Below are 113739 nucleotides of genomic sequence, written 5' to 3'. Positions count from 1 at the left end.
CGTAAATTCATAAATGCGAAGTCTACTAAAGAAGTTATTTTTACTCGTGGTACAACAACCGCTATCAATACGGTGGCGCAGAGCTACGGCCTTGCTAACCTAAAAGAGGGCGACGAAATTGTTATTACGCATATGGAGCACCATTCCAACATTATCCCTTGGCAACAATTAGCTAAGAAAACTGGTGCTGTATTAAAATATATTGATTTAGAAGCAGATGGTACACTTTCTTTAGAAAAGGTTAGAGAAACAATTACTAATCAAACAAAAATAGTGTCTATCGTTTATGTATCGAACGTATTAGGGACAATGAATCCAATAAAAGAAATTACGCAGATTGCACATGAGCATGGAGCAGTAATGGTAGTTGATGGAGCACAAGCTGCACCCCATCTAAAATTAGATGTTCAAGCTCTTGATTGTGATTTCCTTGCATTCTCTGGGCACAAAATGTGTGGACCTACCGGTATAGGGGTACTATACGGGAAAGAAGCATTACTGGATAAAATGGAGCCAATCGAATTTGGTGGGGAAATGATTGACTTTGTAGGATTGTATGATTCTACATGGAAAGAGCTTCCTTGGAAATTCGAAGGCGGTACTCCAATAATTGCTGGTGCGATTGGTCTTGGAGCTGCAATTGATTTCTTAGAAGAAATTGGCCTAGATGAAATTGAAAAGCATGAACATGAGTTAGCTGCTTACGCTATGGAAAAAATGTCTACTATTGATGGTTTATCCATCTATGGACCTGTTGATGCTGCTAAGCGCGCTGGAATTGTTACATTCAATTTAGATGATGTGCATCCACATGATGTTGCAACAGTATTAGATATGAGTGGAATTGCAGTTCGTGCAGGACATCATTGTGCGCAACCGTTGATGAAATGGTTGCAATGTGTGGCAACTGCTCGTGCTAGTTTCTATATATACAATTCAGAAGAGGATATAGATCGTCTAGTTACTGGATTGCTTTCAGCAAAGGAGTATTTTAACGATGTCTTCTAATTTAGATCAACTTTATCGCCGTGTCATTATGGATCACTATAAAAATCCTCGTAACAAAGGAAGTATTGAGGATGGAGCTTTGACAATTGATATGAATAACCCTACTTGTGGAGACCGCATTCATTTAACACTTCAAGTGGAAGATGGTAAAATTCAGAATGCGAAATTTGATGGAGAAGGATGTTCCATCTCGATGGCATCTGCATCTATGATGACACAAGCAGTTAAAGGAAAGACTGTAGAAGAAGCTTTACAGCTTTCTACAACTTTTTCAGAAATGATGCTTGGGAAAGATTACGTTGATTCTATTGAACTTGAAGATATAGAAGCATTAAGTGGTGTTTCTCAGTTTCCAGCGCGTATCAAGTGTGCAACACTAGCGTGGAAAGCAATGGAAAAAGGCGTCTCAGAAGAAACAGAATAACAGACGAACGGAGGAAATACGATGGCTAAAAAAATGCCTGAAATTGGTGATTATAAATATGGTTTCCACGATAAAGACGTATCCATTTTCCGTTCTAAACGTGGATTAACGAAAGAAATCGTGGAAGAAATATCACGTATGAAATCAGAACCACAATGGATGCTAGATTATCGCTTAAAAGCTTTAGAAATTTTTTACTCAAAACCAATGCCTCAATGGGGTGGAGATTTAGGGTCATTAAACTTCGATGAAATTACTTATTATGTTAAGCCTTCAGAACAAACAGAAACTTCATGGGATGAAGTACCAGATGAAATCAAAGCTACATTTGATAAATTGGGTATTCCTGAAGCGGAACAAAAGTATCTTGCAGGTGTTTCTGCACAGTATGAATCAGAGGTTGTATACCATAATATGAAGCAAGAGCTTCAAGATTTAGGAATTGTATTTAAAGATACTGATTCTGCACTTCGTGAAAATGAAGATATTTTCAAAAAGCATTGGGGTACAGTAATTCCTTCATCAGACAACAAGTTTTCTGCACTTAACTCAGCAGTATGGTCGGGTGGATCATTTATCTATGTACCACCAGGCGTTAAAGTGGAAACTCCACTACAAGCATACTTCCGCATTAACTCTGAAAACATGGGTCAATTCGAACGTACGTTAATTATTGTAGACGAAGGCGCTTCTGTACATTATGTTGAAGGATGTACTGCTCCTGTTTACACAACAAACTCACTTCATAGTGCGGTTGTTGAAATTATCATTAAAAAAGATGCTTATTGCCGTTATACAACAATCCAAAACTGGGCAAACAACGTTTATAACCTAGTTACTAAACGTGCAGTTTGTGATGCAAATGCAACTATGGAATGGATTGATGGAAACATTGGATCAAAATTAACGATGAAATATCCAGCAGTTATCCTAAAAGGTGAAGGCGCTCGTGGTATGACTCTTTCTATCGCAATTGCTGGTAAAGGTCAACATCAAGATGCTGGTGCGAAAATGATGCACTTAGCTCCGAATACTTCATCCACTATTGTTTCTAAATCTATTTCTAAACAAGGCGGTAAGGTAACATACCGTGGTATCGTTCATTTTGGACGTAAAGCTACTGGTGCTAGAGCAAACATCGAATGTGATACATTGATCATGGATAATCAGTCTACTTCTGATACAATTCCTTACAACGAAATCTTGAACGATAATATTTCTTTAGAGCATGAAGCGAAAGTTTCTAAAGTATCTGAAGAACAATTATTCTACTTGATGAGTCGTGGTCTTAGCGAAGAAGAAGCAACTGAAATGATCGTAATGGGCTTCATCGAACCATTTACAAAAGAACTTCCAATGGAATATGCTGTAGAAATGAACCGTCTTATCAAGTTCGAGATGGAAGGCTCTATCGGTTAATGCTTCTTAAGCGTTGGTGCAACAACGTTTAGATGTTAATTTTATATGTTTGAAAATCAGTCGTGCCGATTTCGTGCCGTTGAGGTTTTTCGAGAAGTGTAGGAGGCGAACTTTTTAAGTTCGTCTTCTTCTATTTTCTTGGTAATATCCAGATAGGTATCTGCAGTTGTTTTTATTGTTTTATGTCCTAACCGATTTGACACAAACTTTAAACTTGCTCCAGACTCTAATAATAGAACTGCATGAGTATGTCTGAATCCATGAGTACCCTTATAATCAATACCTGCTTTTTTACAATAGTCACGAATAGAATCACGAACTGTAGAAGGAGTAAGGTAGTTACCTAGAAAGTTTTGAAATATAATTCCGTCATCATTTTGTTTAAAACTTTCACCGCTAAAAATCATCTCATTCTGTTTTAACTTAAACTTCTTCATTTCACGTATTAGCTCATTATTTAAACCTATTGTTCTGTAAGAGGAAGAATTTTTTAAAGTTGTTATAACCAATTGATTATTATCATTTCTTCTTGTTTGTCTTTCTATGGCTATTTTATTACCCTCTATATCTGTCCACTTCAAAGCGAGTGCCTCGCTAATTCTTAAACCCGTCTGGCTTAAAAAATACATAAGCATATAGTACAGTTGGTAATTTTCAAAACGTTGATGTTTGTATGTTCTCATGTAATCTAACAATGAGTTTAATTCGTCTAATGAGTAGTACTTAACTTCCTTTTTTTGAGTGACGTCATCTTGCAGCGGTGCCCTTAAACGATCAGCAGGGTTTTTCTCTAATACCTCCAAATCATGCACTGCGTAATGTAGAATACTTTTCATTACTGATAAGTATTTAATTCTTGATCCATAAGAGTATATTTCCTTTCCCTCATCATCCTTCATAATTGCGTAATCGTTTAACCACTTTTTAATATCTGTTCGTCTAATTTTCATTACTTTTTTATTACCGAAGAAGGGTAGTACATGTAACCGAATGATAACTTCTATTTGTTCAAATGTTGATTCTTTAACATTTGATTTTTTATATTCAACCCACTCTTTTGTGATATCTTCGAATAACATATTACGATCGTTTAATGTTTGCCCATAATAAATACGTTCTTCCACTTTACCAGCTTCGATTTCAGCTTCTTTCTTAGTGCGAAATGTACCGATACTAAACTCTTTACCTTCCTTAGAAACTCTCGCTTGCCATTTCCCACTTTTAAGCTTTCTAAATGTTGCCATGATATAACTCCTTTCATTGTATCTTCCTATAATCGCTTTAAAATCACCCCTCTCAATAAGACCATATGTTCTATTTTATGTCAAAAAAACTCTTGTTAATATTTAGCGGGTCAAAGAAAATTTTATACCCATTATATATAGCAAAGAGTCCATATTTTTGGTTATAAACATTTATTGCATCTTGTAAGTAACTTGAAGTAATCTCTAAATGATCACAGATATCTTCAACTGTTTTATGTCCAGTGTTATAACATTCGATAAGATTATCAAGGGAGACTATTTTTTGATATCCCCATCTTCTAGCGACGAGTTCTAGTTTTTTACTGGTGAGATCATCTAAAGCTGTAATATCTCCGTATGTAGTCTCATGATGACCTAATTCTTCAGCCAAGATACAATGTTTTTCGTAACTGTTTGAGAATTTATTAATTTCAATGACGTTGTCATAATAAAATCCTGATAAACCTTTTGGTAATACTTTTTCTATTATTTTGATGTGTTGATATTGATTTAACAAACGTTCATAGGACATACAAACTTCCTCCTTGCTGGTTGCGATAACAGAGACTATTTTCGTTTCATTTTAATAAACTCAATGTATTTTCTGATTTCTTCCATTTCATCTTCCGTCACGTCATCATCAATATGTGCTGCAAGTGTTTCAATTTTTTTATCTGATTCATTCTCAGTCTTAGGAAAAAATTCGTTTATAGAAACATTAAGAATTTTAGCTAGTTCAAATAGTACATCTTGATTTGCTTTACGTTCCCCTTTTTCATATCTTGAAACTGTTTGCTTTGTAGTATTTAATCTTTCCGCTAATTCTTCCTGGTTCATATTTCTAACTAAACGCCATTTCTTTATTTGCTCACCGACAAAGTTATTTAATTCCATTTCAGTGTTGCCTCCTATTTAAATGTTGTTTTCAGTATATAACATAAATCACCGAAATGGAACAAAAATGTTTAAAAAATAATATATATAACTTTACAAGTAACCATTTCGGTGATATTGTAATATGCAAGGAGGTGATACTATGCAAGAGAAACTTCTAATATTACGTAAAAACAAAAATATAACTATAAAAAAGATGAGTGAAATCTTGAAGATTGCACCTAAAACTTATAGTGAAAAAGAGAGGGGGTTGGCTGAATTTACTCAGGATGAAATGTTTGAAATTAGCAGAAAATTTAATTTAAATATTGACCAAATTTTTTTACCTAGGAGTCACCAAAAAGGTGACTAGGTAACCATTGAGGAAGGAGGAACTTTTCATGATTCAAATACAAGTAGATCAGGAAGCAATAGAAAAAATGTATATGGATGCTATCAAATTGAAGATTCAAGAGTTGGATAAAGAGTTAGTTTTCTGGGATACAAAAGAGTTAAAACGAAGAACTTGTCTTTCATGGAACACTATTCAAGATAATTTTTTCCACCATAAAGATTTCCCAAAAGTAAAAATAGGTGGGAAATGGATGTACCCTGCTAAGGAAACGGAAGAGTTCCTAGAAACTTGGTTGGATGAAAAAAGGAGATTGCAATGACTATAACAGCAACCATAATCATTTTTAGTTTTCTTGGCTCTTTAGTTTTGTGGAGTATGACAAGAATGTGGAAGGAGATGGAGTAAATGATTCCACTTAGTGGTTATGTATGGGAAATCACATCCAACAAAGACGAAAAGTGGCGTGTTGTTTCAGAGGGACCAAACTTGGAAGAAGCGATTGCGGTATTTCGTAAAATTCATGGGTATTCAGCAATTCTGTTTAAAGTAAAATATCTCAAATTCAGAGGGGAGAATGAAGCATGAGCGAATTAAAAGTAATTAATTTAGAAGGTCAACTTGTAACAGATAGTCGTGAGGTTGCTGAAATGATTAATCGACCGCATAGCGAATTGATGAAGAGTATTAGAACTTACATTGAATATTTAGGACAAGGGAAAATTCCCTACTCCGATTTCTTTATTGAAAGTTCCTATCAGAATTTGCAGAACAAAACTCAACCTTGCTTTTTACTCACAAAAAAGGGTTGTGACATGGTAGCAAACAAAATGACTGGTGAAAAAGGAATATTATTCACTGCCGCATACGTCACTCGTTTTGAAGAAATGGAAAATCAAATTAAACAACCAATTTCTAGCACCAAAGCACTTTTACAAGCCGCACTTGAACAAGAAGAACGTATTGGATTTGTAGAAGGACGAGTTGAATCACTTGAAAACAACATGAGGATTGACGGTGGACAAGAATACCGCATTAGTAAAAACGGTAAAAGGAAAGTTGTTGAATGTCTAGGAGGTATTGATACGGAAGCATACAAAGAAATCAGCAAAAGAGCATTTTCTCAATTTTGGAATGAATTTAAAAGATACTTCGAGATTCCTAGATATGGAGAACTACCAAAAGTACGTTTTGATGAAGCATTACAGTTTATAAGCGAATGGTCTCCTAACACTGCAATGCGCATGGAAGTTAAAGCTTTAAATGCTCAACAACACTTGCCATTAGGGAGTGAGCAACAATGAATTTGAATATTTACAAGGTAGAAGATCACCCAACTGCACAAAAAGAAATTGATTGCATAATGGATTGTTCAATGATACTGGAAGTGCATATTGAAAAAGGTAATTTTACTAAAGCATTTGATTTAACAAAGGATATGTACAAATCTATCTCTGTTTTGCAAAAACTGATTAAAGAAAAAGAATCTCATCAACAGTTGAGTTTAATAGTTTCTAGACTTGCTAGTATCGGAGTTGATTCATCTATTGTTACCAAGTATTTAGACAATAAAAAAAGCTGAATGACTCGGCAAAGTCTTCAGCACATCTATAAATATTCAATCTCATTATCATACAGAAAACGAATTTAGTCAATCAACTATAGAGAAAGGTGAGAATTATGAGTGACGTTAAATGGATTAAATTGAGTACTAAAATGTTCGAAGACGAGAAAATAAAGCTCATCGAACAAATGCCCGAAGCTGATACATTACTTGTTATTTGGATTAAATTATTGTCTCAAGCAGGTAGAGCAAATGACCACGGATATATTTACTTAGCTGAAAATATTCCTTACACCGATGAAATGCTTTCAACCATTTTCAATAGGTCGTTAAATGTCGTTAGAATGGCCCTTAGTGTTTTTAGACAGTACGGCATGATTGAAATAGATGAAGATAACTTTATCAGTATATGCAATTGGGAAAAGCATCAAAACGTTGCTGGACTAGATAAAATTCGTGAGCAAACACGTCAACGAGTAGCAAAATATAGGGAAAATAAAAAGCTCGGTCAAAATTTACTTCCCGTAACGTTACCTGTAACGAAGCGTAACGACACAGAAGAAGAACTAGAAGAAGAACTAGATATAGATAAAGAAAGAGATAAAGGGATAGTCACTAGCGTTCCTTCTTCTATCTTTCAAGAAATTATCGATTATCTTAATCAAAAAGCAAATACGAATTATCGCGCTACTTCAAAAGGTACACAAACATTAATAAAAGCACGATTAAAGGAAAAGTTTACAACAGAGGACTTTAAGACTGTAATCGATAAAAAATCAATACAGTGGATCAATGACTTAAAAATGAGTGTTTACCTTCGTCCAAAGACATTGTTTGGTCCAAACTTTGAATCTTACTTAAACGAAAAAGGAGGCACAAACAATGCAACCAATAGGGAAAGTGATCAACAACCTATCGAAACGTATTCCGATGGACTCAACTTCTAAAATTTGTGAAAATCACCCACTTAGAATAGAAAAACCTATTTTTAAAGTAATGTTTGAAGGAAATGAAATTTGTCCTGTCTGTGAAAGTAATCGAAAAACAGAGGAACTTAGTCAGTTAGAGGACTTGAAAATTAAAGGTGTTATGAACAAAGTGGATTACGGTACTTTTCGAAACAGAAGTATCTTAGTTGACAAAGGCCTATTAGAAGCATCATTTGGAAACTATGAAACTACTGAATCAGAAACAGCAACAAACAAAGGCAGAGCGTTGGAGGCATATTCCAATTATAAGCAAGGCAACATATTCAATACATGGCTCACAGGTTCTCCAGGAGTGGGGAAAAGTCATTTAGCTATGTCAATCTTACGAAATCTCAACGAATCCGGCGAGAAGGACAAGCAGTGTTTGTTTATATCAGTTGATGAAATGTTGTTAAAAATTCGTAACAGTTTTGGAGATAAAGAAAGTAAGTACACAGAGTTTTACTTTGTGGAGCTACTTTCCAAAGTGGACTATCTAGTGCTTGATGACCTAGGTGCTGAAACAGGCGGAACAGGTACGAACAAGAAAGCAACAGACTTTACATTGAGAGTGCTATATTCCATCGGTAATGCTCGACAAAATAAATCGACTATCATAACTACTAATCTATCAAGAACTTCACTAGAAACAATGTATGACAGGAAGTTAGTATCTAGGTTAATGAAAGATACTTACTTGATTAACTTTAATGATACCAAGGATAAACGCATTAAAAATATTGAATTTTAGGAGGAAGAAGGTTTTGAGTATATGGATTCCAGGACAAGGATTTTACCTTGTCCAATCATCAAAGGACCAGAAGAAAACGGATTTAAAATTATTAGAAATCCGATTACAAGAAGCCGAAATGAAATTAGGCACTCGAAATGGCTAAACAAAAATGGATGTTACTCTATCGTTTAGAAAACTCGCAGCGTGTTTGGATTTATGAACCATTACAAAAGCATGAATTGAATGCTCGTATACGTAAAGGATGGAGCGAATGGAAAGGGAGATGAAAATCATGTGCCCCAATTGTGCAGGCAAAGAAACAGCAGAATTTATGAAAAAAGGTGATTTGGATAATCATTTAATGCTCAATAAGTGTTGGGAATGTGATTGTGTGTTTATATCTTTTGATTTTAAATCAGCTGAAGAATTGGAAATGGCGGTGAGCGTGTAATGGGAACATACAATAATCTGTTTTTCATGTGTGAAAACTGTAACTCTCCAGTTGTAATTTCTGAGTCACTTGAAAAGTCGGTGTTGCAAAAATCGACTGCTATTCATTGCCAGTATTGTGATTATGCAAACTTAGATATAGAAGCACTAAAAGAATATGCAAAACTGACTAGAGATTATGCAAGTAATTGATTAGGACACATTAGACACAAACGGAGAAGGAGTGAATAAGATGGGCGATTTTAAAGAATTTGTACTAAAGAAACTTGAAGTTTTACATTTGAAATTAAACTGTGGGAATAAGTACGACCTGCACACAACAAAAGGTTTAACAGAACGTATAGAGGATTTAGCGAAATATGAACAACTTAGTGAGGTGGTAAGAGAAAATCCAGACTGGAACAGTGAAGAGTTCAGTAAGGAACTATCAGAAAGAATTAGAAAGAAAACTACTCTATGGTAATTCACAGTACGACCAAAAAGTGTCTTACGAAAGGAGATAAAAACAATGAGAGTACTAGATATGTCAAAAGTATGTGCTAGTATCACTAAACATTGTAGTGTGTGTAATAAATTATTCATACTTGCTCCTCAACATATGTACAAGACATATGACAACAGAAGCAACGTTCAATATCAATGTAGCTATTCTCATTACAGAGAATCTGGAGGAGATAAGGGTGTTTATGGTCAACAGCAGCCGCGAAAGTCGAGGAAGAACAAATGAACTACCATCTCTTCGAACATGAAAAAATCAAAGTAAATATGGTATTTGAACAACATGAAATAAAGAATTTCATCTTTCTTTGGAAAGAAGGCTACGACATTTTTACAATTTCAGAAAAAATGAAAAGAGGAACTATGGATATAGCGCTTTTAATTGTTGATCGTGCTGAAATAGGTGAAATTAAAAAAAGATCCAGAGGAATGTTTTAAACAAGAATTATGAGTGAGGTGAAAATATGAATTTAGTACAGCCAATCAGAGACAAAGAAGTTCTAAAGGAAATGAGAAATTATTTCAAAGAGCAAAATGAACGGAATTATGTAATGTTTCTGATAGGCATCCATACAGGTTTACGTATATCAGATATTCTCGCCCTAAAAGTAAAAGATGTACAAGGGTGGGAAATCTTTATAAAAGAAAAGAAAACCAAAAAGACTAGAGAAATTAAAATGACATCTGAATTAAAAAGGGCAGTAAGATCTCACATTCAAGGAAAGCCCAGACATGAATATTTAATAAAGTCCAGAGAAGGAATGAACAAACTTATTTCTCGTAGTATGGCTTACAAAATATTAAACCAAGCTGCAGAAGAATTTGGACTAGAAAGAATTGGTACTCATTCCCTTAGAAAAACATATGGGTATCATCATTACAAAAAATTTAATGACATAGTTACACTCCAAGAGGCGCTAAATCATGATGAAATGAACGTTACCAAACGTTATATAGGCATAAAACAGGATGAATTAAACAAACAACAAACCAAAATAGATTGGTAGAAACCTATTTTTATTTACAAAATAAGTTATCTACAAAAAGTCGTTGTGTAATTAGGAAAATTATATTATTGAAAAGCCTTATAGAACACGCTACAAAGTCGTGGAGTTGTATTCCACACAATATAGGAAGAAGATAACTGAAGGGGTAAAAAACAACCAAATTTACAGTTTTAGAAGGGCAGGAGACTAATGGGAGTATATAAATTACGTGTAGGAACTATTAAGCATATCGAAGCCGAGCTCTTTGATTATCACGATACTATAAAACGGATTAAGGAACGTAGGGAAGAACTAATGACAGATCCACCAAAAGAAGAAGGTATGCCATTCAATCAAACTATTCGTTCTTCATCAGTCGAAAGATATGCAACTCGATTGACAATGGATCTGCAGCTTAAAGAATTAGAGCGAATAGCCTCTGCAGTGGAACATGTTTACAATCTTTGTGATGATAGTCGAAAAAAACTAATCCGTTTGAAGTACTGGACAAGACCGCAGTTAAAATCTTGGGAAGGTATTGCTCAGGAGTTACACATAAGCAGAAGACAAGCTTTTTACTGGCGAGATGAGGTAGTACAAGCTGTGGGAGAGAAACTAGGTTGGTGGTAGTTTAATATTAAGCTTACTTGCGATAATTAATTTGCGAGTAAGCTTTTTTATTTTATGGTACTATTGGAATATAATTCAGATGCAACTAAGGAGAAAAGTTATGGAAAAATGGGAATCATACTTTCATCAACCAAAAAGTATTAAAGAATTAATAAAAACCGCAACATTTGTTGTAGATACAAACGTTTTGTTATCCGCCTATCAGTGGAGAGATTTAACTGTAAAAGAGATGACTAAAACCTTAAAAAGACTAAGTGATGAAGGTAGATTAAGAATACCTTTACAAGTTTTAAAAGAATTTTCCAAAAATCGACCAAAAGAAATTGTTCAAAGAATAAACGATTTGGAAACATTATTATCAACTTTTCAAACTCCAAAGCCCTTAAACCAAATAGTCCCTATATTGGAGGGAAGTGAAAACTACCTTAAAACTTTGGAATATCAAAAGAGTTATAAAGAGAGTCTGAACGAATATAAAGAGGGCCTCATAAAGCTTCGGGACGATTTAAAGGATTTATTTATACATGACCCATATCTAATTGAATTAGAGGGAATATTAAAGAAATCATTATACATCCCTGAAGACGTTAAAAGTGATGAGGAACTCACGAAAGAAGCTGAACTTAGATTTAAATTAAAAACTCCGCCTGGGTACAAGGATAGTCCTAAGGATGAAAATAGCACTGGTGATTACATTATTTGGAGTAAATTATTAAGTTTAAAAACTGACGCTATTTTTGTAAGTGGTGATAAAAAGCAAGACTGGGTCTATTCTGATAAACAAAACAATTCTGTGGGAGCGCGTAGGGAATTGGTTGAAGAATTTTATATAGAAACTAAGGGTAAGGACTTTGCTCACTTATCACCTAAAGAATTTATAACCCTTCTAAATCCTGGTGTGAGTATAGATATAATACAAGATTTATCAAGTAGTAGTTTAACGGTAACTGCAGAAATAATGAAAACGGATATTGAATTGTTAAATCTACTTCTTAGAACAATTAATAGATTCGATCCCATGGAAATATTAGAAAACAATGATCCCCAAGGGAAATATGTGATATATATTGATTTAGCAGAACAAATAATGATTAATGTATTATCGGGTGTAGATTTAAAAACCTTACGAAGGAACTTGGAACATTTAGTATATTTTGTAATTCCAACTTTTAAAAGTAATGTTAACATCCAAGAGATGATTAACGAATTGTATACTGATTTATTAACCTATAGAACACTTGAAGATTTTAATAACGGGTTGTAAAAATATTTGCACTATCATTGCACTTTCGACTTAATAAAACATGATAAAGTAATATTGTAAGATAGAAAGAACAAGAAATACAATTCTGCTACTGTAATTCTTGTGAAAGAAAAAGAAGTAGGAAATTCAAAAAATAGTTAGTCTTCCACAGAAAAGTGCTTAGGTCTTGTACCTAGGTGCTTTTTATTATGATTTGAAGACTACATATCACACAGTCATAAAACAATCGTGGGCTAATACGTTAGCTATCAATAGGACTTGGTAGGGTATGTAGTTTTGAAAGCATAAAGTTGTTAATAACAAACATTTCCAACCACATTATGATTAGTATGTGGTTGGAAATGTGTAGTTATGAAAAAAGAATGTGGATTGACTCCAAAGAATTATCAAGTGCGATTGGTGCACTAAGTGGTTTGGATGTTAATGATCAGATTACGTTGGCTAAAATTATTAGCGATAATAATAAAGCTATAAAAGATTATATTGATGAAAAGACTTCACCAGAGAATGTTACTAAAAACTTTGCGAGTAGATTACAAAAGAGTGGTCAGACCAAAGGAATGAGATTCTAATAGAAGTGATAAGTCACATCCATTTGGGTGTGGCTTTTATTTTATCAAACTTATTTAACTGGCAAAGACTTCTTTTTGACTCTATGATTATTTATAGGATGAGAAAGGAGGAATCGCTATGACAACAGGATTAAACGTCCTTGAATGTGAAACTTGCGATTGGAAAGGCACAGAGGATAAGACAATTAAGGTGCATGATTATGATAAAACGATTATTGTAGAACACTGTCCATATTGTGATGCAACTGATTTTATTATAACAGGAAGACAATCAGTTATTTAGAAATAAGTTAGTCGATATGAAGTCATAGTCCAATTGGATTGTGGCTTTTTATTATACATAAAAGGTGGTGGTCATTCTTGAATACTGATAAGTCAAATCGAGAAAGTGAATGGTGATTTATTATCTGTGAGCTATCACTTAAATAGTATCGAGGTGATGAAGTGTTACAACATACAGAGATAGCCAAGAAGTTCTATAAGAGCAAAGCGTGGAGATTATGTAGAGAGTCTTACATTCCTAAGGTATTCGGATTGTGTGAGCACTGTGAAGAACCTGGTTACATTCTTGATCACATCGAAGAGATAAACATCAACAACATTAATGATCCTAACATCACATTGAATCATGACAACTTACAATTCCTTTGCACATCTTGTCACAACAAAAAAACTTTTGGAAGTACAGAAGTTACTCGTGATGATGTGATGTTCGATTCAAACGGGAATTTAATTGCAAAAAAATAAAAAATATTATTTTCTAATCCCCCCCTAAAATAAAAAAATAAAAAAAATAAAAGGACCGGAGGAGGAGGTTCAGAGAACACACAGGTGGTTTTCAAAAGTACCCCCACCCAAAAACTCGACGGTTTTCAGAAAAAAGGTGGTGTTTTTATTGGCAACTAAAAAGACTCTTCCAGAAGTTACAGCCATTAACAAAGAAATCAAAAGACTTACTGGAATTATCGAAGAGTTAGACGAAAATAAAAAGGCTTTGGCAACTGGCCCGATTAGAGACCTTGCTTTTATGCGAGTGACTTTGGAAAAACTTAAAGACATCGTAAATAAAGAAGGTGTTATTGACGAAATGGAACAGGGTGGTTATACCATTCAAAGAGCACACCCAGCATTGAAGTCATATAACGATATGATTCCTAAATATAATTCTTCAAAACAATTACTAATTAATATGTTTCCAAAAGAAGTTGCTACAAATTTAGATGATGGGTTCGAATCCTTTGTGATGAAACGTGATTAACTATCCATTAGCTTATAACCCAATTTTAGAGTATTGGAATGAAATAGAAAGTGGTAAGGTCACAGTTTCACTAAAAGTAAAAGCTACTTACAAAGAACTTGTTAGAATCATCTATGATAAAGATTCTATTTGGGAGTATTCATCTAAACACGCTAATCATTCTATAGAATTTATTGAAAACTTTTGTAAACACTCAAAAGGAAAAATGGGTGGCAAACCTTTCATTTTAGAATTATGGCAAAAGGCAATGACTGCTGCATTATTTGGATTTGTTCATAAGAAGACAGGAATCAGAAAACATAAAGAGTTCATATTGATTGTTGCTCGTAAAAATGGGAAGTCTGCATGGGGTTCTGCTGTTGCTTTATATATGTTAATGGCAGATGGAGAAAAAGGTCCAGAAGTAGTTTCAGCTGCAACAAAAAAAGACCAAGCAAAAATCATTTGGCTTGAAGCTAAAAAGATGGTTAAGAAATCCCCAGCATTAAATAAACGAGTTCGTTCATTAGTAGCTGAATTAATTACAGATTTTAATGACGGATCATTTAGACCATTATCAAGCGATAGTAATACCCTAGATGGATTAAACCCTCATTGTTCGTTAATCGATGAATTACATGCCATCTTAGATGTAAATTTATATAACGTTATCATTGATGGTATGAGTGCAAGGGAACAACCTATATCGATTATTACAACTACTGCTGGTACTATTCGTGAAGGTATCTTCGATATTAAATATGAAGAAGCTGAAAAAATTATTAACGGCTACAGTGATCCTGAAGGATATCATGATGATAGAGTTCTAGCATTAATTTATGAATTGGACAAGCGAGAAGAATGGACAGAAGAGGATTGTTGGCAAAAGGCTAATCCAGGACTAGGGACCATTAAAAACCATGATGAGCTAAAACGTAAAGTTCAAAAAGCTAAAGAAAATCCTTTATTGGTAAAGAACTTACTGACAAAGGATTTTAATATACGGGAAACTTCTTCTGAAGCGTGGCTGACATTTGAACAAATTAATAATCAAGAAACATTTGATATTAAAGAGTTAAAACCACGTTATGCAATTGGTGGTGCCGATTTATCAAGTAGTGTCGATTTAACTGCTGCATGTGCAATGTTCCAATTGCAAGGAGATGAAACCATTTATGTTAAACATATGTATTGGCTTCCTGAAGATTTATTAGATTTGAGATCCACAGAAGATAAAATACCATATAACATTTGGAGAGATATGGGGCTACTTAAAACCACTCCTGGAAATACTGTACATCATAAATTTGTAACAGAATGGTTTCAAGAATTGCAAACTGAATATGACGTTTATATACCTTGGGTTGGTTATGACGGTTGGTCTGCTAAGTATTGGGTAGAAGATATGCAAAAAAATTTCGGGAAAGAATCTATGATTCCTATCATCCAAGGTAAAAAGACTTTATCGGCTCCAATGAAAAATCTAGGTGCAGCACTTGATGCAAAAAAGATTAATTATGAAAATAATCCAATTACTAAATGGTGTTTAACTAATACCTCGGTAGAAGTGGATAAGAATGATAACATTCAACCGCATAAAGGAAAAAATCAAAGAAGACGCATAGATGGAACAGCTGCAATGTTAAATGCTTATGTTGTTTTAAATGACAAATATAGTGATTATGAAAACATGATTTAAAGGAGGTGAAATAGTGGGGTTTTTAGACAGATTTAAAAGAGTGAATCAAGTACAAACTGTTTCTCAATATAAAATGATTACAGATGAGGGAAATGGATATTTTGCTTGGAATGGTAATTTATATCAATCAGATATTGTACGGGCAGCAATCCGACCAAAAGTTAGAGCGTTTGGTAAAACTATTGCAAAACATATCCGAAATGGCCCTGAAGGTTTGAAAGTAAATCCCGATGTGTACATGAAATTTCTACTTGAAGAACCTAATCCGTATATGACAGGACAAATGCTACAAGAAAAGCTAATTACACATCTTGAATTAAATAACAATGCATTCGCTTATATAAATCGTGATGAAAATGGTTACCCATACGAAATTTATCCTATTACTGCAACTGCAGCAGAAGCTGTTTTAAATAAGGTCGGAGAATTGTTTCTTAGATTTACATTAAGAAATGGCAAAACTTTTGTATTCAGATATACAGATATTATTCATTTGCGGAAAGACTTTAATGACAATGAAATTTTTGGGGATAGTCCTGCCACAGCTTTAACTCAATTGATGGAAGTAATAACTACTACTGATCAAGGTATTATAAAATCAATTAAAAACTCAACAGTAATTAAATGGTTATTGAAATTCAATCAAACGTTAAGGCCAGAAGATTTAAAGAAAGCTACTAAACAATTTACTGATGATTATTTAAACATTGATTCAGAAAATGGCGGTGCAGCTGCAACAGATTCAAAAATGGATGCACAACAGGTTACAGCAAATGAAGTTGCTACAAATGAAAAACAAATGATTGAAACTGTAAAACGTGTATATCATTTCTTTAATACTAATGAAAAAATTGTATCTTCCAACTACTCGGAGAATGATTGGATCGCTTACTATGAATCTTCGATTGAACCAGATGTTTTGCAAGCAAGCGGAGAATATTCAAGGAAATTGTTTTCAAGACGTGAAAGAGGTCATGGTAACAAAATTATTTTTGAATCATCTAATTTATCTTTTGCCTCCATGCAAACTAAGTTAAATTTAGTTCAATTTGTAGATAGAGGGATTTTTAATCCAAATGAGGTACGTGAAATATTAAATTATGCACCAGTTGCAGGTGGAGATGAAATGGTTAGACGTTTGGACACAAGACCTACTTCAGAATAAGAAGGGGTCTTTTATTATGCCTTAAAGGAGGTGAGAAAGAATGACGAAAATTCACGTTAAAGGAACTATTATCAGTGATCGCCAACAACGTATTTACGACTGGATAGGAATTGAAGCAACAAGCCCTAGTAAAATAATAAATTCTCTACCCACAAATAATTCAAGGATCGAAGTTGTAATTAATAGCGGAGGTGGTGATGTTTTTGCAGGCAGTGAAATTTATACCGCTTTAAAAGAATATACAGGTGAAGTTATTGTCAAAGTCGTTGGATTAGCCGCAAGCGCTGCATCTGTAATAGCGATGGCAGGTGATAAAGTCTTAATCTCGCCCACAGCACAAATGATGGTGCATAATGTTTCAACTTATGCAGCTGGAGATTACCGTGATTTTGAACATACGGCAGAAGTATTAAAGTCAGCAAACCAGTCAATTGCAAATGCTTATAAAGCAAAAACGGGTAAAACAGATGATGAGTTAAAAACTCTTATGGATGATGAGACATGGTTCAACGCTAAAACTGCAGTAGAAGAAGGTTTTGCAGATGAAGAAATGTTTAATAAAGATACAGAGCTTTCATTATCAGCTAATTTTGGAACTGTTGCATTAAGTGAAGAAGCAATAGAAAAAATTATTGGTTTAATTGACACAAAACCACCAGAAAACGTTCAAGAAAACGAAGCAAACATGTTATTACAAGCCGAATTACAACTACTAAAACTAAAAGGAGGATTCCACTTATGAATCCATTAGAAAAATTATTAAACGCACGAAAAGAACTATTAATTCAAGCAGAAAAACTAGTTGCTGAAGGTAAGGTTGAAGAGTTTAATGCTAAGAAAGTTGAAATTGAAGAGCTGGATGCACAGATTGATGAAACTAAGTTAGCACAAGCTAATTTGAAAGCAATGCAAGATAATCCAATTGCTACAGACTTAACAACTCAATCGGCAACATTGGATGGTGGTACATTATTGGCTCAAACTCAACAGACGAGTGTTTTATCTAATGAAAAGATTTATGAAAATGCATGGGCAAAACAAATGGTGGGCCAAAAAGTAGAAGGTGAAGAATTAGAGGTCTTTAATAAAATTAATAAAGAATTCAACAATGCTTTCACTCACGACACTTCTAATACAGGTGTGTTAATACCTGAAACTGTAGTGGCTGGTATTTGGTCTCGCGCAGAAGAAATGTATCCATTATTTGCAGATGCTAAGAAATTTAATGTACGTGGTACTTTAAAAATCGCTAAGCATTTATCAATTGATGCAGGAGATGCTGCTTGGTATGCAGAAGGCACACCAACAGAAGATGAAGAAAATACATTCGGTGAATTAATACTTGATGGACATGAACTATCTAAAGCGGTAACAGTTTCATGGAAATTAAAAGCAATGGCGGTACAAGACTTTATTCCTTATATCATTGGAGAACTTGGAGAACGTGTGGGAGTTGCATTAGGCACAGCCGCTGCACGAGGCAATGGAACAACTGCACCGCAAGGAGTTGAAACTGCTTTGAAAGCAGAAGCAACTACACCACAAGTAGTAAATGGTGTAGCGTCATATGCAACAATCACAGAAGCAATATCTAAAGTTCATTCAAGTTACCTAAATGGAGCAAAATTTTATGTGAACAACGCTTCTATTTATGGTTCAGGTGGATTAATTAACGTGTTGGATGGCAATAACCGACCTTACTTTACTGAAGATGCGTTAGGGACATATGCAGGTCGTATGTTTGGATTCCCTGTTGAAGCTGATGCAGGAGTATCACCTGGAGCTATTATTTTTGGTAACGCAAACAAAGGACTTGTATTTAATACAAACGAACCATTCAGCGTAGTTACCGAAGATCATGCGAAAGCACGTACTACTGACTATGTAGCTTACGCCGTTGTTGATGGTGGAGTTTTAGATACTAAAGCATTTTCTTTAATTGATGGTATTGTAACGCCTTAATAAAAAAATAGGAGGGATTATTTATGCCGGATTTTACAGTAATTAAAACTTTTAGAGATAGAGAGTCTGACTTGAAAATTTTCGAGTCAGGTTCTAACTATGTTTCGAATAAAAAAGAGTGGACTGACTATCTCGTAAAAGAAGGTTTTCTCAAAAGTACGGGAACGAAAACAACCACCGTAAAGAAAGAGGAAAAACCTAAGCGTAATACTAGCAAGAAAAGTGGTGAATAATAATGCTGGAAGTTATTAAGAAAGCTTTACGTATATCGTCTTCTGCATTTGATGGTGAAGTTACAGATTTAATTGAATCAGCGAAATTGGACTTGAAGATTGCTGGAATTACAGTGTCTGATAGTCCAGACGCTTTGATTAAAAGAGCTATCACGATTTATTGTAAAGCCCATTTCGGTTACGACAATCCAGAGGCAGATAGGTTTAGAGATTCCTATGTAATGCTAAAACAACATTTGAGTTTGGCAGGTGATTATCGTGAGCCGGTGGTCTGAAGTTATTAATTTAGTATCAATTGTAAAAGGTGAAGATAAAGATGGATTCCCAGAAAATATAGAAATAACTGGTGGGGATGTTTTCGCAAACGAGCTCCCAGTTAACTCTAGTGAATTCTATCAAGCATCACAAGCAGGGTACCTAATCGCAGTAACTTTTAAAATTCGTTCTGTTGATTATCAAGGGGAAGAATCGTTAATTTTTGAGAAAGAGCCTTATCGAATTGTTAGAACATATAAAAAAGGTGAATTTATTGAGTTGTCGTGTGAGAAGAGAGCTGTTGAACATGGCTAATATAACTTTTGAAGGCTTAGCTGATTTACAACGTCAACTAGCTAACTTATCCAACAGAACAAACGTAGAAAAGAAAGCACTAGAAGCGGCAGGAGAACATTTACAGAATGCTATTATTTATTCTGTTCCAGTTAAAACAGGAGCATTAAAAGAGTCAATAACCAAGAGTGATGCGATGGGTGGGAAAGTTTTTGTAGGACCTTCACAACAAGGTCCTGCTTTCCGTGCTCACTTTGTAGAATTTGGCACATCTAAGATGCCAGCGCAACCTTTCATGCGTCCTGCATTCGAACGTGAGAAATCAACTCTTGAACGTATTATGGCAGATGAAATCAGAAGGGGGCTAAACATATGAGTTTAATTAGTTTAATACTTTCCACACTAGCCCCTATTACTGATCCTGTTAAATTCAGGGTATACACTGGTACTTCTACGACATATGTTACTTTCTTCGAAGTAATAGACTTACCAAAACTACATGCAGATGATGAATTAAAGAAAACAGAGACAACGATACAGGTTGATGTGTGGTCTGAAGGGAACTTTATTCCATTAGTCAAACAAGTTAAACAGTTAATGAAGGATGCAGGGTTTTCATATTCAAGTGGTCGTGATTTTTACGAGTCAGATACAAAGCTCTATCATTATGCTTTAACTTATAAATATCCAGTGAGCATCTCATAAGAGGTGTTTTTATTTTGCAAATTAAAAGGAGGCCAACTAAATGGCATTTGTAGGACTAAGTGATTTTCACGCAGCAGTTTATGATCCGACTTTAAAAACATACGAGACACCAATTAAATTATCGCCAGCAGTTTCATCAAACATAACACCCAACTTTGAATCAGTAACGATGTATGGTGATGATCGCGCAGTTTATATTGAAGAAGCTTTAGGGGCAATTGACTTTGAATTTGCTACAACAGATTTAACATCAGAGCATTATGCTTTGCTGTTAGGTAAAACGAAAAATGCGGATGGAGTATTTATCGATTCTGTGGATGACCAAGCACCTTATGTAGCAATTTTGTTCCGTATGAAGTTAGCTGGTGGCGGATATAAGTATTACGCTTATTATCAAGGGAAATTCCAAACACCAGGAACAGAAGCGACAACTAAAGGAGAATCTATTGAGTTTGTTCCAGAAACATTAACAGGATCGTTTATCGCTCGTGAAGATGGTAAATGGCGAGCACACTTAAATTCAAATGATATTGGAGCTGAAGCGGCAGCAGCTGCATGGTTTACAAAAGTATATGAGCCTACGCCAATTCCAACACCTTAGGTAAGAAAAAACTTTAGAGTCGATTATTTCGACTCTTTTTTTGTATATGTAAATTTGGAAGGAGCATTTTCTAATGATAAAAAGTGGACAGATAATGAAAGATGAAGGTGTGAAAATTACACTTGATAGAGTAAGAATAATTAAATTTGATTTAAACGCTCTTTGTATTCTGCAAGATAAATTTGACGATTTAGAACAGGCTTTTTCTGGTATTAGTAAGCGAGACTTTAAAGTTATAAGAACATTGGTTTATTCAGTGTTAGCGCATGAAGAAGATGATTCATTCACTGAAAAAGATGCAGGGTCACTTGTAACAATGCAAAACATTTCGGAAGTTGCGGATGCTCTTGGAAAAGCATTGACAGCTTCTATGCCCGAATCTAGCGAAGAGGGAAAGTAAATGATTCGAACGATGATTCAGATAATGAATTTCCGTTCGATTTTTTAATTTATATAGGGACTGTGCACTTAAACAGGATGGAATCAGAAGTTTGGAAAATGACACCTAGAAAGATTTTAAGCATATGGAATCGTCACGCTGTATTTAACGGTTGGAAAAAAGAAGGTAAAAAACAAGCAAATATCATCCAATATGCGGAGGATGTTCCTTGGCTTTAGAATGTGAGGTGAAATGAATGGCTGAAGAAGTAGGTAGTTTAAGAGTTGGACTTTCCCTTGATTCAGCAACCTTTGAACAATCCATGAAAAGTGTAGACAGGAATCTTAAAGCACTAGGTCAAGAAATGGCCATTGTTCGAGCAAGAGGTACTGAGTGGGGAAATTCAGTAGAAGGATTGAGGACTAAACAAAACACTCTTTCTACTATTTTAGAAGCACAAGATGTCAAAGTTAGAAAGTTAAATGAGTCATATCAACGCGCAGTAGAAGAGCAAGGAGCGAATTCACAAGCAGCAGAAAATCTTGCAATTAGGTTGAATCGTGCTACTGCAGAAATGACTCGAACGGAAACAGAATTAGAACAATTAACCGATGAATTAAATCGACAAGAAGCTGAACTTGAACAAGCTTCTAATAATTGGAACAGGCTAGGTGAATCTTTACGTGAAACAGGAGCTAGATTGCAAGCGGTAGGGGATAAAATGACAAGTGTGGGAAAAGACTTGTCTATGAAATTAACTGCCCCGATAGCAGCACTCGGACTTGCATCTGTAAAAATGGGTATGGATTTTGAAGCGCAAATGGATCGTGTTGGTGCAATCGCAGGTGCAACTGCAAAAGAAATGAACAATCTGAAAGATGTAGCTTTGGAACTTGGAGCTAGTACATCTAAATCAGCAAGTGAAGTCGCAAAGGGTATGGAAGAGTTAGCGGCTATGGGTTTCACCGCAAACGAAGTAATTGGCGCAATGCCTGGTGTTATTTCAGCAGCAGAAGCTTCTGGTTCAGATATGGCACAAACTGCTGAAGTAATGGCTTCCACACTTAATATTTTTGGGAAAGAGGCAAATGAAGCGGGGAAAGTTGCGGATATTTTAGCACAAACTGCAAACGTATCTGCTGCAAGTTTAACAGATATGCAATATGCCCTTAAATACGCCGGACCTCCTGCTGCCGCATTGGGGGTAAGTCTCGAAGAGTTATCCGCAGGGATAGGTATAATGACGAATGCAGGTATGAAGGGCGAACAAGCCGGAACAACATTACGTGGTGCTTTACTAGGTTTATTGGATCCATCCGAAGAAAACTATAAAAGAATGAATAAAATGGGAATCGCTATAACAGATACTGAAGGAAACTTCGTTGGTCTAGCAAATTTAGTTGATAATTTAGCAGAATCTATGGAAGGTCAAACAGAGACACAAAAGGCAGCTACAATTTCAGCTTTAGTAGGTAAAGAAGCAGTTTCAGGTATGTTATCACTAATGAAAGCTGGCCCAGATGAAATCAGAAGTTTTACGAAGTCGCTTGAAGATAGTGCTGGTGCATCTGAAACAGCAGCGGCAATTATGAGGGATAACTTGAAGGGTGCTTTGGATGAATTAGGAGGAGCGTTTGAAACAGCAGCAATAGAAATTGGTGCAACGCTAACCCCAGTAATAAGAGATATGGCGGCTAGTCTTCAAGGATTGGTGCAAAAATTTATTGATCTATCGCCTACTGTACAAAAAATAGTATTAGTCATAGCAGGATTAGTTGCAGCAATAGGTCCATTGTTATTTGCTTTTGGCTTTATTGCATCAGCAGTCGGAAGTATATTAACGATTTTCGGCACTATCAGTGGTGCGATAGCAGTTATGACAACTGGAGTTGCAGCAGCGACCCCAGCAATTGGTGTTTTAGCAACTGTATTCACCGCACTAACTGGCCCAGTAGGTATTGCTATAGCGGCTATTACGGGAGTTATCGCAATTTTGGTATTAGCTTATAACAAAATTGAATGGTTTAGAGATGGAGTAAAGGTAGTTTGGGAAACTATCAAACAATCAACTACTGTCGCCTTTGATGCAATTAAGAAAACCATTTCTACCGTTGTGGATGCAGTTGTAAAATTCGTTAAATCCGAACTAGATGTATTCAAAAAGTTCTGGGATGAAAACGGTAAACAAATTTCGTCAATCGTGAAAACTTATTTTGATCAAATAAGCGCCACCATAAAAATGGTTATGGGTATTATCAAAGGTGTTTTTGAAGTTGTTTGGCCATTAATATCAGCTACTGTTCGTTATGCATGGGAGACAATTAAACTTGTAGTTTCTACAGGGATTAATTTAGTTCTTGGTATTATTCAAACAGTGTTAAAAGTGTTACAAGGTGACTGGAAAGGTGCTTGGGATACTATCCTAAAAACTATTAAAAATATATGGTCAGATGTAGGGAAGTTTTTAAAGGGAATAGATCTAAAACAAACTGGTAAAGACATCATACAAGGTTTAATAAATGGCATAGGATCAATGGCAGATGCTGTGTGGAAGAAAGTAAAATCTATTACGGATGGCATAAAAAAAGCAATTACAGACGCTTTAGATATACATTCACCGTCTAGAGTAATGGAAGGGTATGGGGTTAACATTGGACAAGGTTTAGCTAATGGTATCCAGCAGATGAATTCGTTAGTTAAACAATCTGCAACAGATATGGCTAATGTAGTTATTCCTAATAAAAATAGTTTCGATTCACCAAGCTCGCAAAATGTACAAGGTCAAAACTTCACTATAGCCCCAGCCCCAATTTATTTAGATGGACAAGTAATCGCTGAAGTCATATTCGACACTATAAATAACATGCAATACAGCAATACATCGATTAACGCAATGGTGAGGGGAGTGAATCTAGGATGAACCGATTAAATTTGTATGATGTGGAGGGCAATAAACTTAATCTACATGCTATCGGATTAATTGGAAATAAACTTACTGTCCCTTCACCATCTTATTCAATTGTAAGTGAAAGTCTAGATGACGGAGGTATAATTGTTCTTGAAAAACATTTAGACTCACGTTCATTAACTGCTGAATTTATGACAAAGGCAACTAATTATAATGAAACCTTAAAACAGAAATACGAATTATTCTCATTAATCGGTAATGGAAAAGAGTTTTATATAGAACAAACCAATCGGCCAGGTATTGTGTGGAAATGCCATTTAGATGGATGGACTCCAGAACATATTGGGACTAGAGTTACTACCTTCAGTATTCCATTAACGTGCATGAGTGGTTTGTCTGAATCGATTAATTTAAACAAAAAGAAATATTCATCCACATCATTCAACTTTAAAAATGATGGAAATCAATTAATTGTTATGACGAAGCAAAATGAAACTGAAATTACATTCAAGGGTGCATCCACAAATTTAACTATTACAAATAATACTACTGGTGAAGTGTGGATGTATACAGGTTCAACAATTGATTCCGATATCATCAAATTAAAGGGCGTACAATCCTTCAAAAATGATTCTAGTATATTTGGTCAAACTAACAAAAAACTACTCTCTTTTGCAGTAGGAAATAATGAATTTACCGTAAGCGGTGCTAGTGGGGTATTTGAACTCACAATAAGCACACGCTTTTATTTTTTATAGAAAGGAGTTGTCTAAATGCCATTACAAAATACATTCACTCTTGATGTCGATTTTAAAGTAAGAAATTTAATTAATGAACCTATCGTAACTCAAAATGATGAAGTAACTTTCATACTAAATGTTTATGATGACGGGCAAGAATTTGCTCTATCCAGTGTCTCAACATTCACATTGGCTAGTGTTCGACCTGACAAAGTCTCTGTAATGACTTTAGGAGAGTTAACAGGAACTAACCAAGTTACTTTTGCGTTAGGTTCAACTGAATTATTAGTACCTGGCACAGTAGATGTAGCTATCCAGTTGTATGATGCAGACGGAAGAGTTTCAACTTTGCCATTTACTTATAAAGTTTTAAAGGATCCTGTGAAGGATTATGTTCCATCCACAGATGAGCAGACATTGATTGAGTTGGTTCTTGGTCAAGGACCAGTTATTTTGGAAGAAGCTAAAAGAGTAGCGACAGAAACGGCCGTGGCTGAAGCGTTACGTGTTACAGCAGAAAGCAACCGTGTCACTGCTGAAACGGAACGTGTAGGGGCAGAAACAAGCAGGGTAACTTCTGAAGGTGATCGTGTTTCAAATGAATCGACCAGGGTTGAATCAGAGAGTGCTAGACAGACTGCTGAAACGGCTCGTAATCAAGCGGAAGAAGAACGAGAGATATATACATCTACTGCTATTCAAAACGCTGAAACTGCAACTAGAGTGGCAACAAACGCTACTGAAGCTATTAATCTAGTTTTACCAAATGTATTAAATTTAGAATATATCGCTCCGTATAATGCGGAAACACAATATCTAAAGAACAATATAGTACGGAAAGATAAAAACTCATATATCGCTTTGCAACCAACATTAGGTAATGAACCTACTGGAACGACTGATTCTCCATTTTGGGGAGTAGTTGCAATTGGTGGTGTGGATGGAACTGGAACAGGCACCGTTACTTCCGTAAATGGTATTGAACCTGAAAATGGAAATGTCACACTTGTGATTCCAAATCCAGACCTATCTGGGTTAGCTACTAAATTAGAATTGGAAGATGTTGATGATACTCTTACTAATCATTTGGCTGAAACTATGTCACACTCTCAGCAAGGAGTGACCTATTATGTTAGACCTGACGGTGATGATAATAATCTAGGTACTATTGATAACAGAACTGGTGCTTTTCGAAATATACAAACAGCTATAAATAAGTTAAAAAAATATATTAGAGGAACTGCAAAAATAAGAATTTTACCTGGTGATTATTCGTCAGAGGGTCAAATAAAAATGGAAGGTTTTTATGGACCTGGTAGAATCGTTATCACCGCATATGACGGATTATCTGATGTTCAAAATACTGACAGTTCAGATTCATATGGAATTGATTCTCTTTTCATCAATAATTGTAGAAATGGTATCGATGTTTTTTCATTGAAATCAACTTACAGTGGGAGTGAAAGATCAGGTTTCTATGCCATAAATAGTTCTTTCGTTTTTTTTGGTTGGTGTAGAGACACGGTTGAGAGTTCAGTTAAAATAGGGTTTCTATTTGAAGTTGGTTCCACAGGGACATGTGTAGGATGTTTATGTAGTAATAAGGGAGTTGCTTTAGAAGTTAGAAATTCTAGAGTTAACTCAACATCATGGTTGCCAGGTAATGCAAATTCAATTGGTTTAAAGGTAATTCAAGTTGGAGTAGTTGGCAAGGGTTATACACAACCACAATCAACAATAATGGAGATTACGGATTCGGGGGGTGTTATTAGATGAAGAAAATTGAAGTACATGGTAAATGGTATGAAGCAGAGAAAATATTTAAAGGAAGTGACTATATTTTTGGATTCGACGATGATTTAGAAATTTTCAAGTTTCGTGGCGTCAAAGATTTTTCGCTTTTTAAACTCTCTGAAGGGGATGAATATGATTTAGATGAAAATACTTTAGTAAATGCGAGACTTCAAGCAACAGAAAAAGCATTAATTAATTTGATGGATACTATTATGAATGGAGGTCTTTAATTTGTACGAATTTATCTTAAATATGTGGATTTTGAATCGAATAAATGAATCTAAGGTTAGAAGCTATGTACCTTTTTATATTACTGAAAATGAATCAAATATGATTCTTTCAAAACACAGATTAGTTAATTATTAAAAAGAAGAAGCGATTATAGAATCACTTCTTCATATGGCTATAGATTTGAACTTCTACTTTATTTAACTCTATTGTCAAGTGAAGATATAAGTTTTCTTCCTATTTTTATCCCATAAAGTTCAATATACTTGTGAAACATTTTAGAAGTAATATACGTAAGTACCACAACAATACAATAAATAATTAGAAGTCTTATATCTGAAGGTATAAATCCTAAAAGGTCAGAAAGATTACTTGTTAAATAGAACGTAAATACGAAATGAACTATATAACTAGAATATGAGACAATTCCTATTCGAGTAAAGAAGTTTGTTTTTATTACACTGTAACTTTGTAAAAGAATAAAAATAAAAACAAAAGAAATACTAGAAATGAATGGGAAGATAACAATGTATGAAGACTCCATAAATTGACCATTTGACATTAAGTACCAAGAAATTAATGAAAATAGAAGAATAAAAATTATACATGTCGTTTTTTTGAACTTTGGAATTAACTCATTACTATAGGCAATATATAACGCAATACCGATACAGAATACTGGAAGCTGGTTAGTTATATTGTAATAAAAGAAACTATTGTTATAAAATTCTTCAGGTGAATTTAGTATGTAAAAAATCCGTTGAATAAGTAACGAGAAAATTAGAGAACAGAGTGGTAAGACTAAATATGCGTATTTGAATATTCTTTGTAATCTGATAAAAATTGAGAACAATAATGGGAATAAGAGATAAAATAAGATTTCAGTTCCAATAGACCAGCCTCCTGGTACAACGCTATTATTTGCGGTTTCAAATAAGCCATTTAATAAAAAAATGTTTAGGAGAATATCAATTGGATTTTTATTACTTACCCATATTGTTGTATTTATACTCGTAACAATGAAGTATAGAATAATACCAAAATAATATAACGGAGCAATACGAAAAAAACGTCGAATGTAAAAATTCCTTAAAGCAAATTTGGAAGAATTTCTCGAGTTTCTAGAATCCATACTGTAGCATAGTGTAAAAGCCGAAGCTATAAAAAAAAGTTGAACACCCATTTGACCATAATCGGCGAAAGGACGTAAAAGCACATCACCTTCTACACGCTGAGCGGTATGTACCAATATTACTAGTAATATTGCTAGTCCTCTCATCATGTCAATTGAATCGAGTTTTTGTTTTTTTTGTACTTGATTTTGCAAGATAAAGCTCCTTTCTTAATTATCAGAGTATATTTTCACAGATTTGTGCAGCACTTAGTATTATTTCACTAGTATATTGGATTGTAAATGTTTCTTTTTAATGTAGAATTAAAAAGAAATAATATATCGAATATCTTGTTAAATATTTAGGAGGCTGTAAAGTGAATAATTTGAAATGGCTAGACGGTATTCGCGGACTAGCTGCATTAGTTGTGGTGGTCGGACATTATCTTTGTGCATACTACCCATCAGTATTTACCGGGAGTGTAAAAGATTCCCATTTTGATGGATTAATAGATGTGAGGTTAGCTGATACGCCTTTCAATTTATTCTGGAATGGTTACTTTGCTGTTTCAATTTTTTTTGTATTAAGTGGCTTTGTATTATCTACTAAATTTTTTTCTTCTAAGGATTATAGTTTCATAGTATCCTCAGGTATTAGAAGATATGTAAGGTTAGTCATTCCAGTCACATTTTCTTGCGTTATAGCTTACTGTTTACTTAAAGCTAATTTATTTTTTAATGAAGGACTAGCAAACTATACAAAGGCTTACTGGTATTTGCCAAATTACTATAATTTTGAAGCTTCCTTCATTGATATGTTGAAAAAATCTTTAATCGACACATTTATTTATGGTGTTGATACAATATCCTATAATCCTGTTTTATGGACAATGAAAATAGAATTTTTTGGATCACTCTTAGTGTTTGCTATGGCATTATTATTCGGGCAACTTCGTAATAGATATATTTTGTATATTATCTTAATTTGGTTTTTTATAGATACTTACTATGTTGCGTTTATTTTTGGAATGGTATTAAGTGATTTGTATAATAATAAAACCGTAGTGTTTGTTTTTATAAAAAATAAAACAATAAAACTTATGCTACTTTTATGTGGTTTATTTTTTGGATCTTTTCCAACTGTAATCGCAACCGATAAAAATATTTATAGTTATTTAACTTTTGACTTTCTTGGTGGTAGACATGGATCTATGACTATTTTTCATCTAATCGGTGCAACAATTATTATATTTGTGGTATTAAGTTCGAAGAATTTTAAAAAAATATTCTCTCATAGAACTTTATTGTTTTTGGGTGAAATTTCTTTTTCTATGTATTTATTACATTTCATAATTCTTTTTTCTTTTTCTGGTTATCTATCTATAAAACTTTCTAGGTTCCTTCCTTATCATATTAACTTTATATTAACTTTTGCTTGTTCGATAACTATTATTTTAATAATATCGAAAATTTTCGCGAAATTTGTAGATCAAAAGGGAATTAGTTTTTCGAAAGTTATTTACGAAAAAATTTTTAAAGCTCATTAAGTCGAAATGAACAGCCTATTTGGAACATAAAGCGTCGTAATAAATATTTAATAGTTTAGAAGGATTCCTTTCCTCTTATGTCGAATTGTGGAAATATGAGATAAAAGAGGAGGAATGTTTGATGGAAAAAGATATTATTTTAAATTTGTTAAATGAGATGGCAAGTTCTGAATTTGGTATTGAAGTTAGTATTACTTTAAATGTAAAAGGATCGATTGTTACAGGTACATTGATAAATTATGAAAAATATTTAAGTGGTACAAAACAATTTATCGAAGATAATGCTACAGGCAAATATCGTGATGTTTTTTCAGAAGTATTTAATAAACTTCAAGAAAATCACGAGAAATTTTTATTAGAAGAAAAACTAAATGAAGATGAACCTAAAAAGTTTAATTTTATCCATCTCAAAAATGCAAAATATCATTTTGGTGATGTTGCAGTTCCTGACCAAGGTAATTGGTGGAGAGGTAAAATCGAGAGTATCGATGGTTTCACAATTGGTTCTATTGCTTAATAAACAAAGGCATGACTCACATGGGTTGTGCTTTTTTCTTATGGAATGAAAGTAGGTGATGTTATGTGTTAACCGTCACGAAAGATAATCAGACAGAAATGCTCAATCAAATACAAGGCTTTGAAATGGACGAAGAAGTAAACGGATCCCTAGTGGTGAAGTTTACTTCTTTTTCTGTAGAGAATAATCCAGGGTATGAATTAGCAAAAGAAGAGTCAATAACAAGTGTGGAAGGCTATGACTTTCGGGTTAAACAATTAAAAGAAGTTCGTAATCGTAAAGATATTACTGCAATGTCAACATTCTATGATTTAGTTGGTGTACGACAAGAAGATATATACGGAGGTACTCGAACATTTAATCAGTTCGCAGCATTCGTGTTTACTAATACAGGGTGGACGTTTTCTTCCACAGATGTAAGTGGCAGTAAGTTCATTGCTAACTTCGGAAATGACAATGTAATTAAACTGGTTCAAGCATTATGTGCAGCATACGAATGTGAATATAAAATAATGCCTAATAAACACATTGTATTTTCAAAGCAAATAGGCGGTGATTATGACGCTCAATACCGATTTGGTCACAACGTACAAGCCCTATCTAAATCAGTAGATACCACAAATTTACGCACTAGAATAACCGGATATGGTGGAAATGGATTAAAGGTTACTTACACTTCTCCAAATCATACGACTTTCGGTATTATCGATGCCGAACCAATATATGATGATAGGTACACTACATCAGAATCTATGTTAGAGCATTTGAAAAGAAACCTAATTGATTATCCAGAAGCCACATTTGAATTGGATAGTGTGGAATTGACCGATAAAGAATTAGGTGAGCGAGTATGGCTTATTTACGAGCCTATGGGTATCGAGTTTCAAACAAGAGTACTCTCGAAAAAGTCTGTCATTCGTGGAAAGAGATTAGCTACTAAATTAGTGGTATTAGGTAATACAATGCCACGTACTTTAGGGGATATATTAACTTCACAAAAGATTGAGATTGACGAGAATGCTAAGGAATACAGATCCCGAATTGAGCAGACCAACGAACGAATTACGCTAGAAGTTGAGGCTGTTAATTCATCTATTGCAACATTGGAAATTAAGGCAGATAGTATTAATTTATCTGTAACGCAATTAGATGGAAGGCTTGGTAATGCAGAATCGTCCATTAATATACAAGCTGGTCAAATTCAATCGAAAGTTAGTTATTCGGAATATAACGGACAAACTGTATCATCAATGATAACCCAAGATGCCTACGCTATTAGTCTGATGGCACAAAATTTAAAATTACAAGGTCTAGTCAGTATTACAAGTTTAAATAATCCGGGCGAGGTAATTATTGATAGTGGAAATGTATATGGTAATTCTTTTGTAGTTGGTCGGGGAACTGGTTCAACTTTAACAGTGACAGCCATTGCCGGTTCACATGTAATTCAATCAATCGATGCAGCAGGATTAGGTATTATATCAAATGGCTCAATGGGGCTTAGAGCAAGTGGAGCAAACGGAGTTTACATTCCTACTTCTAATTTAGTAGCACAAGCAGGATTTCGTGTCACAGGAGGTATAGCAGATATACAAGTGCCAATGACTGTGCAATCCACACTAAATGCTAGTACTTTGCAAGTACAAGGTATGCCAGTAGCAACACAAAGTTGGGTAGCTAATATGAATTATATTGGACAATCTACTTTAACTGCACAATTAGCTCAACTTGAAAGAGATATAGTAGCATGGGCGAACGGTAAATTTGCGCTTAAATAGGAGAGGAGATTATTATGAATTTCAACATACTCACATACGATGGTTCTAAAATAAATATTCAGGGTGGTCCAGATTTAGCAGAGTTTTGTAAGCAGTTAAACAATCCTGGATTATTAACACTTTCCTTGGGAGGGGAAGTACTTTCAAAAGATTTATTTAAGATTGTTGTTCCAGAAGGTGAATTAACAGGACAGTATGAAGTCTTTACAAAGGATGGAGCTGTCTACCTAACGGATATAGAAAGCTATAATGCTGATGAAATATCGGCTCAAACTAATACGATTCATGGACCGTTTATCCTAATAGGAAGCGTTTTGATACAAAGGTCAAATATTAAAAGGATTAAATTAGCAGCAGTACCAGCAACTTAAGAGCGTTCCAATAGGAGCGTTCTTTTATTTTGCAATAAAGTAGGGGGTATGGGGATGACGGAAGGGAGTAGACCGTCTATGTTCGAGACAGTAAAGGATCATGATGAAAAAATTAACAATCATGAAGAACGAATCGGGGCATTAGAAAAGGTTGACCAGAAGCATGAAGAAAGATTAAAAGAACTTGAAGAACAGTCAATTAAATTAGAAAATACCATTCTTAAAACAAGCACTGAAACTAGAGAAGTGATGCGCGAACAAACAGAAAAACAAACGGAAAAATTGTTTGAACTTTTAAAGACAGCTATGGGCATTCAAAGCACCCGGTCTACACAAAACCATGAATTCAAAATGCTCAAATGGAACACTATAGCTACTATTGTAATGAAGGTGAGTGGCGCATTACTTGGGCTACTTTCATCTGGTGGATTACTTTATTATTATGTAACAGAATTTTGGTTAAAATAGGAGGAATGATTTATGAAAATCAATTGGAAAGTACGTTTTAAAAACCCTGTATTTTTATTTCAACTACTACTTACTGCTTTAACTCCAGCACTAGCATACACAGGTCTTAGTTGGGAAGGGCTAACTACTTGGACTTCGTTATGGGATTTGGTAGTACAAGCCTATAGCAATCCATTTTTGTCTGGTCTTATTGTGATAGCTCTTTACAATCAAATTACTGACCCAGTGACCAAAGGGTTTTCGGATTCTAAACAAACGTTAAGGTACGACAAACCAAAGGAAGATGCGAAATGGTGAAAATCCAAGACATAAGAAACAAAGTCGCTCCTTCTAAAACAACTCGTAAAATATCACAAATAACCAAAATAGCACGGCACCATTCAGCTGGTACAAGTGGTGATTATTTCTCATTTTGGAACTACTGGAAAAGCAAAGGATGGACTAAAGGTGGATATCACGAAATCATCTTACCAGATGGAACTGTTCAGCTCTGCTATGATCCAATCTATCCTACAAACGGAGTAGGTGGTCATAACACGTATATATACAATATATGTTTAGTTGGTAATGGAGCATTTACTGCAGCACAAGAGAGAGCATTTGAAGAAAGATGCTTACTTGCAATGCAAAACTTTGGTTTAGAAGTAGATGACGTACTTGGTCATAATGAATTTAAAGGCACCGCAACCTCTTGTCCAGGAATAAATATGGATAGTGTACGTAAGCGTTTAACAGCTTTATTAGTACCTAAACAAGTAGATGGTGTGTCCTCCACAGACAAAATAATGTGGGGTAAGACGGAACTTAAAAAAGGTCAAATAGGCAAAGTTACTATACTAAAACGCATTAACCTATGGCAAGATGGTCCGAACGGCAAACTTCAAATGGTACGTGTTCTTAATCCTGGTGAAGAGTATCGTGTGTATCGATATCGTGAAGATTACGACGGTCAATATAATGTCGGTGGTGGTATGTGGGTTACTAAGATGGATGGACATATTAAATATGAAACACCATCTAAAGCAATGCTTGCCAAATTAAATATTAAATAATATCATGCCCTGCTCATTAATTTGAGTGGGGTTTTTATTATTTGTCTTTTCATGTACAATTTTAATAAATGTAAGATTTTCTTACTCAAATAACACGATAGGTTAGTTTAAGAATTAGAACTCACTGAATGTAAAAATCACTCAAAAATAAATGTGTTGTATTATAACTATCAATGAATATTCTATTCTTAGAAAGAGGGGGAAAATATGAAATATAAATTTATTACTATACTTCATAATATGAAGTTAGAAACTATCAAAAATAAAGGAACTGAGATATTCCCAGGTGCTAGAATTTCAAACGGTTCTAGAGTATTAACAGAAACATTGGAAACATCATTATCGCGCACTACTATTGGTATTCACTCCATAGATGAATTTAAGAATACAGTATATTTTTACATAGAGGGTGAATTTAAAGATATACATACAAAAGAGGAAATGGACAAAATAGGTAACGAACATACCTTTCTTTTTCTGAGACAAGCACAACATTTCATTCATCACTTATGGGAAGTAAAAGATAATAACATTTATGTGAGAGATGGGTTTCTGTTTGCATATAACCAAAATTTTGAAGAAGGATTTACTTACAAAGCCTCATTATCAGAAATATTTACGTATTCTTCCTGTGAGCAAAAAGAATCAATGTTCTCAAACTCAGAAATATTATCAGCTATCTGCAATTTTATTCCACCTACTTTCGAAGACTACGGCGTAGGAAGTTTTGGGGGAAAGCTGACTAATTCTAACCACTTTTACAAATCTAAGGGTAGTAACAGAATGAAGAGAGCCTCCTATTTTGCAATAGGGGCGCGAAATAGTTCCGTTTTGCCAATGAAAATAGTTTCTTACTGTACGGCTTTAGAATGTTTATTTACAATTGGAAAATCAGAGGTTAATCATAAAATAGCTGAACGAGTTGCTATTATGATAGGAACTTCTGAAGAATCTAAGAAAGGTATATTCAAACTTATTAAAGAGGCTTATAATTACCGCTCTTCGTTGGTACATGGTCAATATCTTAAAGGGACGGAAGTTGAATTAGTTACTATATCGCAAAAGTTAGATGATATATTAAGAAATTTACTTGTAGCTAACCACAATATATTTTCTGAAAATGATAATGTAATGGAAGATTTTTTTCTGGATTTACTTTTTACACAAAATACAAAAATCTAATTAACATAACAAGCCCATATTGAACTCCCATGAAAATTAAAAAATGTTCAAAATCAACAAAATTGCATAACAAAAGAGACTCAGAAATAGCTTTTTTAAAAAAAGGCTGAGCCTTTAGAGTGGAGTTATATTAAGTTGCAAGGTAAATCAAGAATCAACTCCATTCTTGTAAGAATAAAGGCAGGCTGGTGCAATAACCAGAGTAGGATTAATCTCCCATGAGTGCTACTCGTATAGAGTGCGACAGTCTGTGATGCACCGTGGTCGTCGGAGTCAGACTAACGGATGGGCTCAATGGCACCATAGTTGATCGACCTTCTTCGCCAGCCGTAGTATCCTATACCCGATTTTCACATTTTCATTCTCTGTGGTGAAGCGCTGATTTTGCGCTTCATGGATGGCTAACGGGAATAAGGAACGGAACAATTAAATATTAAAATTAGCGACTTACTCTTAATTGGGTAGGTCGCTTTTTTTATTTGCCCAAAAATTTCTAGTTGTAAAATGGAACGATTGTTCGTATACTAATCAAAAGAAGGAGGGAACAGATGTGCGTATAAATATTTTAAAATCCATGCAACTCAATCAAATTATTGAAATGATTTACATGAAAAATAATGGTGAAATCAGTAAGCGAAGAGTAAAGGTAATATCTGTGGAGGGCAATACGTTTAAAGCGTATTGTTTTTTACGAAATACCAAAAGGACTTTTAAAGTTGAAAATGTACTAGCATTTGTTCCCATCATCTACAAGGAGCGTGAGGTAGTGTGAATAGTCGTCAAAAAGAAATTTATGAATACATCAAACACTTTTTAGCAGAAAATAAATATTCTCCATCAATGAGAGAGGTCGGCAATGCTGTTGGAATAAAGTCATCTTCGACAATTCATAAACATCTAGATAATATGAGGGAAAATGGTTACATCGATTTCATTAAATCATCCCCAAGAACTTTGCAAATAATCCAATGATTGATTATAGCGCATTACCTAACCGCTTAATTGCTTGTATAGATATGATGAGCTTTTATGCGTCTTGCATTGCAGTATTACATGATTTAGATGTTAGAACAGTGCCAATTGCAATTGTTGGGAATTTTGATCAAAAAGGTGCTGTTGTATTGGCAGCATCTCCACCTATGAAAAAACGATTTGGAGTTAAAACGGCATCCACAAGGTTACATGAAATACCTAGTCATCCAGATATACGATTGTTTGAACCGAAAATGCAGTACTTCCTTGAAATGAGTATGGCAGTTACAAATATCCTCCACAAATATGTTCCACCAGAAGCCGTTCATGTATACAGTGTGGATGAAAGTTTCATCGATTTAACTGGAACTGAAAAGCTTTGGGGATCTCCAGAAAATACAGTAAAAGAAATTCAAAAAGAAATATTAGAGACCTTACAACTACATTCATCTGCTGGAATGGGACCAAATATGTTAATGGCAAAATTGGCGCTAGATCTAGATGCTAAGAAAACCGGCTTTGCTAAATGGACGTATGAAGATGTTCAAACTAAATTATGGCCAGTAACTCCGTTAACAGAAATGTGGGGTATTGGTCGAGGAACAGAAAAGACTTTAAACAATATGGGTATATTCAGTATCGGACAATTAGCTAGGACTCCATTAGAGTTACTGGAAGATAAATTTGGTGTTATGGGGAATCAATTATTTCATCATGCACACGGAATCGATCTATCCGATATGAGCTCACCTTCGGTTGAAAGACAAGTCAGTTTTGGCAAAAGCCAAATCCTCATGCGTGACTACAATAAAATTGAAGAAGTAAAAGCGGTCATACTTGAAATGTGTGAAGACGTGGCAAAGCGGGCAAGAGATACACTCCAAGCAGCTAGAACTATTTCATTAGGAATTGGTTATAGTAAAAATGCATTTGGCGGAGGATTTCAGAGAGCTAGAACAATACAAGATGCTACAAATGATACCATGAAAATTTATAATGTTTGCTTAGATTTGTTGAAAGAAAATTACAATAAAAATCCTGTAAGACATATATCCATCTCCATAACAAAATTAGAAGATGAACACTCCATGCAGCTAAGTTTATTTGAAAAGAAAAACTGGAAGAACAGAAAACTTGCGACTGCTATGGACGACATTCGAAATCGATATGGATCCGCTGCATTATTAAGAGCTGTGTCTTATACTCCAGCAGGAACTGCAGTTAAACGGTCGAAAATGGTTGGTGGGCATAAAGAATAGGAGTGGAACGTTTGATTAGAGATCGCGGTATGATGAAATGGCAAGGCATGATGTTAACCGAACATGTAGCGATGTTGAAAGAATATAACCAGGAAATAAAAAAAGAACCCAGACCAGAATTAGACGAATGGGATTATGATGCCATTCAATATACTTTGGATGCAGCCATTATAAGTAAAGCTGATACGAAAATTAAAAGATGGAAAAATGGAGAATTTATATACAACAGAGGAACGGTAGAAAGTGTGAATTTGCAGAAGCGAGAAATCGAATTGCAAGATCCATTTTATTTGTTATCATTAAAGCTAGATGAAATAGTAGACGTAACTATAATGGATTAAAAGAAGGACTTTCTTTACTCCTCTCGAATAGATACTCAAAGGGGGGGAGTTAAATGAAAAAATATGAAGTCAAAATTACTTTTTATAGCGGACAAAAATTTGATTTTGAAACTAATTCAGATGTGCGGAGTTTAAATCCCATTGAAATAAATGGAGCACGAATGATTATGACAGAAGAAGAAATTGGGATTAATATTATTCATATTAAAGACATGAAAGTAATTGAACGAACTTAATATAGTAGAAAACCACCAACCAGATTAATGGAAGGTGGTTATTTTATTACCATAATTCTAATGATTCACCATGTTGTTTTACTTCATCACTCATTTGTTCAATTTCTGAAGCTTGAAGAACTAGTTCAATCATTGGATCAGTTTCGTTTGGTACAAAATTATCTTTTTGAACAGTATATTGAGTAACTTTTATATCATTTTGTAAAACTAAAACAGTTATTTTTTTCGCATCTTTAATGTCATCTTGCTGGAGGAAATCAAATGTTTGTGTAATGATATTTTGAACTTGCATGCCAGGCTTAGAATCCTCACTAATAACTAGTTTAACAGTTACGTGTTGATTAGTTCTTAGAGCATCAGTAACATCAACTTTAGTAGCAAATTCAAATACAGATGTATCAATTGTAGTTTCAGTAACATCTTCAACTACTTCTTCTTGTACTTTATCACCCACAACATCTTCAACTACCTGCATATCGTTAGAGGTATTCTCTTTATCTGAATTATCTCTTACTGCACCAATAATAGCTAACACTATAATTATAATAATTACTATAAACCACCATGTCTTATAAAATGGTTTTACATTCTTCAATTAAAAACCCCATTGCATATATTTACCATAATAGTAATACATGCAAGAAAGGATGTATAGTTTATTCTGAAGTCATTATCCATAACACTTACACATTTATAAATTTTACACATATTTTACACAAGAATTCACTAAAGTATTGTTATCACTAGGGTTATAAAGTATATTCGACCCCGACCACCGGTATCGAACTAAACGTGCCGATTTCGTGCCGATTTCAATTGAAACACTTTAAAAAGATATGAAAAGTGTATAAGTAAAAAACAAGTTTTTATATAGTTTCTTCTATTATATAACCCATTATAAAAACGCTAATTAATCAAGTTCGAGATGGAAGGCTCTATCGGTTAATCCATTTATACAAATACAGCAAGGTGTACAATTCACCTTGCTGTATTTTTTTATTTGTTCGTTTTATCTGAGATAGGATAGGACTAGGTAAAAAATGTGCATACTTAGTAAAATTAGTTTGAAATAGTTTTATAAGTGGTACTTTAAAAATAAGACAACTTGTATAGTTCTATACAGAAAGGAAAATTAAAAATGATTATATTCGAACGAGAAAAGAGCTATATTATGGTTGCTCAAAATGATCATGCAAAAGTTTCAAAGGATATTGCTCAAAATTGTAAAGAGGATTACTTTTTTTCTCCGAATCGAAAAAAAGAAGTGTTACTTGCAGTTGGAGAACATGACAGAGGTTGGATTGAGCCAGATACTTCTCCGATTTGGAATGATAAAAAGGAAATACCTTACTCTTTTATTGATTATCCTACCGATCTCAAAATTTCTTTTTATAAAAAAGGACTGGATGAGGTGGAGGAAATGAGTAATTACGCTGGTCTATTATGCAGTTTACATTATTCCTCCTTCATTCAGGATGCTGATGAATCAGTAGTGAAAGAATTTTGGGAAGTAGAAAAGCAAAGACAGAATCGACTTTCAGATGAATTAGGTATAATAGAAGACGAAGATATGAAGGAAACGATGATGTATCATTTAGATTTATTGAAGTTTTCGGATTTCATTTCCCTTTATATTTGTTTGCATGAACCTGGAGACAACAAGAACAAACATCCCTTTTTCCAAAACGGCTTTCCACAGCTATTCCTTTTTGCCACAGATAAACCAATCATTGCTCATTGGGAAAGTAAAGAAGCTGTGTCGCTTTCGTTTTCCCCTCTAAATGGTGAAACAGAAGTGGAGCTGCCTTATAAGGAAGTAATGAAAGAGCAAATAGAAAAAGACGGTATACTACAGGCATATAAAGATACCCTTTTTTCTACAAGAAAAGTGAAGTTTAAATAAGATGAATAACACAAAAAAACCAGTCATTTGACTGGTTTAACAAAATAAATTAAATCATGACAACAAATTGAGAAGCAAAAGATTGTTCTTTTTCAATTTGGATTGCTTGAATTTTGGCCACTTCTTTTTTTCTTGTCGTTGCACAATCAGCTAAATTGAGCTGATCAATTGTATTATTATCAATTAAATTTGCTAGAAAATCGGCGTCCTTTAATGCACTATTTAATCCAAAAGCTCCTGTTGGTGTCATTGTATGAACTGCATCACCGATTAATGCGAGGCCTTTTTTACCCCAATTTTCACTAGTGCTACTATACACATCTAATACAACGAAATCCTTCCAGGATTGAATATTTTCACGGACGGTTTGTTCAAGTTCTGGAAACGCAAGAATCAGTTGTTCGATAAATGGCGTAAAGGGCTGTTTTCTTAGAGAAACAAAGGAACCTTCTTCAATATTCCAACCGATCTGAATGTATCCATTTACTTGTGTAAATAAGGATATTTGCTTATCTTCAATCAGTGCCATTTTAATAGTCGGTTCCCAATTTTTTGGTGCAGGAATTCTTGCCCAAAGTAAATCGTAGCCGTGTTTACGGATAGTTACAGCTAGATCTGCTTGTTTTCGAACGGTCGAATTACGACCATCTGCACCAATAACAAGTTCACTTTCAATGATGATTATTTCTTCATTGCGTGAAGCTTTGACGCCGGTGTAAGTTCCTTCTTCATCTTGTAGTAGTTTATCTACTTTCGTGCTCAGCATTAAATGGAAGGTTGGGTATTGCTCAGCTGCCGTTATTAGTACTTGTAACAAATGTGCTTGTGGTACATGAATGCCCAGATGTCCTATAGCAGAATCCGCTAAAATTGTTTTATATAGCTCACCATTCTGCCAATACTCAAGTTTCTCCATTCGCAAAAGCCCGAGCTTCTCGACTTCGTCAAATAAATTATATTTTTTTAAAATCGCTTCGCCTTCTTCATTTAAATGCTCTCCACGAAACGTCTTACCAATTTGATTTGTTCGCTCTATTAATACAACGGAAACATTCTTTCTAGCCAACAAATAAGCAAGAAGTGCTCCACCTGGACCTGCACCTACGATACATACATCAACTTTCACGATATTAATTCCTCTCTTTGTTTCTAATTCATATAAGCAAAATGGGTCATTCATATTATCATATGTATATTTTAGCGAAACAAAAGCTTATTATCCATCTTTTCAACGCTAAATACAATGTTCGTCAGCGAATATCCGTCTATAATAAGAAAATAGGGGGATTTATATATCTGAAGTAAACTGAATGATATGATATTATTGAATAAATAGCGAGGTGATGAAATGATTCAAATCGGCCTAACTGGTTGGGGAGATCATCCGGACTTGTACGTGTCATCTGGTAAGGAAAGATTACAAGATTATAGTTCACACTTTCCCATTGTGGAATTAGATGCGGCATTTTACGCAATTCAACCAATAAAAAATAGCTTAAAGTGGATTAAAGAAACACCTGATAATTTTCAATTTGTGGTGAAGTGTTATCAGGGAATAACTGGTCATTTGCGTGGAGATTTTCCTTTTAGTTCGCTCGAGGAAATGTTTGAATTGTATCGACAGTCGATTTTGCCATTTAAAGAAGCAGGGAAATTATCGATGATACTTGCTCAATTTCCACCTTGGTTCCAATGCAATAAGGAAAGCGTACAATATATACGAAAAGTTAGAGAAGAGTTAAAGGATTTCGATGTGGTTGTTGAGTTTCGACATCAATCCTGGTATGCTCCTGAATACAAAGCTTCCACACTCCAGTTTTTGAGGGAGAATCATCTTCATCATAGTGTTTGCGATGAACCACAGGCTGGTGAAGGAAGTATACCTTTAGTTCCTATTGCAACAACAAACCAGGTACTCGTAAGACTGCATGGCAGAAATACATACGGATGGGTGAATCCAGGCAATAACGTGAAGTGGAGAGAAGTAAGGTACTTATATGATTATAATAATGAAGAACTTTCTTCTATTAAAAATGTTTGTGAGGATTTAGAGAAACAAGCAACTGAGGTTATTGTCTTATTTAATAATAACTCTGGTGGCCATGCGGCAAGCAATGCAAAAACATTCCAGCACATGCTAGGAATAGATTTTGAAGGGCTTGCTCCAAAACAATTAGATTTATTTGAAGGAGATTTTTAAATGGAATGGCTTATACTAGCGGTTAGTGGTCTTTTCTCAGGAATTGTCGGAGCATTGGTTGGTCTTGGTGGGGGGGTTATTCTAGTACCTGCTACACTGTTTTTTGGAGCGACTCTTGGCTTGATACCAAATATTACACCTCAGAGTGTTGTGGGTTTATCTGTTATTATGATGATATTCACAGGATTGTCCTCTACACTATCTTATATGAAGAACAAAACGGTCGACTTTAGAAGTGGGTTTATTTTCTTTATCGGTAGTATTCCTGGAACTATATTAGGAGCATTTGTGAACAAGGGGTTGGATTTACCTTCTTTTAACTTATATTTTGGTATTTTACTTGTTATATTATCCACTTTGTTATTAGTTCGAGATCGTTTAAAGCCAGTTCGATGGTTTGTGGAAAATGGGAAAAAGAAAACCTTTAATGATGGAAATAAATCATATGTTTACGGATATCCAATTTGGTTTGCATTATTATTAACTTTTGGTGTTGGATTTGCATCAGGTCTATTTGGTATAGGCGGAGGTTCTATTATCGTACCAGCAATGATTTTATTGTTCCTATTCCCCCCACATGTAGCAGTTGGTACGTCTATGTTTATGGTGTTCTTATCAGCTATGGTAAACTCTGTTACGCATATTTCATTAGGCAATGTACCTTGGCTGTATACTATTCCAGTAATTCCTGCTGCATATATTGGAGCAAAAATAGGAGCAAAGCTAAACAAAAAGTTGAATTCTGATACACTTGTTTTGGCTTTACGTATTGTTCTTCTATTATTAGGTATACGTTCCATTTTAGATGGACTACTTTAACTTTATTCATCTCACTTCTATAAGTAATGAGATGTATGCTAAGTATATACAAGTCACAGTGATGGTTCACAAACTAATGGGAGCTCAATAAAAATCTGGACGCAAATATGCCAATTCTTATTTGATTAAGGTGGGTGAAGAATGAGAGAGACGATTTATATATACCATACAAATGACTTGCATAGTCATCTAGAAAATTGGCCAGTTATTCATCAATTTCTCACTGATAGACGGAAAAACCATAGTTCAGAAACTTCCTGCTTAACGTTAGATATTGGGGATCATTTGGATCGGTCTAATATATTTACAGAAGGTACTCTTGGTAAGGGAAATGTACAACTGTTAAATGACGCTCAATATGATTATGTAACAATTGGAAACAACGAGGGAATCACCTTAAGTCATAATGACTTGGAAGCGTTATACATAGATGCTAATTTTGAAGTTATCGTATCCAATTTTACTGATTTGGAAGGGAATATTCCTACATGGGTATTACCATATAAAATACATGTGACACCAACAGGCATTAAAATAGGAATTGTAGCGGCAACCGCAGATTATGGCATTTATTATGAAAAATTAGGTTGGCATGTTCAAGATCCGATTCCACGTCTGAAAGAGGTATGTACTATACTTCGTCCACAAGTGGATGTACTTATTTGTATGTCTCACTTAGGAATGTCACAGGATGAAATAATTTCTTTGGAAATTCCACAAGTAGACTTGGTTTTGGGGTCACATACACATCACGCATTTGAAGAAGGTAAGGTAATAGGGAATTCGTTGCAAGCAGCGACAGGTAAATTTGGTATGAATGTTGGACTTGTAACGTTGGAGTTTGATCATGTGAAAAGGGCAATCCAATCTAAGAAAGCGGTATTGATTCGGACAGAAACACTGCCAGTTCCCTCCAACGCAAGTGATAAGCAGTTAGCTTGGGAAAATGAAGGAATAGCTGAAATGTCTAGTATTGCTTTCTACAATCCTTTCAGATTAAAAAAGGAATGGTTTATGGAATCCGATTTATCTCATTTTTTTGGAAAAGCATTACTTTCCTTTACTAGTGCAAACTGTGCTATGTTTCCAGCAGGTATCTTCTTAAAGGATCTTCATCAGGGGCCAATTACTGCAAGGGACTTACACCAATGTTTGCCTCACCCGATTAATCCATGTGTTATTACATTAACTGGAGCAGAGCTACTCGAGGTTATTCGTACGGGAAAAAATGAAAAATGGCCAAAACTTGAAGTAAAGGGGTTAGGGTTCAGAGGGAACTATCTTGGAGCAATCCTATATGAACAGCTTCAAGAGCTGGAAGATGGAACAGTGTTAATCAATGAAAAACCACTTGAATTCGAGAAAACCTATACATTGGCAACTTTAGATATGTTTACTTTCGGTTACTTTTTTCCTTCATTAAAGTTCGCTCCAAAACAATACTTTATGCCTGAAATGATTCGTGATATCGTGAAATGGTATGGACAGCAAGAAAAAAATCAATATAAGTCATGAAAGTCCTCCTCCTTACATATGTAGTAATTAGGAGGATTGTTTTTGTTCTATAGAAAGAAAAAAAAACGACTTGCTTTCTTTACTAATCAGCGTAAAATAGCTATTTTTTTAACTGCTTTCTTGTTATCAGTTGGAGGTCTCATCTATTATATTAATGAGCAGTTGACTACTACCTATCTACAATATGCAGAAGTTCAAACGAATAAAATAGCATCTATGGTAATCAATAAAGCGATTAACTCAAGAATTTCCAATACGCTCGATGTAAATGACATAATCGAAGAAGTTCCTTCAGATAGTACCACAATGGTAACTACACGATTTAATACAGAAATAATTAATCGTGTATTGGCTGATACAAATCAATTAGTTCAGGCCCATTTGGAGCAGGCTGAGCAGGGGGACTTTTCAAGCCTACCTTACTTAGATGACATCGAGTACGATAAACAAACGATGGAGGATCAAGGTGGAGTCGTATTTTTCGTGCCAATGGGGCAAGCGACGAATATTCCCCTTATCGGTAATTTAGGCCCGAAAATTCCAATACGTTTTCACGTCATCGGTAATGTACAATCAAATGTAGTACCTTCAATCACCAAATTTGGTATTAACAATGCGTATGTAGAAGTCAATATTCACATTAAAGTAAATGTACAAATAATCGTTCCTCTAGCAAGTAAAATGAGTACAGTTGAACAGAGTATACCTGTTGCAATGGGGATTGTACAAGGCCAGGTTCCTTATATATACACAGGTGGCGATGGTGATGCAGCTCCATCAATAGAAGTTCCACTACCATTACCAGAAAAATAAAAAACCTTAAAATTATAGTATTTACTGATATACTAGTGGAAATGAATAAGAATAGGTAGAGGCCGCATGACTTAAGAGTAGTTTACAGGAGAATGACAACTGTGATTGTAAACGGAAGGAAGTTATGCCGAAATTAGATGCTGATCGTCGAGACAAATCTAGTTGGGGTTATTTTGAACAAAAATAACACTGTCATTTATACACCAGTATAAATGGAGAGCTACAGAGTATAAAATTTATGCTTAAAATTTTAACTAAAAGCCAACCTATATATACATTAGGTTGGCTTTTTATATTTAGGAGGATTTGTTTTGGAAAATACGATATTTTCGATTTTACCGCCATTACTAGCGATTGTAATGGTGCTTGTTACGAAGAGAGTTTTGCTATCATTAGGGGCCGGAATCGTTTCGGCAGCTTTATTAGTAGAAAGCTTTTCGCCAATTGACTCATTAAACATTCTTTGGGATTCCTTTATCACATCGTTTTGGGAAAATGGATTAAATGTGTACAATATCTTTATATTATCTTTCATATTGATGCTAGGCGTAATTACCGCCATTGTCAGCTTATCTGGTGGAAGTACCGCCTTTGCAGCATGGGCTGTTAAACGTATTAAAACAAATCGTGGATCTAAGCTATTAACAGTCTTCTTAGGAATTATTATTTTTGTAGATGATTATTTTAATGCACTTGCTGTTGGACAGATTGCACGTCCAATTACAGATTCTCATCGAGTATCACGTGCAAAGTTAGCTTATTTTATAGACTCTACATCAGCACCAGTTTGTGTAGTTTCTCCAGTTTCTAGCTGGGGAGCATTTCTAATAAGTCAGTTAGGTGTTATTTTCGCTACTTATGCAGTAACAGACTATACACCACTTCAGGCATTTCTGATAATGGCCCCGATGAATTTCTATGTTATTGCTGCTCTTGCAATGGTATTTTTTATAGCATGGACAGACAATGACTTAGGTGAGATGAAAAAACATGAAAAACGTGCAAAAGAAACAGGAGTGCTTTTTGATCCAAATAAATCTAATCCAGGTGATTTACAAGGTAATTTCCCGGAAAATAATTATGGAAAAGTGAATGATTTAATTTTACCGATTGTATCATTAATAGCTGTTACACTAGCTTCAATGTTTTGGACAGGGTACCAGGCTTCAGGAAAAGTGATGAACTTATTTGTTATTTTTGAGAACACAGATGTACCACTTTCTTTATTTGTAGGTGGAATTGTATCGAGTATATTAGCAATACTATTATACACTCGTCAATTCAAACAAAATCCAGAAGCGAATGTTGGATTGCTAGGGAAAGCAGTTATTTCTGGTATTAATTCAATGTTACCGGCTATTGGTATTTTAATATTTGCTTGGGCCCTTTCATTTTTAATTAATGCACTGGGAACTGGTGAGTTTTTAGCTAAAATCGTTACAGAAAATAATATTCCAGTAGGGATAGTCCCATTCTTATTATTTGTTTTAACAGCTTTTATGGCTTTCGCAACTGGTTCATCATGGGGATCATTTGGGATTTTACTGCCAATAGGTGCAAGCATCATTATGGTAGTAGAGCCAGAATTACTACTTCCTGTTTTAGCAGCAGTTTTAGCAGGTGCAGTTTTTGGAGACCATTGTTCGCCTATTTCTGATACAACTATTATGTCTGCAACTGGTGCAGGCGTTAACGTAATTGACCATGTAATGACCCAATTACCTTATGCGATTGTTAGTGCAGTCATTGCTGCAATTGGATATTTAGTACTAGGTCTTACTGGTTCCGTTATCTTCGGATTTATAACGGTAGTCATCATCCTTATCTTATTTTTCTCTATATGGAGTCTCAAAAGTAAAAGAGTAGTTTAGCTAATTTTAAAATTGGAAGTCTCTGTTATTTGTATGGTTGTTTGCAATTAAATAATATGTTACATTGACAACAGTGTAGTTAGTTTATTTAGAATGGGGTCGAGATGAAATGACATCGTGTAAACCAACGAAAACAGAGTACCAAAGAAAACCAGAGTGGCTAAAAATCAAGTTAAATACGAATGATGAATACAAAGGTCTTAAAAAGTTAATGCGTGAAAATAATCTAAATACAGTATGTGAGGAAGCAAAATGTCCAAATATACATGAGTGTTGGGGTTCACGTAGAACTGCTACATTTATGATTTTAGGAGCTATTTGTACACGTGCATGCCGTTTTTGTGCAGTGAAAACCGGACTACCTAATGAGTTGGATTTGGCAGAACCAGAAAGAGTTGCTGATTCGGTTGTTATTATGAATCTAAAACATGTTGTTGTTACAGCAGTTGCTCGAGATGATTTAAAAGATGGTGGATCTGAGGTTTTTGCTGAAACTATCCGTGCGATTCGACGAAAAAATCCTTTCACTTCAATAGAAGTTTTACCTTCTGATATGGGTGGGATTGAGCAGAATATCCGTAATATTATGGATGCAAAACCAGATATTCTTAACCATAATATTGAAACGGTTCGTAGACTTACTCCAAGAGTTCGTGCAAGAGCAAAATACGATCGTTCCCTTGAATTACTGCGTCGAGCAAAAGAAATGCAACCAAGTATTCCGACAAAATCATCGTTAATGCTAGGTTTAGGGGAAACACATGAAGAGATAATAGAAGTGATGGATGACCTTCGTGCTAACAACGTAGATATAATGACGATAGGTCAATACTTACAACCTAGCAAAAAGCATTTACCAGTTCTTAAATACTATACCCCAGCCGAATTTGGAGAATTGCGCAAAATTGCCATGAGCAAAGGATTCTCACATTGTGAAGCTGGTCCACTTGTTAGAAGTAGTTATCACGCAGATGAACAGGTTAACGCTGCGGCTAAGCAAAGACAATTGCAAGGTGAGGAACTTCTAGCTACTCCAAATAGCTAATGGATGGTGATTAAATGATAGTTGCAGAAGGCTTTACTTATGAGATTATAGAAGATTTTCGTGAGGCATTTAAAGAAGAAGCCTTTTTAGATCGTTATAGTGAAATATTAACTAAATACGATTATATTATGGGCGATTGGGGTTATGGTCAGCTTCGTCTTAAAGGTTTTTTTGAGGATCGTAGTCACAAAGCTACATTTGATACGAAAATAGGGACGATGAAAGATTATTTATATGAATACTGTAATTTTGGCTGTGCCTATTTTGTCGTGAAGAAAATAGGAGTAGCACCAAAAGTAGTTTCTGTAGAAGCAATAAAAGAAGTAAACGAAAACCTTGAGCAAGATCAATTATGATCTGCTTAAGGTTTTTTTGTTGTTGGAAGATGTATGGGCGCTTATCTCACATTTATGGGCTATAGCACGAGGCTAAAGGGCCGATATTGCAATTTATGGGCTATCAGCTATTAGCTGATAATTACAAGCTAAGACATAGTTTAAGGGCTTTTTGGGTGTTTTTTAGGGCTATCTGCGAGGCCAAAGTGTAAGGAAACACAAATAGTCTCTTTATTTTAACTTAATAACTCGCGCAAATAATCTCTTAATTCTAGGGCTTCTTCTTCTGATCTATTAAATACATGCTCTAGATAGCCTGGTTCGTCCACATCATCGGGACCGATTATAGCTGCCCGTCCATATTGTATGTCCATCACAAGTACTTTTCCAAAAAAACGAGAGCTTTGGGAAATAGCTAAATCATATCTTTGGGATTCCCCTGTAAAACCTACAAATCGTGTTTTTGTATCCTCTACATCATCGTACAAATAAAATCGTTCCACTAGTGACACTCCTTCCTACCATAGAATTATGGTACTATAGAATAGGAGTATATATCAACTGAGCAACTATTAGGAGGCTTTTCAATGTATTTTGTAGATAGAAAAAAAATTGCTTTAACATTGGCACATATGAACCAGTTGTTAAACATTATAGAGACAAAAAAAGATTGGCAAGCGGATGAAGTATCCAAATTAGCGTTCGAGCGGATTGGTCAAAATATTATTGAATCTGTTATCGATGTAGGTAATTCGATGATCGACGGGTTTATTATGCGTGATCCAGGTGGGTACGATGATATTATCGATATTCTAACAGATGAAAAAGTTATAACAGTTGAAATGGACGGTCCTTTAAAAGAAGTTATAAAATTCAGGAAAATACTTGTTCGTCAATTTTATGCGGTAGATCATAAGAAATTGGAAGAAATTCTGGAAAAAAATTTACAATACTTAAAAGAATTTCCTAAAGCTGTAGAAACATATCTAATAGATGAATTAGGACCAGTTTCAGCTTTTTTACCTGAGGATTCTAATGTTAAATTATAAAGCATATTTTATGGATCTAGATGGGACTGTCTATAGAGGTAAAACTCCAATTCCTGAAGCTGTGGAATTTATACATTATTTACAAAGCAATGAGATCCAGCCTTTTTTTGTTACTAATAACTCTTCTATGACGCAAAAGCAGCTGCAAGAAAAATTAGCTATTATGGATATTCATGTAGATATTGAACATATTATTTCATCTTCCATTGCTGCCGCAAATTATATTAGCGAGTATATACCGCACAAAGAAGTTTTTATGATTGGTGAACTTGGATTAGAAGATGCGCTTAAATCGAGAGGTATTTCCATTACTACAGGTATGGCAGATGTTGTCGTTCTTGGAATTGATCGTGACATTAATTATGAAAAGTTAGCTACTGCCTGTCTTTCAGTAAGAGCTGGAGCAGCGTTTCTATCAACAAATAGTGATCATGCTTTCCCTACAGAAATAGGGTTTTTGCCAGGTAATGGGGCTTTTACAAAGTTAGTGGAGTATACTACTGGAGTCGAGCCTTTATATATGGGGAAACCTCAGTCATTTATGTTAGAGTTCATACAAAAACAGTATGGCTTTAACAAAGAAGAGATGGTTATGATCGGAGATAATTATCAAACAGATATTTTAACTGGAATTCATATGGGGATTGATACAGTGCACGTGAATAGTGGAGTAAATAGTACAGCAGAAGTAAAGCTTCAAAAGGAGCAACCTACCTACTATTTGGAATCATTGAGTGAATGGACAAAATAAAAAGACTGTAGCACAAAGCCTCAGTCTTTTAAAATAGAGGATTGTCCTCTATATATTGATAAATGTTTGCAACAAGTTCGCTTGGGGTATTTGCTTCTACAACCTCTCCATTAACAATGGCAAATAAAGTTTCAGAACAGAGGGAGCAATAACTCAAGCAACCATACTCTAACACATCTAAATTAGAGTCCTGTTCTAATATGTCAAAAGCTTCTTGGGACCCGTTTGCAAGGTTGCTTATACAAAATTCAACCATAGGATTCACAGCTGTTCACCTCACTACATGGTCATGCTACTCTTTTTTAAAGAAAACGTCAATTAAGATGTTCTATTGTGAAATGTATCACAATCTATTATAATTTGAGATGACATTAAATTTAAGGGAGAATATTATGCGAAAATTAGTATTGTTAGGTGGGGGATATGGAAATATGCGAATATTACTTCGCTTATTACCAAATAATATTCCTGATGATGTAGAAATTACTTTAATAGACAGAACACCATTTCATAGTTTAAAAACTGAATTTTATGCTCTAGCTGCTGGAACATCTCCGGATAGTGGTATTCGAGTAGCCTTCCCAGAAAACGAAAAATTAAAAGTTACCTACGGAGAAATTATAGAAATTGATGTAGAAAGCAAACAAGTCTTACTAGCTGATGGACAAGCGATTTCTTATGATGACTTAGTAATTGGACTTGGATGTGAGGACAAATATCATAACGTACCTGGAGCAGATGAATTTACTTATAGTATTCAAACGATAGGGCGTTCAAGAGATACTTACAATAAAATTGGGGGTCTACCTTCGGGTTCTGTTGTAGGAATTGTGGGAGCAGGACTTAGCGGAATAGAACTTGCAAGTGAACTTCGTGAAAGCCGTCCAGACTTGTCGATCAAGTTATTTGACCGCAGTCCGCGTGTTTTAAGAGACTTCCCAGAAAGATTAAGTAATTATGTACAAAAATGGTTTGATAATAACAATGTAGACGTAGTTAGTAATTCTAACATTACAAAAGTAGAGCCGAACAAATTATACAATCACGAAGAAGTAATTCCTGTAGATGTAGTTGTTTGGACAGCAGGTATTCAACCCGCTGCGCCTGTAAGAGCCCTACCAGGTGAAAAAGATAAAACAGGTCGCGTTATTTTAACACAATATCATGATTTACCAAGCTATCCGAATGTATATGTCGTTGGGGATGCTGCATCTCTACCATTAGCGCCAAGTGCACAGTTAGCGGAAGAACAAGCTGAGCAAATCGTCAAAGTGCTTCAAGCACGCTGGAAAGATGCGCCGCTTCCAGAAAAGATGCCCGAAATCAAACTAAAAGGATTCATGGGCTCTCTAGGGAAAAAACAAGGATTTGCGTACTTGGCAGACATCTCAGTGACTGGACGAATCGCACGTTTGATGAAATCTGGCTTACTTTGGATGTATAAACGTCATAACGGGTAAAAATATAATGTTATTATGTAGGTATCATTATACCTATAGTTTAGGGACCTTCTCTTAATTGAGATGGTCTTTTTTGTTATATGTACTTGTTATAAATCAGAATGAAATATAATCTATATTATTGTATGAAGTAGAGAAACACTTTTAAAAAGTTCGAAACGCTCTATATTGAGCGTTTCGAACTTTTTAGTGCATTAGGAAATAATAAAATCAGTAGCATATGGATAACTGTTCAAAAGTGATTGAATTCTAGGTCCAATCATGTCTAATGTAAAAAGCTGCTAGATAGTTTGTTGTTGAATTATTCCGTATATCCGTATTTCTCAAGTGCAGCATAGACTGGTTTTAATTGAATATAGCCTTCTCCAATCATTTCATCATTAATCATCACAAGTGGATAAAAGAACTCATCGTCGGCAATTCTTTTGGCAATAAGTTGTTGTCGCTCATTCTCAATTGGCTTTTCGATATCGATATAGCTGAAAGTAACTTGGTGATTTGGAAATTTACGGTCGATGGCTGCTTGTAGCCATTCATATGTATCCTTAGAAGATGGTGCATTTACGCAACTTGCGCATACGACATCTGCACCAAAAACTTCTATATTTAAAGATTGAAACGACATAATGGTGACCTCCTTGGAATTCTTTATTGGATTTTTTCCTTCCTTCACATTATAATGATTATAGCGAAAGGAGTCGATAGAAATGACTGATACAATGAATGAACAAGTTCAAGAAGTTTTAGATAAATTGCGTCCATTTTTACTTAGAGATGGTGGAGACTGCGAGCTTGTCGATATTGAAGATGGTATTGTAAAACTACGCCTTCTAGGGGCTTGTGGCAGTTGCCCAAGTTCAACAATTACACTTAAAGCAGGTATTGAGCGTGCACTTCTGGAAGAGGTTCCAGGAGTAGTGGAAGTAGAACAAGTATTTTAAATTATAAAAAAGAAGCCTTTTATAGGGCTTCTTTTTCTTTTTGAGCACGAATCTCTTGCCAACGGTCTTTTGCCATTTCAATAATGGATGGTTCTATGGACGTATTTTGTTTCTCAATTACTTTAGAGAAGTAACGAGTAGCATATTCAATATCACCGATTTTTCTTGATAACTCCGCTATTAAATAGAGCATTCGAGTTTCGGACATTTGTGTGCCATTGTAGTCATCATTTGAATAGGAATCAGCATAACGATCCCGAGCGATTTCCATGAATCGAATTTCGTCTTCTTGCTTACCCTGTATGCGGTATAACCAGGCAATACGGATTGCAAAACCTGCCATAGTTACAAATTTTTCTTTTTTCAGTGTTCCAGAAAGAATTCCTAGTTTATATGCCATAATTCCCTCTTCAATCGTTCGTTCATTGCCAAGCGATCGAGTTGTCCATTTATTGGAAATTTGTTCTTGGATTATTTCCTTTGCCCCAGGCGCAAAATATTTTGTGAAGTCATCTGTAAATGAAAATCCACAATGCTCACAAACAAAAATGTTGTATAACAAAGGGTTTACTTCTTTGTTTTCATATATAGGCTGAAAATCCGAATTGTGAGATACAACTTTTATGAATTTTGAACGAACCTTTGTTGTTTTGAACTTTTGTTTGCAATGTAAGCATTCAATGTCTTTTTGATAATAGGGAGTCAGTTCCATCTTTAGTCCTCTTTTCACTCAACCACGTTATAGTTCTATTATACTTGATAAATGTCTTGAAAGCTAAGTAAATATTCAAGCGGTTTTCCTTGTCTAGATAGTAAAAACATTGATATGATATAAATAAGAAAGGAAAGGTGATTCAGATGACCGAAGTAGTTATTTTATCTGAAGCGGCAGCTTACCGTGTAAAAGAAATGATGGCGCATAACGGAGAAGAAGGCTCTGCCCTTCGTGTTTCAGTAAATGGTGGTGGATGCAGCGGTCTTTCTTATGGAATGGGATTTGAAAAAGAAAAACAGCAAGAAGATATAGAGCTTCATCAGCACGGAATAGATATCGTAGTTTCAACCGAAGATGCCTCGATACTCAATGGAACCACAATCGATTATAAGGAGTCATTAATGGGGGGCGGGTTTACAATTGAAAACCCAAATGCTATTGCTTCTTGTGGTTGTGGAACATCATTTAGAACAGCTAAAAAAGAAGGTACACCTGAAAGCTGTTAATATATGAAAGAACATTTTCTGTTATAGAAAATGTTCTTTTTTTAACGAAAATATATGAAATTCCTGCTGTTATTCAGTGATTATGACTTTAAGAATTAAAAAATATCGCTTATTTTATCTTTATTTTTTGTAAGAATTTGATCAGTTGATTTATAAGTCTATTGAGGCTCAATCACAGTATTTTCAGACCTTTACAATAAAATAACATTGTATTGAAATCATATGAGAAAAGGTCTAATATAGGAAGTAAGAGTTTTTGTCGAACAATAGACAAAGATGAAGAGTTTAATGATGTATATTATGTGTCATAACTTTTCTCAAAAAATATAAAAAGGTGGTTGCGATCTTCGTGAAAAGACCAACAATTCTAGTATTAGGTGCAGGATATGGTGGATTATCTACAGTAGTAAACCTTCAAAAATTAGTAGGTGCAAATGAAGCCGATATTACATTAATCAATAAAAATGATTATCATTACGAATCTACTTGGTTACATGAAGCTTCAGCTGGTACATTACGTCCAGATCAAGTTCGTTATGATGTGAAAAGTGTAATCAATTCTAGTAAAGTAAACTTTGTGAAAGCTACAGTCGATGCTATTGACGTGAATACTAAAAAAGTTACAACTAGTGCTGGTGAGTATACATATGACTACTTAGTTATTGGTCTAGGCTTTGAAGGTGAAACATTCGGTATCCCTGGCTTAGATAAATATGCACTTTCAATTGCTAATGTAAATGCTGCTCGTCAAATTCGTGATCATATTGAATATCAATTTGCAACATGGTCAACAGAAGAAGTACAAGATGATACTCGCCTAACAATCGTAGTAGGTGGAGCTGGATTCTCAGGTATTGAATTCTTAGGTGAATTAGGTAATCGTGTTCCCGAACTTTGTAAAGAATACGATGTACCGAAAGATAAAGTTCGTGTAGTTTGTGTAGAGGCAGCTCCAATGGTATTACCAGGATTTGATCCGGAGTTAGTTGAATATGCAGTAAGACAATTAGAAGCTAAAGGAATTGAATTCTCTATTGGAACTCCAGTAGTTGAGGCAACTCCAGAAGGCGTTAAAATTAAAAAAGGCGAAGAAGAATTCGAATTCATTAAAGCTGGTACTGTAGTATGGGCTGCTGGGGTTCGTGGTAATCGCTTAATCGAATCATCAGGTATTGAGAATATGCGTGCACGTGTTAAAGTAGAAAAAGATATGAGAGCTCCTGGATTCCCAGATGTCTTCATCGTTGGGGATTGTGCTCTAATGATCAATGAAGCTGTTAACCGTCCATACCCACCAACAGCTCAAATTGCAATGCAACAAGCAGTGACTGTCGCAAAAAATATTGTAGCGCTTATGAATGATACTCCGACAGAAGAATTTATACCAAGTTTAAAAGGAACTGTTTGTTCTCTTGGAGAACATGATGCAATTGGAGATGTAATGGGAAGAAAACTTACAGGTACAAAAGCATCAATCATGAAAAAAGTAATCGATAATCGTGCACTTTACATGATCGGCGGAATTCCTCTAGTAGTGAAAAAAGGTAAATTCAGTTTATAATTAGAAGAAACTATTGTAGCCCTCACTTTTTTAAAAGTGGGGGCTTTTCTATGATATGAAAATATAAAATTTTCCATTCTATAAATTCAGTTTTCAAGGTTACTCGGTAATCTTATAGCAAAAACGTCTGTCCATAGCACTTCGAAACGATAGAAACAGGTTTTGATTTTAAAGGATCTGGGATCTTTGTGGCTAGTTTTTCTCACAGTTAATATAAATTATCGTATATTTGTGTTAAGCATATTAACTCTTTACAAATTATTTTGTATGTGATATATTATCTGAATATTACAAAAAGGTGTAAAAGGAGACGATTAATATGACAAGAATGAAAACTGAGACAAAAAGTGCGCATTGCCCATATTGCAAAGGGGAGGGCTACTTTCAACTTCGATTAGGTGGATCTGAAACATGTAATTGCTGTAATGGATCTGGAAGAAAGTGAACAAGATATGACAAAAAAGTGAAAACAAATATGTTGATTGAATACTAACCTCCGTTAAGGTAAACTATTTACAGATGTTACGGAGGTTATATAATATGGAGTTTATGTTAGTTCAAATGATACTTTCAGTTGTTATATTTTTTGTCATGTTTTTTGGAATCGCCTTCCTACTGAATATGTTACTACGTATGACATGGTTTATGGCAATTCTTTATCCGATTGTTGTGGTGCTAATCATAGATGAAGTTGGATTTTTTGATTATTTTACAAAGCCAGGGTCTGCTTTTTCTGCTTTAGGGGAAAAAATTGTTTCTCTTCATGCTGCTGATATTATTATTTTAGCTGGTGGGCTTGTTGGTTCAATTGCTGCAGGATTTGTCATAAAATATTTAAGAAAAAATGGATATCAAATGTTTTAATAGAAAAGGATGGCTCAATTGAGCCATCCTTTTCTTATTGTATAAAGTTATAAATTACAACGGAAATTAGTATACCAGTTATGGCGCCCATGAAAACTTCAATAGGTTTATGACCAAGTAAGGTTTTAAGTTCTTCAATTTTTTCTTCATTTTTCTTATGTGACCATTCTTTTGTTTGCTCTACAAATAATTGGAAGTCGAGTCGCATTTGATTGATCATAATTGCTTGCTGACCTGCCTGAAAACGGACACCTGTTGCATCGAACATAACAATTACTGCAAAAACTGTAGCTACTGCAAACAAGGGGGAACCAAGCCCGGTTTCAAAAGCAATAGCGGTACATAGAGATGTAACAGCAGCAGAGTGAGAACTAGGCATTCCACCAGTAGAAGTGAATAAAGACCAATCCAATTTTCTCGTCACTAAAAAGTGAATAGGAATTTTGACGAATTGTGCAAATATAATAGAAAAAAGAGCAGCCATAAGTGGAGTATTTTGGAGGATTGCCAAAGTAGACACCGCCTTTCATTTGTACTTATATTATTGATAGTATAACATACTCCTACTAGTCGAAAAATAAGTAAGGTTCCTATATAATAAAATTATATCGAAAATAGTAGGGGGAAAAATGATGATTATCAATACAAATGAAGTATTATTTGAAGAAGTACAATCTGAAACACTTGTAGTTGGGGTTTCTAAGCATGTAGAAAATACACCAAAATGGGATACTTTTTTAAATAGCTTTGGAGAGCATATTGGGGACTGGGTAAAAAGTGGGGATATATCTACAGAGTTAAAGAAAATCGTCAAAATTCCAGTTTCAAACCATGAGTCAGTAAAAAGAGTTTTATTTGTTGGGATCGGTGATCGAAAACAATTAACACAAGAGAAAGTACGAGAGGCATTTGGTCTAGTGGGTAAAGAATTACTAACTAGTAAACCAGAGTCACTAGCAATATGGCTACCTTCATTTACTTCTGAAGCTATAGTTGTAGCAGATGTAGCTTATTTAGCAGCTGAAGGAATTGGGATGGGTTCATTTACATATGAAGGATATAAAACTACTTCGAATGTTCCGGACTATTATTTACCTTCTATCGAGCTCTTAATGGATGAAGAAGATGATGAAGTCGTTTCATATTTTGAAGTAGGTACTATATATGCAGATGCTGTAAATGAGGCAAGAATTCTTGTTAATACACCTGGTAATGTATTAACTTCTACACAATTAGGTGAATATGCAAGAGAGCTTGGAGAAACATACGGATTTGAAACCGAAATCCTTGGGAAGAAAGAGATTGAAGAGCTTGGAATGGGCGCACTTCTTGCTGTAAATCAAGGCTCTGTTGAGGAACCAAGACTTATTGCTTTAAAATATCAAGCAACAGATGATTGGACTGATGTTGTAGGATTAGTAGGGAAAGGTATCACATTTGATACAGGTGGTTACTCTATTAAAACTAAAACTGGAATAGTTGGAATGAAAGGCGATATGGGGGGAGCAGCAGCTGTTTTAGGTGCAATGCAAATTATTGGAGAACTTCGTCCAAATAAAAATGTCATTGCTATTATTGCTTCTACAGACAATATGATCTCAGGCAATGCTTTTAAACCAGATGATGTTATTACATCAATGAGTGGGAAAACTATTGAAATTTTAAATACAGATGCAGAAGGACGCTTAGTTTTAGCAGATGCTGTAACATATGCTAAGCAACAAGGAGCGAACTATATTGTGGATGTTGCAACGTTAACAGGCGGCGTTATTACGGCATTAGGATACGATAAAACAGGTGCTTTAACGAATAATGAAGAATTCTTCGAAACCTTCATGGAATCATCACTAGAAACAGGAGAATTCGTTTGGAGACTGCCACTAACTGAAAACGATAAAAAACGTATTCGCAAAAGTGATGTAGCAGATCTAAACAATTCACCTGGTGGAGATGGTCATATGATTTTCGGAGGGGGATTTGTTGGGGAATTTGTAGAGGAAATTCCTTGGATTCACCTGGACATTGCAGGTACATCCGATACAAAAGCAGCTCATGACTTTGGACCAAAAGGCGGTACGGGAGTTATGGTACGTACGCTTGCTACTTTAGTAGAAAGAATGGCTGACGAAGAGTAGGCGAAACACTTATAGGTTGCTTCCCTAAACGCATACACTGTGTTGAAAGGAGGAGCAGCATGCCAAGAAGATATAACAGAGGTAATTATTGGGGAGGTCCTTTTATAGGTTCGTTTGGGGGACCATTGTTAGGTAGTTTTGTTGGAGGTCTTTTAGGTTCTTCTCTTGGAAATTATGGAGGGTATAGACAGCCGTTTCCATTTTACCCGAATCCATATCCAAACTATTATCCATATACGCCATTTCCTTACCAACCATTTTACGGTGGTTTTTACTAGGAAAAGTGGTATCTAAAAAAGCTGCTGTGTCCACGGTTATTTCGTGGATACAGCAGCTTTATTTTTAAATAATAAAAAAGTATATAGAAATGCTCCGTGAACACTTACTACTTCTCTTTATTTCTACTCGTTTCCAAAAGTTGATGGAGTGGGATGGATATACAAACACCATAAGATTACCGAAAAAGGGATGCTGATTGGTTATGACGGACGTCACAACCAATTAGCATCCCTAAAAGTTTAATTGATACTAATATTGCAACAACTCGGTATAAAGCCTACTAAAAACCTAGAAACAGCTTTTGACCTTAAAGGACAGGATGCCCTTTTCCGGTCATTTCTTTTTTATTATAGTTGGTCAATAGTAGAAAATAGAAAAAATTTGCTTTCTATTAGTCAATCAAGTTCAGAAACAGTTACAAATGTATAACCTTCACTAGTTAAATATGCAAGCACACTTTCTAAACCTTGGGCAGTTGATAAATGAATATCGTGCATTAAAACGGTGCTTCCATCATGAACACTACTCTTCACAGATGTTAATAGATGATTGGCATCACGGTACTTCCAATCTAGTGTATCTACATCCCATAGCACAACGGGTAGGCTCAAAATGTTCATTAAGTCATCATTAAAAGCACCGTAGGGAGGACGGAAAACAGTAGGTTCTTGTCCAGTGGCCTGTTCGATAATGTTATTAGTTCTAGAGACTTCTTCCGTGATTAGGTTCGTCGTCATATTGGTCAAATTTGCGTGAGTCCAAGTGTGGTTGCCTAGCTCATGACCAGCTTCCAATACATCTCCAGCTATTTCTGGATAGAATTCAACTCTACTGCCAAGCATGAAGAAGGTTGCTTTAGCATCATACTTTGCTAGAGTTGCAAGAATCTTAGGTGTAACTTTAGGATCTGGGCCATCATCAAAAGTCAAAGCTACTTGTTTCTTCTTTGCATTTCCAATTTGTACGTCAACTTGAGTCGAAGTCTCATCATTACTGTTTTGTTCTACTTCAACTTCTTCAGAATCTTCTTCAACAGAAGGTTTCGGCAATACATCATTTGTGTCAATTGGTTTAAAAGGTGCTACTAGTTGTTCAGATAGCTCGGCAAGAGGAACGCCAATAATAGGTGCGCCTGCAGCACCATTTGCTATCTCATACTCATCAAAATACAAAACAAGAGTATCCTCTATTAACGCAAATTGCTTAAAGTTACTCCATTTGGGTTCGGTAGCCAGTATCATTTCTTCTTCCAGTATTTTATCTTTAAGGCTTGGATCTTTCTTAATATTGTCTCGTACAAGTGATGATAGTTTGATAAGTTTAGATTCATCATGACCAAATAAATCATCAATCTCTATAACTTCCCCAGAAGTTGTACGGAGATGTGTGGTGTGAAAACTTGTGTATCCATTCGCCCCCCCTATATATGTACCTGTAACCATTACAAACGAATAAGAACCTGATGCGTGTGGGAATATTTCAAATGCGATGTTCAACTCTCCTGGAGCCTTACTACCAATTCGTTTATTTTCTTGCATGGCGATTAAATAAGTATCTAGTTGTTCATCTATGTATTTTTTAATCTGTGTATTAAATGATTCTACCTTACTTTGTGGATATTGTATTGAATAAGGGGAATATTCATCATTGGACACCTCCGTTTTAATAAGTATTCCTGGAAAAGCCGATTCTATAGTCGATTCCTCTTTTGTTATTTCTGGAGATTTTTTGTTGTCGGTTGTAGATTGTTTTGCATTACTCTTTGTTGAGTAACTGAGGAAGATGAGGTTTATGCTTAGAAGTGCAATCATACTAATAAAAGCAGCATCAATCCATGGTTTTCGTTGTTTGTAACGTGATTTTTTCATAATTTAGGTCTCCTTTCATTAATTAGACGTGTAGCTTGATATAAAAGTTTGCTAAAACAATCAAATAAAAGCATGTTTTGAAAAAAAATTCAAAACATGCTCTTTAGATTTGATATTATCGTTACCTATTTAAGTTTTTCTCTTTTCTTTTTAATCACTTCGGCTAAATCGTCTCGTACTGTTTTATCGGATAATTTTACACCAGACAGGTAAGCTGCACGACCCATCATATGACCTCCAACAGGCCCCGTTATGAATATAAAAACAATCCCGAGTAAAATACGCGAATTGAAATGACCTTCAATTAACCAAAAATGAAGAAATACCCCTAGTAATATACTCATAACCCCTAAAGTTGCGCTTTTTGAAGCAGCATGGGCTCGAGAGAATGCATCTGGTAGGCGTATTAAACCAATAGCAGTAACTAAGATGAAAATGGTCCCAAAAGCAATGGTAGCAATAATAAGTGTATTAGCTATTACGGTCACGTTGAATGATTTCTCCCTTCTCCGTGAATTTAGAAAAGGCTACAGTTCCGATAAAAGATAGAACCGCTAGTAACAAGATAACCTCTAAGAAAAAGACTGTATCAAACAGAATAGATATAAGCCCAATCAGCGTTATAAGTCCTACTCCTATAGCATCCAATGCAATAACACGGTCTGGAGTAGTGGGACCCTTTACTAGGCGATAAACAAAGCCTAGAATTGACAAACTTATTAACACTACAATTATCCATAGAAAAGTTGTCATGATCTACTCACCTCCAATATGGCTTTTTCAAATGTATTACGTATGGAATCGACTGCTTCATCAATATCTTCAAAATCTATCGAGTGGATAAATAGTGTTTTATTGTCATCCGAAATATCAATAACTACGGTACCTGGTGTTAAAGTGATCAAACTAGATAGAAGGGTTATCTCCCAATCTTGTTCGAGTACTGTTGGCATCGCAAAAATTGCTGGACGAATAGGCATTGTTGGTTGCACGATTAACTTCAAAACAGAGAAGTTGGACAGCAAAAGTTCCTTTAGGAATAGACTAGCTAACTTGATGACAGCCCATACACGATCCATATAAAATCTAGAGCTAAAGGATTTTCGAAGCATGAAAAGCATTAGCAAACCGAGTAAATAACCGACTATAAATGTCGTAGGCTTAAAAGAAACTGATAAGAACATCCAAGTAAGTGCGATTAGTACATTCAATAAAATTTGGAAAGCCATATTATTTCACTCCTTCGAAAACAGCATCAACATATATAGAGGGATCGAGGAGCACATTTGTCGCATCAGTCATAAAAGGCACTAAATACTCTGCACCAACACCATACAGGACAGTAAGACTAGCTAATGTGATGGCTGGAGCTAATAAATGACGGTACTTTTTGTCACTAATAACATATTGTCCTTTTTCTTCACCCCAGAATGCATAAATGAAAATACGAATTGCTGAGAGGAGAACTAGAAGACTGGAAGCTAGTATGAAGATGCTTTGCCACAAAAGATCTCCTTCAAATCCGCCCTGTACGATTAATAGTTTCCCTATAAAACCACTTAGCGGGGGAATACCTGCAAGTCCAAACGCAACAATTAAGTAAACCCAAGCGAGCAACGGATAACGCTTCATAAGACCGCCCATTTTACGTAAATCCGAGGTTCCTGTTATCTTAATAATAATCCCTATTAGTAGGAACAGTGCGCCTTTTATGAGAATATCATGGATCAAATAAAAGACAGACCCCATCATTCCACTTTCATTCATCACAGAAGCTCCAAACAATATAACCCCTACAGCTATGACGATATTGTATATAATAATTTGCTTAACATTAAAATAAGCTAAAGCTCCAATACAACCTACTACGATAGTTAGAATGGACAGTATCATTAACAAGTTATGCGTATACCCAACATCAGTTGTGAAAAACAGTGTATAAGTTCGCATAATTGCATAAACACCTACTTTAGTAAGCAAAGCACCAAATAATGCAAGCACTGGGATAGGTGGGGCTCCATACGATCCTGGTAACCAGAAGAATAAAGGAAATATACCACCTTTAATCCCAAATACGATGAGAAATAGTACAGCTATAACTGTTACAATTCCAGATGGTCCTATCTCTGCTAACTTCACAGAAATGTCTGCCATATTTAGCGTTCCAACTACTGAATATAAATAACCTACTGTAATAACAAATAACGAGGAAGATACAATATTAACGATTATGTATTTGATTGATTCTTTTAACTGAATCTTTTCTCCTCCTAAAACGATTAAAACGTAAGAGGACATTAATAACACTTCAAAGAATACAAACATATTGAAAATATCGCCGGTAGTAAATGCACCATTTACACCTGTAAGCATGAATAGTATCGCAGGGTAATAGAATGCTTTTTCACGTTCCTCTTCTATAGAAGTGAAGCTATACCACACAACAAATAGTGCGATTAGTAGGGAAGACGTAACCAATAGTGCAGAAAACATATCAGAAACCATTGTTATTCCAAATGGAGGTGACCAGCTACCTAATGTGAGCGCTTGTACACCATTTACTTTTACTTTATAAAGTAAGGCAAAAGAAGAAGCTAAAGCAAAAGCCAAACCTATCATCGTTACAACTCGCTGGGCTCTCACTTTTTTAGGGAAAAGTAGTAGAACAGCAGCAAACAGAAAAGGAATTAGGACAGGGAGTAATAATAAGTTAATCATTGTCTTCATTTCCTTTCATCAAATCCATATTGTCAGTACCAACAACTTTGTATGCACGATAAGCTAACACGAGCGAAAATGCAGTAACTCCAAAGCTAATTACAATTGCTGTTAAAATAAGCGCCTGTGGTAATGGATCTGCATAATCGGTAATTCCCTCAGCTAAGACTGGAGCAGATTCCCCGCCTAATCCACCCATCGTCAGTAACAGTAAATGTGTTCCATGACTTAGCAAACCAGTGCCAATAATTATACGTAACAAACTTCTAGAAAGTATTAAATAGACGGCAGCCATAAATAGAAAGCCGATTAAAATGGACATGAGGATCTCCATTATTCATCTCCTCCTATCATTTGGATGATGTTCATCGTAACTCCGACCACTACTAGATAAACGCCTGTATCAAAAAACATAGCAGTGTGAATGGAGGTTTCCCCAAGTAATGGTAAGTTAAAGTAATCATATACATGAGTGAAGAATGGAACATTAAAGAAAATAGAAGCTGCTGCAGTAAGTAATGAAATTATTAAACCAATAGCAGTAATTACTGTGTAATTGACCGGTAACATGTCTTGTACAGTTTTCAAATCAAAAGCTAGCATCAGCAAAACAATCGCGCTAGACATGACTAATCCGCCTACAAATCCTCCGCCAGGTGTATAGTGACCTGCAAAAAAGATATGGATGGAGAATAGAAAGATGATGAAAAACACTACTTTTGTAGTCGTTTGAATAATTAGATCATTTGTCTTCAACTTTTCTATCTCCTTTCTTTTTTGCCAAGCGAACTGTAATCATACCTATAATTCCAAGTGATGCAATAGTAAGTACACTAATTTCAAATAATGTATCGAAGCCACGGTAATCCACTAGAATTACATTTACGATATTTCCTCCACCGGCTTCTGAATATACAGTTTCCTTGTAGTACTCAGATATGGACTCGACTAACTTTTGCGAATGAGAAGCAATAGCTATTAACGTAACCATGATACCTACACCTAAAGCAATTAGGAAATTATTCAATCGGAAACGACGATCTTCTTTCCCTTTTTCATACTTGTTCATCTTAGGTAGATGATAAAAAGCACCTAAAAATAGTGCAACTGATACAGTTTCAATGACTAACTGAGTTAATGCTAAATCTGGTGCCTTAAAAATGATATAAAATAAAGCGACTGTATATCCAACCGCTCCAAGAGCAATTATTGCTGTTAATCTTGACTTGGTTACCAAAATAGTAACAGTGCTAATTATCAATATAATAGAAATTAACACTTCAAAAAATTTAATTGGCGCCAAATTAGTTAAATCCATAACAAATGCATCTTTTATCCACATTGTAAGTGCTAATAAAATGATTAACGCTGCGAACATATAGATTAAATACGAACGAATCGACCCAGTCATATAACTGGAAGATAGTCGGTTTGCACCTTTGTCCGAAAGATTCATCAGCCCATCGTAAAATCTATTAAGTGACATTTTAACTGGTATTCTTTCGTATACAGGAGCCCATTTATCAATCGTTTTATATAAGATGAAACCTATTAAAAAGACGCCTAATGTCATATACAATGCCGGTGAGGAAAAACCATGCCATGCCTTAATCTTAAATCCAATATCTGCTGGTACTTGATACGCAAGTGGTTGAATGGCAGCTACAGCTGGCTTGATAAACAAACTACTGAAGTAGTTAGGAACAAAGAATATTACTATAACAAGTATCGCTAATATACTTGGTGAAATAAGCATACCCCAAGGGGCTTCATGTGCTTTTTTAGGTAAAAGCTCAGGCTTATGCTTCCCTCGGAATGTATGGAATACGAAGTACAAGCTATAGACAAAAGTGAAAACGCTAGCAATCCAAGCAACAATCGGAAACAAAATCCACCAAGATTCCAAAGAATGCACGTTAAAATGCTGCAAGAAAAGAGTAGCATCTAAAAACATTTCTTTACTTAAGAAACCATTAAATAGTGGAATTCCAGCCATAGAGAAGCTGCCAATCATAGCTATAGTAAAGCTAATAGGCATCAAGCTCATCAATCCGCCGAGTTTACGAATATCTCGTGTACCCGTTTCATGATCAACAATACCTGCAATCATAAACAAGCTTCCTTTAAACGTTGCATGGTTCATTAAGTGGAATATTGCTGCAAAAGTAGCGATCGTAAAGGTAGGGACTAGATTTCCGGTAACGTGATAGGAGATAGAACCAATACCAAGCAAGGACATGATTAAGCCAAGCTGACTTACTGTTGAGAAAGCTAGTATGGCCTTTAAATCTGTTTGTTTTACAGCAAAGACAGAACCCCAAAATAATGTAAGTAATCCTACACCAGTTACGAGCCAAACCCAAACTTCTGATAAAGCAAATATTGGTGTGAATCTTGCAACTAAGTATAAGCCTGCTTTAACCATTGTTGCGGAATGCAAATATGCACTAACCGGAGTGGGTGCTTCCATTGCATCCGGTAACCAAATGTAAAAAGGAAACTGAGCTGACTTTGTAAATGCTCCAATTAATACGAGAACAAGTGCCCAAACAAAGAACTCATGGCCAACAAGAATTGGAGCCTGATCGATTAATTCACGAATAGAGAACGTTTCTCCCATAATTCCAAGTAATACGAATCCACCCAACATCATTAAACCACCGAATACAGTGATCATCATCGATTTTAAAGCTCCAAATCGAGAACGATCCTTTGTATACCAATATCCGATAAGTAAGAAGGATGAAATAGAAGTTAATTCCCAGAAGAAATATAAACTTATAAGATGATCTGATTGAACAACTCCTAGCATTGCACTCATAAACAATAATAGGTAAACGTAGAAGTTACCTAGTTTCTCCTTCTCTTTATCCAAATAAAAGATAGAGTAAAGAACAACTAGTGCACCTATTCCAGTAATGAGCAATGAAAAAAGCAAACTTAGCCCATCTATGTATGAAACTAATGAAATATCCAATGATGGAACCCAAGAGAACTCTTCTATGTATGTGCGACCATCCATAACAGTTGGTATATAGGTGCCGTAAAAGAATACTAAAGCAAGTGGAACAAGTAGTACAAACCAACCTGTATGAATATTAGAAACTTTCTTGAACAAAAAAGGAATCACTAGCGCTATTATTATGGGCAAAAAAATTGCGAAAATTAGGGACAAGGGAATCCTCCTCTCAAATAAGTGTGTATATAACGCATCTATAAAATTATAACGTAAATAAGCTTTATTTGCATGGACTATTGCATATAGTCACTTTCTTTCGATATGATATTTAGGATTAGTTAAATAAGTAGAACAACGTATTTTTAAATGTCATAAAGAATTCACTTGCTTCAACAATAGTTGAACAAAAAAGAAAATATAACAGTAAGTAAAATAAAGGAGTATTTATGAAAAACCCTTATGTCTTTGGCTTTTTACCACTAATAACAATAGTATTATTTAGTTTATCTTTCGCTACATTTACGATGAATAAAGTTATAGATCTTTTTAAGGTAATTGGTGTTTACGGGGGAATGAGAGAATTTCTGTCTGACCTGGAACTAAAACTGTTTTTGCTGATCATACTGGTATTAATTAATTTTATGGTTTTTTCGGCATTTAAACTAATTGCAGAGACAATTCATGAAATTGGTATGTTATTTTTCTCCAAGGATTATGAAGGGAAAACTATGTCGCAGGCTCGGGGAGGCTTTGTAATCTTTTTTGTTGGAGCTGTTATCTCTCTTGTTGGATTTCAATCAATACAATTACTACTAATTGTATTTTTGTTAACTACTTTTATCTATTTTGTTTATGTAGTTTATAAATTAAGCAGTTCGATGAGTCTTGTCGGTACACTTGGTTTAGTCATGTTTGAAATCATTATTTGGAGTCTTTTCATCGCGCTTGTTATTTATATAATTATCAAGTTATATAATGGGATAGTTGCTAGTCTACCATTTCTTTAAGTTTTATTGAAATTTGCCATAGGGAGAGAAGAGTCATCACCGCTTAGCGGTTGTGAGGTCTCATCTATATCACTCACTCTGCGAGCGTCACCATCCTTAATGTGAATTGTATTAAAAACACCACCTCAAGACTTAAGTGTGGTGCTTACCTTGATATATGTAATGGCGATAGTAACTACCTTTTATCGTAGCTTTATATCTATTTTAGTATTATGAATAAAGCGGTGGGTAATCTTGAAGTCTAGAATGGAGAGGTCTGATGAACAGATTAGCAATTATAACTGTAGGAAAAACACATAGTGGCAAAACGACATTTGCGAAAGCTCTAGAAAAAGAGCTTCTCAACTCAGTTGTGATTGATCAAGATAACCATGCGGAATTCCTGAATACATATTACCAATCATTATTGCCCCAGCAAGGGAGTAATACGATTAAGTATGCACTTACACAGACGATTGTTCATCATATAGTTCATGAGACTAATTGCCATTTAATTCTTTGCAATTCCAATAGAAATCGTAAAGGCCGTATAAGACTAATTGATTATTATCAAAGCAAAGGTTTTACTTGTATTCTTGTGAATTTTGAAATACCAGATCATATTTTGGAAGAGAGAATCTCTGAAAGTATGCGAAGTACAAGTATATTAAGGACCGCCATTACTTTTGACGAAGTACTTTCTAGGCAGCAGGCAGAGACCAATACAGGTGATATAATAGCACCAAGTGAAGATGAAGCAGACCATTTGTTTGTTATTAAAATGCCTAATGAAGTTCCGTTTGTTATTCGAGAAATTGTAGGATTTGTTTAATGACTAAGCTTCAGTAGCTATTATGTAATGAAATTATTTGTACAAAGCCATAAGAGTTCAATTAGATATCCTTTGAGAGGGAATATCTAAATAAGAAGCATTCACCAAAAAATAGCGAAAAAGAGGCTGGGACAGAACCCAAAAACAGCATTTTTCTCTGTGAGAAAAATGCTGTTTTTTTTGCTGTGCACAAAATTGATTTCCATTCCAGGGACGCTTTCCACGGGCGTGGCCTCAGCCTGTAGTCTCAGGCGTCACGCTATTCCCGTAGGAGTCGCCCCTCCATTCCAATCAATTTTATTAAATATCCATTATTTAGTATAGGTTTCTCCTTATCCAATAAAATTTCGACTTCTGACCCAGCACAGTAAGAGGGGATTTTTTCTTTTCACTAATTTCCTCAAAAGACACTAATCCTTTTCCTAAAGTTGTAGGATGGCGAAGGACGACAAACACCATAAAATTATCGAGAAAAGTAAGTCGGCTGTGAATTCAGTCACGACCAACTTTCTAAAAACCATACGGTAAAAATATAGCAACAAGTCTATCCAAAGCCCTCCGAATACGATAGAAACAGGTTTTTCTTAATTCATTATTTGGTTAAATATTTTATGGTGAATCTTTTTAGATTCTATTGGCTTCATATTTTTCGGCATATCATAGCCAATCCATACTGCTACTGTATAAGTATCGGTAAGACCTGTAATCCAGTAGTCATAAAAGTCATTTGTTGTACCTGTTTTAGCCCCAACATAAGATGACCTAACGTTAATCCCTTTGCCAGTTCCGTTAACTACAACATCTGAAAGTAAATCTCTCATTATATTTACAGTTTTAGGGGACCATACTTCCATCTTTTCTTCTTTCCATTCATATAGAGTATCGCCATTCTTATTGGTGACTTTGCGAATAGCATGAGCGGGTTTATACATTCCGTCAATAAAACTTGTGTAAGCATCCGCCATCTCAAGTGTGGTTACTCCATTTGTTAAACCACCTAGAGCTGCAGGGTAAGTATGGTCACCCTCTATTAAATGGTTGAACTGGAATTGGTCTAGCTTCGCAAATGCTTCCTCAATTCCAACAGTTTGTAATAGACGGACTGCTGGGGTGTTATGACTAAAACGAAAAGCTTGTTTTAAGGAGACATTTCCATATACGGCCCCCCCATAATTTTGCGGACAATAACTCGCAATACATAATTTACCACCACTTATTTCATTGTTTGGAGTTAAAGATGTCATTTCAAAAACAGGACCATAAACTAGTAATGGTTTTAAAGCAGAACCAGGTTGTCGTACAGCTTGATTAGCCCGGTTAAAATCAAACTTTCGATAATCTCTACCACCGAACATGCTAACAATTTCTCTTGTTTCATTATTAATAACAACAGAAGCAGCCTGTAAGTCTTTAGTGTTTTTTAAAAGGTTATCAATATATGAGACATCCTCTTTTTGTTTGTTAGGGTCTAATGCGGTATGAACGACTAGCCCTTGAGAAATTACTTCATTCACGCGAGTTTGTAATTCATTTTTATGAAACACTGCTTGCTGCTCATTGGAAGCCGATTCGATTTTCTCTTGAAATCCCTCGCTAATACTGATCAAGGACTTTAGTTCGTCTAATACGTACGTACTATAGACAGGGTACAATTGTGTCTTTGTTTTTGTTTGAAGAACAATAGGCTCATTTTTTAGCATATTCCCATGCTCTGTAGAAATTTTATCGTTTTTCACTAAAATATCAATCAACAATTCTTGCCGCTTTTTAGTAGCTTCAAAATTTTTCAATGGGTTATATACACTGGGGTTATTTGGAATAGCACTTATAAATACTTGCTGCGCTTCAGTTAATGCATTTAACGGTTTTCCAAAATAATAGGTTGCGGCTGCGCCAATTCCATACACCTTGTTGCTAAAGTATATTTCGTTTAAATAATTTTCTAGTATTTCATCTTTGTTAGATTGTTTTTCCATCTCGTAGGCGTAGACTAGTTCAGTGACTTTACGTTCATATGTTTTTTCTGTTGACAAGTAACGTAACCTTACTAATTGCTGAGTGATTGTACTCGCACCCTGGTTGCTTGAATTTGCTGCTGCATTTGCAAAAACAGCACGAAAAATCGCACTAAAATCAAAGCCAATATGATTATAAAACTCTACATCTTCACTTTGAATCAGTACCTCTTGAACGAAGAGGGGGATGGATTCCAATGGCAAGGGATCTCGCCACTCGATATAATCCTCTGAAAAAATTACCTTATCTTTATCTAAAAGCACGATAGGCGAAGTAATTGCTGGTGGATTGAGGGGAATAGCCCCTTTCAAATCTTCTTTAAACTCTGAGGCAGTTAAAATCTCACTATGGATAAACGAATATAAAATCCAAATGAGAGGAAAGCAAAGAAGAACGATAATATATCCGATTGCTTGACGCATAAACTTGCACTCCAATTCCAATAATCTTATAAGAAAAGCGCAAGCGCCTAGGTTTGTCCTGGATTATGAGCCACACAAATTTTAAACTATCCAATGGTCTAGGGGCTTGGGCTGGACAGTAGTAAAAAGAATATTATTCTTTTCTAATAAAAAGAATAGCACACTTTCGGTATTGAAAGTGTGCTATCTTCACGATAATTTTGCATGCATTTCTTCTTCTATCAATACATCCTCAAAATCTTTTCGAGGTTTCTTTCTAGCGAAGTAGATGATTGTAAATGCGATTAAGAACAATGCACCGGTAACAAAAAAGACTGATGAAATACCGATATACCCACTTATAAAGCCTCCAAACATTGGCCCGATTATATTACCTAAAAAGCGGAAACTTGTATTATAGCCCATTAGTTCACCTTGAACCTCAATCGGGGCTTCTCTTCGTATTAAAGCAGTAGTAATCGGTATTAATCCACCTGAGGCAATGCCGAATAAGAACCGTAGAATTATTAGTTGCCATAGTTCTGACACGAATGCCTGAGGAATGATAAACACAAAGGCAAGGATTAGAAGGAAGGATAATATCTTCTCATATCCAATCGAATCACCGAGCTTCCCCCAAGTTCTAGCAAACAATAGACTACCGACTCCGGTCGCACTAAAGGTTACACCCGCGAGAAGTGCAACTTCCTTAGAATCAGTTAATTGAGAAACATATAAGGATAAGAGAGGTTGAATACTAAACAGTCCAATTTGTATCAACGAAGAAATCATTAGAACATTTAGAACGAGTCGGTGATGAAATATACTTGAAATAACAGTCTTTCTAGAATATTCGTGGTCACCAGCTTTTTTCTCTTTTCGAATCTCATGTATACCAAAAAGTACGATTAACGCCGCAATAGAAACAGCTGTTGCTGTAATAATGAATGTGTATTGGAAACCGAATGTATCTGCTAGAAATCCACCAATAATAGGACCGAAAAGAGTACCAGAAACACTACCCATCTGTAATGTACCCATCGTTTTTCCAGCGATATTCTTTGGAGTTTGGGAGCTTATAAAGGCCAAGGAGGTTGGGATAAATCCAGTAACGATTCCCATAAATAAACGGAGGACAAAGAAGGCTTCAACAGAATTAACAAACCCCATTAGCAAGACACTTAGAGCAATCCCAAATCCATTAATGATAAGAATTGGTTTATACCCGTATTTATCTGCGATTCTTCCCCAGATAGGTGACATTAAAAATGCAGACACGAATGTAGCACCGAACACTAGTCCAGACCACTTTTGTACATAAGCCTCGGAGAAATCTCCCATTGTATTTATATATAATGATAAAAATGGCATTATCATCGTCATAGTGGCCGAAACTAGAAAGATAGAAAACCACATGATCGTAAAATTTCGTTTTTGTACGCTCATTGAAATCCCTTCTTTCTATGGTAGCGTAACTGTTCTATTTCTATTATAGAACATTTAGTGTGTCGAAGAAAGTTAGATACTTTGTCACTGAATTATGGTGTATTGTTATGGTAAACTAATTTGGGGTGAATAATTCATGAAAAAAATATTATTACTAATAGGTATAGCAACAACTATTTGCTTTTTAAGTGCGTGTGGAACAGATGATTCTAGTGCACAGAAGGAAGAGGTAGAAAAAGAAGATTCTACTGTAAATTCTGATACCCAACAAGAAGGAGAGAAAATAATGTATCCACAACTTTCAAAAGAGATTGCTTCAAACGAAGCTTTAGTAACAATGAATACATCAATGGGACCAATTAAGATAAAATTATTCCCTGAACTAGCACCAAAAACAGTGGAGAATTTCTTAACACATGCAGAAAACGGTTATTATGATGGAATGATTTTTCACCGAATTATCCAAGATTTCATGATTCAGGGTGGAGATCCAACTGGTACTGGTATGGGTGGAGAAAGTATTTACGGAGCAGAATTTGAGGATGAGTTTTCCATGAATCTTTTTAATTTAAGAGGAGCTCTTTCAATGGCAAACGCCGGACCAAATACAAATGGTAGTCAATTCTTCATCGTTCAAGCTTCTGAACCACCTGCAACAGCACAGCAAATGATCGATGGTGGATGGCCAAAGGAAATTGCTGAAGCATACGAAAAAATGGGTGGCACGCCTCATCTTGATCAAAAACATACAGTATTTGGACAAGTAATTGAAGGTTTAGATATAGTTGACCAGATGGCAGCAGTTGAGACTGATGCAAATGATAAGCCAGTAGTTGATATTACTATAGATTCAATCGAAGTTGTTCAGAAATAATTAGAGGAGTGTAAATATGTTCTCGTTTTTACATCTAGCTTTTTTATATTTTCCAGAAGATAAATCGGAATATATACCTGTAGTAATAGAATTAGTTGTTTTAATGGTTATTTGCGTACTCGTTTTTAGATGGTTGCTAAAAAAATCTAAAAAAGATGCAGAAAAAGCAAAAGTTTTAGAAGAAAGAATTATGCAAACAAAACAAGATAAACTTAAATGACAGTTTCCATAATGATAAAAGAAATACTAAAAGACCTTTCGTGATGAAGGGTCTTTTAGTGTTTTAATAGATAAGCTCCACAAGATTACCGAAAAAAGAGAGGTTGATCGTGGTATTCATCACGACCAACCTCTTGAAATCCCCCGAAAAGATGTAACAATGCCAGTCTGAAGCACTCCGGAGACAGTAAAAAATAAGTTTAATTCTTTTAAAGAGCACTTACGCTTTTCTTAAAGTAGATATTGTTATTCAAATTATGTCTATTGCAGTGATTTTACGAAGCGGGAAACTCCATCTTCCACAGTAGAGAGTGGACAGGCCACATTCATTCGTAAGAATCCATTTCCAGCTTCTCCATACTTAGAGCCAGGCTCTAGAGCGAGCTTTCCAACCGTTAATAGTCGATCCATCATTTCTTTTTCTGAAAGGCCAGTCCCACGATAATCGATCCAAAGTAAATATGTACCCTCTGGTTTGGAAACCTTTATGCCATCTAATTTCGAGAGGTTTTCTACCACGTAATCCATGTTTATTGTCAATACTTCTAACAGTTCCTCCAGCCAAGGATTACCTTGTTCGTATGCTGTTTGGAGTGCTGTAAGAGAAAATATATTTAATCCCATATATCCACGGTTCATCTCAAGATTTTCTAAAACCTTCCGTTTTTTCTCATCGGGAACAACCATAGTAGCAGCTTGAATTCCTGCTAGGTTAAATGTTTTTGTAGGTGCTAAAAAAGTTATGATGTTATTTGGATCTTCCGCCACTTTAAGCATTGGTATATGCTTATTTGGTTCGAAGATGAGATCCGAGTGAATTTCATCTGACAAGATTAAAACATTATATTGTTGACAAAGTGTAGCTATCTTCGTTAAGTCTTTTTCGCTCCATACCTTTCCACCTGGATTATGTGGATTACATAAGATAAAAACCTTCACATCATTTTTTAAACAGTCCTCAAATGATTCCCAGTCCATCTCGTAGGAATTATTCTTTTCTAATAACTGACTAGTGACTACAGTTCTACCTAAATTTGTAGGTACACTCATAAATGGAGGATATACGGGCGTATGGATAAGAACTTTATCCCCAACTTCAGTGAATGCTTCAATAGCTTCTGCTATTCCAGGAATGACCCCATGGAGAAACAGAATCCATTCATTTTTTATAGTAAGTTGATGCTTTTCAGCTACCCAATTAGTAAGGGATGATTTTGTTTCCTCAGGCGCCATGGAATAACCAAATACCGGATGTTCCATTCGTTTATGTAGCGCATCGATAATAACGGATGGGATGGCAAAATCCATATCCGCTACCCACATAGGTAGTACCTCCGAAGCATCGTTGATAGAATATACTTGCTCTAACATATCCCATTTGGCTGAATATGTATTTCGGCGATTAAAAACAGTAGAAAAAATAGACAAAGTAATTTCCCCTTTCAATTTGTATTTATTATGTTATTATAACCCTATCTAATAAAACTAGTAAGGTGAAAATAAATGGACACAATTGAGATGAATAGAAGAGCAGTTTGGACATTGCAACAATGGGACCCATTTCACATTGGAGAAAATGCATATGAAACAGAAACTGCAGACGTAGTCGCATATTTGCAAAATATTGATCACCCATCTGAATTGGCAAAACGAATTCAGGAAATTTATGAACATTCTTTTGAAGAATGGATTCCTTTAGAAAAATGTGTGGATATATCTTATAAACTAATAGCGTTAAAGTATGAAATGAAATGTATTATATAAAACGAAAAAGCTTTCGGTTTTTAAACCGAAAGCTTTTTTTATAAATTAAACTTCTTGAAGACCGTCTAATAAGTTAGAAGCTGGAACTTCAAGTGCATTCGACAATTTCAATATTGTTTGTACTGATGGAGTTTCTGCGCCTGATTCATAGGCTTCTAACTTTCCAGTACCAATTCTTGTTTTTAATGCAAGAGTTTCTAGCGTAATGTTACGCTCTTCTCTTAATTGACGTAATTGCTCATGTAAATCTTTCTTCATGATTCCATCCACTCCTGTCTTAATTATTATTTATTATAACACAATTCTTCGTAGAACTTTTGATATTATTGTCAGAAAAAGTACAATTTTTACATTAATAACTTCAAAGCACCTTGAATAAAAACGATGATTATTGCAAGCGGAGCGACAAAACGTACAATAATATACCAAGAATTTAATAAAAAATTATTCATTCTAAGCTCATGGATTAGCATGGACTTAGAAAAATGGAAACCAGCAAATAATGAAATAAATAATGCTCCTAACGGTAATCCAATACTACTTGTAAGGAAGTCAGCGAAGTCAAAGATGGACATACCTAGGATATCGACGTCTGATAGTACACCAAAAGATAAGGCACTTGGAATTCCAACTAAGAAGATGAGGAATCCGTATACCCAGGCTGCTCGTTTCCTTCTATCATATTTTGATTTGATCCCAATTGATACAATTATTTCTAACATGCTGATAGAAGAAGTTAGTGTAGCAAATAAAAGTAATATGAAAAATAAAATTAAGAAAAACTGACCAAAAATAATCTGCTCGAATACTGCTGGAATTATTATAAATGCTAAGCCAGGTCCTGCGTCGGGGGAAAAGCCTAATGCAAACACTGCCGGAAAAATAACAAGCCCTGCCATAATAGATATTCCGATATTCAAGACAGATACACTCATTGCCGACGATGCCAGTTTAGTTTCTTTCGGTAAATAAGATGCATAAGTAATCATTCCAGAAACACCAACACTTAAAGAGAAGAAAGCCTGACCTAAAGCAAGTAAAGCAGTTTCCCATGTGAAGTATGACCAATCTGGTACGAATAAAAACTTAATTCCTTCGATAGCGCCATCTAAAGTAAGAGACCGAATTGCTAAAATAACAAAGAAAATGAGCAGGATTGGCATCATCCATTTACTGGCTTTCTCAATTCCACCCTTGATCCCACCCGCTACAATCCAAATCGTGAGTAGAATGAAAGTGGCCTGAGCAATTACAACCTCCCATGGATTTGAGATAACTGTATTAAACAAGTCATTAAAGAATGTTTCATTATTCCCATTTAAACTAAATGTAACAGCGCGGAACAAATAAGATAAGATCCAACCACCAACAACACTATAGAATGATAATATGATAAAAGAAAATGCAAAACCTGCCCAACCGATCAAAAACCAAGGTTTTCCAGGTGCCAGTTTTTTAAAGCCACTAACAGCATCTGCTTGGCCTTTTCTTCCAATTACAAATTCAGCAAGCAATATAGGTAGACCAATAAGAAAGGTACATAGAATAAACAAAATTACGAATACACTACCTCCATTTGTACCCGCCATATATGGAAATTTCCAAATCGCACCTAGTCCAATTGCACTTCCGGCTGCCGCTAATATAAATCCAATTTTAGATCCAAAATGATCTCGGTTTGTCACGATAATTCCTCCTTTAATAGGACTGTCTTATTGTACACGAGGATTTATAGAAAATGTAAACTGATTTGTGAAACAATCTAGAACAATCTTTCGTATCATCAGTAGAGTAAAGAGAAAGAGGGAGGATTATGTTAGAGCTTGAGTTAATAGAACGAGCACCACAGGGGGACAAAGCAGCATATACAGAACTTATACATATACATCACAGGACCGTTGAAAAGTTTGCATTTCAGTGTGGCGTTCTGGTTCATGACATTCCGGATGTAACTCAAGAAGTTTTCGTGAAGCTATACCGATTTCTACATCAATTTCAGCGTGATCGGTTTACCACGTGGTTATACAAAATCACATTAAACACAGCTAGAGATTATTACAGAAAAGAAACAAAGGAAAAAGAAAAGAGTCATAAGCTAAATACAGGAATCAGAGAAACTTACATGTCAAAATCCGCAGAAGATCGAGTTTTAGTATTTGAAGAAGACCGCGAACTCCATAAAGCCATTCAATCACTCGATGAAAAATATCGTCATCCTATCATTATGTTTTACTTTCATGAATTATCCTATGAACAAATTGCAGAAGTATTAAATGTACCCCTATCGACGATAAAAATACGTCAATTGAGAGCTAAGGCATTATTAAAATCAGCATTACAATTGAATGGAGGAGTTAGACATGGACGATAAACAATTAGAAGAACGCCTAAATCTTTTAAAGTCATCCTATGATCGATTACCTTCATCTGTAGATACTGATGAGATTCTACAGAAAATAGAAAATGAAAATAATATAGCTCCAGTTGAAAAGAAAAGTAAAGGATCCAAATGGCAACGAATTACTGTGTGGGCAGTAAGCATAGCTAGTGTGTTTGTCATTGGGATTCTGGGAAACAGTTATATTTTACAAGACGAGAAAAAGATCCAACAAGGGGAGCAGATGTCAGATGCTACGAAAGAATTTATTGAACAGTTGAAGAAAGATTATCCAATTGAAAGAGAAAAAAAGAGAGAATTATTAAACCTTTCAGAGGAAGAGTTTTCACAAATTCCTTTTATTGAATTTGCAGATAGTAGTTTTGAACACTATACGGCAGAACGTGAAGACTCCTTTCTTAACAATCATTCTGATTCCAATTTAGAAACATATTATGAAAATACAATGAGTGGTTTGTTACTTCCTTCTGAAATGGTTAAAGAGCTTAATGAAGGAGATAAACTTGATAAAGCTGAAACAGTTTCATTTTTAAGAAAATATAATGCGAAGTTTAATCATTTCAAACTATATACGAACGATAAACTTGATAAATATAAAAAAGAACTAGAACCCTACAAAGTGAATGGTTTATATAACATCGATAAAATTCTTGAAAATGAACAATATCTACCTGATGGGTTCCGAACAATGAGGGAGAACGCTGAAATGCAGGGTCTTCAGTTAGTGTTGATAGGAGATGGAATCGATATTAGGTTTAGTTTTAGTTTAGAACCAAATTATTCTTCCGTATTTTCTATAGTATTAGATCCTATTTCAACTGGTTATCTGCAAATGATGGCGCAGGAGCCATTTACGTATGCTTGGGAACTATTATATCCCATGAATGAAACAGCACAAACTCTATTAGCCATGGAGGATTACATGTTGGATGCATACGTGAATGAAGAGGAATACGGAGGGGATATAATGGATACCTATTATATAAGCGTATTTTATTTTCTAGTAAAAGGGACGGAAGAAAATCCAGTGTTTGATGAAAATGGAATGGTCAAAGAAGAGTATAGAGAGATTTGGAATATGATGAAAAACGAAGATAAAATTTCTCCTTCTCCATATTTATTAACTCCAATAGTGGCTGATTTTGAAAAGTCAGGTTGGAAGAAATCTGAGGAATGGGATGACTTAACTTACGGGGATATAGAAAATGCACTTCATCTTGCAAAGACTGGAGATTTGGAGAAGTTCATGCACCAGGGACTTGAGGTGCAAGTGGACGATGAATTTGTTCAGCGAGTGCATGCATTATATAAGTCGTTTGCAGGAACACATGATCAAACAGCATTAAAGGAGGCCACTCCTGAGGAAATTGTGGGATTGTATTACTACTCAATTCAGCTAAAGGATTACGAAACGCAATACGAGTTGTATATAAAAGATGATACACAAATACAAATTCCAAAAGATGAATATCTAAATGGAAAGCAACAGGTTATTGATAATATTAAACTTGAATTTAAAGAGCTGGAGTTTATACAAAATGCTGCGGACTATGGAGTAGTAATCTTAACGAAACAATCCGATAGACGGAGTTCTGATGAGAATGAGGTAATTGGATTTCAACTCATCAAAACGGAAAATGGCTGGCGACCGCCCTTTATGCCCATACAGTGATTTTTGCCGTCATACTTCCTACTATGTTATAATTTAACATGACTATAACGTATATAAGAAAGTAGGAACGAAATTATGACTCAAAATTATAAGGTAGGAGATGTTGTCACGGGTAAAGTTACAGGGATTCAGCCATACGGAGCCTTTGTTAGTTTAGATGAGCAAACACAAGGCTTAGTGCATATTTCAGAAATAACATACGGGTATGTAAAAGAAGTGGAAGAATTTTTAACTGTAGGGCAAGAGGTAGAGGTGAAAATTCTAGAAATTGACGATGAAGCAGGGAAAATTAGCTTATCAATGCGAGTACTTCAAGAAAAGCCAACACTACCAAAACGTGATGATAGACCTCGGAAATCACTTCAAGATCGAGTAGATGAACATGATGAGGAAGGATTTAATACATTGAAAGAAAAATTAGCCGACTGGATTAAAAAATCGGCACTATAAAAGGATTTATACAGTGATGAAAACCACTGTATAAATCCTTTTTTGCTTTTAGATAATTGGGGAATTTATCCCTTTAGCAAGTATATGCTACTCATGAGCAAGTATTAGAAGTTAGAGAGCAAGTATTTTAACCATTAGTGCAAGTAAACTAGAGTGGAGAGCAAGTAAATAACAAGTGGAAGCAAGTAAACGTAAATTTGGGTTAGCGGTAAGAGCAAATCACGACCAACCCTTAAAAAGTCCAAGCCTTACTTCTTCATCTTACGTATCCTGTATTGCAAATTTTGTCTGCTCATTCCGAGGGCTTCGGCAGCTTTGGTAATATTCCCATCAAATTTATCTAAAGCTTTTTGCAGATAATACATTTCTGCAGAACGTAAATACTCATCAAGTGGAACTAATTCCTTATCAGAAGTAATAACAAAATCCTCTGCTTTTCCTAGAGTCTCGTTAAAATCCTGAACCTTCATCTTAAAGTGGAGAGGCAACATATCAAACTTCAAAATTTGCTCAGTAGTTACCATTGAGCTTATTTCATCCAAAAGTAATTCCAATTCTTTTAGATTTCCTGGCCATTCATACATTAAAAAAGCTTGGATAACATCGTCATCAATTTCATTAATAGTGGAGCCATAGCGATTTAAATATCGATTAAAGTAATCATACGTAAAGGGTAAAATATCCTCAGTTCGTTTACGTAAAGGAGGAATGCTTATTGTTACCTGGGCAAAATAATAATATAATTCCTTGCTTAACTTATTAGTGGATATAAGATCTACCGGATCATCGCCAATACTTGCAATGTATAAATTTTGTCGTGATTCGTTTGAAGTAAGAATTTGCAACAGTTCATTTTGTAAATCGAGGGATAATAAATCAATTCTTTCACAAAATATTGTACAGTGCGAGATATCAGAAAGCTCTTTTTGAAATTTGTTTATTAAAAAACTATCTGAGCTATGGCAAAAAAGAGAGATAAACTGTTTATTTACAGGCGAAAGCTGATTGTGAATACCTTCAGCTATTAAATCCTTGCCAGTACCAGCTTCTCCAACTAAGAGAACTGGCATTCTTACATGTGCTGCTTTAACCGAGCGTTCTAATACTTCCTGCATATCCGTCGAAACAGCAGTAATGCTAGAAAGGGTGATTGCCTCATTGTATCGTTTTAAAGGCTGATAAATTAGCCTTTCTAAAGCAGTTATATCACGAGAAAATTCAACTGCCCCTATAAGTTTTTCATCTTGCCATATAGGGTATGTATCATTAATAGTGGTTATTTCCTGACCATTTCGATTCCAGTAGGTCTGTTTAGCACGTAATACTGGTTCCCCACTATGTAAAACTTTTAATAATGTACTCTCTTGTTGTTCAAATTGGAATAGTTCAAATATGGAACGGTCGACAACATCTGTTAAATTTAGCCCTTCAATTTCTTTCATTTTTTCGTTGTAAATAATCGTTTTGCCGGATAAGTCGACAGCGTGAATGCCTACTGCTACTTGCTCAGTTGCAAATTTATAAAACGGCAGAAAATCTTTTATTTGTTCGTCCAAATGGCTCACCTCAAAAAAATATTTCACATTTTAGAATTTTTTACTTGAAATACGCAACAATCTTTTGCATTATTATATATGTAAACTAAAAGAAACTGCAAATTTTTTTTGCGCCCAAATTAAAGGAGGATATACATTTGATACCTTACAAACATGAAGCATTCACAGATTTTTCGAAAGAAGAAAATAAAAAAGCAATTCAAGAAGGCTACAAAGTAGTTGATGCATACCTAGGAAATGATTTTCCGTTAATCGTTGGTGGGGAACGTATTACTACAGAAGCTAAAATAAAATCTTATAATCCAGCAAAAAAAGAAGAACTTGTTGGTGCTGTTTCAAAAGCATCAAAAGAAATTGCTTCTAAAGCTATGGATATTGCAGATGAAACATTCAAAACTTGGAAAAAAGTAAAACCTGAAATACGTGCAGACGTACTTTTCAAAGCTGCAGCAATCATTCGTCGCCGCAAATTTGAATTCAGCGCTTTATTGTCAAGAGAAGCAGGGAAAACTTGGGTTGAAGCTGACGTAGAAGTTGCTGAAGGAATTGACTTCTTAGAATACTATGGTCGCGAAATGTTGCGTATAAAAAATGGTGCACCAGTTGAAAGCCGCCCAGGTGAGTATAACCAATATAACTATATTCCACTAGGTGTTGCTGTTGTTATCTCACCTTGGAACTTCCCATTTGCAATCATGGCTGGTACTACTGTTGCTGCTATGGTAGCAGGTAACACTGTACTATTAAAGCCAGCTTCTACAACTCCAGTTGTTTCTTATAAATTTGTAGAGGTATTAGAAGAAGCAGGTATGCTTCCAGGAGTAGTTAACTTCATCCCAGGTTCTGGTGCTGAAATTGGTGACTTCATGGTAGAACACCCACGTACGCGTTTAATCAGTTTCACTGGTTCACGTGATGTAGGTCTTGGAATCGTTGAAAAATCTTCTAAATTAGCTCCAGGGCAAATTTGGATTAAGCGTTCTATTCTTGAAATGGGTGGTAAAGATACAATCATAGTGGATAAAGAAGCTGATTTAGAATTAGCAGCCCAATCTATCGTGAAATCCGCGTTTGGATTCAGTGGTCAAAAATGTTCTGCATGTTCACGTGCAGTAATCGTAGAAGATGTTTACGATACTGTATTAAACCGTGTAGAAGAATTAACAAACGCTTTAACAGTTGGTATCCCAGATAAGGATGAGCATTTCGTTGGTCCAGTTATTGATGGTGCGTCATTCAAAAAAATTATGAGTTATATCGAAATTGGTAAAGAAGAAGGTCGTCTAATTACTGGTGGTACTGGTGATGATTCTAAAGGATTCTTTATCCAACCAACTGTAATTGCTGATCTATCTCCAACAGCACGTATTATGCAAGAGGAAATATTCGGACCAGTTGTTGGTATTTCTAAAGCGAAAGATTTCGATGAGGCGCTTGAAATTGCTAATAATACTGAATATGGTTTGACAGGTGCTGTTATTACAAACAACCGTTTAAACCAAGAAAAAGCGCGTGAAGATTTCCATGTTGGTAACTTATACTTTAACCGTGGATGTACTGGTGCTATTGTTGGGTACCAACCATTCGGTGGATTCAATATGTCTGGTACAGATTCAAAAGCTGGCGGTCCAGATTATGTACAACTTCATATGCAAGCAAAAACAACATCTGAAATGCTTTAAGATTTTCGAGGCAGACTTGATTTAAAGTCTGCCTTCATTATAAATAAAAGGGGTAATGAGTGAATGACTATTTCATCACAAGTGATTGAGCAAACGAACAAATTTGGTGCAAACAACTATAACCCACTTCCAATCGTAGTATCAGAAGCTGAAGGGGTTTGGGTAAAAGATCCTGAAGGTAACAAATACATGGATATGCTATCGGCATATTCGGCAGTAAACCAAGGGCATCGCCATCCAAAAATTATTCAAGCTTTAAAAGACCAAGCTGATCGTGTAACTTTAACTTCTCGTGCCTTCCACAATGATCAATTAGGTCCGTGGTATGAAAAAGTTAGTGAGTTAACAGGAAAAGATATGGTATTACCAATGAATACTGGTGCAGAAGCAGTTGAAACTGCATTTAAAGCAGCTCGTAGATGGGCATATGATGTTAAAGGCGTTGAAGCTGACCAAGCAGAAGTAATTGCTTGTAATGGAAACTTCCACGGCCGTACTATGGGAGCAGTTTCACTTTCGTCTGACCCTGAGTACAAACGAGGATTCGGACCATTGCTTCCTGGTATTAAATTAATTCCCTACGGTGATTTAGAAGCATTAAAAGCTGCAATTACACCAAATACAGCTGCTTTCTTAATCGAACCGATTCAAGGGGAAGCTGGAATTATTATTCCTCCTGCTGGTTTCATGAAAGCTGCACGTGAATTATGTCGTGAAAATAATGTGTTATTTATCGCAGACGAAATCCAAGCTGGTTTATGCCGTACTGGTAAAATGTTTGCCTGTGAGTGGGAAGAAGTAGACCCAGACATGTATATTTTAGGAAAAGCATTAGGTGGTGGAGTATTCCCAATCTCATGTATCGTTGCAAATAAAGAAATTTTAAGTGTATTTAACCCTGGCTCCCATGGATCTACATTTGGTGGTAACCCTATGGCATGCGCTGTTTCTTTAGCAGCATTAGATGTCCTAGTGGATGAAAAATTAGCTGATCGCTCTCTTGAATTAGGTAATTATTTTATGGATGCATTGAGAGATATTAAACATCCTTCTATTAAAGACGTTCGTGGTCGCGGTTTATTTATCGGAATGGAATTAACGGTTGAAGCACGTCCATTCTGTGAGGAGTTAAAAGAACTAGGATTATTATGTAAAGAAACTCATGATACAGTAATTCGTTTTGCTCCACCTCTAATCATTTCAAAAGAAGAGTTAGATTGGGCTATCGAAAGAATTCAAAAAGTATTCAATAAATAATAATTCTTAGACAAATTTCAACAATTCTATGTTACAATTATTCCGAAGAAATAATATTAAATTAAAGAGGCGAAAAATTAAAATGGCTGAAAATTTAAACCTGTTCACATCAACCCAGGCTGTCATTAAAGAGGCTCTGAACAAACTTGGTTATGACGAAGCAATGTATGACTTATTAAAAGAACCACTACGTATGTTAGAAGTTCGAATTCCTGTACGTATGGATGACAACACAGTGAAAGTATTTACTGGATACCGTTCACAACATAATGATGCTGTTGGACCTACAAAAGGAGGAGTTCGTTTTCATCCGGGTGTAACACCAGATGAAATGAAAGCCCTATCTATGTGGATGACTTTAAAAGCTGGTATTGTTGATCTTCCTTATGGTGGAGGTAAAGGTGGAGTTGTTTGTGATCCACGTGAGATGTCAATGGGAGAAATCGAACGTCTAAGCCGTGGATATGTACGTGCAGTTGGACAAATCGTTGGACCGACAAAAGATATCCCTGCTCCAGACGTATTTACAAATGCTCAAATCATGGCATGGATGATGGATGAATATAGTCGTATGGACCAATTCAATTCCCCTGGCTTCATCACTGGGAAACCACTTGTACTTGGTGGTTCGCAAGGTCGTGACCGTGCAACTGCTCAGGGTGTTACTATTGTTATCAATGAAGCAGCGAAAAGACGCAACATTGACATGCAAGGTGCACGTGTAGTTATCCAAGGTTTTGGTAATGCAGGAAGCTTCCTAGCTAAGTTTTTGAGTGATCAAGGTGCAAAGGTAATTGCTATTTCTGATGCATACGGAGCTTTACATGATCCAAATGGTTTAGACATTGACTATCTATTAGATCGTCGTGATAGCTTTGGAACCGTAACAACTCTGTTTGAAAATACGATTTCTAACCAAGAGTTATTAGAATTAGATTGTGATATTTTAGTTCCTGCTGCTATTGAAAACCAAATTACTGCAGAGAACGCTCATAATATTAAAGCTAATATCGTAGTAGAGGCAGCAAATGGGCCAACTACAACAGAAGGTACTAAAATTCTTTATGATAGAGGAATTCTATTAGTCCCTGACGTTTTAGCTAGTGCTGGTGGAGTAACTGTTTCTTACTTTGAGTGGGTTCAGAATAACCAAGGTTACTACTGGACTGAAGAAGAAGTAGACGAAAAACTAGTAAAGAAAATGGTTGAAGCATTCCAAAACATTTACGAAGTTGCAACGACTCGTAATATTGATATGCGTTTAGCTGCTTATATGGTTGGAGTACGTAAAACTGCAGAAGCATCCCGTTTCCGTGGTTGGGTTTAAACATAATAGTAAGGTGATCCGCTTGTATTTTACAAGCGGGTTTTTTATTATTAAGAAAGTATGGAAAGAGGAGGATGTTAGATGAACGCTTTTTCATTTTATAACCCAGTGAAATTGATTTTTGGTAAAGATCAAATAAGTAAGCTTAAAGTGGAGTTATCTCCCTACGGAAAGAAAGTTCTTGTCGTTTACGGTGGAGGTAGTATAAAGAAAAATGGATTATACGACCAGGTAATGGTCGAATTAAAAGAAGCTGGTATGGAAATATTTGAATTAGCGGGTGTGGAACCAAATCCTAGATTGGCAACTGCAAAACGGGGTGCTGATATTTGTAAAAAGGAAGGTATTGATGTAATACTCGCAGTTGGTGGAGGCTCAGTGATAGATTGTACTAAGCTTATTGCTGCTGCGGCTAAATACGAAGGAGATCCTTGGGATTTTGTTACACGCAAAGCGATTCCACAAGAAGCACTGCCTTTTGGTACAATATTAACTCTTGCAGCAACTGGTTCAGAGATGAATTCTGGGTCTGTTATTACTAATGAAGATACATTAGAAAAGTATGGCTGGGGAAGCCCTTTAGTTTATCCTAAATTTTCTATTTTAGATCCGGTAAACACGTTCACAGTTCCTCTTGATCAAACAGTTTACGGAATAGTAGATATGATGTCCCATATGTTTGAGCAATACTACAACAACGCAACAAATACTCCTGTTCAAGACGAAATGATAGAAGGAACTCTGCGTTCAGTTATAGAAGTAGGGCCAAAACTCATCAATGACCTAACAAACTATGAGTATCGGGAAACTATATTATTTGCAGGCACAATAGGTTTAAATGGCTTCTTGCAAATGGGTTATAACGGTGACTGGGCAAGTCATAATTTAGAACATGCAATCTCAGCTGTTTATGATATTCCACATGGCGGTGGATTGGCTATCGTTTTTCCTAGATGGATGCGTCATAACGTAAAAGTAAATCCACAACGTTTTGCTAAACTTGCAAAAAATGTTTTTAAAGTGAATCCTGAAGGTAAATCTGTAGAAGAAGTAGCTTATGAAGGAATCGATCGCTTAGAGGAATTTTGGAATTCTTTAAACGCGCCATCTACATTAGCTGACTATAATATAGATGATAGCAAAATTGACCTTATGGTAGAAAAAGCAATGGTTTATGGTGAATATGGTAATTTCCATAAGCTTAATGCAGAAGACACTAAAACAATTTTAACAGCTTGTCTTTAATAGTATGACTCCAAAAAACCACATGACAACTCGTCATGTGGTTTTTTGTTACTATTTGTAAATGCTCTCCAAACTTTAATCACGTGTTTTTAAAACGGTACGTTCATCCTTATGTTGAGTCCATGTTCTGATTCCATCGTCCTCATCAAATGAGATTGTAATATCCGTTACTCCTTGTTGAGTTAATATCAATTCTTTTATAGTGTCGCTAATATCGTCTACCTCTGCGAATGTATATTTAGGGTCTATCTCTATAATTATTTCAACATGGAGATATTCACCTTCTTTAATAACCTCAAGCTTTTGTATATCTTTTACATGTTCATTTTCAGATACTATATGAGCAATATGAACAAGCATTTGCTCATCGGTTTCCCCTAGTGCACCTCTAGCGTTATCTAGGAATACTTTTCCTACAACATAGAACATCATTATACCGATCATAATAGAAGCAATACCTTCTGCTTGTAAGAATCCAGTGAAGTGGGAAATTAGCACAGCCACAAATGCTAAGATACCTCCTGATGTTGCAACTAAATCCTCCATAAAAACAAGCTTTGTTGCAGGTTTAGCTCTGCTTAAGTTAGCAAAACTTGTTGTTAGTGGCGAAAGGAGTGTACCTTTTACACCTACTTCGTGCAATATTTCTTTCCCAGCTTTGTAAAGAACTACAAATTCTAACACAATGGCAATTGCAAGTACGCTGAGGGTTATTGCTACACCTGTAGATTCGGTTGGATGTTGAATATGATGCCAACCCTCAATAATAGTCTCATAAGATAATATTCCAACAATAATTACAGCGCCTAAACAAACAAGGTTTACTAAACGTCCAAAACCATTTGGAAATCTTGGAGTGGGTGCTTTTTTAGACAAAGATGAACCGATGTAAACAAAGAATTGGTTTGCTGCATCTCCAATGGAGTGCATCATTTCCGCAAACATTGCTACATTTCCAGTAAAGAAAAATGCCCCACCTTTTAATAAAGCAATAATAGTATTTACAATTGCTGCTAATAAAGAAGGTTTGTTCCCATCTTTTAATAACTTGAATAATTCTCCCATATGATAGCTCCTTTTAAATCGATTCTACGTCTACCGTTTCAATAAATTTTTGTTTTTTTATTGTTGCGTAGAATTCAGCCGTATTTTTTTTAGTAATTATGGACAATCGCATATCCATTTCATGTTTAACAGTATTATTGTCTAAAGTAACGTCTTTAATGCGGATGCTTTCTATATAAACACCGCTTCCTTGCAAAAAGTCATATACTTTAGGGATACTTTCTGGATTTCCTACTAAAACTGTTAATGATAACTCCTTCGATCTTAAACGTTTTGGTCCAATTTTAGTAAGAAGGGGTGGTATCAATTCAATACCCACTATTACAATAATTACACTAAGTGCCGATTCAACATAAAAACCTGCACCAACAGCTATTCCAATTCCCCCGGCTCCCCATATCATTGCGGCAGTAGTTAAGCCGGTTATACTATCATTGCCTTTACGCAATATAACCCCTGCTCCGAGAAAACCTATACCACTTACTATTTGTGCTGCTAAACGCAAAGGATCCATCGTAATATTTATTGAGTCATTGGGAATGGCTTTATAAGCTGCTTCAATGGATATGTAGGTTAGAAGACAGCTAAATGTAGCGATTACTATACTCGTCTTTAATCCAATCGGTTTCTTTTTTAGTTCCCTCTCTATACCAATGATTAAACTTAATAATGCAGCAAAAATTAATTTAAATATAATTTCATTATAATTACTAAGGTGGTTTAGCCATTCCATCAATAATTCCCCCCTTGATTTCATTATAGAGTTTGAGGATTTTATGTACTTTCTACTATTAATTGCTATTATTTTGGAAAGGATATATTGGTAGATTTCTTGTTTCTTTATTATAAGTATAGAATGAGTTAAAATAAAGCGCTGTTGTTCTTCGGTATATGATTCAGCTCTCAATTCATTTTATTGATTCAGGAGTTTTCTATTACTTAAACTAATATTTATTAAAGTCTAGAATATATTCATATTTTAGTTAGACAAGTTATAGAAGAGCTATAAGTAGGGGAAAATCCGCAATTAATTACAATGAGTAATCTAGTTTTGATATATGATGAGGGGCAAAAGTGCAATAGTTTATAAGATATTTAAGATTTTTTATAAAAAGGGTTGCTTTTTATTTCTATACGATGTATATTAATACTTGTCCTTCGGAACGAGATACAAACAACTTGAAAAACTTCAAAAAAATGTTTGACATCAAATCTGAAATAAGTTATACTAATAAAGTCGCCAAAACGACTTGAACAATATGAACATTGAACATTGAACATTGAAAACTGAACATGCAAAACGTTAAGAAATATAGCTTATCAACTAACTCGTTAGTTCGATAGCAAATCAATTTTGACATCATTTAATGATGATGCCAGCAAAACAAAATGAGCTTTTAAACTAGTTCTATTCGCTGGATGACGAGACGTAGTGCAGTGCGAGGAAGCAATCGAGAGGGGGAAGGAACGTACTAGCGTACGTGACTGACCGAACGAGTGAAAGCTGACAAAGCGATGTGCTGCGTATCGTCATCCAGATCTTATGGAGAGTTTGATCCTGGCTCAGGACGAACGCTGGCGGCATGCCTAATACATGCAAGTCGAGCGAATGATGAAGAAGCTTGCTTCTTCTGATTTAGCGGCGGACGGGTGAGTAACACGTGGGCAACCTGCCCTGTAGATTGGGATAACTCCGGGAAACCGGGGCTAATACCGAATAATCCATTTCCTCACATGAGGAGATGTTAAAAGACGGCATCTCGCTGTCACTACAGGATGGGCCCGCGGCGCATTAGCTAGTTGGTGAGGTAACGGCTCACCAAGGCGACGATGCGTAGCCGACCTGAGAGGGTGATCGGCCACACTGGGACTGAGACACGGCCCAGACTCCTACGGGAGGCAGCAGTAGGGAATCTTCCACAATGGACGAAAGTCTGATGGAGCAATGCCGCGTGAGTGAAGAAGGTTTTCGGATCGTAAAACTCTGTTGTGAGGGAAGAACAAGTACGAGAGTAACTGCTCGTACCTTGACGGTACCTCATTAGAAAGCCACGGCTAACTACGTGCCAGCAGCCGCGGTAATACGTAGGTGGCAAGCGTTGTCCGGAATTATTGGGCGTAAAGCGCGCGCAGGCGGTCCTTTAAGTCTGATGTGAAATCCCACGGCTCAACCGTGGAAGGTCATTGGAAACTGGGGGACTTGAGTACAGAAGAGGAAAGCGGAATTCCAAGTGTAGCGGTGAAATGCGTAGAGATTTGGAGGAACACCAGTGGCGAAGGCGGCTTTCTGGTCTGTAACTGACGCTGAGGCGCGAAAGCGTGGGGAGCAAACAGGATTAGATACCCTGGTAGTCCACGCCGTAAACGATGAGTGCTAAGTGTTAGGGGGTTTCCGCCCCTTAGTGCTGCAGCTAACGCATTAAGCACTCCGCCTGGGGAGTACGGTCGCAAGACTGAAACTCAAAGGAATTGACGGGGGCCCGCACAAGCGGTGGAGCATGTGGTTTAATTCGAAGCAACGCGAAGAACCTTACCAGGTCTTGACATCCCGCTGACCGGCCTAGAGATAGGCTTTTCCCTTCGGGGACAGCGGTGACAGGTGGTGCATGGTTGTCGTCAGCTCGTGTCGTGAGATGTTGGGTTAAGTCCCGCAACGAGCGCAACCCTTGATCTTAGTTGCCAGCATTCAGTTGGGCACTCTAAGGTGACTGCCGGTGATAAACCGGAGGAAGGTGGGGATGACGTCAAATCATCATGCCCCTTATGACCTGGGCTACACACGTGCTACAATGGACGGTACAGAGGGTCGCAACCCCGCGAGGGTGAGCAAATCCCATAAAACCGTTCTCAGTTCGGATTGTAGGCTGCAACTCGCCTACATGAAGCCGGAATCGCTAGTAATCGTGGATCAGCATGCCACGGTGAATACGTTCCCGGGCCTTGTACACACCGCCCGTCACACCACGAGAGTTTGTAACACCCGAAGTCGGTGGGGTAACCCTTACGGGAGCCAGCCGCCGAAGGTGGGACAGATGATTGGGGTGAAGTCGTAACAAGGTAGCCGTATCGGAAGGTGCGGCTGGATCACCTCCTTTCTAAGGATAATATCGGAATACGAATCTTTATTCGTATCTTAACGTTTTGCAGTTCAGTTTTGAATGTTCATTTTTATATGAAGATTCGATACTTGTTCTTTGAAAACTGGATAAAACGACATTGAAACAATAAACAACAAGAAATTCTGTTGTGATTATTTACGTAATCACAACGTGTAAGACTTTTTAACTTTTAGGTTAAGTTAATAAGGGCGCACGGTGAATGCCTTGGCACTAGGAGTCGACGAAGGACGGCACTAACACCGATATGCTTCGGGGAGCTGTAAGTGAGCTTTGATCCGGAGATTTCCGAATGGGGAAACCCACTGTTCGTAATGGAGCAGTACATTTGCGTGAATACATAGCGCATCTGAGACACACCCAGGGAACTGAAACATCTAAGTACCTGGAGGAAGAGAAAGAAAAATCGATTCCCTGAGTAGCGGCGAGCGAAACGGGAATAGCCCAAACCAAGAGGCTTGCCTCTTGGGGTTGTAGGACACTCTACATAGAGTTACAAAGGAATGAGTTAGACGAAGCGATCTGGAAAGGTCCGCAGGATAGGGTAAAAGCCCCGTAGTCCAAAATTCATTCTCTCTTGAGTGTATCCTGAGTACGGCGGAACACGTGAAATTCCGTCGGAATCCGGGAGGACCATCTCCCAAGGCTAAATACTACCTAGTGACCGATAGTGAACCAGTACCGTGAGGGAAAGGTGAAAAGCACCCCGGAAGGGGAGTGAAATAGATCCTGAAACCGTGTGCCTACAAGTAGTTAGAGCCCGTTAATGGGTGATAGCGTGCCTTTTGTAGAATGAACCGGCGAGTTACGATTACATGCAAGGTTAAGTTGAGAAGACGGAGCCGCAGCGAAAGCGAGTCTGAATAGGGCGAATGAGTATGTGGTCGTAGACCCGAAACCAGGTGATCTACCCATGTCCAGGATGAAGGTAAGGTAACACTTACTGGAGGTCCGAACCCACGCACGTTGAAAAGTGCGGGGATGAGGTGTGGGTAGCGGAGAAATTCCAATCGAACCTGGAGATAGCTGGTTCTCTCCGAAATAGCTTTAGGGCTAGCCTCAAACGTTAGAATCTTGGAGGTAGAGCACTGTTTGGACTAGGGGCCCATCCCGGGTTACCGAATTCAGACAAACTCCGAATGCCAATGATTTATGTTTGGGAGTCAGACTGCGAGTGATAAGATCCGTAGTCAAGAGGGAAACAGCCCAGACCACCAGCTAAGGTCCCAAAGTATTTGTTAAGTGGAAAAGGATGTGGCGTTGCTTAGACAACCAGGATGTTGGCTTAGAAGCAGCCATCATTTAAAGAGTGCGTAATAGCTCACTGGTCGAGTGACGCTGCGCCGAAAATGTATCGGGGCTAAACAAATCACCGAAGCTGTGGATTGATACCTTTGGTATCAGTGGTAGGAGAGCGTTCTAAGGGCGTTGAAGTCAGACCGGAAGGACTGGTGGAGCGCTTAGAAGTGAGAATGCCGGTATGAGTAGCGAAAGACGGGTGAGAATCCCGTCCACCGTATGACTAAGGTTTCCTGAGGAAGGCTCGTCCGCTCAGGGTTAGTCGGGACCTAAGCCGAGGCCGATAGGCGTAGGCGATGGATAACAGGTTGATATTCCTGTACCACCAAACCACCGTTTGAGTAATGGGGGGACGCAGAAGGATAGGGTAAGCATGCTGTTGGTTATGCATGTCCAAGCAGTAAGGTGTGAATGTAGGCAAATCCGCATTCTGTAACATTGAGCTGTGATGGCGAGGACGTATGTCCGGAGTTCCTGATTTCACACTGCCAAGAAAAGCCTCTAGCGAGGTGATAGGTGCCCGTACCGCAAACCGACACAGGTAGTCGAGGAGAGAATCCTAAGGTGAGCGAGAGAACTCTCGTTAAGGAACTCGGCAAAATGACCCCGTAACTTCGGGAGAAGGGGTGCTCTTTTGGGTGCATAGCCTAGAAGAGCCGCAGTGAATAGGCCCAGGCGACTGTTTAGCAAAAACACAGGTCTCTGCAAAACCGTAAGGTGAAGTATAGGGGCTGACGCCTGCCCGGTGCTGGAAGGTTAAGAGGAGTGCTTAGCGCAAGCGAAGGTGCGAATTGAAGCCCCAGTAAACGGCGGCCGTAACTATAACGGTCCTAAGGTAGCGAAATTCCTTGTCGGGTAAGTTCCGACCCGCACGAAAGGCGTAACGATCTGGGCACTGTCTCAACGAGAGACTCGGTGAAATTATAGTACCTGTGAAGATGCAGGTTACCCGCGACAGGACGGAAAGACCCCGTGGAGCTTTACTATAGCTTGATATTGAATTTTGGTGCAACTTGTACAGGATAGGCAGGAGCCTTAGAGCCCGGAGCGCCAGCTTCGGAGGAGGCGTCGGTGGGATACTGCCCTGGTTGTATTGAAATTCTAACCCATACCCGTAACCCGGGTAGGAGACAGTGTCAGGCGGGTAGTTTGACTGGGGCGGTCGCCTCCTAAAGTGTAACGGAGGCGCCCAAAGGTTCCCTCAGAATGGTTGGAAATCATTCGAAGAGTGTAAAGGCAGAAGGGAGCTTGACTGCGAGACCTACAAGTCGAGCAGGGTCGAAAGACGGGCTTAGTGATCCGGTGGTTCCGCATGGAAGGGCCATCGCTCAACGGATAAAAGCTACCCCGGGGATAACAGGCTTATCTCCCCCAAGAGTCCACATCGACGGGGAGGTTTGGCACCTCGATGTCGGCTCATCGCATCCTGGGGCTGTAGTCGGTCCCAAGGGTTGGGCTGTTCGCCCATTAAAGCGGTACGCGAGCTGGGTTCAGAACGTCGTGAGACAGTTCGGTCCCTATCCGTCGTGGGCGTAGGAAATTTGAGAGGAGCTGTCCTTAGTACGAGAGGACCGGGATGGACACACCGCTGGTGTACCAGTTGTTCTGCCAAGAGCATCGCTGGGTAGCTATGTGTGGACGGGATAAGTGCTGAAAGCATCTAAGCACGAAGCCCCCCTCAAGATGAGATTTCCCATTACGCAAGTAAGTAAGATCCCTCAAAGACGATGAGGTAGATAGGTTCGGGGTGGAAGCGTGGCGACACGTGCAGCTGACGAATACTAATCGATCGAGGACTTAACCAAATTTGTTTAACGTAACAATGTCGTTTATCCAGTTTTGAAAGAATAAATTTTTTTAAAATAACTCTTGTAATATTCTACAGAGTTGGTATAATAAAACTTGTCTTTCATTAATTATTCAAGTCTAGTGATGATGGCGAAGAGGTCACACCCGTTCCCATACCGAACACGGAAGTTAAGCTCTTCAGCGCCGATGGTAGTTGGGGGTCTCCCCCTGTGAGAGTAGGACGTCGCTGGGCTTGCAATAAATACATAATTTACCCAGGAGGATTAGCTCAGCTGGGAGAGCATCTGCCTTACAAGCAGAGGGTCGGCGGTTCGAGCCCGTCATCCTCCACCATATATTTACTCCTGCCGGAGTAGCTCAACTGGTAGAGCAACTGACTTGTAATCAGTAGGTTGAGGGTTCAAGTCCTTTCTCCGGCACCATTTTTAGAGCCATTAGCTCAGTTGGTAGAGCATCTGACTTTTAATCAGAGGGTCGTAGGTTCGAATCCTACATGGCTCATCACTTTATAGTGAATAATGTATGCGGGTGTGGCGGAACTGGCAGACGCACTAGACTTAGGATCTAGCGCCGCAAGGCGTGGGGGTTCGACTCCCTTCACCCGCACCATTTAATTTAATAACCGAGCGGAAGTAGTTCAGTGGTAGAACACCACCTTGCCAAGGTGGGGGTCGCGAGTTCGAACCTCGTCTTCCGCTCCAAAGATTCACTAAAGTGCCGGGGTGGCGGAACTGGCAGACGCACAGGACTTAAAATCCTGCGGTAGGTGACTACCGTACCGGTTCGATTCCGGTCCTCGGCACCACTTTTATGAAAAACATATGCGCTCGTAGCTCAATTGGATAGAGCACTTGACTACGAATCAAGAGGTTGCAGGTTCGAGTCCTGCCGAGCGCACCATATTTGACGGGAAGTAGCTCAGCTTGGTAGAGCACTTGGTTTGGGACCAAGGGGTCGCAGGTTCGAATCCTGTCTTCCCGACCAGTTATTATTTTCGGGGCCTTAGCTCAGCTGGGAGAGCGCCTGCCTTGCACGCAGGAGGTCAGCGGTTCGATCCCGCTAGGCTCCACCATTTATAAAAAGTTTGAAATCTTGGCGGTGTAGCTCAGTTGGCTAGAGCACTCGGTTCATACCCGAAAGGTCGTGGGTTCGACTCCCTCTGCCGCCATCTTAAGGACCTTTAGCTCAGTTGGTTAGAGCAGACGGCTCATAACCGTCCGGTCGCAGGTTCGAGTCCTGCAAGGTCCACCATCAATATCTTGGAGGAATACCCAAGTCTGGCTGAAGGGATCGGTCTTGAAAACCGACAGGCGGGTCATACCGCGCGGGGGTTCGAATCCCTCTTCCTCCTCCATTTTAATCTAATTGATGCAGCTGTAAGCCGAAGAAGATGTCTCATTATTCTTAAGCAAAGTACCACAGATTTTGTAAATATATTAACGTCGCGGGGTGGAGCAGTGGTAGCTCGTCGGGCTCATAACCCGAAGGTCGCAGGTTCAAATCCTGTCCCCGCAACCAAATGGTCCCGTGGTGTAGCGGTTAACATGCCTGCCTGTCACGCAGGAGATCGCCGGTTCGATCCCGGTCGGGACCGCCATTTATATATGAATGTTAATACATATCAATTGAAAATTTGGCTTGAAAAATTAGCTTCATTTAAAATTGAAGAGGCTCAGTAGCTCAGTCGGTAGAGCAAAGGACTGAAAATCCTTGTGTCGGCGGTTCGATTCCGTCCTGAGCCACCATAGTAATGCGGGTGTAGTTTAGTGGTAAAACCTCAGCCTTCCAAGCTGATGATGAGAGTTCGATTCTCTTCACCCGCTCCAAGTAATGGGCCTATAGCTCAGCTGGTTAGAGCGCACGCCTGATAAGCGTGAGGTCGATGGTTCGAGTCCATTTAGGCCCACCATTATTCCGAAGTAGCTCAGTGGTAGAGCAATCGACTGTTAATCGATCGGTCGTAGGTTCGAGTCCTACCTTCGGAGCCATATATGGGGAAGTACTCAAGTGGCTGAAGAGGCGCCCCTGCTAAGGGTGTAGGTCGGGCAACCGGCGCGAGGGTTCAAATCCCTCCTTCTCCGCCATATATTGGCCCCTTGGTCAAGCGGTTAAGACACCGCCCTTTCACGGCGGTAACACGGGTTCGAATCCCGTAGGGGTCATACTCAAAAAAGGTAACCAATCATTGGTTACCTTTTTTTATATTCTTATTTCTTTCCTTATGTTATGGTATGTAAAGCTAATATCATTTATATAGCAAAATGTCCTTTGATATCAGATAATACCTAGATATGATATAACGCTTGGCGAAGGGAGAGGTTAAAAGTGTTAAAAAAAATTAGTAAATTGGTTCTTGTAGCTTTTTTAGCTTTGGGTATTTCCAACCTAGGTAATATGAAAGTCGATGCATCCACAAGCAAAGTTATGTGGGGAAAAACTGAGTTAAAACAAGGACAAATAGGTAAGGTTACAATTCTAGCAAACACAAATTTAGTTAAAGTAGGCTCAAATGGATCACTTAATAAAGTACGCACACTAAAAAAAGGTGATGAATACAGAGTTTATACGTATAAGGGAACAAATGGTGGTTTATATGGTGTAGGAGCAAGTAGTTACGTACAAAAAGGTTCTCAAGTAAAATATGAAACGCCTTCTAAAAGCAAGCTTGCCTTGCTTAATAAAGAAGTAATTGGTGGGCTTAAGCCAAAGACAGGGATGAAGCTTGTTTATTCCCCTAGTTTTACTGAAAATACACAAAATGAATTTACTGTTAGTGATTCATATAATTCTGAATATGATATTACTGAAGCTTTTTTAATGAAGAAAGGTGATTCCCTAAATAGTTTTACTTATATTGAACGTAAAAATCGTTTAGCGTTTGGTGTAAGTCATACAGATTGGGTCATACTCGACCTCGCTTTACCTTTAATTGAAGGAAAACAAACGAAAGAATACTATCTAACAGAGGACAACGATGAAGCTTTCTATAATGTAAATGTGGAAAGTACTACTAGCACAGTTAAAGTAAAAGCCGGAACATTCCAAAACGTGGTAGTTGTTCGTATAAACAATGGCGATACGTATTATATCGCACCAGGAATCGGTATTATCAAGCTTGTTGATAAAAAAGGAGTAGTTAAAGCAGAATTATTATCATTCAAATAAGCAAAAAACCAGAATACTAGCAAAACGCTAGTATTCTGGTTTTTTAATTATTATAGATAATAGCCAATCAATAAACCTATACCTAACAGGAACACAAAAATTGTATTTGTTAGTGCAGTGTCTTTCATAGCTGGTGCTACTTGAACTGGATTTTCTGTTTGTTTAAATAATTTAATAGCATGTATTGGTTTCTTCACACTTAACAAGACCAATAAACTCCATGGAGTGATTATTTGTAAAACTACCATACCAATTATCCAAAGATAAGATAATACAAAATAAGCAGCTAGAATTGCAATGGCATTTTTCCGCCCAACTAATATAGCCATCGTTTTTCGTCCACCTGCTGTGTCTTCTACTAGATCGCGAATATTATTAGAGAGCATTATCGCGGCAACAAGAAGGGCACTTGGTACAGACAATAAAATAGCAAATAGCGGTACTGAACCTACTTGGATAAATACTGCAATTAAAACGATTAGCATCCCCATAAACAATCCACTAAATAGTTCTCCAAAGGGTGTACTAGAAATAGGATAAGGTCCACCTGTGTAGAAATATCCAACGGCCATGGAAATTGCACCGACAATTAACAATAGCCAAGAGCTTTCGTAACAAATATAGATTCCTAAGGCGGCAGCAATAATATATAGTAATAATGCTAGTTGCATAACGGTTTTGGGTTTTACACCATTACGTACAATGGCACCACCGATACCAACCGATTCCTCACTATCAAGTCCTCGTACAAAATCATAATACTCGTTAAACATATTTGTAGCAGCTTGTATAAGAAGACAAGCTAATAACATAGCAATAAATAATAGCCAGTCAATATTTGCCTCGTATAGGGCAATCATTGTACCTAAAAAAACAGGTGCAAATGAAGCAGTAAGGGTATGTGGCCTTGTTAATTTCCACCAAACGCGCCAACCTTTGTCTGCTTGAAATTCATGTGACATAATTTTTCTCTCCTTTAAAAGAATCCAATCTCAATTTTAGCATAAATTTATGGCTAAATGTGTGCTGAAATGTGTAGAAAGATGTATGATTAAGGGTAGAGTAATTTAATTAACCTAGATAAAAGAGTAGTTATTAAACGGAGGTCATATTTATGCCGAAAACCACCGGCACCATTGATACAAAATACCGTTTTTATACGGAAACAATAGAAGTCTCAAGATTGTCTGCCCAGGCATTCTTTGAAGCAGGGGATGAATTATATAGAGGGAAACGTTATTTTTGGCAAAACAAAGAGAAGACGTTAACTTTAGTAGGATTGGGACATGCTCATATTATTGCAAATAATTTAGAAGATAATAGATACAAGGATATTGATACGAAGTGGAAGGAACTGTGCCAGTCTTCATTAAAGGAAAAGGCAGATGTATCTCCAATTCTATTTGGTGGATTTTCATTTGATCCTAAAAACAAGGTTTCATCGGAATGGGATACGTTCCCTTCTGCCTTCTTTGTCGTATCTAAATTTCAATTAGTTATTCAGCATGACCAAGCATTCGTTAATATTCATTATATAACGGATGAAGTGAAAAGCATGGAACCTTTTGAACAACTACGTATAGAAAGAGATGCGTTAATACACACTGCTCAGGTAAAAGAGTTAAAGGTACATGCTAAACCAACACTAATCAAACGAGAAGATCGCTTGAAAGATGAATATTTGCACGCTGTAGAGGATGTAACGAAGAGAATCCGAGAAGATGAGATACAAAAAGTAGTAATTGCCCGATCTCTAAAACTAACATTTAATGATACTTTTTCTCCTGCAACGGCAATATATAATGCATCGATGGAGCAACCAGAAAGTTATTTATTTGGTCTAGAGAATGATGAAAAAATCTTCTTTGGCGCAACTCCTGAGCGACTTGTAAAAGTGGAGAATAATAAAGCTCAATCTGCAGGGCTTGCGGGTTCCATTAGAAGAGGGAAGAATTCTCTCGAGGACAAAGAGTTAGGAGATTCGTTATTAACAGATCCCAAAAACTTAGGTGAGCATAAATATGTTGTAGAAATGATTAAGAAGGTATTTATGCAATATTGTGAGGATATTAAAGTACCAACTAGACCAAAGCTTATGAAGATTAGAGATATCCAACATCTATATTCTCCAATTGAAGGAGACCTTAAAAAGGAGTCTTCATTATTTGAATTAGTACAAGCTTTACACCCAACACCTGCATTAGGAGGAGAGCCTCGTCAGGATGCGATTAAAATTATTCGTGAATCCGAACAGATGAATCGTGGATATTATGCTGCTCCAATTGGTTGGATAAATGCTGAAGGAGACGGAGAGTTCGCAGTTGGGATACGTTCTGCTTTAGTGGAAAATGAACATGCCTACTTATATGCAGGTGGCGGAATTGTTGCTGAATCATCCTCTTTAGAGGAATTTGAAGAAACACGAGTGAAGTTCCGTCCGATGCTTCGAACTCTTGGAGGAAACATGAATGACTAACATCGAGTATTTAACATCATATGTAAATCACTTTGTAGAAACGGTTAAACAGACAGGAGTTCAGGATATAGTAATGTGTCCTGGTTCAAGGTCTACTCCACTTGCGTATGCATTTGCTAAAAGTGAAGGATTTCAATTTTATCGACAAATAGATGAGCGCTCGGCTGGTTACTTTGCGCTTGGTATTGCGAAAGCTAAAAAAAATCCTGTTGTTCTTTTATGTACTTCAGGAACAGCAGCAGCAAATTTTTTCCCAGCGATAGTGGAAGCATATTACGCACGTGTACCTTTATTGGTCATTACAGCTGATCGGCCTCATGAACTCAGAGAGGTAGGAGCTCCTCAAGCAATCGATCAACTTCATTTGTACGGAAAGCATGTGAAGTGGAGTGTAGATTTCCCACTACCCGAACAAAATGAAGAGAGCCTTGATTTTGTAGAGCGTCATATTCAGCGCGCAGTGTCTACATCTAGAGTTTTTCCGATGGGACCAGTCCATATAAATGTACCATTCCGCGAACCGTTATTACTTGATATGGAACAAACAACATCAAATGTGAACATGCAAGTATCGGAAATAGGAAAGTTAGTGCCAAGTGCAGAGTTTGTAGAATGGTATAAAGATATACTACAAAATGAGGAAAGAGGATTATTTATAGTAGGAGATTCACTTCAAACTACTGATGGTTTTTGGGAATTTGCAAAACAGGTACGGTGGCCAGTTCTAGTGGACCCTTTATCTAATTTACGGGCATCCATACCTGCCGATTGTATGGATTTATGTATAGATCAATATGATGCAATTCTAAAAAATGATGCTTTTAAAAAAGTGGCTGTTCCTAATGTAGTCGTTCGTTTTGGGGCACAGCCTGTTTCCAAGCCACTAATGCTGTTTTTAAAGTCTTGTAAGCCTTCAGTATTTATCGTTGTTGATGAAAGTCCTATTTTTCGTGATTCACTTCATATCGCTACACATCATGTTCAGGTTGAGGCAGGGTCGTTATGGATAAAAACACTTGAAAAAGCTTCCTCTAAATATGCCGATTCCTGGTCTCAAGCAAATGAAATTGCTACTAATCATGTGGATAGCTATATTCAAAATGAAACAGATGAAGGTGCATTGGCAGGCATGTTGTTTGAAACACTACAAGATAATTCCTATTTATTTGCTAGTAGCAGTATGCCAATACGAGACCTTGATACTTTTTTCAATAAAACGGCCAAAGATATTCAGCTCTATGCAAACAGAGGAACTAATGGAATCGACGGAGTAGTTTCTACAGCAATAGGAGCTCAAGCAGCTTTAAATCGTCCAGGGTATTTGCTAATAGGGGACTTAGCGTTCTTACATGATTTGAATGGTTTGATTGTGACTCGATTCCACCGTACCGATATGACAATTATCGTTATGAATAATGATGGCGGTGGTATTTTCTCTTATTTACCTCAGTCTACAGAAACCAATTATTTTGAGCATTTATTTGGTACTCCGACAGGATTAGAGTTTTCACATATAGCAGCTATGTATAATGCACAATACTTTGCCGTTCATTCGAAGGAAGATTTTAAAGCAGCCCTTACTGGGGAGAAGTTAAAGGATATTCGTATTATTGAGGTATTTACGAATAGACAAGTTAATACAGAAACACATCGCAAATTATGGGATGAAATTTCGAAGGAGCTGGACTCGGTTTGGAAAGTACAACTGTAAATGTCCGTGGGATTGATATCCATTTCAACAGATATAATAATGGGGCTAAGGAAAGAATAGTGTTATTGCATGGTTTTACAGGTTCTACAAATACATGGAATGAAGTAATTTCTTTTCTACCCAATACATTTGATATTTTAACCATTGATCTTATCGGTCACGGGGTAACTTCGAAGCCTATGGATTCTACCCGTTACGCTGTAGAGGAGCAGATAGCAGACTTAAATGCAATGTTTCATCACCTTAAGTGGAGTAATTTTACGCTAGTTGGTTATTCAATGGGTGGTCGATTAGCTCTATCCTATGCAAGCCAATATCCTGTTGATAGGTTAATCCTTGAAAGTAGTTCCCCTGGTATTACTGAGATAGAACAACGTTTAAATAGAAAACAATCAGATGAGCTCCTTGCTGATCGGATATTGAATGAAGGACTCACATCCTTTGTGCATTTTTGGGAAGGGATTCCTTTATTTCATACTCAACGCCAATTGTCTTTGGAGACACAGCAGCAGATACGAGAGGAACGACTTGCGGGGTCTGAAATTGGCTTAGCTAATAGCTTACGTGGATTTGGTACAGGGGTGCAACCTTCCTATTGGCACAAACTCGAAGAAATTAACACACCGACATTTTTGTTAACAGGAGAGCAAGATGAAAAATTTAGCAAGCTTGCGAAAAAGATGAAAAAATACCTTCCAAATGTTGCACATATAGAAATAAGAGATGTAGGACATGCAATTCATGTGGAAAATCCTGAATTGTTTGCTACAATAGTAAAGGATATTATTTTAAAGGAGGATGTAAAATGACTCGCGAATGGACAACATTACATACATATGAAGACATTAAGTATGAGTTCTACAACGGGATTGCTAAGGTAACAATTAACCGTCCGGAGGTGCGTAACGCATTTCGCCCTAAAACAGTAATGGAAATGATAGATGCATTTTCTCGTGCTCGTGACGATCAAAATGTAGGTGTCATTATTTTAACTGGTGAAGGTGAGCATGCATTCTGTTCAGGTGGGGACCAAAAAGTACGTGGCCATGGTGGATATGTAGGAGAAGACGAAATTCCACGTTTAAACGTACTAGATTTACAACGTCTTATCCGTGTAATCCCTAAACCAGTAGTAGCAATGGTTGCTGGATATGCAATTGGAGGCGGACATGTTTTACATGTAGTATGTGATTTAACAATTGCTGCTGATAATGCGAGATTTGGACAAACTGGACCTAAGGTTGGATCGTTTGATGCCGGCTATGGTTCTGGATATTTAGCACGTATTATCGGACATAAAAAAGCGCGTGAAATTTGGTACTTATGCCGTCAATATGATGCACAGCAAGCACTTGATATGGGATTAGTCAATACGGTAGTTCCATACGCGCAATTAGAGGATGAAACTGTTCAATGGTGTGAGGAAATGCTAGAAATGAGTCCAACAGCACTTCGTTTCTTAAAAGCTGCGATGAATGCAGATACGGATGGTTTAGCAGGTCTTCAACAATTAGCAGGTGACGCAACTCTGCTTTACTATACAACGGATGAGGCAAAAGAAGGTCGCGATTCTTTTAAAGAAAAACGCAAACCAGATTTTGGTCAATTCCCACGTTTTCCGTGATGCATAGCATCCAGCGAGTAAAAAGCTGTCCTTTATAGGATGGCTTTTTTACATAGGAGATCGACATATGTAAATTAAAATAAAAGGAGTACAAAATGTTTCCTAATTTACTATTAAAACGTGCCCATTTAACACCGGATCGCATTGCGTTACGCTTTATGGGAGAGGTGTGGACATTCGGGCAACTTTATAACGAAGCCAATGAATTTGCAGAGAGACTTCATGCTAAAGGAATTCAACCTGGCATGAGAATAGCTATTTTATCAAGCTCTAATGCAGAACTAGTAATTGCAATACATGGTTGCCTTCAACTTAGCTGTGAATTAGTTATGCTAAATGAACGTTTAAGTGAAGTAGAATTAAATTATCAGCTCCATGATAGTAAACCAGATATTTTACTTGTAGATAATCATGAAAGAATAATTAGCTATAGTCAAAGGTTTTCATTTAATGATATTTATAGTCATGAAAGAAAAGCTTATTCTATAGACAGGGATTGGCCTAAAGAACGTACTATTTCCATTATGTATACATCAGGTACTACAGGAAAACCAAAAGGAGTACGCCAAACGCTAGAAAATCATGTGATGAATGCAACTGGTTCAGCACTCCATTTAGGCGTTCATCCAGACGATTGCTGGCTATGTATAGTACCCTTGTTTCATATAAGTGGATTTTCTATTCTTATGCGATCTGTGTTATATGGAATGAAGGTAAGTCTACATACTAAATTTGATCCAGAAAAAGTAGTAGATGAAATATTAGATGGAGCAGCTACTAGAATGTCTTTAGTTTCGGTTATGCTTCAACGCATTGTATCTATTCTAGAGAATAGAAATCAGCATTTTCCTGATTCATTTCAATCAATGTTAGTTGGTGGGGGTCCCGTTCCTTTATCTTATTTAGAACGAGCGATTGAGCGAAATATTCCAGTACTACAAACGTATGGAATGACCGAAACCTCCTCCCAAACGACGACCTTATCGAGTGAGGATGCTATTCGTAAACTAGGATCAGCCGGAAAACCACTTTTCTTTGCAGATGTTCGCATAGATGGGGAAGAAAAAATGGGAGAAATATGTATTAAGGGACCCCATGTGACAACAGGATATATTGGAGCAGCTGAGTCCAAAAAACCACTAATAGACAGCTGGCTTCATACCGGAGATATTGGTTATTTGGATGAGGAAGGATATTTGTTCGTAGTTGATCGACGCTCAGATTTAATCATATCTGGTGGTGAAAATATTTATCCGGCAGAATTGGAGCAAGCTCTAGTAAAACATCCAGCAGTTGTTGAAGCAGGGGTTACAGGTCGACAGGATGACAAATGGGGACATGTTCCAATAGCATTTGTTGTAGTAACCGAGCAAGTTACAATAGATGAGTTAAAGAATTTTATGGAGACTCAGATTGCATCATACAAGCTTCCAAAGGAATATCACTTTATAGATGCGCTGCCTCGCAATGGAGCAAATAAATTAGTGAGAAGAGAATTATTAAAGCTAATATGATAGTAAAAATATACCATGAATACTGGGTTCATAGGACTTGAAAGATTGACTAATACTACTGATTTCCTTTTCAGGTAAATGCTTTCCGTGAGCTTTTTCTATGTATAGGGAAGTAGCTTTTCACTAGTTATCCAAAAACGTACTTGCCTGTTTCTAGAAGTTGTAGAATGGCGATGGACAGGCAAACGCGAAAAAATTACCGAAAAAAAGGGATGCTTGCTGGTTGTGAATGAAGTCACATCCAACAAGCATCCTTAAAAAATTCACTCGGTAATCAATAAAACAATACGTCTGTCCAAAGCACTTCGGAAACAATAGTAACAAGTATTGCTCTAAAGGAACGGTAAATGAGTTGTATGCTTTTACACTATTAGTTCAAAACGGTTTTCAATGTCTCTAAGTTTTTGTTCATCAATGTAAAATAAGTTTCTTTGTTATTGATATCTTCTTTTGATAATACTCCTAAGTTGTGTAGAACCAAGCTTTCTGCACCAATTTCCTTTTGAATCACTTCTGTTAGTTTGGATGAAACATTTTGCTCAAATAAAATATAGTTTATATTTTTTTCTTCTGCCAAATCAATTAATTTAGTCAGTTCTTTTTGGGATGGTTCATCTTGTGAATTCAGTCCAGCCACTGCTAATTGTTCTAAACCGTATGTGTTTGCTATATAACCAAATGCAGCGTGAGATACAAAGAAGGTTTTATTTGCTGCTGTATGAGCCATTTCTTCAAAATCTGCATCTAGTTTCTGAAGTTCATTAACAAGTTCCTCATAGTTTTTTTCAAAAGTCTCTTGATGTTCAGGTGAAATTTCCACTAAAGAGTCCTTAATAGAAAGTGCAAGGCTTTGACTAATTTTAGGTGAGATCCAAACATGTGGATCTATATCCCCATGATCATGTCCTTCATGGCTGCCATGTTCTTCAGCCGATGCTTCCTCATCCTCGTGATCATGTGACTCCTCAGTAGTAGCATCCTCGTGCTCGTGATCATGTGATTCCTCAGTAGTAGCATCCTCGTGCTCGTGATCGTGTGCTTCCTCAGTAGCAGCTTCTTCATGAACATGAAGTGATTCTTCTAATTGTTCATCTGATACTGCATCCACAGTGGCTACCATTTTCACATTTTCCTCTGCTAATGTCTTTTTAGCATTATCGACAAAACCTTCTAAGCCAAGTCCTATGTAAAAAAACAAGTCAGCATCTGCAAGTGCCATCATATCCTTTTGGGTTGGCTCAAATGTATGTTCATTTGCTCCTGCAGGGTAAATAGATGAGACGTTTACAGATTCTCCTCCAATACGTTCAGCAAAGTATTGTAGTGGATACACCGTTGTATATATTTGTACTTTCTGATCTTTAGTTGCAACATTCTCTTCATTGTTTCCACAAGCTGCAAGTAACAATAAAAGAAAAAGAATACTTCCTAAACAAATTCGTTTCAATTTATTCACTCTCCTAAATAGTAATGATTACGTTTTGAAAGAAGATAACTTTATTAGATTACAGGACTTTCGAAAAAAATGCAAGAAAAAATAGCCTTTGTATTATTTTTTTTTCAAAGGCCATTCATCAGGAACGGGATCAATGCCACCTTCATGAAAGGGATGGCATTTAGATATTCTTTTTACAGTTAAAATACTTCCTTTAATTGCCCCGTGTTTTTGAACTGCTTCTACTCCGTAATGGGAGCATGTTGGATAGAAACGGCAACTAGGTGGGGAAAGTGGTGAGATAAACTTTTGATAAAAGCGAAAAATAGATATAATTATATGCTTCATGGATTATTCAGCATCCTTAGGCTTTGGATCAATTTTCGAAGGCTTGTCATTCATAGCTAGCTTGTACAAAAAAGAAAAGCCAAAAATACTTAGTATTATTGCTGCACCTAATATCCAAAATACCATTATTGCTCACTCCAATTAACTTATCGTTATGTTTATTGTATGAAAATTAGAGGTATATTGAAAGAGAAAGCAACTAAAATTAAAGGGAGAGTGACAAATTTATGTCAGCAGCACTTAATAAAGAATTAAATAAACAAGTAGCAACATGGTCGGTTTTGTACACTAAATTACATAATTTCCATTGGTATGTAAAGGGACCGTCATTTTTTACTTTACACGCCAAATTCGAAGAGTTATATAACGAAGCTACACTTAATATGGATGAAATTGCAGAGCGTTTATTAACACTAGGAGGCAAACCAGCTGCCACATTAACAGAACACTTGGAGTTATCAGAAGTAAAAGAAGCATCCAGTAAAGAAACAGCTGACCAGATGGTACAATCTGTTGTAGATGACTTTGATAAAATTATGAAATCTCTTAAAAAAGGGATGGAAGAAGCTGCAAAAGATGAAGATGATATGACGGAAGATGTACTAAATGCAATTTACCAAAAAACAGAAAAACATCAATGGATGTTAAATGCATTTTTAGGAGATACCAATTCGACCAAAAAATAATAATCGCTTCATAATAATCTAGGTTAACCGATATAAAGAATGTTATGAAGGAGGAATTTCTATGGACATAAACTCCATTATTTCATCTAATTTACTTCAGTTGCAACAAACTGTTCAAATGAGTGTTTTGCAAAATGCTATGAACATGGAAACTGTTGCTGCGGTAAAATTGTTAGAAGACATGCCTCAAACAGCTGCTCCACATCCTTATAAAGGTTCGGCTGTAGATATTCAAGGGTAATAAGAACAGCGGTAGCGCCTAACGTTAGCCCTAAAAGTATTAAAAGAGTGACAGTAGGGGTTTTCATTGTCTTTGTCTGTCCATTCTAAAACGACTCGAGGGGCTAGGCGTTAGAGCTTAGACAGAAACTGATTAAAAGGTATATTATTTATAACCCAAAAACATGCGCTATTTGTGCATGTTTTTTTATTTTTTGCTCAAACTCTTATAAAAGGATGTGTGAAAATGACCTTGTACAAAGTGTATATCTCCGTAAAAAGTCAGCAAGTATATGCTTATCCCGATGAATCTCAGTGGGAATTTGAAGTAACTGCAACTAGGAATGAAATAAAAGTATTTGAAAGACTTTTTTATCAATTGAAAAATGTGCAAAGCAGAAATTTTCTACGAGCACATGAACCAATGTCTGTAAAGCCGTATCATGTGGACGGAGAAAATGATCAATATGATAGAAGGCTAAAAAAAGTGTATGCATGGATTCATGAATTCACTTCGGAAGAGAGTAAACGATTTATAGAACAGCTACCTTATTTTCAAAGAAGAATGGAGGTTCAACTATGAGTAAGAATTTAAATAGAAAAGGAAATGAAAACCCTGTAACTTATCGAAATGTTAGTTCACTTCTCAATCAGTCACCACAAGATAAATCAAAGCAGAATATTGCACAAAATAGAGAAGAAGGTAATGAAGATTACAAAATGGGACCTCCCAAAGAATAGCTATGATTGGTTCTTCGTGAGCTTTCTTTATAAATATCCAAAAACGCACTAACCTTTTTCAATAAGTTGTGGGAGAAAGATGGACAGATAAATGCCATAAGACTACCGAAAAAAGATGCTGGTTGGTTGTGAAGTCCGTCACAACCACCAGCATCTCTAAAAATTCACAAGGTAATAAATATTCCAACAAGCCCTGCTCAAAACAATAGGAACAGGTTTTGAATGTAAGGAACCAGGCGTCTACTTGCCTGGTTTTTCTTATGTATATGGTAATATTTAAAGAAAAACAAGGGGGAATCAGAAAATGATTTCTTTCGAAGATTTAAATGGATTTCAAGTACGGCTATCCTTTCAACAAGGAAGCTTTTCTATTGAATCTAAGCATGTATTAGTTTTAGCAAAGCATAATGGAAAATGGTTGTTAACGAAGCATCCAAAAAGAGGATTGGAGTTTCCTGGTGGTAAATTAGAGAAAGGGGAAACTTTAGTTGAAGCAGCGATTAGAGAAACAAAAGAAGAAACAAATGTAGATATAGTAAATCTAGAATGGCTTGCTGAATATATGGTATTAGATAATATCCCTTTTTGTAAAACTGTTTATATAGCAAAAGTTGGGTATATTAATGAGGAGCGGACAAGCTTTGAGACAGAAGGAGCTATCTGGTTATCCTCGGAAGAACTTACTCATAGTGAATATTTAAGCTTCCATATGAAAGATGATGGAATGAAAGCCATTTTAAAGAAGGTGAAAGAAATTGAAAATAAATGGAACGATTGAAAAGGTTCGCACTTATCCATCTCCAAACCCTCATATCATATTGAGCGAAATTACATATTGGTCCTGTGGTCTTCGAGTAAAAGGAATGTTAGCAGTACCAAAAGAGCCAGGAAACTATGATGGAATTTTATATTGTCGAGGAGGCATGCAAAGTATCGGTATGGTTCGACCTGCACGAATTGCACAAATCGCCTCTGAGGGATTTGTAATATTTGCGCCATATTATCGAGGTAATCGTGGTGGTGAAGGAAGGGATGAATTTGCTGGAGAAGATCGCTGGGATGCTGTTTACGGAGTAGAAGTATTAAAGCGATATTGCATACCAGAGCGGATTCACTTATTTGCATTTTCTCGGGGTGGTATCATGGGCTTATGGATTGCTATTCTACGCAATGATATTACATCCTTAGTTACATGGGCTGGTGTTTCTGATATTTATTTAACATACGAAGAAAGATTAGATATGAGAAAAATGATGAAACGTGTAATCGGAGGTACTCCTACTAAATTCCCATTAGGGTATGAGCAGCGAGATGTATTACCTCGTATAGAGGAGACGAACGTGCCCACTCTTATAATACATGGTGAACGAGATAATAATGTATCTTTTGAGCATGCAAAGGTTTTAGAGCAAGCATTAATAGGGAATAGTATACCAGTTGAAACCTGGTATTATCCAGAATTCACACATTTTTTTCCAAGCAAAATAAATAGACGTGTAGTAAAAGATGCATGTCAATGGATGAAAAATCAGAGAGGGGTTTAAAAATGGGCAATGTTGTAGTAACAACTGAGGCAATGAGTGTAGAAGGGAAATCTTCGTTTCCTGTAGATACTAGTTTTTGGGAGGATTTGTGGGATCAATACACAAATGAATTCGAAGAAGTGGTGATCCATTGTTGGATGGAGGAACTAGACATTTTAGAAGAATTAAACTCTCGAGCAGTTTCCGTTCAAACGGAAGGACTAATGAAAGTGTTTACTATTAATCTCACGGATGAAAATAGGCTCTATTTTAGAAATTATTCGGTTGATCCAAAAGGTGGTTTAAAGTGGTTTACGATGTTCTTCCAACAGGATGGAGTTGAACAAATGGAAGTAGGTCACTATGGTTCAGAAATTATTCTATATAAGGTCAATGAAGAGGAAGCAGAGAAGTTTGTAGAAATATTTCCGAAAATAGCTGATAGTGAATATCATGCGACTAATGGTGACTAATGCTAATTATAGGTTACAATTATCTATCTAGAACAATTCCGGTTGAGAGTCAATTCCCCGGTAGTTAACGTAAGTTTATATGTAAGTGGAAATCAGAAACTTTATTGTTTCTGATTTTTTTGTTATAAGTGAGTCAATTTCATAATTAGTTGTTTTATTTAAAAATACAAATGTTTACTTAATATCGTAATATTTATTCGTTTTTTTAAAAGCGATCCCGTTGATTGGAGTGGCAGGCGGCGACTCCAGTGGGATGAGTGAGTCAGATGAGATATTATATCGACCCGCTACTGACGGTGATAGCTCATCACTCACCCCGCGGAAAGCGTCCGCCTAAAGAGGAAATCAGCTTTGTTCTGATTTAACTATATAATATTCTTTATGAAATTGATTCAAGTAACAATAAATTTTATAAGGTGAAAATAATGAAGGCGTTGAATATCTATGATAAGAAGTGATGCTTTTAAAAAGTGGACTAGATCAGTTCAAAAAATGAATCTTTTTAGTTAGGAAATCCGTATTAGAATTAATTAATCAGAAAAATCTTAAAGTTCTAATAGGGGGTAAATTTAATGAATAAAGTTTATATTATTGCAGTTACAGTAGCTATTGAAACACTTTCACTTTGGTTAGTTTCACTTTTCTTTGGATGGAGTTTCATAGATACGATATTTTTAGGGGGACTTGCTATATTTGGGTGTGTTTGGTTATTTCAATTAAACAACAATCAAACAAATAACGAATATAATGCTTTTGCAAAAGGACAGAATGGTCTAGACAACGGGGGTATAATGCCATTTCAGTTTAAGATGACACCTATTACTTTGGGGCTTTTGGCATTTATAGCGGTTAGTTTTTTGGTGACGGTTGTTAAATATTATCCTTATTTTTTAAATTAACAAATTTTAGTAAATGTAAAATACTCAAAATAAAGAGCCCAAATTATTCATTTTGGGCTCTTTTATATTTTAAATTTATTAAGCTAATGGTCCGCCTTTAACGGAAATATCTTCAGATACAGTACCAAACTTTTTAAAGTTTTCACGGAACGACTGAGCTAGCTCAGCTGCTTTTTGATCATATGCAGCTTTATCTGCCCAAGCATTACGAGGTATAAGTACCTCGGAAGGAACACCTTCCACTTGCTTAGGAATAGCTAAGCCGAATACTGTATCTGTTTCTGTATCAGCATTGTTTAGCTTGCCATCAATTGCAGCACGAACCATAGTACGAGTGTATGAAAGCTTCATACGGTTACCTACACCGTATTCTCCACCAGTCCAACCAGTGTTTACTAAGAATACTTGTGCACCGTGCTCGTCAATTTTCTTACCAAGCATTTCTGCATATACCGTTGCATGTAATGGTAAGAATGGTGAACCGAAGCAAGTAGAGAATACTGGTTGTGGCGATGTAACTCCACGTTCAGTTCCAGCAAGTTTAGAAGTAAATCCACTTAAGAAGTGGTACATTGCTTGTTCTTTTGTAAGTTTACTGATTGGAGGCAATACGCCAAATGCATCAGCAGTTAAGAAAATAATTGTATTTGGGTGACCAGCAACAGAAGGCTCTACAATATTTTCGATATATTGAATTGGATAAGCAGCACGAGTATTTTCTGTTAATGAATTATCAGCATAGTTAGCAACGCGTGTTTCGGCATCTACCACTACGTTTTCTAATACTGTTCCAAATGAAATAGCATCCCAAATTTGAGGTTCATTTTCACGAGTTAGGTCGATACATTTTGCATAACAACCACCCTCAATATTAAATACGCCATTATCAGACCAGCCGTGCTCGTCATCACCGATTAATTTACGGCCAGCATCTGCAGAAAGGGTAGTTTTACCTGTACCTGATAAACCAAAGAATAATGCAACGTCCCCGTCATCTCCAACATTTGCAGAGCAGTGCATTGGTAAAATGTCTTGTTCTGGAAGCAAATAGTTCATAATAGAGAATATTGATTTTTTCATCTCACCAGCATATTCAGTACCACCGATTAACACAGTGCGTTTTTCCATGGATACAATGATAAACGTTTCTGTACGGGTACCATCTACAGCAGGATCCGCTTTGAAATTAGGAGCAGAAAGAATAGTGAAGTCTGTTGTATGTGTAGCAAGATCTTCCTGTGTTGGACGGATAAATAACTGATGAGCGAAAAGATTATGCCAAGCGTATTCGTTAATTACTTGAATACCTAGACGTGATTCTTTATCTGCCCCTGCATATCCTTTAAACTCGAAGATTTCGTCTTGTTTGTTTAAGAAGTTAATCATTTTTTTATATAGAGCATCAAAAACGTCAGAAGAAATTGGTTGGTTTACTGAGCCCCAATCGATTTTGTCTTTTGAAATAGCTTCATCTACTATATACTTATCTTGTGGGGAGCGGCCAGTATATTTCCCTGTTTCGGCTTTTACTGCACCAGTAGAAGTTAAAACAGCTTCTCCTCTTGTTGTAGCTTTTTCCACAAGTTGTGGCACTGACAATTGGCTGCTAACGTTATTTCCTGCTAACAATTCTTTCAGTTCACTCACAGTATCGATTGAATTCATCTTGAATATACCATCCTTTTTTTATATTTCCTCTAAAAAAGAGGAAGTTTTTCTAGATATGTGAAATAGTATAACACATTAAAGTAATTAGTCTATACTAATGAAGTTAATATTTTTCTTTTGTGAATAAAATGCAAACAAAAAAATAGTTGACTTCTGCTACGTATTTACGTATGATGATGAATTGAACGGATACTCTTATCCCGAGCTGGTGGAGGGGTCAGGCCCTATGAAACCCGGCAACCTGTAATTGTTTTATTATTACAAAGGTGCCAAACCTGAGACAAGGTGAAATTCCTTGATTTGATAAGAGTGAAAGGTGCTTATGATATTAATACCTTTCCTCATGTGTATTTACGTGAGTGAGAGGTTTTTTTATTTAACATCGCCCTTTATCCTTGTGTGCCAAGTCCGAAACGGCTTCAAGTTAACTTCAATTCACAGCAATTACATTTACTCTTATGTGATGAAAATGCATGAAACATTTTGAATGGCTTGACATGGGAATGAGTACCGTATCAATTCTTGAGAGAAATCTCGCGGGATATAGGAGGAATAATCTATGACGCAACGTCGATTATTTACATCAGAATCAGTAACAGAAGGGCATCCAGATAAAATCTGTGATCAAATCTCTGATGCAATTCTAGATGCAATTTTAGCAGAAGACCCAAATGCTCGTGTAGCTTGCGAAACGAGTGTGACGACAGGACTAGTATTAGTTGCTGGAGAAATTACTACATCTACATACGTAGATATCCCTAAAGTAGTTCGTTCTACTATTAAAGAAATTGGCTATACACGTGCTAAGTATGGCTTTGATGCAGAAACTTCTGCTGTGCTTACTTCAATTGACGAACAATCAGCTGATATCGCGCAAGGTGTGGACCAAGCTTTAGAAGCAAGAGAAGGCTCTATGAGTGATTCTGACATTGATGCAATTGGAGCAGGAGACCAAGGTTTAATGTTCGGCTATGCTTGTAATGAAACACCAGAGCTTATGCCGCTACCTATTAGTTTAGCGCATAAACTATCTCACCGATTAGCACAAGTTCGTAAAGACGAAACTTTAGACTATCTTCGTCCAGACGGAAAAACTCAAGTAACAGTAGAATATGACGAAAACAATAATCCTGTTCATATCGATACAATTGTTATTTCAACACAACATCATCCAGAAATAACTTTAGAACAAATTCAAAAAGATATTAAAGAAGTAGTAATTAATCCAATTGTTCCTACAAATTTAATAGATGAAAATACAAAATACTTTATCAACCCGACTGGACGCTTTGTAATTGGTGGACCACAGGGTGATGCTGGCTTAACAGGACGTAAAATTATTGTAGATACTTACGGTGGTTATGCTCGTCATGGTGGGGGAGCATTCTCTGGTAAAGATCCAACAAAAGTTGACCGTTCTGCTGCTTACGCTGCACGTTATGTTGCTAAAAACATTGTTGCTGCTGGCCTTGCAGATCGTTGTGAAGTACAACTTGCTTATGCAATTGGTGTAGCTA

The 113739-nt window shown here is 36.4% G+C and carries 128 protein-coding genes, 20 tRNA genes, 3 rRNA genes and 2 riboswitches (2 of these 153 only partly in view); of the genes, 119 read left to right on the top strand and 32 right to left on the bottom strand.

The window, feature by feature from the left end:
* The 3 genes in view from ACQCPR_RS13560 to sufB are tightly spaced (at most 21 nt apart) and all read left to right on the top strand, a layout consistent with a single transcriptional unit that may run on beyond the window.
* Positions 1-1008 carry the 3' portion of a cysteine desulfurase gene (locus ACQCPR_RS13560; RefSeq protein WP_269923232.1) on the top strand. 225 nt of this gene lie to the left of the window's left edge, so the window shows 1008 of its 1233 coding nt (coding positions 226-1233); its start codon lies beyond the left edge, outside the window; its stop codon occupies positions 1006-1008.
* Complete coding sequence (gene sufU, locus ACQCPR_RS13555) at positions 998-1432, top strand: Fe-S cluster assembly sulfur transfer protein SufU (RefSeq protein ID WP_427137250.1); 435 nt, start codon at positions 998-1000, stop codon at positions 1430-1432. Before ACQCPR_RS13560 ends, sufU begins: the two co-directional genes overlap by 11 nt.
* A 21-nt stretch (positions 1433-1453) precedes the next feature.
* Positions 1454-2851: a Fe-S cluster assembly protein SufB gene (gene sufB / locus ACQCPR_RS13550; RefSeq protein WP_090567075.1), complete on the top strand. Its 1398-nt coding sequence runs from the start codon at positions 1454-1456 to the stop codon at positions 2849-2851.
* Positions 2852-2907: 56 nt separating this feature from the next.
* On the opposite strand, the gene ACQCPR_RS13545 is transcribed toward sufB, so the two are convergent.
* The 3 genes from ACQCPR_RS13545 to ACQCPR_RS13535 all read right to left on the bottom strand — a co-directional run bounded on the left by ACQCPR_RS13545 (position 2908) and on the right by ACQCPR_RS13535 (position 4989).
* Positions 2908-4095, bottom strand: coding sequence for a tyrosine-type recombinase/integrase (locus tag ACQCPR_RS13545; protein WP_427137249.1), 1188 nt, complete (start codon positions 4093-4095; stop codon positions 2908-2910).
* 70 nt (positions 4096-4165) lie between these two features.
* On the bottom strand, positions 4166-4627 hold the full coding sequence (locus ACQCPR_RS13540; protein WP_427137248.1) for an ImmA/IrrE family metallo-endopeptidase: 462 nt from the start codon (positions 4625-4627) through the stop codon (positions 4166-4168).
* A 35-nt stretch (positions 4628-4662) separates the two neighbouring features.
* Positions 4663-4989, bottom strand: a complete 327-nt coding sequence (locus tag ACQCPR_RS13535) for a helix-turn-helix domain-containing protein (RefSeq protein WP_427137247.1) — start codon at positions 4987-4989, stop codon at positions 4663-4665.
* A gap of 142 nt (positions 4990-5131) precedes the next feature.
* On the opposite strand from ACQCPR_RS13535, the gene ACQCPR_RS13530 reads away from it, so the two are divergent.
* The 35 genes from ACQCPR_RS13530 (at position 5132) to ACQCPR_RS13360 (ending at position 27187) form a co-directional block, all read left to right on the top strand.
* A complete protein-coding gene (locus ACQCPR_RS13530; protein ID WP_427137246.1) occupies positions 5132-5341 on the top strand; it encodes a helix-turn-helix transcriptional regulator in 210 nt (69 codons plus the stop codon).
* A gap of 28 nt (positions 5342-5369) precedes the next feature.
* Positions 5370-5642 (top strand): group-specific protein, encoded by a 273-nt coding sequence (locus ACQCPR_RS13525; protein ID WP_427137245.1) that lies wholly within the window; start codon positions 5370-5372, stop codon positions 5640-5642.
* An 86-nt stretch (positions 5643-5728) separates the two neighbouring features.
* Positions 5729-5908 carry a hypothetical protein gene (locus tag ACQCPR_RS13520; RefSeq protein ID WP_427137244.1) on the top strand — a complete coding sequence of 60 codons (180 nt, stop codon included), beginning with the start codon at positions 5729-5731 and terminating at the stop codon, positions 5906-5908.
* The gene (locus ACQCPR_RS13515) at positions 5905-6624 is read left to right on the top strand and encodes a Rha family transcriptional regulator (RefSeq protein ID WP_427137243.1); all 720 of its coding nucleotides are present in this window, start codon (positions 5905-5907) and stop codon (positions 6622-6624) included. The genes ACQCPR_RS13520 and ACQCPR_RS13515 overlap by 4 nt, the downstream gene beginning before the upstream one ends.
* A 2-nt stretch (positions 6625-6626) precedes the next feature.
* A complete protein-coding gene (locus ACQCPR_RS13510) occupies positions 6627-6902 on the top strand; it encodes a hypothetical protein (protein ID WP_427137242.1) in 276 nt (91 codons plus the stop codon).
* Positions 6903-7000: 98 nt separating this feature from the next.
* Complete coding sequence (locus ACQCPR_RS13505; protein WP_427137241.1) at positions 7001-7831, top strand: phage replisome organizer N-terminal domain-containing protein; 831 nt, start codon at positions 7001-7003, stop codon at positions 7829-7831.
* Positions 7767-8603 (top strand): ATP-binding protein, encoded by an 837-nt coding sequence (locus tag ACQCPR_RS13500; RefSeq protein ID WP_427137240.1) that lies wholly within the window; start codon positions 7767-7769, stop codon positions 8601-8603. The genes ACQCPR_RS13505 and ACQCPR_RS13500 overlap by 65 nt, the downstream gene beginning before the upstream one ends.
* Before the next feature lie 13 nt (positions 8604-8616).
* A complete protein-coding gene (locus tag ACQCPR_RS13495; protein WP_427137239.1) occupies positions 8617-8748 on the top strand; it encodes a hypothetical protein in 132 nt (43 codons plus the stop codon).
* Positions 8741-8872 carry a hypothetical protein gene (locus ACQCPR_RS13490; protein ID WP_427137238.1) on the top strand — a complete coding sequence of 44 codons (132 nt, stop codon included), beginning with the start codon at positions 8741-8743 and terminating at the stop codon, positions 8870-8872. The genes ACQCPR_RS13495 and ACQCPR_RS13490 overlap by 8 nt, the downstream gene beginning before the upstream one ends.
* Entirely contained in the window at positions 8857-9036 is a 180-nt protein-coding gene (locus tag ACQCPR_RS13485) for a hypothetical protein (protein WP_427137237.1), read from the top strand. The genes ACQCPR_RS13490 and ACQCPR_RS13485 overlap by 16 nt, the downstream gene beginning before the upstream one ends.
* Positions 9036-9227 carry a hypothetical protein gene (locus tag ACQCPR_RS13480; RefSeq protein WP_427137236.1) on the top strand — a complete coding sequence of 64 codons (192 nt, stop codon included), beginning with the start codon at positions 9036-9038 and terminating at the stop codon, positions 9225-9227. Before ACQCPR_RS13485 ends, ACQCPR_RS13480 begins: the two co-directional genes overlap by 1 nt.
* A gap of 40 nt (positions 9228-9267) precedes the next feature.
* Entirely contained in the window at positions 9268-9498 is a 231-nt protein-coding gene (locus ACQCPR_RS13475; protein WP_427137235.1) for a hypothetical protein, read from the top strand.
* 260 nt (positions 9499-9758) lie between these two features.
* Positions 9759-9971, top strand: coding sequence for a hypothetical protein (locus tag ACQCPR_RS13470; RefSeq protein ID WP_093496401.1), 213 nt, complete (start codon positions 9759-9761; stop codon positions 9969-9971).
* 26 nt (positions 9972-9997) lie between these two features.
* Entirely contained in the window at positions 9998-10540 is a 543-nt protein-coding gene (locus tag ACQCPR_RS13465) for a tyrosine-type recombinase/integrase (RefSeq protein ID WP_427137234.1), read from the top strand.
* A 189-nt stretch (positions 10541-10729) separates the two neighbouring features.
* The gene (locus ACQCPR_RS13460; protein WP_427137233.1) at positions 10730-11149 is read left to right on the top strand and encodes a transcriptional regulator; all 420 of its coding nucleotides are present in this window, start codon (positions 10730-10732) and stop codon (positions 11147-11149) included.
* Between the two features lie 100 nt (positions 11150-11249).
* Positions 11250-12413 carry a PIN-like domain-containing protein gene (locus ACQCPR_RS13455; RefSeq protein WP_427137232.1) on the top strand — a complete coding sequence of 388 codons (1164 nt, stop codon included), beginning with the start codon at positions 11250-11252 and terminating at the stop codon, positions 12411-12413.
* A 341-nt stretch (positions 12414-12754) separates the two neighbouring features.
* On the top strand, positions 12755-12985 hold the full coding sequence (locus ACQCPR_RS13450) for a hypothetical protein (RefSeq protein WP_427137231.1): 231 nt from the start codon (positions 12755-12757) through the stop codon (positions 12983-12985).
* Between the two features lie 118 nt (positions 12986-13103).
* Positions 13104-13268: a hypothetical protein gene (locus ACQCPR_RS13445; RefSeq protein ID WP_427137230.1), complete on the top strand. Its 165-nt coding sequence runs from the start codon at positions 13104-13106 to the stop codon at positions 13266-13268.
* A gap of 161 nt (positions 13269-13429) precedes the next feature.
* Positions 13430-13732 carry an HNH endonuclease gene (locus tag ACQCPR_RS13440; protein ID WP_427137229.1) on the top strand — a complete coding sequence of 101 codons (303 nt, stop codon included), beginning with the start codon at positions 13430-13432 and terminating at the stop codon, positions 13730-13732.
* A 148-nt stretch (positions 13733-13880) separates the two neighbouring features.
* Positions 13881-14243, top strand: a complete 363-nt coding sequence (locus ACQCPR_RS13435; RefSeq protein WP_427137228.1) for a hypothetical protein — start codon at positions 13881-13883, stop codon at positions 14241-14243.
* Positions 14236-15921: a terminase large subunit gene (locus ACQCPR_RS13430; protein WP_427137227.1), complete on the top strand. Its 1686-nt coding sequence runs from the start codon at positions 14236-14238 to the stop codon at positions 15919-15921. The genes ACQCPR_RS13435 and ACQCPR_RS13430 overlap by 8 nt, the downstream gene beginning before the upstream one ends.
* Before the next feature lie 13 nt (positions 15922-15934).
* Positions 15935-17086: a phage portal protein gene (locus ACQCPR_RS13425; protein ID WP_427137226.1), complete on the top strand. Its 1152-nt coding sequence runs from the start codon at positions 15935-15937 to the stop codon at positions 17084-17086.
* A 40-nt stretch (positions 17087-17126) separates the two neighbouring features.
* The gene (locus ACQCPR_RS13420; RefSeq protein ID WP_427137225.1) at positions 17127-17828 is read left to right on the top strand and encodes a head maturation protease, ClpP-related; all 702 of its coding nucleotides are present in this window, start codon (positions 17127-17129) and stop codon (positions 17826-17828) included.
* On the top strand, positions 17825-19048 hold the full coding sequence (locus ACQCPR_RS13415; RefSeq protein WP_427137224.1) for a phage major capsid protein: 1224 nt from the start codon (positions 17825-17827) through the stop codon (positions 19046-19048). The genes ACQCPR_RS13420 and ACQCPR_RS13415 overlap by 4 nt, the downstream gene beginning before the upstream one ends.
* Positions 19049-19071: 23 nt before the next feature.
* On the top strand, positions 19072-19281 hold the full coding sequence (locus ACQCPR_RS13410; protein ID WP_427137223.1) for a hypothetical protein: 210 nt from the start codon (positions 19072-19074) through the stop codon (positions 19279-19281).
* The gene (locus tag ACQCPR_RS13405) at positions 19281-19556 is read left to right on the top strand and encodes a head-tail connector protein (protein WP_427138947.1); all 276 of its coding nucleotides are present in this window, start codon (positions 19281-19283) and stop codon (positions 19554-19556) included. Before ACQCPR_RS13410 ends, ACQCPR_RS13405 begins: the two co-directional genes overlap by 1 nt.
* On the top strand, positions 19540-19851 hold the full coding sequence (locus ACQCPR_RS13400; protein WP_427137222.1) for a phage head-tail adapter protein: 312 nt from the start codon (positions 19540-19542) through the stop codon (positions 19849-19851). Before ACQCPR_RS13405 ends, ACQCPR_RS13400 begins: the two co-directional genes overlap by 17 nt.
* On the top strand, positions 19844-20206 hold the full coding sequence (locus tag ACQCPR_RS13395; RefSeq protein ID WP_427137221.1) for an HK97-gp10 family putative phage morphogenesis protein: 363 nt from the start codon (positions 19844-19846) through the stop codon (positions 20204-20206). Before ACQCPR_RS13400 ends, ACQCPR_RS13395 begins: the two co-directional genes overlap by 8 nt.
* On the top strand, positions 20203-20535 hold the full coding sequence (gp17, locus tag ACQCPR_RS13390; RefSeq protein ID WP_427137220.1) for a tail completion protein gp17: 333 nt from the start codon (positions 20203-20205) through the stop codon (positions 20533-20535). Before ACQCPR_RS13395 ends, gp17 begins: the two co-directional genes overlap by 4 nt.
* 40 nt (positions 20536-20575) lie before the next feature.
* Entirely contained in the window at positions 20576-21136 is a 561-nt protein-coding gene (locus ACQCPR_RS13385; RefSeq protein WP_427137219.1) for a major tail protein, read from the top strand.
* A gap of 73 nt (positions 21137-21209) precedes the next feature.
* Positions 21210-21536 (top strand): hypothetical protein, encoded by a 327-nt coding sequence (locus ACQCPR_RS13380; protein ID WP_427137218.1) that lies wholly within the window; start codon positions 21210-21212, stop codon positions 21534-21536.
* A gap of 235 nt (positions 21537-21771) precedes the next feature.
* Positions 21772-24435, top strand: a complete 2664-nt coding sequence (locus ACQCPR_RS13375; RefSeq protein ID WP_427137217.1) for a phage tail tape measure protein — start codon at positions 21772-21774, stop codon at positions 24433-24435.
* Positions 24432-25181 carry a phage tail domain-containing protein gene (locus ACQCPR_RS13370; RefSeq protein WP_427137216.1) on the top strand — a complete coding sequence of 250 codons (750 nt, stop codon included), beginning with the start codon at positions 24432-24434 and terminating at the stop codon, positions 25179-25181. The genes ACQCPR_RS13375 and ACQCPR_RS13370 overlap by 4 nt, the downstream gene beginning before the upstream one ends.
* 15 nt (positions 25182-25196) lie before the next feature.
* Positions 25197-26939 (top strand): hypothetical protein, encoded by a 1743-nt coding sequence (locus ACQCPR_RS13365; RefSeq protein WP_427137215.1) that lies wholly within the window; start codon positions 25197-25199, stop codon positions 26937-26939.
* The gene (locus ACQCPR_RS13360) at positions 26936-27187 is read left to right on the top strand and encodes a hypothetical protein (protein ID WP_427137214.1); all 252 of its coding nucleotides are present in this window, start codon (positions 26936-26938) and stop codon (positions 27185-27187) included. The genes ACQCPR_RS13365 and ACQCPR_RS13360 overlap by 4 nt, the downstream gene beginning before the upstream one ends.
* Before the next feature lie 194 nt (positions 27188-27381).
* On the opposite strand, the gene ACQCPR_RS13355 is transcribed toward ACQCPR_RS13360, so the two are convergent.
* Complete coding sequence (locus ACQCPR_RS13355; RefSeq protein ID WP_427138946.1) at positions 27382-28467, bottom strand: acyltransferase family protein; 1086 nt, start codon at positions 28465-28467, stop codon at positions 27382-27384.
* 206 nt (positions 28468-28673) lie between these two features.
* Between ACQCPR_RS13355 and ACQCPR_RS13350 the strand changes: the two genes are divergently transcribed.
* From ACQCPR_RS13350 to ACQCPR_RS13290, 13 genes are all read left to right on the top strand, one after another.
* Positions 28674-29843, top strand: a complete 1170-nt coding sequence (locus ACQCPR_RS13350) for an acyltransferase family protein (RefSeq protein ID WP_427137213.1) — start codon at positions 28674-28676, stop codon at positions 29841-29843.
* A 121-nt stretch (positions 29844-29964) separates the two neighbouring features.
* Positions 29965-30360, top strand: coding sequence for a gas vesicle accessory protein GvpU (gene gvpU / locus ACQCPR_RS13345; RefSeq protein WP_427137212.1), 396 nt, complete (start codon positions 29965-29967; stop codon positions 30358-30360).
* A 65-nt stretch (positions 30361-30425) separates the two neighbouring features.
* Positions 30426-32138, top strand: a complete 1713-nt coding sequence (locus tag ACQCPR_RS13340) for a phage tail protein (protein WP_427137211.1) — start codon at positions 30426-30428, stop codon at positions 32136-32138.
* 14 nt (positions 32139-32152) lie between these two features.
* Positions 32153-32509: a hypothetical protein gene (locus tag ACQCPR_RS13335; protein WP_427137210.1), complete on the top strand. Its 357-nt coding sequence runs from the start codon at positions 32153-32155 to the stop codon at positions 32507-32509.
* Between the two features lie 54 nt (positions 32510-32563).
* Complete coding sequence (locus tag ACQCPR_RS13330; RefSeq protein ID WP_427137209.1) at positions 32564-32977, top strand: hypothetical protein; 414 nt, start codon at positions 32564-32566, stop codon at positions 32975-32977.
* A gap of 12 nt (positions 32978-32989) precedes the next feature.
* The gene (locus ACQCPR_RS13325; RefSeq protein ID WP_427137208.1) at positions 32990-33274 is read left to right on the top strand and encodes a phage holin; all 285 of its coding nucleotides are present in this window, start codon (positions 32990-32992) and stop codon (positions 33272-33274) included.
* The gene (locus tag ACQCPR_RS13320) at positions 33268-34029 is read left to right on the top strand and encodes a peptidoglycan recognition protein family protein (RefSeq protein WP_427137207.1); all 762 of its coding nucleotides are present in this window, start codon (positions 33268-33270) and stop codon (positions 34027-34029) included. Before ACQCPR_RS13325 ends, ACQCPR_RS13320 begins: the two co-directional genes overlap by 7 nt.
* Positions 34030-34236: 207 nt before the next feature.
* Positions 34237-35211 (top strand): hypothetical protein, encoded by a 975-nt coding sequence (locus ACQCPR_RS13315; protein ID WP_427137206.1) that lies wholly within the window; start codon positions 34237-34239, stop codon positions 35209-35211.
* Between the two features lie 550 nt (positions 35212-35761).
* Complete coding sequence (locus ACQCPR_RS13310) at positions 35762-35983, top strand: transcriptional regulator (RefSeq protein ID WP_427137205.1); 222 nt, start codon at positions 35762-35764, stop codon at positions 35981-35983.
* Positions 35980-36183 (top strand): hypothetical protein, encoded by a 204-nt coding sequence (locus tag ACQCPR_RS13305; protein ID WP_427137204.1) that lies wholly within the window; start codon positions 35980-35982, stop codon positions 36181-36183. Before ACQCPR_RS13310 ends, ACQCPR_RS13305 begins: the two co-directional genes overlap by 4 nt.
* Entirely contained in the window at positions 36180-37442 is a 1263-nt protein-coding gene (locus ACQCPR_RS13300; protein WP_427137203.1) for a DNA polymerase thumb domain-containing protein, read from the top strand. Before ACQCPR_RS13305 ends, ACQCPR_RS13300 begins: the two co-directional genes overlap by 4 nt.
* Positions 37443-37453: 11 nt before the next feature.
* Entirely contained in the window at positions 37454-37783 is a 330-nt protein-coding gene (locus ACQCPR_RS13295) for a YolD-like family protein (RefSeq protein WP_427137202.1), read from the top strand.
* A gap of 53 nt (positions 37784-37836) precedes the next feature.
* Complete coding sequence (locus ACQCPR_RS13290) at positions 37837-38019, top strand: hypothetical protein (RefSeq protein WP_427137201.1); 183 nt, start codon at positions 37837-37839, stop codon at positions 38017-38019.
* 46 nt (positions 38020-38065) lie between these two features.
* Here the strand turns inward: ACQCPR_RS13290 and ACQCPR_RS13285 are convergent, their stop codons facing one another.
* On the bottom strand, positions 38066-38614 hold the full coding sequence (locus tag ACQCPR_RS13285) for a hypothetical protein (protein WP_427137200.1): 549 nt from the start codon (positions 38612-38614) through the stop codon (positions 38066-38068).
* 543 nt (positions 38615-39157) lie between these two features.
* Here ACQCPR_RS13285 and ACQCPR_RS13280 point away from each other — a divergent pair.
* Positions 39158-39922 carry a DUF3891 family protein gene (locus ACQCPR_RS13280; protein WP_427137199.1) on the top strand — a complete coding sequence of 255 codons (765 nt, stop codon included), beginning with the start codon at positions 39158-39160 and terminating at the stop codon, positions 39920-39922.
* 49 nt (positions 39923-39971) lie between these two features.
* On the opposite strand, the gene ACQCPR_RS13275 is transcribed toward ACQCPR_RS13280, so the two are convergent.
* A complete protein-coding gene (locus tag ACQCPR_RS13275) occupies positions 39972-41102 on the bottom strand; it encodes an FAD-dependent monooxygenase (RefSeq protein ID WP_427137198.1) in 1131 nt (376 codons plus the stop codon).
* Positions 41103-41270: 168 nt separating this feature from the next.
* Between ACQCPR_RS13275 and ACQCPR_RS13270 the strand changes: the two genes are divergently transcribed.
* The 7 genes from ACQCPR_RS13270 (at position 41271) to ACQCPR_RS13240 (ending at position 48541) form a co-directional block, all read left to right on the top strand.
* Complete coding sequence (locus ACQCPR_RS13270; RefSeq protein WP_427137197.1) at positions 41271-42122, top strand: DUF72 domain-containing protein; 852 nt, start codon at positions 41271-41273, stop codon at positions 42120-42122.
* Entirely contained in the window at positions 42123-42941 is an 819-nt protein-coding gene (locus tag ACQCPR_RS13265; RefSeq protein ID WP_427137196.1) for a sulfite exporter TauE/SafE family protein, read from the top strand.
* A 141-nt stretch (positions 42942-43082) separates the two neighbouring features.
* Positions 43083-44456, top strand: coding sequence for a bifunctional metallophosphatase/5'-nucleotidase (locus ACQCPR_RS13260; RefSeq protein ID WP_427137195.1), 1374 nt, complete (start codon positions 43083-43085; stop codon positions 44454-44456).
* A 42-nt stretch (positions 44457-44498) separates the two neighbouring features.
* Positions 44499-45269 carry a sporulation protein YunB gene (yunB, locus tag ACQCPR_RS13255; RefSeq protein WP_090567093.1) on the top strand — a complete coding sequence of 257 codons (771 nt, stop codon included), beginning with the start codon at positions 44499-44501 and terminating at the stop codon, positions 45267-45269.
* 48 nt (positions 45270-45317) lie between these two features.
* Positions 45318-45500, top strand: a riboswitch (Lysine riboswitch).
* Positions 45501-45580: 80 nt separating this feature from the next.
* Entirely contained in the window at positions 45581-47140 is a 1560-nt protein-coding gene (locus ACQCPR_RS13250; RefSeq protein ID WP_427137194.1) for a Na+/H+ antiporter NhaC family protein, read from the top strand.
* Positions 47141-47249: 109 nt separating this feature from the next.
* Complete coding sequence (lipA, locus tag ACQCPR_RS13245) at positions 47250-48185, top strand: lipoyl synthase (RefSeq protein ID WP_093494905.1); 936 nt, start codon at positions 47250-47252, stop codon at positions 48183-48185.
* A 14-nt stretch (positions 48186-48199) separates the two neighbouring features.
* Positions 48200-48541, top strand: a complete 342-nt coding sequence (locus tag ACQCPR_RS13240; protein WP_340930217.1) for a YutD family protein — start codon at positions 48200-48202, stop codon at positions 48539-48541.
* Positions 48542-48756: 215 nt separating this feature from the next.
* On the opposite strand, the gene ACQCPR_RS13235 is transcribed toward ACQCPR_RS13240, so the two are convergent.
* Positions 48757-49023, bottom strand: a complete 267-nt coding sequence (locus tag ACQCPR_RS13235) for a DUF3055 domain-containing protein (protein ID WP_090567105.1) — start codon at positions 49021-49023, stop codon at positions 48757-48759.
* An 84-nt stretch (positions 49024-49107) separates the two neighbouring features.
* On the opposite strand from ACQCPR_RS13235, the gene ACQCPR_RS13230 reads away from it, so the two are divergent.
* Both ACQCPR_RS13230 and ACQCPR_RS13225 read left to right on the top strand, forming a co-directional pair.
* Complete coding sequence (locus ACQCPR_RS13230; protein ID WP_427137193.1) at positions 49108-49569, top strand: DUF86 domain-containing protein; 462 nt, start codon at positions 49108-49110, stop codon at positions 49567-49569.
* Positions 49556-50320 (top strand): TIGR01457 family HAD-type hydrolase, encoded by a 765-nt coding sequence (locus tag ACQCPR_RS13225; protein ID WP_427137192.1) that lies wholly within the window; start codon positions 49556-49558, stop codon positions 50318-50320. Before ACQCPR_RS13230 ends, ACQCPR_RS13225 begins: the two co-directional genes overlap by 14 nt.
* A 28-nt stretch (positions 50321-50348) precedes the next feature.
* Here ACQCPR_RS13225 and ACQCPR_RS13220 read toward each other — a convergent pair whose 3' ends face one another.
* On the bottom strand, positions 50349-50585 hold the full coding sequence (locus ACQCPR_RS13220; protein WP_090567114.1) for a YuzB family protein: 237 nt from the start codon (positions 50583-50585) through the stop codon (positions 50349-50351).
* A 127-nt stretch (positions 50586-50712) separates the two neighbouring features.
* Here ACQCPR_RS13220 and ACQCPR_RS13215 point away from each other — a divergent pair, with 127 nt between their 5' ends.
* Entirely contained in the window at positions 50713-51780 is a 1068-nt protein-coding gene (locus ACQCPR_RS13215) for an NAD(P)/FAD-dependent oxidoreductase (RefSeq protein ID WP_090567116.1), read from the top strand.
* A gap of 301 nt (positions 51781-52081) precedes the next feature.
* On the opposite strand, the gene ACQCPR_RS13210 is transcribed toward ACQCPR_RS13215, so the two are convergent.
* A complete protein-coding gene (locus tag ACQCPR_RS13210) occupies positions 52082-52405 on the bottom strand; it encodes a YuzD family protein (RefSeq protein WP_427137191.1) in 324 nt (107 codons plus the stop codon).
* Positions 52406-52487: 82 nt separating this feature from the next.
* On the opposite strand from ACQCPR_RS13210, the gene ACQCPR_RS13205 reads away from it, so the two are divergent.
* Positions 52488-52721 carry a NifU family protein gene (locus ACQCPR_RS13205; protein WP_090567122.1) on the top strand — a complete coding sequence of 78 codons (234 nt, stop codon included), beginning with the start codon at positions 52488-52490 and terminating at the stop codon, positions 52719-52721.
* Positions 52722-52740: 19 nt separating this feature from the next.
* Here the strand turns inward: ACQCPR_RS13205 and ACQCPR_RS13200 are convergent, their stop codons facing one another.
* Positions 52741-53433, bottom strand: a complete 693-nt coding sequence (locus ACQCPR_RS13200) for a DUF2225 domain-containing protein (protein ID WP_090567125.1) — start codon at positions 53431-53433, stop codon at positions 52741-52743.
* A 146-nt stretch (positions 53434-53579) separates the two neighbouring features.
* Between ACQCPR_RS13200 and ACQCPR_RS13195 the strand changes: the two genes are divergently transcribed.
* The 4 genes from ACQCPR_RS13195 to ACQCPR_RS13180 all read left to right on the top strand — a co-directional run bounded on the left by ACQCPR_RS13195 (position 53580) and on the right by ACQCPR_RS13180 (position 56367).
* Positions 53580-53942, top strand: a complete 363-nt coding sequence (locus tag ACQCPR_RS13195) for a HesB/IscA family protein (RefSeq protein WP_090567131.1) — start codon at positions 53580-53582, stop codon at positions 53940-53942.
* Positions 53943-54291: 349 nt separating this feature from the next.
* Complete coding sequence (locus ACQCPR_RS13190; protein WP_090567135.1) at positions 54292-55503, top strand: NAD(P)/FAD-dependent oxidoreductase; 1212 nt, start codon at positions 54292-54294, stop codon at positions 55501-55503.
* Between the two features lie 328 nt (positions 55504-55831).
* Entirely contained in the window at positions 55832-55948 is a 117-nt protein-coding gene (locus ACQCPR_RS13185; protein WP_416235978.1) for a YuiA family protein, read from the top strand.
* A 95-nt stretch (positions 55949-56043) separates the two neighbouring features.
* Positions 56044-56367, top strand: a complete 324-nt coding sequence (locus ACQCPR_RS13180) for a YuiB family protein (protein WP_090567138.1) — start codon at positions 56044-56046, stop codon at positions 56365-56367.
* Between the two features lie 34 nt (positions 56368-56401).
* Here the strand turns inward: ACQCPR_RS13180 and ACQCPR_RS13175 are convergent, their stop codons facing one another.
* Positions 56402-56878 (bottom strand): divergent PAP2 family protein, encoded by a 477-nt coding sequence (locus tag ACQCPR_RS13175; protein WP_090567141.1) that lies wholly within the window; start codon positions 56876-56878, stop codon positions 56402-56404.
* A gap of 121 nt (positions 56879-56999) precedes the next feature.
* Here ACQCPR_RS13175 and ACQCPR_RS13170 point away from each other — a divergent pair, with 121 nt between their 5' ends.
* Positions 57000-58502 carry a leucyl aminopeptidase gene (locus ACQCPR_RS13170; protein ID WP_427137190.1) on the top strand — a complete coding sequence of 501 codons (1503 nt, stop codon included), beginning with the start codon at positions 57000-57002 and terminating at the stop codon, positions 58500-58502.
* Between the two features lie 59 nt (positions 58503-58561).
* Positions 58562-58780 (top strand): hypothetical protein, encoded by a 219-nt coding sequence (locus tag ACQCPR_RS13165; RefSeq protein ID WP_090567147.1) that lies wholly within the window; start codon positions 58562-58564, stop codon positions 58778-58780.
* Between the two features lie 396 nt (positions 58781-59176).
* Here the strand turns inward: ACQCPR_RS13165 and ACQCPR_RS13160 are convergent, their stop codons facing one another.
* The 8 genes from ACQCPR_RS13160 to ACQCPR_RS13125 all read right to left on the bottom strand — a co-directional run bounded on the left by ACQCPR_RS13160 (position 59177) and on the right by ACQCPR_RS13125 (position 66542).
* Complete coding sequence (locus tag ACQCPR_RS13160) at positions 59177-60649, bottom strand: polysaccharide deacetylase family protein (RefSeq protein WP_427137189.1); 1473 nt, start codon at positions 60647-60649, stop codon at positions 59177-59179.
* A 125-nt stretch (positions 60650-60774) separates the two neighbouring features.
* Positions 60775-61137 carry a monovalent cation/H(+) antiporter subunit G gene (gene mnhG / locus ACQCPR_RS13155; protein WP_090567153.1) on the bottom strand — a complete coding sequence of 121 codons (363 nt, stop codon included), beginning with the start codon at positions 61135-61137 and terminating at the stop codon, positions 60775-60777.
* The gene (locus ACQCPR_RS13150; RefSeq protein WP_090567156.1) at positions 61121-61402 is read right to left on the bottom strand and encodes a Na(+)/H(+) antiporter subunit F1; all 282 of its coding nucleotides are present in this window, start codon (positions 61400-61402) and stop codon (positions 61121-61123) included. The genes mnhG and ACQCPR_RS13150 overlap by 17 nt, the downstream gene beginning before the upstream one ends.
* Entirely contained in the window at positions 61399-61878 is a 480-nt protein-coding gene (locus tag ACQCPR_RS13145; protein ID WP_090567159.1) for a Na+/H+ antiporter subunit E, read from the bottom strand. The genes ACQCPR_RS13150 and ACQCPR_RS13145 overlap by 4 nt, the downstream gene beginning before the upstream one ends.
* Position 61879: 1 nt before the next feature.
* Positions 61880-63367, bottom strand: coding sequence for a Na+/H+ antiporter subunit D (locus ACQCPR_RS13140; protein WP_427137188.1), 1488 nt, complete (start codon positions 63365-63367; stop codon positions 61880-61882).
* Positions 63360-63701 (bottom strand): Na(+)/H(+) antiporter subunit C, encoded by a 342-nt coding sequence (locus ACQCPR_RS13135; RefSeq protein ID WP_090567165.1) that lies wholly within the window; start codon positions 63699-63701, stop codon positions 63360-63362. Before ACQCPR_RS13135 ends, ACQCPR_RS13140 begins: the two co-directional genes overlap by 8 nt.
* Positions 63701-64123 carry a Na(+)/H(+) antiporter subunit B gene (locus tag ACQCPR_RS13130; RefSeq protein ID WP_090567168.1) on the bottom strand — a complete coding sequence of 141 codons (423 nt, stop codon included), beginning with the start codon at positions 64121-64123 and terminating at the stop codon, positions 63701-63703. The genes ACQCPR_RS13135 and ACQCPR_RS13130 overlap by 1 nt, the downstream gene beginning before the upstream one ends.
* Positions 64110-66542, bottom strand: a complete 2433-nt coding sequence (locus tag ACQCPR_RS13125; protein ID WP_427137187.1) for a Na+/H+ antiporter subunit A — start codon at positions 66540-66542, stop codon at positions 64110-64112. The genes ACQCPR_RS13130 and ACQCPR_RS13125 overlap by 14 nt, the downstream gene beginning before the upstream one ends.
* Positions 66543-66772: 230 nt before the next feature.
* Between ACQCPR_RS13125 and ACQCPR_RS13120 the strand changes: the two genes are divergently transcribed.
* Together ACQCPR_RS13120 and ACQCPR_RS13115 are read left to right on the top strand one after the other, a co-directional pair.
* Positions 66773-67333, top strand: a complete 561-nt coding sequence (locus ACQCPR_RS13120; protein WP_427137186.1) for a DUF5366 family protein — start codon at positions 66773-66775, stop codon at positions 67331-67333.
* 259 nt (positions 67334-67592) lie between these two features.
* On the top strand, positions 67593-68144 hold the full coding sequence (locus ACQCPR_RS13115) for an AAA family ATPase (protein WP_427137185.1): 552 nt from the start codon (positions 67593-67595) through the stop codon (positions 68142-68144).
* A 584-nt stretch (positions 68145-68728) separates the two neighbouring features.
* Here the strand turns inward: ACQCPR_RS13115 and ACQCPR_RS13110 are convergent.
* Together ACQCPR_RS13110 and ACQCPR_RS13105 are read right to left on the bottom strand one after the other, a co-directional pair.
* Positions 68729-70582 carry a transglycosylase domain-containing protein gene (locus tag ACQCPR_RS13110; protein ID WP_427137184.1) on the bottom strand — a complete coding sequence of 618 codons (1854 nt, stop codon included), beginning with the start codon at positions 70580-70582 and terminating at the stop codon, positions 68729-68731.
* Between the two features lie 189 nt (positions 70583-70771).
* On the bottom strand, positions 70772-72007 hold the full coding sequence (locus ACQCPR_RS13105; RefSeq protein WP_090567182.1) for an MFS transporter: 1236 nt from the start codon (positions 72005-72007) through the stop codon (positions 70772-70774).
* A gap of 136 nt (positions 72008-72143) precedes the next feature.
* Here ACQCPR_RS13105 and ACQCPR_RS13100 point away from each other — a divergent pair, with 136 nt between their 5' ends.
* On the top strand, positions 72144-72881 hold the full coding sequence (locus tag ACQCPR_RS13100; protein ID WP_090567185.1) for a peptidylprolyl isomerase: 738 nt from the start codon (positions 72144-72146) through the stop codon (positions 72879-72881).
* 16 nt (positions 72882-72897) lie between these two features.
* Positions 72898-73101 (top strand): hypothetical protein, encoded by a 204-nt coding sequence (locus ACQCPR_RS13095; protein WP_427137183.1) that lies wholly within the window; start codon positions 72898-72900, stop codon positions 73099-73101.
* A 260-nt stretch (positions 73102-73361) separates the two neighbouring features.
* On the opposite strand, the gene ACQCPR_RS13090 is transcribed toward ACQCPR_RS13095, so the two are convergent.
* Positions 73362-74528 (bottom strand): MalY/PatB family protein, encoded by a 1167-nt coding sequence (locus ACQCPR_RS13090; RefSeq protein ID WP_427137182.1) that lies wholly within the window; start codon positions 74526-74528, stop codon positions 73362-73364.
* Positions 74529-74603: 75 nt separating this feature from the next.
* Between ACQCPR_RS13090 and ACQCPR_RS13085 the strand changes: the two genes are divergently transcribed.
* On the top strand, positions 74604-74864 hold the full coding sequence (locus ACQCPR_RS13085) for a DUF1871 family protein (RefSeq protein WP_090567194.1): 261 nt from the start codon (positions 74604-74606) through the stop codon (positions 74862-74864).
* 45 nt (positions 74865-74909) lie between these two features.
* Here the strand turns inward: ACQCPR_RS13085 and ACQCPR_RS13080 are convergent, their stop codons facing one another.
* Positions 74910-75122, bottom strand: a complete 213-nt coding sequence (locus ACQCPR_RS13080) for a helix-turn-helix domain-containing protein (RefSeq protein ID WP_090567197.1) — start codon at positions 75120-75122, stop codon at positions 74910-74912.
* Positions 75123-75211: 89 nt separating this feature from the next.
* Complete coding sequence (locus tag ACQCPR_RS13075; protein WP_427137181.1) at positions 75212-76549, bottom strand: sodium-dependent transporter; 1338 nt, start codon at positions 76547-76549, stop codon at positions 75212-75214.
* Between the two features lie 128 nt (positions 76550-76677).
* Here ACQCPR_RS13075 and ACQCPR_RS13070 point away from each other — a divergent pair, with 128 nt between their 5' ends.
* From ACQCPR_RS13070 to yugI, 3 genes are all read left to right on the top strand, one after another.
* The gene (locus ACQCPR_RS13070; protein ID WP_427137180.1) at positions 76678-77235 is read left to right on the top strand and encodes an RNA polymerase sigma factor; all 558 of its coding nucleotides are present in this window, start codon (positions 76678-76680) and stop codon (positions 77233-77235) included.
* The gene (locus ACQCPR_RS13065; RefSeq protein WP_427137179.1) at positions 77225-78934 is read left to right on the top strand and encodes a hypothetical protein; all 1710 of its coding nucleotides are present in this window, start codon (positions 77225-77227) and stop codon (positions 78932-78934) included. Before ACQCPR_RS13070 ends, ACQCPR_RS13065 begins: the two co-directional genes overlap by 11 nt.
* Before the next feature lie 75 nt (positions 78935-79009).
* Positions 79010-79384: a S1 domain-containing post-transcriptional regulator GSP13 gene (gene yugI, locus ACQCPR_RS13060; protein WP_090567210.1), complete on the top strand. Its 375-nt coding sequence runs from the start codon at positions 79010-79012 to the stop codon at positions 79382-79384.
* Positions 79385-79632: 248 nt separating this feature from the next.
* On the opposite strand, the gene ACQCPR_RS13055 is transcribed toward yugI, so the two are convergent.
* Positions 79633-80940, bottom strand: a complete 1308-nt coding sequence (locus tag ACQCPR_RS13055; RefSeq protein WP_340930201.1) for a sigma 54-interacting transcriptional regulator — start codon at positions 80938-80940, stop codon at positions 79633-79635.
* Between the two features lie 137 nt (positions 80941-81077).
* Here ACQCPR_RS13055 and pruA point away from each other — a divergent pair, with 137 nt between their 5' ends.
* The 4 genes from pruA to ACQCPR_RS13035 all read left to right on the top strand — a co-directional run bounded on the left by pruA (position 81078) and on the right by ACQCPR_RS13035 (position 86451).
* A complete protein-coding gene (gene pruA, locus ACQCPR_RS13050; protein ID WP_090567215.1) occupies positions 81078-82622 on the top strand; it encodes an L-glutamate gamma-semialdehyde dehydrogenase in 1545 nt (514 codons plus the stop codon).
* A gap of 63 nt (positions 82623-82685) precedes the next feature.
* Positions 82686-83879 carry an ornithine--oxo-acid transaminase gene (locus tag ACQCPR_RS13045; RefSeq protein ID WP_090567218.1) on the top strand — a complete coding sequence of 398 codons (1194 nt, stop codon included), beginning with the start codon at positions 82686-82688 and terminating at the stop codon, positions 83877-83879.
* A gap of 82 nt (positions 83880-83961) precedes the next feature.
* Entirely contained in the window at positions 83962-85206 is a 1245-nt protein-coding gene (locus ACQCPR_RS13040) for a Glu/Leu/Phe/Val family dehydrogenase (protein WP_269923192.1), read from the top strand.
* Positions 85207-85287: 81 nt separating this feature from the next.
* Complete coding sequence (locus tag ACQCPR_RS13035) at positions 85288-86451, top strand: iron-containing alcohol dehydrogenase (RefSeq protein ID WP_090567224.1); 1164 nt, start codon at positions 85288-85290, stop codon at positions 86449-86451.
* A 75-nt stretch (positions 86452-86526) separates the two neighbouring features.
* Here the strand turns inward: ACQCPR_RS13035 and ACQCPR_RS13030 are convergent, their stop codons facing one another.
* Positions 86527-87516: a cation diffusion facilitator family transporter gene (locus ACQCPR_RS13030; RefSeq protein ID WP_090567227.1), complete on the bottom strand. Its 990-nt coding sequence runs from the start codon at positions 87514-87516 to the stop codon at positions 86527-86529.
* A 13-nt stretch (positions 87517-87529) separates the two neighbouring features.
* Positions 87530-88249 carry an MgtC/SapB family protein gene (locus ACQCPR_RS13025; protein ID WP_090567230.1) on the bottom strand — a complete coding sequence of 240 codons (720 nt, stop codon included), beginning with the start codon at positions 88247-88249 and terminating at the stop codon, positions 87530-87532.
* 807 nt (positions 88250-89056) lie between these two features.
* Here ACQCPR_RS13025 and ACQCPR_RS13020 point away from each other — a divergent pair.
* The 24 genes from ACQCPR_RS13020 to ACQCPR_RS12905 all read left to right on the top strand — a co-directional run bounded on the left by ACQCPR_RS13020 (position 89057) and on the right by ACQCPR_RS12905 (position 96905).
* A 16S ribosomal RNA gene (locus ACQCPR_RS13020) occupies positions 89057-90611 on the top strand.
* Between the two features lie 196 nt (positions 90612-90807).
* Positions 90808-93736 (top strand): 23S ribosomal RNA (locus ACQCPR_RS13015).
* Positions 93737-93856: 120 nt separating this feature from the next.
* Positions 93857-93972: ribosomal RNA gene (gene rrf, locus ACQCPR_RS13010) — 5S ribosomal RNA — on the top strand.
* Together the 16S, 23S and 5S rRNA genes with 20 tRNA genes alongside form the textbook arrangement of a ribosomal RNA operon.
* A gap of 25 nt (positions 93973-93997) precedes the next feature.
* Positions 93998-94073, top strand: a tRNA-Val gene (locus tag ACQCPR_RS13005).
* A 13-nt stretch (positions 94074-94086) separates the two neighbouring features.
* Positions 94087-94162 (top strand) — tRNA-Thr (locus ACQCPR_RS13000).
* 6 nt (positions 94163-94168) lie between these two features.
* Positions 94169-94241 (top strand) — tRNA-Lys (locus tag ACQCPR_RS12995).
* Between the two features lie 23 nt (positions 94242-94264).
* A tRNA-Leu gene (locus tag ACQCPR_RS12990) sits at positions 94265-94349 on the top strand.
* Between the two features lie 17 nt (positions 94350-94366).
* Positions 94367-94441: transfer RNA gene (locus tag ACQCPR_RS12985), tRNA-Gly, on the top strand.
* 15 nt (positions 94442-94456) lie between these two features.
* Positions 94457-94545, top strand: a tRNA-Leu gene (locus ACQCPR_RS12980).
* An 18-nt stretch (positions 94546-94563) separates the two neighbouring features.
* Positions 94564-94640 (top strand) — tRNA-Arg (locus ACQCPR_RS12975).
* A 7-nt stretch (positions 94641-94647) separates the two neighbouring features.
* Positions 94648-94724: transfer RNA gene (locus tag ACQCPR_RS12970), tRNA-Pro, on the top strand.
* A gap of 12 nt (positions 94725-94736) precedes the next feature.
* Positions 94737-94812: transfer RNA gene (locus ACQCPR_RS12965), tRNA-Ala, on the top strand.
* 22 nt (positions 94813-94834) lie between these two features.
* Positions 94835-94908, top strand: a tRNA-Met gene (locus ACQCPR_RS12960).
* A 6-nt stretch (positions 94909-94914) separates the two neighbouring features.
* Positions 94915-94991: transfer RNA gene (locus ACQCPR_RS12955), tRNA-Ile, on the top strand.
* Positions 94992-95001: 10 nt separating this feature from the next.
* A tRNA-Ser gene (locus ACQCPR_RS12950) sits at positions 95002-95094 on the top strand.
* 89 nt (positions 95095-95183) lie between these two features.
* Positions 95184-95258: transfer RNA gene (locus tag ACQCPR_RS12945), tRNA-Met, on the top strand.
* Between the two features lie 3 nt (positions 95259-95261).
* Positions 95262-95337 (top strand) — tRNA-Asp (locus ACQCPR_RS12940).
* Positions 95338-95409: 72 nt separating this feature from the next.
* Positions 95410-95485, top strand: a tRNA-Phe gene (locus ACQCPR_RS12935).
* Positions 95486-95492: 7 nt separating this feature from the next.
* Positions 95493-95566 (top strand) — tRNA-Gly (locus tag ACQCPR_RS12930).
* A gap of 6 nt (positions 95567-95572) precedes the next feature.
* Positions 95573-95649: transfer RNA gene (locus tag ACQCPR_RS12925), tRNA-Ile, on the top strand.
* Positions 95650-95653: 4 nt separating this feature from the next.
* Positions 95654-95728, top strand: a tRNA-Asn gene (locus tag ACQCPR_RS12920).
* A gap of 5 nt (positions 95729-95733) precedes the next feature.
* Positions 95734-95824, top strand: a tRNA-Ser gene (locus ACQCPR_RS12915).
* Between the two features lie 6 nt (positions 95825-95830).
* Positions 95831-95902 (top strand) — tRNA-Glu (locus tag ACQCPR_RS12910).
* A gap of 163 nt (positions 95903-96065) precedes the next feature.
* The gene (locus tag ACQCPR_RS12905) at positions 96066-96905 is read left to right on the top strand and encodes a hypothetical protein (protein WP_427137178.1); all 840 of its coding nucleotides are present in this window, start codon (positions 96066-96068) and stop codon (positions 96903-96905) included.
* Between the two features lie 50 nt (positions 96906-96955).
* Here ACQCPR_RS12905 and ACQCPR_RS12900 read toward each other — a convergent pair whose 3' ends face one another.
* Positions 96956-97867, bottom strand: a complete 912-nt coding sequence (locus ACQCPR_RS12900; protein WP_090564467.1) for a 1,4-dihydroxy-2-naphthoate polyprenyltransferase — start codon at positions 97865-97867, stop codon at positions 96956-96958.
* A gap of 152 nt (positions 97868-98019) precedes the next feature.
* Between ACQCPR_RS12900 and ACQCPR_RS12895 the strand changes: the two genes are divergently transcribed.
* From ACQCPR_RS12895 to ACQCPR_RS12875, 5 genes are all read left to right on the top strand, one after another.
* Entirely contained in the window at positions 98020-99381 is a 1362-nt protein-coding gene (locus tag ACQCPR_RS12895) for an isochorismate synthase (RefSeq protein ID WP_427137177.1), read from the top strand.
* Positions 99374-101092 carry a 2-succinyl-5-enolpyruvyl-6-hydroxy-3-cyclohexene-1-carboxylic-acid synthase gene (gene menD, locus ACQCPR_RS12890; RefSeq protein WP_427137176.1) on the top strand — a complete coding sequence of 573 codons (1719 nt, stop codon included), beginning with the start codon at positions 99374-99376 and terminating at the stop codon, positions 101090-101092. Before ACQCPR_RS12895 ends, menD begins: the two co-directional genes overlap by 8 nt.
* Positions 101074-101901: a 2-succinyl-6-hydroxy-2,4-cyclohexadiene-1-carboxylate synthase gene (menH, locus tag ACQCPR_RS12885; protein ID WP_427137175.1), complete on the top strand. Its 828-nt coding sequence runs from the start codon at positions 101074-101076 to the stop codon at positions 101899-101901. Before menD ends, menH begins: the two co-directional genes overlap by 19 nt.
* Positions 101898-102716 carry a 1,4-dihydroxy-2-naphthoyl-CoA synthase gene (gene menB, locus ACQCPR_RS12880; protein ID WP_090564459.1) on the top strand — a complete coding sequence of 273 codons (819 nt, stop codon included), beginning with the start codon at positions 101898-101900 and terminating at the stop codon, positions 102714-102716. Before menH ends, menB begins: the two co-directional genes overlap by 4 nt.
* A gap of 95 nt (positions 102717-102811) precedes the next feature.
* Positions 102812-104230: an o-succinylbenzoate--CoA ligase gene (locus tag ACQCPR_RS12875; protein WP_427137174.1), complete on the top strand. Its 1419-nt coding sequence runs from the start codon at positions 102812-102814 to the stop codon at positions 104228-104230.
* A 370-nt stretch (positions 104231-104600) separates the two neighbouring features.
* Here ACQCPR_RS12875 and ACQCPR_RS12870 read toward each other — a convergent pair whose 3' ends face one another.
* From ACQCPR_RS12870 to ACQCPR_RS12860, 3 genes are all read right to left on the bottom strand, one after another.
* A complete protein-coding gene (locus ACQCPR_RS12870) occupies positions 104601-105677 on the bottom strand; it encodes a metal ABC transporter solute-binding protein, Zn/Mn family (protein WP_427137173.1) in 1077 nt (358 codons plus the stop codon).
* 102 nt (positions 105678-105779) lie between these two features.
* Positions 105780-106013: a membrane protein insertion efficiency factor YidD gene (gene yidD, locus ACQCPR_RS12865; protein WP_090564454.1), complete on the bottom strand. Its 234-nt coding sequence runs from the start codon at positions 106011-106013 to the stop codon at positions 105780-105782.
* Between the two features lie 3 nt (positions 106014-106016).
* Entirely contained in the window at positions 106017-106139 is a 123-nt protein-coding gene (locus ACQCPR_RS12860; protein ID WP_269915822.1) for a hypothetical protein, read from the bottom strand.
* Between the two features lie 101 nt (positions 106140-106240).
* Between ACQCPR_RS12860 and ACQCPR_RS12855 the strand changes: the two genes are divergently transcribed.
* The 8 genes from ACQCPR_RS12855 (at position 106241) to ACQCPR_RS12820 (ending at position 110554) form a co-directional block, all read left to right on the top strand.
* Positions 106241-106699 carry a Dps family protein gene (locus tag ACQCPR_RS12855; RefSeq protein ID WP_427137172.1) on the top strand — a complete coding sequence of 153 codons (459 nt, stop codon included), beginning with the start codon at positions 106241-106243 and terminating at the stop codon, positions 106697-106699.
* A gap of 61 nt (positions 106700-106760) precedes the next feature.
* On the top strand, positions 106761-106940 hold the full coding sequence (locus tag ACQCPR_RS12850) for a putative motility protein (protein WP_427137171.1): 180 nt from the start codon (positions 106761-106763) through the stop codon (positions 106938-106940).
* Between the two features lie 225 nt (positions 106941-107165).
* Positions 107166-107501 carry a hypothetical protein gene (locus ACQCPR_RS12845; RefSeq protein ID WP_090564448.1) on the top strand — a complete coding sequence of 112 codons (336 nt, stop codon included), beginning with the start codon at positions 107166-107168 and terminating at the stop codon, positions 107499-107501.
* Complete coding sequence (locus ACQCPR_RS12840; RefSeq protein ID WP_241597118.1) at positions 107498-107659, top strand: hypothetical protein; 162 nt, start codon at positions 107498-107500, stop codon at positions 107657-107659. Before ACQCPR_RS12845 ends, ACQCPR_RS12840 begins: the two co-directional genes overlap by 4 nt.
* A 304-nt stretch (positions 107660-107963) precedes the next feature.
* Positions 107964-108437 (top strand): NUDIX domain-containing protein, encoded by a 474-nt coding sequence (locus ACQCPR_RS12835; RefSeq protein WP_090564447.1) that lies wholly within the window; start codon positions 107964-107966, stop codon positions 108435-108437.
* Positions 108415-109203: an alpha/beta hydrolase family protein gene (locus ACQCPR_RS12830; RefSeq protein WP_090564445.1), complete on the top strand. Its 789-nt coding sequence runs from the start codon at positions 108415-108417 to the stop codon at positions 109201-109203. Before ACQCPR_RS12835 ends, ACQCPR_RS12830 begins: the two co-directional genes overlap by 23 nt.
* A 2-nt stretch (positions 109204-109205) precedes the next feature.
* Positions 109206-109655: a hypothetical protein gene (locus ACQCPR_RS12825; RefSeq protein WP_090564444.1), complete on the top strand. Its 450-nt coding sequence runs from the start codon at positions 109206-109208 to the stop codon at positions 109653-109655.
* A 572-nt stretch (positions 109656-110227) separates the two neighbouring features.
* Positions 110228-110554: a hypothetical protein gene (locus ACQCPR_RS12820; protein WP_090564442.1), complete on the top strand. Its 327-nt coding sequence runs from the start codon at positions 110228-110230 to the stop codon at positions 110552-110554.
* 78 nt (positions 110555-110632) lie between these two features.
* On the opposite strand, the gene pckA is transcribed toward ACQCPR_RS12820, so the two are convergent.
* Positions 110633-112219: a phosphoenolpyruvate carboxykinase (ATP) gene (pckA, locus tag ACQCPR_RS12815; RefSeq protein ID WP_090564440.1), complete on the bottom strand. Its 1587-nt coding sequence runs from the start codon at positions 112217-112219 to the stop codon at positions 110633-110635.
* Positions 112220-112414: 195 nt separating this feature from the next.
* A riboswitch (SAM riboswitch) is annotated at positions 112415-112532 on the top strand.
* Between the two features lie 249 nt (positions 112533-112781).
* Between pckA and metK the strand changes: the two genes are divergently transcribed.
* Positions 112782-113739 carry the 5' portion of a methionine adenosyltransferase gene (gene metK, locus ACQCPR_RS12810; RefSeq protein ID WP_090564438.1) on the top strand. It continues 239 nt past the right edge of the window, so 958 of the gene's 1197 nt are visible here — the first part of the coding sequence; its start codon is at positions 112782-112784; the stop codon falls past the right edge of the window.

It is taken from the genome of Psychrobacillus psychrodurans (assembly GCF_050209195.1).
Taxonomy (GTDB): Bacteria; Bacillota; Bacilli; order Bacillales_A; family Planococcaceae; genus Psychrobacillus; species Psychrobacillus psychrodurans.
This window is presented reverse-complemented; position numbering and strand designations above follow the sequence as displayed.

What these genes read in the sequence shown, in the direction of transcription:
- ACQCPR_RS13540 (WP_427137248.1), bottom strand. Translation starts at nt 4,627, where the DNA reads ATGTCCTATGAACGTTTGTTAAATCAATATCAACACATCAAAATAATA.
- ACQCPR_RS13135 (WP_090567165.1), bottom strand. Translation starts at nt 63,701, where the DNA reads ATGGAGATCCTCATGTCCATTTTAATCGGCTTTCTATTTATGGCTGCC.
- ACQCPR_RS13120 (WP_427137186.1), top strand. Translation starts at nt 66,773, where the DNA reads ATGAAAAACCCTTATGTCTTTGGCTTTTTACCACTAATAACAATAGTA.
- menB (WP_090564459.1), top strand. Translation starts at nt 101,898, where the DNA reads ATGACTCGCGAATGGACAACATTACATACATATGAAGACATTAAGTAT.
- sufU (WP_427137250.1), top strand. Translation starts at nt 998, where the DNA reads ATGTCTTCTAATTTAGATCAACTTTATCGCCGTGTCATTATGGATCAC.
- ACQCPR_RS13105 (WP_090567182.1), bottom strand. Translation starts at nt 72,007, where the DNA reads ATGAGCGTACAAAAACGAAATTTTACGATCATGTGGTTTTCTATCTTT.
- ACQCPR_RS13480 (WP_427137236.1), top strand. Translation starts at nt 9,036, where the DNA reads ATGGGAACATACAATAATCTGTTTTTCATGTGTGAAAACTGTAACTCT.
- ACQCPR_RS13230 (WP_427137193.1), top strand. Translation starts at nt 49,108, where the DNA reads ATGTATTTTGTAGATAGAAAAAAAATTGCTTTAACATTGGCACATATG.
- ACQCPR_RS13330 (WP_427137209.1), top strand. Translation starts at nt 32,564, where the DNA reads ATGACGGAAGGGAGTAGACCGTCTATGTTCGAGACAGTAAAGGATCAT.
- ACQCPR_RS13315 (WP_427137206.1), top strand. Translation starts at nt 34,237, where the DNA reads ATGAAATATAAATTTATTACTATACTTCATAATATGAAGTTAGAAACT.
- ACQCPR_RS13415 (WP_427137224.1), top strand. Translation starts at nt 17,825, where the DNA reads ATGAATCCATTAGAAAAATTATTAAACGCACGAAAAGAACTATTAATT.
- ACQCPR_RS13265 (WP_427137196.1), top strand. Translation starts at nt 42,123, where the DNA reads ATGGAATGGCTTATACTAGCGGTTAGTGGTCTTTTCTCAGGAATTGTC.
- ACQCPR_RS13085 (WP_090567194.1), top strand. Translation starts at nt 74,604, where the DNA reads ATGGACACAATTGAGATGAATAGAAGAGCAGTTTGGACATTGCAACAA.
- ACQCPR_RS13460 (WP_427137233.1), top strand. Translation starts at nt 10,730, where the DNA reads ATGGGAGTATATAAATTACGTGTAGGAACTATTAAGCATATCGAAGCC.
- menD (WP_427137176.1), top strand. Translation starts at nt 99,374, where the DNA reads ATGACTAACATCGAGTATTTAACATCATATGTAAATCACTTTGTAGAA.
- ACQCPR_RS13280 (WP_427137199.1), top strand. Translation starts at nt 39,158, where the DNA reads ATGATTATATTCGAACGAGAAAAGAGCTATATTATGGTTGCTCAAAAT.
- ACQCPR_RS13065 (WP_427137179.1), top strand. Translation starts at nt 77,225, where the DNA reads ATGGACGATAAACAATTAGAAGAACGCCTAAATCTTTTAAAGTCATCC.
- ACQCPR_RS13335 (WP_427137210.1), top strand. Translation starts at nt 32,153, where the DNA reads ATGAATTTCAACATACTCACATACGATGGTTCTAAAATAAATATTCAG.
- ACQCPR_RS12825 (WP_090564444.1), top strand. Translation starts at nt 109,206, where the DNA reads ATGGGCAATGTTGTAGTAACAACTGAGGCAATGAGTGTAGAAGGGAAA.
- ACQCPR_RS13165 (WP_090567147.1), top strand. Translation starts at nt 58,562, where the DNA reads ATGCCAAGAAGATATAACAGAGGTAATTATTGGGGAGGTCCTTTTATA.
- ACQCPR_RS13450 (WP_427137231.1), top strand. Translation starts at nt 12,755, where the DNA reads ATGTGTAGTTATGAAAAAAGAATGTGGATTGACTCCAAAGAATTATCA.
- ACQCPR_RS13145 (WP_090567159.1), bottom strand. Translation starts at nt 61,878, where the DNA reads ATGGCTTTCCAAATTTTATTGAATGTACTAATCGCACTTACTTGGATG.
- yidD (WP_090564454.1), bottom strand. Translation starts at nt 106,013, where the DNA reads ATGAAGCATATAATTATATCTATTTTTCGCTTTTATCAAAAGTTTATC.
- ACQCPR_RS12840 (WP_241597118.1), top strand. Translation starts at nt 107,498, where the DNA reads ATGAGTAAGAATTTAAATAGAAAAGGAAATGAAAACCCTGTAACTTAT.
- ACQCPR_RS13115 (WP_427137185.1), top strand. Translation starts at nt 67,593, where the DNA reads ATGAACAGATTAGCAATTATAACTGTAGGAAAAACACATAGTGGCAAA.
- ACQCPR_RS13080 (WP_090567197.1), bottom strand. Translation starts at nt 75,122, where the DNA reads ATGAAGAAAGATTTACATGAGCAATTACGTCAATTAAGAGAAGAGCGT.
- ACQCPR_RS13530 (WP_427137246.1), top strand. Translation starts at nt 5,132, where the DNA reads ATGCAAGAGAAACTTCTAATATTACGTAAAAACAAAAATATAACTATA.
- ACQCPR_RS13490 (WP_427137238.1), top strand. Translation starts at nt 8,741, where the DNA reads ATGGCTAAACAAAAATGGATGTTACTCTATCGTTTAGAAAACTCGCAG.
- ACQCPR_RS13485 (WP_427137237.1), top strand. Translation starts at nt 8,857, where the DNA reads ATGGAAAGGGAGATGAAAATCATGTGCCCCAATTGTGCAGGCAAAGAA.
- ACQCPR_RS13360 (WP_427137214.1), top strand. Translation starts at nt 26,936, where the DNA reads ATGAAGAAAATTGAAGTACATGGTAAATGGTATGAAGCAGAGAAAATA.
- ACQCPR_RS13180 (WP_090567138.1), top strand. Translation starts at nt 56,044, where the DNA reads ATGGAGTTTATGTTAGTTCAAATGATACTTTCAGTTGTTATATTTTTT.
- ACQCPR_RS13395 (WP_427137221.1), top strand. Translation starts at nt 19,844, where the DNA reads ATGGCTAATATAACTTTTGAAGGCTTAGCTGATTTACAACGTCAACTA.
- ACQCPR_RS13290 (WP_427137201.1), top strand. Translation starts at nt 37,837, where the DNA reads ATGAAAAAATATGAAGTCAAAATTACTTTTTATAGCGGACAAAAATTT.
- ACQCPR_RS13410 (WP_427137223.1), top strand. Translation starts at nt 19,072, where the DNA reads ATGCCGGATTTTACAGTAATTAAAACTTTTAGAGATAGAGAGTCTGAC.
- pckA (WP_090564440.1), bottom strand. Translation starts at nt 112,219, where the DNA reads ATGAATTCAATCGATACTGTGAGTGAACTGAAAGAATTGTTAGCAGGA.
- ACQCPR_RS13140 (WP_427137188.1), bottom strand. Translation starts at nt 63,367, where the DNA reads ATGATTAACTTATTATTACTCCCTGTCCTAATTCCTTTTCTGTTTGCT.
- ACQCPR_RS13040 (WP_269923192.1), top strand. Translation starts at nt 83,962, where the DNA reads ATGGCTGAAAATTTAAACCTGTTCACATCAACCCAGGCTGTCATTAAA.
- ACQCPR_RS13545 (WP_427137249.1), bottom strand. Translation starts at nt 4,095, where the DNA reads ATGGCAACATTTAGAAAGCTTAAAAGTGGGAAATGGCAAGCGAGAGTT.
- ACQCPR_RS13475 (WP_427137235.1), top strand. Translation starts at nt 9,268, where the DNA reads ATGGGCGATTTTAAAGAATTTGTACTAAAGAAACTTGAAGTTTTACAT.
- ACQCPR_RS13110 (WP_427137184.1), bottom strand. Translation starts at nt 70,582, where the DNA reads ATGCGTCAAGCAATCGGATATATTATCGTTCTTCTTTGCTTTCCTCTC.
- ACQCPR_RS13380 (WP_427137218.1), top strand. Translation starts at nt 21,210, where the DNA reads ATGATAAAAAGTGGACAGATAATGAAAGATGAAGGTGTGAAAATTACA.
- ACQCPR_RS13100 (WP_090567185.1), top strand. Translation starts at nt 72,144, where the DNA reads ATGAAAAAAATATTATTACTAATAGGTATAGCAACAACTATTTGCTTT.
- gvpU (WP_427137212.1), top strand. Translation starts at nt 29,965, where the DNA reads ATGGAAAAAGATATTATTTTAAATTTGTTAAATGAGATGGCAAGTTCT.
- ACQCPR_RS13355 (WP_427138946.1), bottom strand. Translation starts at nt 28,467, where the DNA reads ATGATGAGAGGACTAGCAATATTACTAGTAATATTGGTACATACCGCT.
- ACQCPR_RS13465 (WP_427137234.1), top strand. Translation starts at nt 9,998, where the DNA reads ATGAATTTAGTACAGCCAATCAGAGACAAAGAAGTTCTAAAGGAAATG.
- ACQCPR_RS12845 (WP_090564448.1), top strand. Translation starts at nt 107,166, where the DNA reads ATGACCTTGTACAAAGTGTATATCTCCGTAAAAAGTCAGCAAGTATAT.
- ACQCPR_RS13270 (WP_427137197.1), top strand. Translation starts at nt 41,271, where the DNA reads ATGATTCAAATCGGCCTAACTGGTTGGGGAGATCATCCGGACTTGTAC.
- ACQCPR_RS13195 (WP_090567131.1), top strand. Translation starts at nt 53,580, where the DNA reads ATGACCGAAGTAGTTATTTTATCTGAAGCGGCAGCTTACCGTGTAAAA.
- ACQCPR_RS13505 (WP_427137241.1), top strand. Translation starts at nt 7,001, where the DNA reads ATGAGTGACGTTAAATGGATTAAATTGAGTACTAAAATGTTCGAAGAC.
- ACQCPR_RS13205 (WP_090567122.1), top strand. Translation starts at nt 52,488, where the DNA reads ATGACTGATACAATGAATGAACAAGTTCAAGAAGTTTTAGATAAATTG.
- ACQCPR_RS13025 (WP_090567230.1), bottom strand. Translation starts at nt 88,249, where the DNA reads ATGGAATGGCTAAACCACCTTAGTAATTATAATGAAATTATATTTAAA.
- ACQCPR_RS13455 (WP_427137232.1), top strand. Translation starts at nt 11,250, where the DNA reads ATGGAAAAATGGGAATCATACTTTCATCAACCAAAAAGTATTAAAGAA.
- ACQCPR_RS13070 (WP_427137180.1), top strand. Translation starts at nt 76,678, where the DNA reads ATGTTAGAGCTTGAGTTAATAGAACGAGCACCACAGGGGGACAAAGCA.
- ACQCPR_RS12850 (WP_427137171.1), top strand. Translation starts at nt 106,761, where the DNA reads ATGGACATAAACTCCATTATTTCATCTAATTTACTTCAGTTGCAACAA.
- ACQCPR_RS13035 (WP_090567224.1), top strand. Translation starts at nt 85,288, where the DNA reads ATGAACGCTTTTTCATTTTATAACCCAGTGAAATTGATTTTTGGTAAA.
- ACQCPR_RS13385 (WP_427137219.1), top strand. Translation starts at nt 20,576, where the DNA reads ATGGCATTTGTAGGACTAAGTGATTTTCACGCAGCAGTTTATGATCCG.
- ACQCPR_RS13275 (WP_427137198.1), bottom strand. Translation starts at nt 41,102, where the DNA reads ATGAATGACCCATTTTGCTTATATGAATTAGAAACAAAGAGAGGAATT.
- gp17 (WP_427137220.1), top strand. Translation starts at nt 20,203, where the DNA reads ATGAGTTTAATTAGTTTAATACTTTCCACACTAGCCCCTATTACTGAT.
- ACQCPR_RS13325 (WP_427137208.1), top strand. Translation starts at nt 32,990, where the DNA reads ATGAAAATCAATTGGAAAGTACGTTTTAAAAACCCTGTATTTTTATTT.
- ACQCPR_RS13470 (WP_093496401.1), top strand. Translation starts at nt 9,759, where the DNA reads ATGAACTACCATCTCTTCGAACATGAAAAAATCAAAGTAAATATGGTA.
- sufB (WP_090567075.1), top strand. Translation starts at nt 1,454, where the DNA reads ATGGCTAAAAAAATGCCTGAAATTGGTGATTATAAATATGGTTTCCAC.
- ACQCPR_RS12895 (WP_427137177.1), top strand. Translation starts at nt 98,020, where the DNA reads ATGCCGAAAACCACCGGCACCATTGATACAAAATACCGTTTTTATACG.
- ACQCPR_RS12900 (WP_090564467.1), bottom strand. Translation starts at nt 97,867, where the DNA reads ATGTCACATGAATTTCAAGCAGACAAAGGTTGGCGCGTTTGGTGGAAA.
- ACQCPR_RS13320 (WP_427137207.1), top strand. Translation starts at nt 33,268, where the DNA reads ATGGTGAAAATCCAAGACATAAGAAACAAAGTCGCTCCTTCTAAAACA.
- ACQCPR_RS13535 (WP_427137247.1), bottom strand. Translation starts at nt 4,989, where the DNA reads ATGGAATTAAATAACTTTGTCGGTGAGCAAATAAAGAAATGGCGTTTA.
- ACQCPR_RS13370 (WP_427137216.1), top strand. Translation starts at nt 24,432, where the DNA reads ATGAACCGATTAAATTTGTATGATGTGGAGGGCAATAAACTTAATCTA.
- ACQCPR_RS12855 (WP_427137172.1), top strand. Translation starts at nt 106,241, where the DNA reads ATGTCAGCAGCACTTAATAAAGAATTAAATAAACAAGTAGCAACATGG.
- ACQCPR_RS12820 (WP_090564442.1), top strand. Translation starts at nt 110,228, where the DNA reads ATGAATAAAGTTTATATTATTGCAGTTACAGTAGCTATTGAAACACTT.
- ACQCPR_RS13515 (WP_427137243.1), top strand. Translation starts at nt 5,905, where the DNA reads ATGAGCGAATTAAAAGTAATTAATTTAGAAGGTCAACTTGTAACAGAT.
- ACQCPR_RS13045 (WP_090567218.1), top strand. Translation starts at nt 82,686, where the DNA reads ATGACTATTTCATCACAAGTGATTGAGCAAACGAACAAATTTGGTGCA.
- lipA (WP_093494905.1), top strand. Translation starts at nt 47,250, where the DNA reads ATGACATCGTGTAAACCAACGAAAACAGAGTACCAAAGAAAACCAGAG.
- ACQCPR_RS12835 (WP_090564447.1), top strand. Translation starts at nt 107,964, where the DNA reads ATGATTTCTTTCGAAGATTTAAATGGATTTCAAGTACGGCTATCCTTT.
- ACQCPR_RS13095 (WP_427137183.1), top strand. Translation starts at nt 72,898, where the DNA reads ATGTTCTCGTTTTTACATCTAGCTTTTTTATATTTTCCAGAAGATAAA.
- ACQCPR_RS13170 (WP_427137190.1), top strand. Translation starts at nt 57,000, where the DNA reads ATGATTATCAATACAAATGAAGTATTATTTGAAGAAGTACAATCTGAA.
- ACQCPR_RS13200 (WP_090567125.1), bottom strand. Translation starts at nt 53,433, where the DNA reads ATGGAACTGACTCCCTATTATCAAAAAGACATTGAATGCTTACATTGC.
- ACQCPR_RS13500 (WP_427137240.1), top strand. Translation starts at nt 7,767, where the DNA reads ATGCAACCAATAGGGAAAGTGATCAACAACCTATCGAAACGTATTCCG.
- ACQCPR_RS12875 (WP_427137174.1), top strand. Translation starts at nt 102,812, where the DNA reads ATGTTTCCTAATTTACTATTAAAACGTGCCCATTTAACACCGGATCGC.
- ACQCPR_RS12860 (WP_269915822.1), bottom strand. Translation starts at nt 106,139, where the DNA reads ATGGTATTTTGGATATTAGGTGCAGCAATAATACTAAGTATTTTTGGC.
- ACQCPR_RS13445 (WP_427137230.1), top strand. Translation starts at nt 13,104, where the DNA reads ATGACAACAGGATTAAACGTCCTTGAATGTGAAACTTGCGATTGGAAA.
- ACQCPR_RS13160 (WP_427137189.1), bottom strand. Translation starts at nt 60,649, where the DNA reads ATGAAAAAATCACGTTACAAACAACGAAAACCATGGATTGATGCTGCT.
- ACQCPR_RS13215 (WP_090567116.1), top strand. Translation starts at nt 50,713, where the DNA reads ATGCGAAAATTAGTATTGTTAGGTGGGGGATATGGAAATATGCGAATA.
- ACQCPR_RS13225 (WP_427137192.1), top strand. Translation starts at nt 49,556, where the DNA reads ATGTTAAATTATAAAGCATATTTTATGGATCTAGATGGGACTGTCTAT.
- ACQCPR_RS13520 (WP_427137244.1), top strand. Translation starts at nt 5,729, where the DNA reads ATGATTCCACTTAGTGGTTATGTATGGGAAATCACATCCAACAAAGAC.
- ACQCPR_RS13240 (WP_340930217.1), top strand. Translation starts at nt 48,200, where the DNA reads ATGATAGTTGCAGAAGGCTTTACTTATGAGATTATAGAAGATTTTCGT.
- ACQCPR_RS13185 (WP_416235978.1), top strand. Translation starts at nt 55,832, where the DNA reads ATGAAAACTGAGACAAAAAGTGCGCATTGCCCATATTGCAAAGGGGAG.
- ACQCPR_RS13150 (WP_090567156.1), bottom strand. Translation starts at nt 61,402, where the DNA reads ATGACAACTTTTCTATGGATAATTGTAGTGTTAATAAGTTTGTCAATT.
- ACQCPR_RS13525 (WP_427137245.1), top strand. Translation starts at nt 5,370, where the DNA reads ATGATTCAAATACAAGTAGATCAGGAAGCAATAGAAAAAATGTATATG.
- ACQCPR_RS13375 (WP_427137217.1), top strand. Translation starts at nt 21,772, where the DNA reads ATGGCTGAAGAAGTAGGTAGTTTAAGAGTTGGACTTTCCCTTGATTCA.
- ACQCPR_RS13365 (WP_427137215.1), top strand. Translation starts at nt 25,197, where the DNA reads ATGCCATTACAAAATACATTCACTCTTGATGTCGATTTTAAAGTAAGA.
- ACQCPR_RS13420 (WP_427137225.1), top strand. Translation starts at nt 17,127, where the DNA reads ATGACGAAAATTCACGTTAAAGGAACTATTATCAGTGATCGCCAACAA.
- yugI (WP_090567210.1), top strand. Translation starts at nt 79,010, where the DNA reads ATGACTCAAAATTATAAGGTAGGAGATGTTGTCACGGGTAAAGTTACA.
- ACQCPR_RS13030 (WP_090567227.1), bottom strand. Translation starts at nt 87,516, where the DNA reads ATGGGAGAATTATTCAAGTTATTAAAAGATGGGAACAAACCTTCTTTA.
- ACQCPR_RS13300 (WP_427137203.1), top strand. Translation starts at nt 36,180, where the DNA reads ATGATTGATTATAGCGCATTACCTAACCGCTTAATTGCTTGTATAGAT.
- ACQCPR_RS13260 (WP_427137195.1), top strand. Translation starts at nt 43,083, where the DNA reads ATGAGAGAGACGATTTATATATACCATACAAATGACTTGCATAGTCAT.
- ACQCPR_RS13210 (WP_427137191.1), bottom strand. Translation starts at nt 52,405, where the DNA reads ATGTCGTTTCAATCTTTAAATATAGAAGTTTTTGGTGCAGATGTCGTA.